The 112,573-nt window shown below is 71.6% G+C and carries 111 protein-coding genes and 1 pseudogene (1 of these 112 cut by a window edge); 76 read left to right on the forward strand and 36 right to left on the reverse strand.

Annotation, left to right across the window (positions count from 1 at the left end; translation table 11 throughout):
* Positions 1–381 precede the first annotated feature (381 nt).
* Positions 382–2,841 carry a glycosyltransferase family A protein gene (locus AB0G10_RS03330; protein ID WP_360915731.1) on the reverse strand — a complete coding sequence of 820 codons (2,460 nt, stop codon included), beginning with the start codon at positions 2,839–2,841 and terminating at the stop codon, positions 382–384.
* 126 nt (positions 2,842–2,967) lie between these two features.
* On the opposite strand from AB0G10_RS03330, the gene AB0G10_RS03335 reads away from it, so the two are divergent.
* The 5 genes from AB0G10_RS03335 to AB0G10_RS03355 are packed head-to-tail and all read left to right on the forward strand — an operon-like array spanning position 2,968 to position 8,758.
* Positions 2,968–5,160, forward strand: coding sequence for a glycosyltransferase (locus tag AB0G10_RS03335; protein ID WP_360915734.1), 2,193 nt, complete (start codon positions 2,968–2,970; stop codon positions 5,158–5,160).
* Between the two features lie 2 nt (positions 5,161–5,162).
* Positions 5,163–5,816: a hypothetical protein gene (locus AB0G10_RS03340; protein WP_360915737.1), complete on the forward strand. Its 654-nt coding sequence runs from the start codon at positions 5,163–5,165 to the stop codon at positions 5,814–5,816.
* Positions 5,817–5,827: 11 nt separating this feature from the next.
* On the forward strand, positions 5,828–7,423 hold the full coding sequence (locus AB0G10_RS03345; RefSeq protein ID WP_360915740.1) for a hypothetical protein: 1,596 nt from the start codon (positions 5,828–5,830) through the stop codon (positions 7,421–7,423).
* The gene (locus AB0G10_RS03350) at positions 7,420–8,385 is read left to right on the forward strand and encodes a glycosyltransferase family 2 protein (protein WP_360915743.1); all 966 of its coding nucleotides are present in this window, start codon (positions 7,420–7,422) and stop codon (positions 8,383–8,385) included. The genes AB0G10_RS03345 and AB0G10_RS03350 overlap by 4 nt, the downstream gene beginning before the upstream one ends.
* Entirely contained in the window at positions 8,372–8,758 is a 387-nt protein-coding gene (locus AB0G10_RS03355) for a GtrA family protein (protein WP_360915746.1), read from the forward strand. Before AB0G10_RS03350 ends, AB0G10_RS03355 begins: the two co-directional genes overlap by 14 nt.
* Before the next feature lie 71 nt (positions 8,759–8,829).
* Here the strand turns inward: AB0G10_RS03355 and AB0G10_RS03360 are convergent, their stop codons facing one another.
* Together AB0G10_RS03360 and AB0G10_RS03365 are read right to left on the reverse strand one after the other, a co-directional pair.
* Positions 8,830–10,092: a nucleotide sugar dehydrogenase gene (locus tag AB0G10_RS03360; protein ID WP_360915749.1), complete on the reverse strand. Its 1,263-nt coding sequence runs from the start codon at positions 10,090–10,092 to the stop codon at positions 8,830–8,832.
* 11 nt (positions 10,093–10,103) lie between these two features.
* The gene (locus AB0G10_RS03365) at positions 10,104–11,843 is read right to left on the reverse strand and encodes a stealth conserved region 3 domain-containing protein (protein ID WP_360915752.1); all 1,740 of its coding nucleotides are present in this window, start codon (positions 11,841–11,843) and stop codon (positions 10,104–10,106) included.
* A gap of 239 nt (positions 11,844–12,082) precedes the next feature.
* On the opposite strand from AB0G10_RS03365, the gene AB0G10_RS03370 reads away from it, so the two are divergent.
* The 4 genes from AB0G10_RS03370 (at position 12,083) to AB0G10_RS03385 (ending at position 15,638) form a co-directional block, all read left to right on the forward strand.
* Positions 12,083–12,313 (forward strand): hypothetical protein, encoded by a 231-nt coding sequence (locus AB0G10_RS03370; RefSeq protein ID WP_360915755.1) that lies wholly within the window; start codon positions 12,083–12,085, stop codon positions 12,311–12,313.
* A gap of 65 nt (positions 12,314–12,378) precedes the next feature.
* Positions 12,379–13,938, forward strand: coding sequence for a signal recognition particle protein (ffh, locus tag AB0G10_RS03375; protein ID WP_360915758.1), 1,560 nt, complete (start codon positions 12,379–12,381; stop codon positions 13,936–13,938).
* Between the two features lie 10 nt (positions 13,939–13,948).
* Positions 13,949–14,536: a Uma2 family endonuclease gene (locus tag AB0G10_RS03380; RefSeq protein WP_360915760.1), complete on the forward strand. Its 588-nt coding sequence runs from the start codon at positions 13,949–13,951 to the stop codon at positions 14,534–14,536.
* Between the two features lie 25 nt (positions 14,537–14,561).
* Complete coding sequence (locus AB0G10_RS03385) at positions 14,562–15,638, forward strand: amidohydrolase family protein (RefSeq protein ID WP_360915763.1); 1,077 nt, start codon at positions 14,562–14,564, stop codon at positions 15,636–15,638.
* On the opposite strand, the gene AB0G10_RS03390 is transcribed toward AB0G10_RS03385, so the two are convergent.
* Genes AB0G10_RS03390 through AB0G10_RS03405 form a run of 4 tightly spaced genes read right to left on the reverse strand, consistent with a single transcriptional unit; the run spans position 15,639 to position 19,553 of the window.
* The gene (locus AB0G10_RS03390; RefSeq protein WP_360915766.1) at positions 15,639–17,072 is read right to left on the reverse strand and encodes a PQQ-binding-like beta-propeller repeat protein; all 1,434 of its coding nucleotides are present in this window, start codon (positions 17,070–17,072) and stop codon (positions 15,639–15,641) included.
* Positions 17,062–17,565 carry a SigE family RNA polymerase sigma factor gene (locus AB0G10_RS03395; protein ID WP_360915769.1) on the reverse strand — a complete coding sequence of 168 codons (504 nt, stop codon included), beginning with the start codon at positions 17,563–17,565 and terminating at the stop codon, positions 17,062–17,064. The genes AB0G10_RS03390 and AB0G10_RS03395 overlap by 11 nt, the downstream gene beginning before the upstream one ends.
* A gap of 55 nt (positions 17,566–17,620) precedes the next feature.
* Entirely contained in the window at positions 17,621–19,054 is a 1,434-nt protein-coding gene (locus AB0G10_RS03400; RefSeq protein WP_360915772.1) for a PQQ-binding-like beta-propeller repeat protein, read from the reverse strand.
* On the reverse strand, positions 19,044–19,553 hold the full coding sequence (locus tag AB0G10_RS03405) for a SigE family RNA polymerase sigma factor (protein WP_360915775.1): 510 nt from the start codon (positions 19,551–19,553) through the stop codon (positions 19,044–19,046). The genes AB0G10_RS03400 and AB0G10_RS03405 overlap by 11 nt, the downstream gene beginning before the upstream one ends.
* 51 nt (positions 19,554–19,604) lie before the next feature.
* Between AB0G10_RS03405 and proS the strand changes: the two genes are divergently transcribed.
* The 13 genes from proS to AB0G10_RS03470 all read left to right on the forward strand — a co-directional run bounded on the left by proS (position 19,605) and on the right by AB0G10_RS03470 (position 28,307).
* Entirely contained in the window at positions 19,605–21,011 is a 1,407-nt protein-coding gene (gene proS / locus AB0G10_RS03410) for a proline--tRNA ligase (protein ID WP_360915778.1), read from the forward strand.
* A 2-nt stretch (positions 21,012–21,013) separates the two neighbouring features.
* Positions 21,014–21,661 (forward strand): DUF402 domain-containing protein, encoded by a 648-nt coding sequence (locus tag AB0G10_RS03415; protein ID WP_360915781.1) that lies wholly within the window; start codon positions 21,014–21,016, stop codon positions 21,659–21,661.
* Between the two features lie 173 nt (positions 21,662–21,834).
* The gene (gene rpsP, locus AB0G10_RS03420; protein WP_360915784.1) at positions 21,835–22,347 is read left to right on the forward strand and encodes a 30S ribosomal protein S16; all 513 of its coding nucleotides are present in this window, start codon (positions 21,835–21,837) and stop codon (positions 22,345–22,347) included.
* Positions 22,325–22,582 carry an RNA-binding protein gene (locus tag AB0G10_RS03425; protein WP_014447131.1) on the forward strand — a complete coding sequence of 86 codons (258 nt, stop codon included), beginning with the start codon at positions 22,325–22,327 and terminating at the stop codon, positions 22,580–22,582. Before rpsP ends, AB0G10_RS03425 begins: the two co-directional genes overlap by 23 nt.
* A 2-nt stretch (positions 22,583–22,584) precedes the next feature.
* Positions 22,585–23,151, forward strand: coding sequence for a ribosome maturation factor RimM (rimM, locus tag AB0G10_RS03430; RefSeq protein ID WP_360917941.1), 567 nt, complete (start codon positions 22,585–22,587; stop codon positions 23,149–23,151).
* Positions 23,148–23,912, forward strand: a complete 765-nt coding sequence (trmD, locus tag AB0G10_RS03435) for a tRNA (guanosine(37)-N1)-methyltransferase TrmD (RefSeq protein WP_360915787.1) — start codon at positions 23,148–23,150, stop codon at positions 23,910–23,912. The genes rimM and trmD overlap by 4 nt, the downstream gene beginning before the upstream one ends.
* 122 nt (positions 23,913–24,034) lie before the next feature.
* On the forward strand, positions 24,035–24,391 hold the full coding sequence (gene rplS, locus AB0G10_RS03440) for a 50S ribosomal protein L19 (RefSeq protein WP_127543064.1): 357 nt from the start codon (positions 24,035–24,037) through the stop codon (positions 24,389–24,391).
* A gap of 183 nt (positions 24,392–24,574) precedes the next feature.
* A complete protein-coding gene (gene lepB, locus AB0G10_RS03445) occupies positions 24,575–25,450 on the forward strand; it encodes a signal peptidase I (RefSeq protein WP_360917942.1) in 876 nt (291 codons plus the stop codon).
* Positions 25,447–26,109: a signal peptidase I gene (gene lepB, locus AB0G10_RS03450; protein ID WP_360915790.1), complete on the forward strand. Its 663-nt coding sequence runs from the start codon at positions 25,447–25,449 to the stop codon at positions 26,107–26,109. Before lepB (AB0G10_RS03445) ends, lepB (AB0G10_RS03450) begins: the two co-directional genes overlap by 4 nt.
* A gap of 42 nt (positions 26,110–26,151) precedes the next feature.
* Positions 26,152–26,613, forward strand: a complete 462-nt coding sequence (locus AB0G10_RS03455) for an NUDIX domain-containing protein (protein WP_360915793.1) — start codon at positions 26,152–26,154, stop codon at positions 26,611–26,613.
* Positions 26,613–27,464 carry a ribonuclease HII gene (locus AB0G10_RS03460; protein ID WP_360915796.1) on the forward strand — a complete coding sequence of 284 codons (852 nt, stop codon included), beginning with the start codon at positions 26,613–26,615 and terminating at the stop codon, positions 27,462–27,464. The genes AB0G10_RS03455 and AB0G10_RS03460 overlap by 1 nt, the downstream gene beginning before the upstream one ends.
* On the forward strand, positions 27,461–27,784 hold the full coding sequence (locus AB0G10_RS03465; protein ID WP_014447123.1) for a DUF2469 domain-containing protein: 324 nt from the start codon (positions 27,461–27,463) through the stop codon (positions 27,782–27,784). Before AB0G10_RS03460 ends, AB0G10_RS03465 begins: the two co-directional genes overlap by 4 nt.
* A gap of 70 nt (positions 27,785–27,854) precedes the next feature.
* Positions 27,855–28,307 (forward strand): M23 family metallopeptidase, encoded by a 453-nt coding sequence (locus AB0G10_RS03470; RefSeq protein WP_360915799.1) that lies wholly within the window; start codon positions 27,855–27,857, stop codon positions 28,305–28,307.
* On the opposite strand, the gene AB0G10_RS03475 is transcribed toward AB0G10_RS03470, so the two are convergent.
* The 3 genes from AB0G10_RS03475 to AB0G10_RS03485 are packed head-to-tail and all read right to left on the reverse strand — an operon-like array spanning position 28,304 to position 30,777.
* A complete protein-coding gene (locus AB0G10_RS03475; RefSeq protein ID WP_360915802.1) occupies positions 28,304–29,491 on the reverse strand; it encodes an aminotransferase class V-fold PLP-dependent enzyme in 1,188 nt (395 codons plus the stop codon). The genes AB0G10_RS03470 and AB0G10_RS03475 overlap by 4 nt on opposite strands.
* Positions 29,492–29,508: 17 nt before the next feature.
* Positions 29,509–30,495, reverse strand: a complete 987-nt coding sequence (locus tag AB0G10_RS03480; protein WP_360915805.1) for a tyrosine recombinase XerC — start codon at positions 30,493–30,495, stop codon at positions 29,509–29,511.
* Positions 30,496–30,528: 33 nt separating this feature from the next.
* The gene (locus AB0G10_RS03485) at positions 30,529–30,777 is read right to left on the reverse strand and encodes a hypothetical protein (RefSeq protein WP_360915808.1); all 249 of its coding nucleotides are present in this window, start codon (positions 30,775–30,777) and stop codon (positions 30,529–30,531) included.
* Between the two features lie 155 nt (positions 30,778–30,932).
* Between AB0G10_RS03485 and AB0G10_RS03490 the strand changes: the two genes are divergently transcribed.
* Positions 30,933–31,118 carry a DNA-binding protein gene (locus AB0G10_RS03490; RefSeq protein WP_127554092.1) on the forward strand — a complete coding sequence of 62 codons (186 nt, stop codon included), beginning with the start codon at positions 30,933–30,935 and terminating at the stop codon, positions 31,116–31,118.
* Positions 31,119–31,238: 120 nt separating this feature from the next.
* Here AB0G10_RS03490 and AB0G10_RS03495 read toward each other — a convergent pair whose 3' ends face one another.
* The 3 genes from AB0G10_RS03495 to AB0G10_RS03505 are packed head-to-tail and all read right to left on the reverse strand — an operon-like array spanning position 31,239 to position 34,373.
* Positions 31,239–32,444 (reverse strand): DNA-processing protein DprA, encoded by a 1,206-nt coding sequence (locus tag AB0G10_RS03495; RefSeq protein WP_360915811.1) that lies wholly within the window; start codon positions 32,442–32,444, stop codon positions 31,239–31,241.
* A complete protein-coding gene (locus AB0G10_RS03500) occupies positions 32,428–34,014 on the reverse strand; it encodes a YifB family Mg chelatase-like AAA ATPase (RefSeq protein WP_360915814.1) in 1,587 nt (528 codons plus the stop codon). The genes AB0G10_RS03495 and AB0G10_RS03500 overlap by 17 nt, the downstream gene beginning before the upstream one ends.
* Positions 34,014–34,373 (reverse strand): YraN family protein, encoded by a 360-nt coding sequence (locus AB0G10_RS03505; RefSeq protein ID WP_360915817.1) that lies wholly within the window; start codon positions 34,371–34,373, stop codon positions 34,014–34,016. Before AB0G10_RS03505 ends, AB0G10_RS03500 begins: the two co-directional genes overlap by 1 nt.
* Positions 34,374–34,720: 347 nt before the next feature.
* Here AB0G10_RS03505 and rpsB point away from each other — a divergent pair, with 347 nt between their 5' ends.
* From rpsB to AB0G10_RS03540, 7 genes are all read left to right on the forward strand, one after another.
* A complete protein-coding gene (gene rpsB, locus AB0G10_RS03510) occupies positions 34,721–35,599 on the forward strand; it encodes a 30S ribosomal protein S2 (RefSeq protein ID WP_360915820.1) in 879 nt (292 codons plus the stop codon).
* An 84-nt stretch (positions 35,600–35,683) separates the two neighbouring features.
* Complete coding sequence (gene tsf / locus AB0G10_RS03515) at positions 35,684–36,514, forward strand: translation elongation factor Ts (protein ID WP_360915823.1); 831 nt, start codon at positions 35,684–35,686, stop codon at positions 36,512–36,514.
* 109 nt (positions 36,515–36,623) lie between these two features.
* Positions 36,624–37,376 carry a UMP kinase gene (gene pyrH, locus AB0G10_RS03520; RefSeq protein ID WP_360917943.1) on the forward strand — a complete coding sequence of 251 codons (753 nt, stop codon included), beginning with the start codon at positions 36,624–36,626 and terminating at the stop codon, positions 37,374–37,376.
* Between the two features lie 61 nt (positions 37,377–37,437).
* The gene (frr, locus tag AB0G10_RS03525) at positions 37,438–37,995 is read left to right on the forward strand and encodes a ribosome recycling factor (protein ID WP_360915826.1); all 558 of its coding nucleotides are present in this window, start codon (positions 37,438–37,440) and stop codon (positions 37,993–37,995) included.
* A 132-nt stretch (positions 37,996–38,127) separates the two neighbouring features.
* Positions 38,128–39,207: a phosphatidate cytidylyltransferase gene (locus AB0G10_RS03530; protein ID WP_360915829.1), complete on the forward strand. Its 1,080-nt coding sequence runs from the start codon at positions 38,128–38,130 to the stop codon at positions 39,205–39,207.
* Positions 39,208–39,270: 63 nt separating this feature from the next.
* Entirely contained in the window at positions 39,271–40,449 is a 1,179-nt protein-coding gene (gene rlmN, locus AB0G10_RS03535) for a 23S rRNA (adenine(2503)-C(2))-methyltransferase RlmN (protein WP_360915832.1), read from the forward strand.
* Between the two features lie 37 nt (positions 40,450–40,486).
* Complete coding sequence (locus tag AB0G10_RS03540) at positions 40,487–41,860, forward strand: DivIVA domain-containing protein (RefSeq protein ID WP_360915835.1); 1,374 nt, start codon at positions 40,487–40,489, stop codon at positions 41,858–41,860.
* A 54-nt stretch (positions 41,861–41,914) separates the two neighbouring features.
* Here the strand turns inward: AB0G10_RS03540 and AB0G10_RS03545 are convergent, their stop codons facing one another.
* Positions 41,915–42,154, reverse strand: coding sequence for a DUF2631 domain-containing protein (locus tag AB0G10_RS03545; protein ID WP_360915838.1), 240 nt, complete (start codon positions 42,152–42,154; stop codon positions 41,915–41,917).
* Between the two features lie 125 nt (positions 42,155–42,279).
* Between AB0G10_RS03545 and AB0G10_RS03550 the strand changes: the two genes are divergently transcribed.
* Entirely contained in the window at positions 42,280–43,830 is a 1,551-nt protein-coding gene (locus tag AB0G10_RS03550; RefSeq protein WP_360915841.1) for a Rieske 2Fe-2S domain-containing protein, read from the forward strand.
* Between the two features lie 333 nt (positions 43,831–44,163).
* On the opposite strand, the gene AB0G10_RS03555 is transcribed toward AB0G10_RS03550, so the two are convergent.
* Positions 44,164–45,732 (reverse strand): NAD(P)/FAD-dependent oxidoreductase, encoded by a 1,569-nt coding sequence (locus tag AB0G10_RS03555; protein ID WP_360915844.1) that lies wholly within the window; start codon positions 45,730–45,732, stop codon positions 44,164–44,166.
* Positions 45,733–45,743: 11 nt separating this feature from the next.
* Positions 45,744–46,559 (reverse strand): YhjD/YihY/BrkB family envelope integrity protein, encoded by an 816-nt coding sequence (locus tag AB0G10_RS03560; RefSeq protein ID WP_360915847.1) that lies wholly within the window; start codon positions 46,557–46,559, stop codon positions 45,744–45,746.
* 106 nt (positions 46,560–46,665) lie between these two features.
* Here AB0G10_RS03560 and dxr point away from each other — a divergent pair, with 106 nt between their 5' ends.
* The 3 genes from dxr to ispG are packed head-to-tail and all read left to right on the forward strand — an operon-like array spanning position 46,666 to position 50,313.
* Positions 46,666–47,874 (forward strand): 1-deoxy-D-xylulose-5-phosphate reductoisomerase, encoded by a 1,209-nt coding sequence (gene dxr / locus AB0G10_RS03565; RefSeq protein WP_360917944.1) that lies wholly within the window; start codon positions 46,666–46,668, stop codon positions 47,872–47,874.
* Positions 47,874–49,133, forward strand: a complete 1,260-nt coding sequence (locus AB0G10_RS03570) for a site-2 protease family protein (RefSeq protein WP_360915850.1) — start codon at positions 47,874–47,876, stop codon at positions 49,131–49,133. The genes dxr and AB0G10_RS03570 overlap by 1 nt, the downstream gene beginning before the upstream one ends.
* A 7-nt stretch (positions 49,134–49,140) precedes the next feature.
* The gene (gene ispG / locus AB0G10_RS03575; RefSeq protein ID WP_360915853.1) at positions 49,141–50,313 is read left to right on the forward strand and encodes a flavodoxin-dependent (E)-4-hydroxy-3-methylbut-2-enyl-diphosphate synthase; all 1,173 of its coding nucleotides are present in this window, start codon (positions 49,141–49,143) and stop codon (positions 50,311–50,313) included.
* A 213-nt stretch (positions 50,314–50,526) separates the two neighbouring features.
* Here the strand turns inward: ispG and AB0G10_RS03580 are convergent, their stop codons facing one another.
* Positions 50,527–51,369, reverse strand: a complete 843-nt coding sequence (locus AB0G10_RS03580) for a GNAT family N-acetyltransferase (protein WP_360915855.1) — start codon at positions 51,367–51,369, stop codon at positions 50,527–50,529.
* A 184-nt stretch (positions 51,370–51,553) separates the two neighbouring features.
* Here AB0G10_RS03580 and AB0G10_RS03585 point away from each other — a divergent pair, with 184 nt between their 5' ends.
* Positions 51,554–52,117, forward strand: coding sequence for a PadR family transcriptional regulator (locus AB0G10_RS03585; RefSeq protein ID WP_360917945.1), 564 nt, complete (start codon positions 51,554–51,556; stop codon positions 52,115–52,117).
* 57 nt (positions 52,118–52,174) lie between these two features.
* Here the strand turns inward: AB0G10_RS03585 and AB0G10_RS03590 are convergent, their stop codons facing one another.
* From AB0G10_RS03590 to AB0G10_RS03615, 6 genes are all read right to left on the reverse strand, one after another.
* Complete coding sequence (locus tag AB0G10_RS03590) at positions 52,175–53,161, reverse strand: LLM class F420-dependent oxidoreductase (RefSeq protein WP_360915858.1); 987 nt, start codon at positions 53,159–53,161, stop codon at positions 52,175–52,177.
* Between the two features lie 61 nt (positions 53,162–53,222).
* Entirely contained in the window at positions 53,223–54,278 is a 1,056-nt protein-coding gene (locus AB0G10_RS03595) for an ABC transporter permease (protein WP_360915861.1), read from the reverse strand.
* Positions 54,275–55,168: an ATP-binding cassette domain-containing protein gene (locus tag AB0G10_RS03600; protein ID WP_360915864.1), complete on the reverse strand. Its 894-nt coding sequence runs from the start codon at positions 55,166–55,168 to the stop codon at positions 54,275–54,277. The genes AB0G10_RS03595 and AB0G10_RS03600 overlap by 4 nt, the downstream gene beginning before the upstream one ends.
* 50 nt (positions 55,169–55,218) lie before the next feature.
* The gene (locus tag AB0G10_RS03605) at positions 55,219–55,878 is read right to left on the reverse strand and encodes a response regulator transcription factor (RefSeq protein ID WP_360915867.1); all 660 of its coding nucleotides are present in this window, start codon (positions 55,876–55,878) and stop codon (positions 55,219–55,221) included.
* A complete protein-coding gene (locus AB0G10_RS03610; RefSeq protein ID WP_360915870.1) occupies positions 55,875–57,161 on the reverse strand; it encodes a sensor histidine kinase in 1,287 nt (428 codons plus the stop codon). The genes AB0G10_RS03605 and AB0G10_RS03610 overlap by 4 nt, the downstream gene beginning before the upstream one ends.
* Positions 57,162–57,175: 14 nt before the next feature.
* Entirely contained in the window at positions 57,176–57,565 is a 390-nt protein-coding gene (locus tag AB0G10_RS03615; protein WP_360915873.1) for a MerR family transcriptional regulator, read from the reverse strand.
* A gap of 506 nt (positions 57,566–58,071) precedes the next feature.
* Between AB0G10_RS03615 and AB0G10_RS03620 the strand changes: the two genes are divergently transcribed.
* The 7 genes from AB0G10_RS03620 to AB0G10_RS03650 all read left to right on the forward strand — a co-directional run bounded on the left by AB0G10_RS03620 (position 58,072) and on the right by AB0G10_RS03650 (position 68,188).
* The gene (locus AB0G10_RS03620) at positions 58,072–59,595 is read left to right on the forward strand and encodes an amino acid permease (protein WP_360915876.1); all 1,524 of its coding nucleotides are present in this window, start codon (positions 58,072–58,074) and stop codon (positions 59,593–59,595) included.
* Positions 59,596–59,599: 4 nt separating this feature from the next.
* On the forward strand, positions 59,600–60,955 hold the full coding sequence (locus tag AB0G10_RS03625; protein WP_360915879.1) for a glutamine synthetase family protein: 1,356 nt from the start codon (positions 59,600–59,602) through the stop codon (positions 60,953–60,955).
* A gap of 15 nt (positions 60,956–60,970) precedes the next feature.
* The gene (locus AB0G10_RS03630) at positions 60,971–62,326 is read left to right on the forward strand and encodes an aldehyde dehydrogenase family protein (RefSeq protein WP_360915882.1); all 1,356 of its coding nucleotides are present in this window, start codon (positions 60,971–60,973) and stop codon (positions 62,324–62,326) included.
* Positions 62,327–63,091 carry a 3-oxoacyl-ACP reductase gene (locus AB0G10_RS03635; RefSeq protein ID WP_360915885.1) on the forward strand — a complete coding sequence of 255 codons (765 nt, stop codon included), beginning with the start codon at positions 62,327–62,329 and terminating at the stop codon, positions 63,089–63,091.
* A 171-nt stretch (positions 63,092–63,262) separates the two neighbouring features.
* Positions 63,263–63,985 carry a gamma-glutamyl-gamma-aminobutyrate hydrolase family protein gene (locus AB0G10_RS03640; RefSeq protein ID WP_360915888.1) on the forward strand — a complete coding sequence of 241 codons (723 nt, stop codon included), beginning with the start codon at positions 63,263–63,265 and terminating at the stop codon, positions 63,983–63,985.
* Positions 63,970–64,704, forward strand: coding sequence for a gamma-glutamyl-gamma-aminobutyrate hydrolase family protein (locus AB0G10_RS03645; RefSeq protein ID WP_360915891.1), 735 nt, complete (start codon positions 63,970–63,972; stop codon positions 64,702–64,704). Before AB0G10_RS03640 ends, AB0G10_RS03645 begins: the two co-directional genes overlap by 16 nt.
* A 70-nt stretch (positions 64,705–64,774) precedes the next feature.
* Entirely contained in the window at positions 64,775–68,188 is a 3,414-nt protein-coding gene (locus AB0G10_RS03650) for a SpoIIE family protein phosphatase (protein ID WP_360915894.1), read from the forward strand.
* Between the two features lie 59 nt (positions 68,189–68,247).
* On the opposite strand, the gene AB0G10_RS03655 is transcribed toward AB0G10_RS03650, so the two are convergent.
* Complete coding sequence (locus tag AB0G10_RS03655) at positions 68,248–68,553, reverse strand: STAS domain-containing protein (RefSeq protein WP_360915897.1); 306 nt, start codon at positions 68,551–68,553, stop codon at positions 68,248–68,250.
* A gap of 68 nt (positions 68,554–68,621) precedes the next feature.
* Between AB0G10_RS03655 and map the strand changes: the two genes are divergently transcribed.
* Positions 68,622–69,479 (forward strand): type I methionyl aminopeptidase, encoded by an 858-nt coding sequence (gene map, locus AB0G10_RS03660; protein WP_360915900.1) that lies wholly within the window; start codon positions 68,622–68,624, stop codon positions 69,477–69,479.
* Positions 69,476–70,165, forward strand: coding sequence for a VIT1/CCC1 transporter family protein (locus AB0G10_RS03665; protein WP_360915903.1), 690 nt, complete (start codon positions 69,476–69,478; stop codon positions 70,163–70,165). Before map ends, AB0G10_RS03665 begins: the two co-directional genes overlap by 4 nt.
* A gap of 27 nt (positions 70,166–70,192) precedes the next feature.
* Here AB0G10_RS03665 and AB0G10_RS03670 read toward each other — a convergent pair whose 3' ends face one another.
* Genes AB0G10_RS03670 through AB0G10_RS03680 form a run of 3 tightly spaced genes read right to left on the reverse strand, consistent with a single transcriptional unit; the run spans position 70,193 to position 71,871 of the window.
* Positions 70,193–70,900 carry a nucleotidyltransferase domain-containing protein gene (locus AB0G10_RS03670; RefSeq protein WP_360917946.1) on the reverse strand — a complete coding sequence of 236 codons (708 nt, stop codon included), beginning with the start codon at positions 70,898–70,900 and terminating at the stop codon, positions 70,193–70,195.
* Between the two features lie 54 nt (positions 70,901–70,954).
* The gene (locus tag AB0G10_RS03675) at positions 70,955–71,380 is read right to left on the reverse strand and encodes a ferritin-like domain-containing protein (RefSeq protein WP_360915906.1); all 426 of its coding nucleotides are present in this window, start codon (positions 71,378–71,380) and stop codon (positions 70,955–70,957) included.
* Between the two features lie 11 nt (positions 71,381–71,391).
* The gene (locus AB0G10_RS03680; protein ID WP_360915909.1) at positions 71,392–71,871 is read right to left on the reverse strand and encodes a hypothetical protein; all 480 of its coding nucleotides are present in this window, start codon (positions 71,869–71,871) and stop codon (positions 71,392–71,394) included.
* Between the two features lie 171 nt (positions 71,872–72,042).
* Between AB0G10_RS03680 and rimP the strand changes: the two genes are divergently transcribed.
* The 18 genes from rimP (at position 72,043) to AB0G10_RS03770 (ending at position 91,153) form a co-directional block, all read left to right on the forward strand.
* Positions 72,043–72,675, forward strand: coding sequence for a ribosome maturation factor RimP (gene rimP, locus AB0G10_RS03685; RefSeq protein WP_360915912.1), 633 nt, complete (start codon positions 72,043–72,045; stop codon positions 72,673–72,675).
* Positions 72,672–73,688 carry a transcription termination factor NusA gene (nusA, locus tag AB0G10_RS03690; protein ID WP_360915915.1) on the forward strand — a complete coding sequence of 339 codons (1,017 nt, stop codon included), beginning with the start codon at positions 72,672–72,674 and terminating at the stop codon, positions 73,686–73,688. The genes rimP and nusA overlap by 4 nt, the downstream gene beginning before the upstream one ends.
* A gap of 37 nt (positions 73,689–73,725) precedes the next feature.
* Positions 73,726–74,052 carry a YlxR family protein gene (locus tag AB0G10_RS03695; RefSeq protein ID WP_360915918.1) on the forward strand — a complete coding sequence of 109 codons (327 nt, stop codon included), beginning with the start codon at positions 73,726–73,728 and terminating at the stop codon, positions 74,050–74,052.
* A gap of 107 nt (positions 74,053–74,159) precedes the next feature.
* Positions 74,160–77,255, forward strand: a complete 3,096-nt coding sequence (gene infB / locus AB0G10_RS03700; protein ID WP_360915921.1) for a translation initiation factor IF-2 — start codon at positions 74,160–74,162, stop codon at positions 77,253–77,255.
* 68 nt (positions 77,256–77,323) lie between these two features.
* Complete coding sequence (locus tag AB0G10_RS03705) at positions 77,324–78,346, forward strand: SAM-dependent methyltransferase (RefSeq protein ID WP_360915924.1); 1,023 nt, start codon at positions 77,324–77,326, stop codon at positions 78,344–78,346.
* Positions 78,347–78,380: 34 nt separating this feature from the next.
* On the forward strand, positions 78,381–78,674 hold the full coding sequence (locus tag AB0G10_RS03710) for a DUF503 domain-containing protein (protein WP_360915927.1): 294 nt from the start codon (positions 78,381–78,383) through the stop codon (positions 78,672–78,674).
* A 72-nt stretch (positions 78,675–78,746) separates the two neighbouring features.
* The gene (gene rbfA, locus AB0G10_RS03715; RefSeq protein ID WP_360915930.1) at positions 78,747–79,205 is read left to right on the forward strand and encodes a 30S ribosome-binding factor RbfA; all 459 of its coding nucleotides are present in this window, start codon (positions 78,747–78,749) and stop codon (positions 79,203–79,205) included.
* Positions 79,202–80,203 carry a bifunctional oligoribonuclease/PAP phosphatase NrnA gene (locus tag AB0G10_RS03720; RefSeq protein ID WP_360915933.1) on the forward strand — a complete coding sequence of 334 codons (1,002 nt, stop codon included), beginning with the start codon at positions 79,202–79,204 and terminating at the stop codon, positions 80,201–80,203. Before rbfA ends, AB0G10_RS03720 begins: the two co-directional genes overlap by 4 nt.
* A 502-nt stretch (positions 80,204–80,705) precedes the next feature.
* Positions 80,706–82,019: an MATE family efflux transporter gene (locus AB0G10_RS03725; RefSeq protein WP_360915936.1), complete on the forward strand. Its 1,314-nt coding sequence runs from the start codon at positions 80,706–80,708 to the stop codon at positions 82,017–82,019.
* Between the two features lie 9 nt (positions 82,020–82,028).
* Positions 82,029–82,910 carry a tRNA pseudouridine(55) synthase TruB gene (truB, locus tag AB0G10_RS03730; RefSeq protein ID WP_360915939.1) on the forward strand — a complete coding sequence of 294 codons (882 nt, stop codon included), beginning with the start codon at positions 82,029–82,031 and terminating at the stop codon, positions 82,908–82,910.
* A gap of 33 nt (positions 82,911–82,943) precedes the next feature.
* A complete protein-coding gene (locus tag AB0G10_RS03735) occupies positions 82,944–83,867 on the forward strand; it encodes a bifunctional riboflavin kinase/FAD synthetase (RefSeq protein WP_360915942.1) in 924 nt (307 codons plus the stop codon).
* Between the two features lie 114 nt (positions 83,868–83,981).
* Positions 83,982–84,251: a 30S ribosomal protein S15 gene (rpsO, locus tag AB0G10_RS03740; RefSeq protein ID WP_360915945.1), complete on the forward strand. Its 270-nt coding sequence runs from the start codon at positions 83,982–83,984 to the stop codon at positions 84,249–84,251.
* A 189-nt stretch (positions 84,252–84,440) separates the two neighbouring features.
* Positions 84,441–86,780, forward strand: a complete 2,340-nt coding sequence (locus tag AB0G10_RS03745; RefSeq protein ID WP_360915948.1) for a polyribonucleotide nucleotidyltransferase — start codon at positions 84,441–84,443, stop codon at positions 86,778–86,780.
* 87 nt (positions 86,781–86,867) lie between these two features.
* Positions 86,868–88,112, forward strand: coding sequence for a pitrilysin family protein (locus AB0G10_RS03750; RefSeq protein ID WP_360917947.1), 1,245 nt, complete (start codon positions 86,868–86,870; stop codon positions 88,110–88,112).
* A gap of 27 nt (positions 88,113–88,139) precedes the next feature.
* Positions 88,140–89,105, forward strand: coding sequence for a phosphatase PAP2 family protein (locus AB0G10_RS03755; protein WP_360915951.1), 966 nt, complete (start codon positions 88,140–88,142; stop codon positions 89,103–89,105).
* 4 nt (positions 89,106–89,109) lie between these two features.
* Positions 89,110–89,868 (forward strand): 4-hydroxy-tetrahydrodipicolinate reductase, encoded by a 759-nt coding sequence (gene dapB / locus AB0G10_RS03760; RefSeq protein WP_360915954.1) that lies wholly within the window; start codon positions 89,110–89,112, stop codon positions 89,866–89,868.
* Between the two features lie 8 nt (positions 89,869–89,876).
* Entirely contained in the window at positions 89,877–90,314 is a 438-nt protein-coding gene (locus tag AB0G10_RS03765; RefSeq protein WP_360915958.1) for a hypothetical protein, read from the forward strand.
* A complete protein-coding gene (locus AB0G10_RS03770) occupies positions 90,311–91,153 on the forward strand; it encodes an MFS transporter permease (RefSeq protein WP_360915961.1) in 843 nt (280 codons plus the stop codon). The genes AB0G10_RS03765 and AB0G10_RS03770 overlap by 4 nt, the downstream gene beginning before the upstream one ends.
* Before the next feature lie 16 nt (positions 91,154–91,169).
* Here AB0G10_RS03770 and AB0G10_RS03775 read toward each other — a convergent pair whose 3' ends face one another.
* From AB0G10_RS03775 to AB0G10_RS03785, 3 genes are all read right to left on the reverse strand, one after another.
* On the reverse strand, positions 91,170–91,352 hold the full coding sequence (locus AB0G10_RS03775) for a hypothetical protein (RefSeq protein WP_360915965.1): 183 nt from the start codon (positions 91,350–91,352) through the stop codon (positions 91,170–91,172).
* A 112-nt stretch (positions 91,353–91,464) separates the two neighbouring features.
* Entirely contained in the window at positions 91,465–91,836 is a 372-nt protein-coding gene (locus AB0G10_RS03780; protein WP_360915968.1) for a DCC1-like thiol-disulfide oxidoreductase family protein, read from the reverse strand.
* A 4-nt stretch (positions 91,837–91,840) separates the two neighbouring features.
* Positions 91,841–92,407 carry a GNAT family N-acetyltransferase gene (locus AB0G10_RS03785; RefSeq protein ID WP_360915971.1) on the reverse strand — a complete coding sequence of 189 codons (567 nt, stop codon included), beginning with the start codon at positions 92,405–92,407 and terminating at the stop codon, positions 91,841–91,843.
* Between the two features lie 40 nt (positions 92,408–92,447).
* Between AB0G10_RS03785 and AB0G10_RS03790 the strand changes: the two are divergent.
* From AB0G10_RS03790 to AB0G10_RS03810, 5 genes and pseudogenes are all read left to right on the forward strand, one after another.
* Positions 92,448–93,656 (forward strand): annotated as a pseudogene (locus tag AB0G10_RS03790) (crosslink repair DNA glycosylase YcaQ family protein); the annotation flags it as partial.
* A 173-nt stretch (positions 93,657–93,829) separates the two neighbouring features.
* Positions 93,830–94,378, forward strand: a complete 549-nt coding sequence (locus tag AB0G10_RS03795) for a DUF2752 domain-containing protein (RefSeq protein WP_360915974.1) — start codon at positions 93,830–93,832, stop codon at positions 94,376–94,378.
* Between the two features lie 26 nt (positions 94,379–94,404).
* Positions 94,405–95,298, forward strand: a complete 894-nt coding sequence (gene dapA / locus AB0G10_RS03800) for a 4-hydroxy-tetrahydrodipicolinate synthase (RefSeq protein ID WP_360915977.1) — start codon at positions 94,405–94,407, stop codon at positions 95,296–95,298.
* Positions 95,299–95,311: 13 nt separating this feature from the next.
* Entirely contained in the window at positions 95,312–97,000 is a 1,689-nt protein-coding gene (locus AB0G10_RS03805; RefSeq protein ID WP_360915980.1) for a ribonuclease J, read from the forward strand.
* Between the two features lie 88 nt (positions 97,001–97,088).
* Complete coding sequence (locus AB0G10_RS03810; RefSeq protein ID WP_360915983.1) at positions 97,089–98,621, forward strand: S1 family peptidase; 1,533 nt, start codon at positions 97,089–97,091, stop codon at positions 98,619–98,621.
* 73 nt (positions 98,622–98,694) lie between these two features.
* On the opposite strand, the gene AB0G10_RS03815 is transcribed toward AB0G10_RS03810, so the two are convergent.
* Positions 98,695–99,111: a YbjN domain-containing protein gene (locus tag AB0G10_RS03815; RefSeq protein WP_360915986.1), complete on the reverse strand. Its 417-nt coding sequence runs from the start codon at positions 99,109–99,111 to the stop codon at positions 98,695–98,697.
* Positions 99,112–99,197: 86 nt separating this feature from the next.
* On the opposite strand from AB0G10_RS03815, the gene AB0G10_RS03820 reads away from it, so the two are divergent.
* Positions 99,198–101,726, forward strand: a complete 2,529-nt coding sequence (locus AB0G10_RS03820) for a DNA translocase FtsK (protein ID WP_360915989.1) — start codon at positions 99,198–99,200, stop codon at positions 101,724–101,726.
* Here the strand turns inward: AB0G10_RS03820 and AB0G10_RS03825 are convergent.
* Genes AB0G10_RS03825 through AB0G10_RS03835 form a run of 3 tightly spaced genes read right to left on the reverse strand, consistent with a single transcriptional unit; the run spans position 101,677 to position 103,981 of the window.
* Entirely contained in the window at positions 101,677–102,162 is a 486-nt protein-coding gene (locus AB0G10_RS03825; protein ID WP_360915992.1) for a DUF3291 domain-containing protein, read from the reverse strand. The two genes, AB0G10_RS03820 and AB0G10_RS03825, sit on opposite strands and share 50 nt — an antisense overlap.
* 32 nt (positions 102,163–102,194) lie before the next feature.
* Positions 102,195–102,809: a transcriptional regulator gene (locus AB0G10_RS03830; RefSeq protein WP_360915995.1), complete on the reverse strand. Its 615-nt coding sequence runs from the start codon at positions 102,807–102,809 to the stop codon at positions 102,195–102,197.
* Positions 102,806–103,981: a hypothetical protein gene (locus AB0G10_RS03835; RefSeq protein WP_360915998.1), complete on the reverse strand. Its 1,176-nt coding sequence runs from the start codon at positions 103,979–103,981 to the stop codon at positions 102,806–102,808. Before AB0G10_RS03835 ends, AB0G10_RS03830 begins: the two co-directional genes overlap by 4 nt.
* Positions 103,982–104,142: 161 nt before the next feature.
* Here AB0G10_RS03835 and rimO point away from each other — a divergent pair, with 161 nt between their 5' ends.
* The 6 genes from rimO (at position 104,143) to AB0G10_RS03865 (ending at position 109,220) form a co-directional block, all read left to right on the forward strand.
* A complete protein-coding gene (gene rimO, locus AB0G10_RS03840) occupies positions 104,143–105,600 on the forward strand; it encodes a 30S ribosomal protein S12 methylthiotransferase RimO (RefSeq protein WP_360916001.1) in 1,458 nt (485 codons plus the stop codon).
* On the forward strand, positions 105,597–106,187 hold the full coding sequence (pgsA, locus tag AB0G10_RS03845; protein WP_360916004.1) for a CDP-diacylglycerol--glycerol-3-phosphate 3-phosphatidyltransferase: 591 nt from the start codon (positions 105,597–105,599) through the stop codon (positions 106,185–106,187). Before rimO ends, pgsA begins: the two co-directional genes overlap by 4 nt.
* A 15-nt stretch (positions 106,188–106,202) precedes the next feature.
* Positions 106,203–106,688, forward strand: a complete 486-nt coding sequence (locus AB0G10_RS03850; RefSeq protein ID WP_360917948.1) for a CinA family protein — start codon at positions 106,203–106,205, stop codon at positions 106,686–106,688.
* Positions 106,689–106,847: 159 nt separating this feature from the next.
* The gene (locus AB0G10_RS03855; RefSeq protein WP_360916007.1) at positions 106,848–107,219 is read left to right on the forward strand and encodes a helix-turn-helix transcriptional regulator; all 372 of its coding nucleotides are present in this window, start codon (positions 106,848–106,850) and stop codon (positions 107,217–107,219) included.
* 223 nt (positions 107,220–107,442) lie between these two features.
* Positions 107,443–108,321 carry a PspA/IM30 family protein gene (locus tag AB0G10_RS03860; protein ID WP_360916010.1) on the forward strand — a complete coding sequence of 293 codons (879 nt, stop codon included), beginning with the start codon at positions 107,443–107,445 and terminating at the stop codon, positions 108,319–108,321.
* A 26-nt stretch (positions 108,322–108,347) separates the two neighbouring features.
* On the forward strand, positions 108,348–109,220 hold the full coding sequence (locus AB0G10_RS03865) for a hypothetical protein (RefSeq protein WP_360916013.1): 873 nt from the start codon (positions 108,348–108,350) through the stop codon (positions 109,218–109,220).
* Here AB0G10_RS03865 and AB0G10_RS03870 read toward each other — a convergent pair.
* On the reverse strand, positions 109,171–109,971 hold the full coding sequence (locus AB0G10_RS03870) for a DNA-formamidopyrimidine glycosylase family protein (RefSeq protein WP_360916016.1): 801 nt from the start codon (positions 109,969–109,971) through the stop codon (positions 109,171–109,173). The two genes, AB0G10_RS03865 and AB0G10_RS03870, sit on opposite strands and share 50 nt — an antisense overlap.
* 54 nt (positions 109,972–110,025) lie before the next feature.
* On the opposite strand from AB0G10_RS03870, the gene AB0G10_RS03875 reads away from it, so the two are divergent.
* Positions 110,026–110,760: an N-acetyltransferase gene (locus tag AB0G10_RS03875; RefSeq protein ID WP_360916019.1), complete on the forward strand. Its 735-nt coding sequence runs from the start codon at positions 110,026–110,028 to the stop codon at positions 110,758–110,760.
* 332 nt (positions 110,761–111,092) lie between these two features.
* On the opposite strand, the gene AB0G10_RS03880 is transcribed toward AB0G10_RS03875, so the two are convergent.
* Positions 111,093–111,899 (reverse strand): SAM-dependent chlorinase/fluorinase, encoded by an 807-nt coding sequence (locus AB0G10_RS03880; RefSeq protein WP_360916022.1) that lies wholly within the window; start codon positions 111,897–111,899, stop codon positions 111,093–111,095.
* A gap of 73 nt (positions 111,900–111,972) precedes the next feature.
* Here AB0G10_RS03880 and AB0G10_RS03885 point away from each other — a divergent pair, with 73 nt between their 5' ends.
* Positions 111,973–112,573, forward strand: the 5' portion of a protein-coding gene (locus AB0G10_RS03885) for a TIGR03560 family F420-dependent LLM class oxidoreductase (RefSeq protein ID WP_360916025.1). It continues 326 nt past the right edge of the window; the window shows 601 of its 927 coding nt (coding positions 1–601); it begins with the start codon at positions 111,973–111,975; the stop codon falls past the right edge of the window.

The following is a 112,573-nucleotide window of genomic DNA, read 5'->3' on the forward strand; positions in this document are numbered from 1 at the left end:
TCGACGCGGCCCTGGCGTTCAGCCGGTTTGGCGGCTGTACGGGAGTGCGGCTTTTCGGGCGTCGACGCGGCCCTGGCGTTCAGCCGGTTTGGCGGCTGTACGGGAGTGCGGCTTTTCGGGCGTCGACGCGGCCCTGGCGTTCAGCCGGTTTGGCGGGCTGTACGGGGGTGCGGCATTTCGGGCGTCGACGCGACCCTGGCGTTCAGCCGGTTTGGCGGGCTGTACGGGGGTGCGGCATTTCGGGCGCCGACGCGACCCTGGCGTTCAGCCCGCCGGGCCCGATACCGGCTCGGGCGGTGCTGTTCGGGCCGATCCAGCGGCCGGTCGGTGTCGGTGGACGCCCGGCCGGACAGCCCCACCGACGCTCCTCGAGAGGAGAACCTAAGCGCGCGGCAGAGCCGGCAGATCCGGCAGCAGCAGAGTGTCCAGAGCAGCCGCGAACCGGCCGTGGTGGTGTTCGAGGCGTACCAGGTCGAGGCCCCTCCGGCTCTGCGTCATGAAGGCGTCGGGCCTCCGGTGCAGGCGGGAGACGGCCGGGACGACCTCCTCCGGCTCGCAGTAGAGGGCGGCCGGGCCGAGCAGTGGCCGGAACCGGTGCGGGAGGACCGGGACGCAGCCGGCGGCGAGGGCCGCGAGGAGTTCCGGGTCGAGGGTCGTGGTGCGGTCGTCGGCGGGCAGGTGCAGGTAGAAGTCGATCTGGTGGAGGAACTGCCGGGCCGCCACGTCGGAGGGCCGGTAGACCAGCCAGTTGCCGGGCAGCTTCGCCGGCGGCGCCGGGGCCAGGACGCGGACGTCGAGTCCTCCGGAGGCGGGCAGGGCCTCGCGCAGGCGCAGCCATTCGGCCGCGACAGTGGCGCCGGGGCGGTCGAAGAGCATCCGGCCGATCACCGGGCGGTCGGCGCGCGGGCCGGTGCGGTGCAGGCGCCAGCGTTCCGGGTCGATGGTGCCGGGCAGGTCGGCCTTGGCGAGCCGGATGCCGAACGGGCCGCCGGCCAACTGGTGGCGGTCGGCCGCGCCGGCCGGGGCCCACCAGGGCTCGACGCCGAACAGCCGGCGCGCCTCGGCCTCGCAGTGGAAGGCCGCGTCGCCCCAGGCCGGGTCCGCCTCGATGACGACGCGGTCGGCGCGGACCGCGGACGGGTATCCGGGCGCGAACGCCACGAGCGCCGGGTCCTGCACGACGACCAGCCGGGCGATCACGTCGTCGGAGAGCATGACCTGGCCGACACGTCCGGAATTGATCAGGGCTTGGACGTCCGGGTCGAGGTTGGCGGGCCGGCCGGTGACGTGCCGCAGCAGGCTCATGTGCAGCACCGCGACCCGGCGTCCCGGCACGGCGGCGGCGCGCAGCCGCTCGCCCATCGGCCGGGTCATGCCCTCCTGGGCGCTCCAGTCGGCGGCCAGGATGAGGTCGTAGTCGTGGGTCTCGGCGGTCGCGGTGAGCTGCATGGGCGCGTCCCGGTCCAGCGGGCGCAGGGTGAGGCGGCGCGGCGCGGCGAAGGCGCGGGGGACGCCCGGGTCGCGGGGGCGCCGGGCTTCCGCGCGGCCTGCGGCCACGGCGGTGTGCCAGGCCTGGAAAGCCGACATGTACGCCCACCGCGCCGGGTGCATCCAGCCGGGCATGATGTCGGCGCTGGACAGTGAGCCGCCGGAGAGGCGGATCAACGCGAGGGGTTCGCCGCCGAGATGGTGGACGGCGGGCCGGCCGAAGACGGCGCGGGCGCGTTCCACGTATTCGGCGTCGGCGCCCTTGCGGACCGTGTCGAGGTAGCCGAGCCGCGCCAGGGCCGGCCCGCGCCGGATCATCAGCGAGGACAGGTTGTAGGACCGGAACTCGGGGACCCCCGGACGGGTGGTGACCAGGTCCTCGGTGACCCGGATGCCGGCCGACGTGGTGGCGAGCAGCGCCGGGTCGGCGATCAGCGGGGCCGCCTGCCGTTCCAGGCGCAGCGGGTGCGACCAGTCGTCGGAGTCCTGGAACGTGACGAACTCCCCGGTGGCGGCGTCCAGGCCGGCGTTGCGGGCCAGGTACGTCCCGCCGTTCTGGGGCATCCGCAGGATCCGTACCCGCGGGTCGAGGGCCGCGGCCCGGGCCAGCACGGCGTCGTGCCCGGGGCCGGAGCCGTCGTCGACGACCAGGATCTCGTGGTTGGTCCAGGACTGCGCGACGAGCGACCGGACCGTGGTGAGCAGCGCCAGCCCCGGCCGGTACGTCGTCACGATCGTGGTGATCCGGTGCGCCGACCCGACCCGGGCGGCCGGGTTCGAACGGATCCGGTCGAACCGCGGGCCGATCTCACCGTCCAGGGTGAACCCGGGCGCCGGCAGCAGGCCGAGGAACCGGTCCAGCCAGTCCTCGCCGGTGGTGAGGTCCACGACGAGCGCGGTCCGTACCGGGGCCGGGATCTCCGGATAGTCGGCCAGCAGCTTCTCGGTGCGGGTCCGGTCGCCGGTCGCGTAGGCGAGCTGCGCGTGCAGGCCCTGGTGCTGCGGGGCGACCCCGGCCGCGCCGAACGTGCGCAGCAGCGAGTCGAACAGCACCATGGCGTCGGCCCGGTCCTCGGGCCACAGGTCCTGGAGGGCGACGACGCGGGCGAGCTCGCCGAACGTCCACGGGTCGGCGTCCGGGAACAGCCGTCCCTCGTAGGCGCCGAGGATCAGATCGTCGACCGAGCGCCGGGCCGCCGCGTACGCGAGGACCGCGCGCGCCGAGGCCGAGCGGGTGTGCAGGGCCGCGGTGGCGGGCCCGCCGGAAGACGGTGACGGGCCGGACACCTCCTGCCACTGCCGTTCCAGCAGCTCGGTTCCGTACGCGTCCGGTGTCGTGTGCAGCCTGCGCATGTGCTCCTGCCGGGTGAAATCGCGATGCCGACGGGATCAACGCCCGGGTGGGTGGGAGCGTGACGCCGGACGAGCGCCGTTCGTTGTGGCGTCGTCAGGCATGGACGCCGAACAACGGAGATTCACGTGACCGAGCACGTCCACGACGTGGCGATCCTCTCGGACTTCCGCTACCCGGGCGGCACCTCGGCCAGCATCGCCGCCGAGGTGCGCGCCCAGGCCCGCGCCGGGCTGTCCACGGTCCTGGTCCAGGTCCGCTCGCCGCACCTGAAGCGGGACCGCCCCTTCCACCCCCTGATCGTGGAGCTGCTCCGGGACGGTTCGGCGCACCTCGCCGTCGAGGGTGAGGTGACCCGCGCGAAGCTGTTCGTGCTCCGCCAGCCCCGGATCTTCACGGCCGACCCGGCATCGGTGCCCCGGGTCGTCGCCGAGCGCACCGTCATGGTGCTCAACCAGGCGCCGGGGGACGCCGCCGACCCGGCCCGCTACTACGACTTCGCCGAGGTCAGGACCAGGATCGAGGGCTTCTTCGGTACGGGGATCGAATGGTCGCCGATCAGCCCGCAGGTCCGTACCGAGGTGCTGCGGTCCGCCCCGGACGCGCCGCTGGCCGGCACCGACTGGCACGAGATCATCGACGTGGCCGAGTGGTGGGAGGAACGCCCCGGGCCGCTCGGCGCGGTCCCGGTGATCGGCCGGCACGGGCGCCCCGACCCGGTGAAGTGGCCGCGCACCACCGAGGAGCTGCTCCAGGCCTACCCGGACGATCCGGCGGTCGAGGTACGGGTGCTCGGCGGCGGCGAGCTCGCGGTCGAGCGTCTCGGCCGCACCCCGGCCGGCTGGGACGTCGTCGAGTTCGGCTCGGTGCCGCCCCGCGAGTTCCTCGGCACGATCGACTTCTTCGTCTACTTCCACGACCCCGACCTGGTCGAGGCGTTCGGCCGGACGATCATGGAGGCCATGGCGGCCGGCGTGCCGGTGCTGATCGGCGAGCACTTCCGGCCGATCTTCGGGGACGCGGCGCTCTACACCACCCCGGCCGGGGTGCTGCCGCTCGTCCGCGAGCTGCACGCCGACCCCGCGCGCTACCGCGAGGTGGCGAGGCGCGCCCGGGACTTCGTGGAGACCCGCTTCGGGTACGCCTCGCACGAGGCGCGCCTCGCCGAACGGGGCGTGCGCCCGCCCGGCCCGGGCACCGACGTCGAGGTGCACCGCCCGGCCGTGCCGTCCCGCCGGTCCCGCGGCGTGCTCATGGTCAGCGACAACGGCGTCGGCCTGGGCCACCTCTCCCGGCTCATGGCGATCGGCAGGCGGCTCCCGGAGGACACCCGCACGGTGATCGCCACCCAGTCGCACGGCGCCTCGGTGGCGCACCGGGAGGGCTTCCTCACCGAGTACATCCCGTCCCGCAGCGTGCTGAGGCTGCCCCGGCAGCGCTGGACCGACATGCTGACGAGCCGCATCGAGCACCTCGTCGACCTGCACGAGCCGGCCGTCGTGGCGGTGGACAGCGTCCCGCACGACGGCATCGTGGCCGCGGTCCGGTCCCGGCCGGACGTCACCTGGGTCTGGGTGCGCCGGCCGATGTGGCGGCGGGACACCGGCGCCGAGTGGATCGAGCGCGGCGGGTACTTCGACGCGATCCTCGAGCCGGGCGAGTTCGCGGCCGCCGCCGACGAGGGGCCGACCGTGACCGACCGGGCCGGGGTGCACACCGTCGACCCGATCACCTACCTGGACGCCGAGGAGCTGGCCGAGCCGGCCACCGCCCGCACGGCGCTCGGCCTCGACCCGGGACGGCCGGCCGCGCTGCTCCAGCTCGGCGCCGGGAACATCAACGACATCGCGTCGCCGGTCGCGCGGATCGCCGGGCACCTGCGCCGGGCCGGGTTCCAGGTGGTGCTCGCCGAGTCCGCGATCGCCACCGAGCCGATGCCGCCGGTGCCCGGCGCACATCTCGTGAAGCTCTACCCGATCAGTCGGTATCTGCGCGGTCTGGACCTGGTGATCAGCGCTTCCGGCTACAACTCGTTCCATGAGCTGCTGGCGTTCGGCGTACCGGCGGTCTTCGTGCCGAACCGGCAGACCTCCCTGGACGACCAGGTGAGCCGGGCCCGGTTCGCGGCCGCGGCCGGCGCCGCGCTGATCGTCGAGGACCCGGAGAGCGAGGACCTGGACCGGGTGCTGGCCGAGGCGGTGCGCGACGACGTCCGCGAACGGCTCCGCCGGCGCTGCGCGGAGGTGGGACCCGGCAACGGCGCCGCGGCGGCCGCCCGATGGCTGTCCGAGCTGGCCGACCGACGAACCCCCGGAGTATGACCATGTCCGACACCCCCGCCGAACTCACCGATCCGGCCCGGGTCGACGCCCTGGTCGTCCGCCTGCGGACGATCGAGCAGCAGCGCGACGCCTGGCAGTCCCGGTTCGAGGCCGTCTCCGGCGAGCGCGACGAGCAGCGGGAGGCGGTGCGGCGGTTGCGGGCCAGCGGCTCGTACCGGCTCGGCCGTACCCTCGTGTCCCTCGCCCGCAGCCCGCTGCGCACCTCGCGCAAGCTGGTGGTGCGGGGCAAGCCCGCGCGGCGGAAGAAGGTACCGGCGCCGCCGCTGCCGACCCGCCTGTACGTGGCGATCGGGCTGGACCTGGCGGCGCTGCGCGACTTCGTGCTGGCGGTCCGGCGGCGGCTGCTCGTCGAGAACGACCACCGGGCCGTGGTGCTCACCGACGAGCCGGCGTTCTCGCTGCTGCGCAAGGCCGGGTTGGTCCTGGAGTACCTGCCGGACCGCCTGACCTGGCAGAAGCACCGGCCGGACCGGCCCTGGGACACGGTGCTGGCCGAGCGGCTCGCCCACCTCTCCCGGGACCACGAGGCCGCCCAGGTGATCTTCGTCGATCCGGACGCGCCGCTCTCCCTCGCGGATCTGCTCGCGGAGATCGACACAACCGCACCCGGGCGGCCGTCGTTGCCTCAGTCGTGACTGCCGAAACCGTGACATTGCCCCAGCAATCCGCCGGCCGGGACATCGCGTCCCCGCCGGCGGACGCCCCGGACCGCCGGGGGCTCTGGGGCCATGTCCTGCGCCGCTGCGTGCTCGTGCCGCTCGTGGTGATGGCGCCGCTCGTGGCGGTCGCGCCGCGCGGCGATCACCGGTTCAACATCTACTGGCACGGCGGGATGTTCCTCGACCACCCGCAGCGGATCGTCACGCACACGATCGGGACCGGCGAGACCTACCTGCGCCTCGGCAACTTCCGGCCGCTCGGCCGGATGCTGGAGAAGGCGCTCGACACCCTCGTCCTGCTCGGCGCCGAGCAGCTGCACCTCTCCCCGGCGATCATGCTGCGAGTCGTCACGGCGGGCGCGGCCGTCGCGCTCACCATCGCGCTGGTGATCTTCGCGGAGAGCCTGCTGACCCGGGGGCGGCTGTTCGGTTCCGCGCCGTCGCTGGTCGCGCTCCTTTCCCCGTACGCCGTGGCGGGCGGGTTCGTGGCCGCCGGCACCAACAGCACCACCACCCTCTTCGGCGGGCTCTACCTGAGCACCACGGCACTGGTCCTGCTCGTCGCGGCGGCGGCCTGCCGGCTCGAGCGGATGCGCTGGTGGCACGCGGTCCTGGCGGTCACGGCCGGGGGCGCGCTCGCGGTCGTCAACGAGCCGGCGTACTTCGCCGTGCCGCTCGCCGGCGTCGCGGCGCTGGCCCGCGGCCGGTTCGTGCTCGGCCTCGGCGGCCGCGACCTGCTGCGGTCGGCCGGCGTCCGGCTCGCCGCCCTGCTCGCGGCCGGGTTCCTGCCGGTCTTCGCGATCGTGCGCTGGATCATCCGCGGGTACTGCGCCGACGGCGGCTGCTACCACGGCTCGGACATCACGATCGACGGCCGGTCCCTGCTCGTCCTGCCGGCCCGGATGCTGGCCTGGCTGCCGCCCGCCCAGTGGCAGGCCGCCACCGAGAAGACGCCGGGCACCTGGCTGTGGGGCGTGGTACCCGTGGTCGTGCTGGCCGTCATCGCAGTGCTCGGTCTCCGTACCCTCAAGGTCGTGGCCCGGGCCGAACGGCCCGGCGCCGGACCCCTCACCGGCCTGGCAATCGCCGCCGTGGCCCTTCTCGCCTTCGGCGCCATGCCGGCCGCACTCAGCGTCGAGGTGCACGACTACTTCGACATGCGCGCCCTGGTCACGCAGGGATGGCGCGACTCGGCCGTGACGGCGCCGGCCGGGATGCTGCTCGTGCTCGTGGTGATGCTGAAGGTTACCCGCCGCTTCTACCTGCCGCTGCTGCTCGCCTCGCTGGTGATGTGCGCGGCGGTGACGGCGACGGCGAACCGCGCCTACGCCGACGTCGCGGCCTCCTGGCAGTCGGCGCAGCTGGACAACCGGATCGCGCTCGCGGTCGGCGGCTTCGAGCGGAGCCCGGCCGGCGACGGGCGTCGATGCGCGCTGCTCACCGAGGCGCTGCGCAACCTCGACGGTGAGCCGGCCCGGCAGAGGCGGCTCGTCGAATCGCTGGACGCGGCGGCGCGGGCGCTCGCGGGCGTGCCGTTCTGCGCCTCCCCATCTCCCTCCTCCTCTGACAGGGCTTCCCGATGAACGATCCGCTGATCTCCGTGGTGTCGCCGATCTTCAACGAGGGTGAGGGCGTCGACCGGTTCGTGGAACGGGTCGGCGAGGTGCTCGAGGGCGCCGGGCTGCGGTACGAGCTCGTGCTCGTCGACGACGGCTCCTCGGACGACTCGTGGTCGCGGATCGCCCATCGGGCGCGGCTCGACGCGAGGGTCCGCGGTGTGCGCCTGTCCCGAAATTTCGGTAAAGAGGCGGCTTTACTGGCAGGGCTCGAACAGGCGGGCGGCGACGCCATCGTGGTGATCGACTCGGATCTCCAGCATCCGCCGTCGGCGATCCCGGCCATGGTCCGGCGCTGGCAGGCCGGCGCGCACGTGGTCGAGGCCGTCAAGCGCAACCGGACCGGGCAGTCCCTCGGCAACCGGCTCAGCTCCCGGGTGTTCAACACCGCCTTCACCGGGCTGACCAGGGTGGACCTGGTGAACGCCACCGACTTCCGGCTGCTCGGCCGCCCCGCCCTGGACGCGCTGCGGCAGATGCCCGAGCACTCGTCCTTCTTCCGCGGGACGAGCAGCTGGATCGGCTTCACCCGGGCCACCGTCGAGGTCGACATCGACCACCGGGCCGGCGGCGCCTCCCGCTGGACGCTGCGCGGCCTGTTCCGGCTCGCCGTCAACGGGCTGACGTCGTTCACCTCGGCGCCCCTGCACCTGGTGACCCTGGCCGGGATCGGGTTCGCGCTCTTCTCCGTGGTCCTCGGCGTGCAGACCCTGGTGCGCTGGATCAGCGGCGGCTCGGTGGCCGGGTTCACCACCGTCATCCTGCTGCTGCTGGTCACCGGAACCTTCGTCCTGCTCGGCCTCGGCGTCATCGGCGAATACCTGGCCCGGATCCACGAGGAGGTCCGCCGGCGCCCCCGGTATCTGATCCAGGAGAGGTCCGCCGGCGTCTTCGAGCAGCTGGTGCCCGAACAGCATGCCGAACGGTGAGCTGATCGCCCGCCTGTTCCGCTACGGGGTGAGCGGCGGCCTGAGCGCCCTCACCCACTTCGGGGCAGGGCTGGCCGGGGTACGGCTGCTGGGCCTCGCCCCGGTCGTGGCGTCGGGTTTGGGGTTCGCCGCCAGCGTCGTCGTCTCGTATGTGCTGCAGCGGGCCTGGGTCTTCCGCTCGTCCCGCCGGCACGGGGTGGCGGGACCCCGGTTCCTGGCCGTCACGGGCATGGCGTTCTCGCTCAACACGGCGGTGCTGTGGGTGGGGTCGTCGGTGCTGCACGGGCCCTATGTGGTGGTCCAGGCCGTGGCGATCGTGCTGATCCCGCTGCTGAACTACGCCGTCAATTCGAGGTGGACCTTCACGGCCTGATGTCGCCGTGCCGGAGACGACCGCGGCCGCACCCCGGGGAGGGGCGCGGCCGTGGCGAGCGGAGAACAGGTTCAGAGGCGGTGGGCCTCCCGGACCGAGGTGACGCCGCGGGTGTCGAAGAAGCGCTTGGCGATGCGGGCCAGGTGGTCCGCGTCGTACTCGCGGTGGTTCTGGACCAGGATGACCAGGTCGGCGGAGGCGGCCGCGCCTTCGAGGTCGTCGGTACGGGACACCGGCACCCCGCCGATGTCCCAGGTCCGCACGTGCGGGTCGTGGTAGGCGACGGTGGCGCCGAGCGCGGACAGCTGGCGGGCCAGCGGTGCGGCCGGCGATTCGCGCTGGTCGGCGATGTTGGCCTTGTACGTGATGCCGAGCAGCAGGACGGTCGCTCCACGCACGGCCTGGCCGTCGGCGTTCAGCAGGTTCTGAGCGCGACGGGCGACGTACGCGGGCATCGTGGTGTTGATCTCCTGGGCCAGCTCCACGAAACGGAACGGGTAGCCGAGCTTGGTGCGGACGTTGTGCGAGAGGTAGTTCGGGTCGATCGGGATGCAGTGGCCGCCGACGCCGGGTCCCGGGTAGAACGCCTGGAAGCCGAACGGCTTGGTGGAGGCCGCGTGGATCACGTCCCAGAGGTCGATGTCGAGCTCGTGGCAGAACCGCGCCATCTCGTTGACCAGGGCGATGTTGACGTGCCGGTAGGTGTTCTCGAGCAGCTTCGCCGTCTCCGCCTCGCGGGTGCCGCGGGTCTGCACGACCGTCTCGATGAAGCGGCCGTAGAAGGCGGCGGCCGCGGACGTGCAGGCCGGGGTGTATCCGCCGACCACCTTCGGGGTGTTGTGCGCGCCGTACACCTCGTTGCCCGGGTCGATCCGCTCCGGGGAGAACGCCAGGTGGAAGTCGATGCCGGCGGTCAGCCCGGAGAGCTGTTCGAGGCGCGGGCGGACCTCGTCGTCGGTGGTGCCCGGGTACGTCGTCGACTCCAGCACGACGAGCATGCCGGGCCGCAGGTTGCGCCCGACCGCCGAGGTGGCGCCGAGGACGGCCCGCAGGTCGGGGCCGTCGCCCTCGGAGAGCGGGGTGGGCACGCAGATGACAGCGGTGCGGGCCTGCGCGATCAGCGTCTCGTCGGTGGTCGGCAGGAAGCCGTCGGCCACCATGGCCTCGACGTCGGAGTCGCTCAAATCGTCCACGTGCGACTGCCCGTCGGCGAGCGAGCGCACCACGGTCTCGTCGACGTCGAAGCCGAGGACGGACAGGCCGGCCCGGGTGGCCTGCTGTGCTAGGGGCAGGCCGACGTACCCGAGTCCGAGGATGACGACGTCGTAGCTCATGGCGGTTCTCCTTAGGATGAAGTCAGGCGACCGGACAGCGGCTGCCGCGGCGCGGCGATCGCCGGCGCCGGAGCGGCGGTGGCGGGGCGCGGCACGCGCAGCTCGAACGGCGACGGGAACGGCAGGTACAGCGGCAGGAAGTCGGCGAGCAGCGCTTCCTGGTCGGCCGCGGCGGCGCTCGCCACGTCCACGTCGTTGAGGCAGAACGCGTCGACGTTGCGGCCGCGGAGCAGCCGCGCGAGGCGCAGCGGCGTGACCGTCGCCGCCAGGTCGGTGTAGAGGTAGCGGATGTTGCCCTTGGCGGCGCGGCCGGTCAGGTACGCGTAGTACTGCTGGAGCGAGGAGAGCAGCGAGACGTCGTCCGGGTGCCGGAACTGGTGTCCCGCGGTCGCCGCCACCTGGTCGGCGAACCGGCTCTCGATCTCGGCGATGACGCTGCGCCGGGACGGGTGCGGGGTGTGCTTCATCTTGCGGGTCAGCACCCGGCCGAACGCCTCCTCGATGAGCCGCCGGTTGTTCTTGGCGGCGGAGTCGGCGGGCCGGTCGCCGGGCGCGTGCGGGGTGACGTCGACCTGCGCCTTCGACGGGAAGAACTTGGTGAGCCCGCCCGGCGTGAAGAAGAGGTCCGGGGTGATCGGCCGGCCCAGGATCACGTCGTCGTTCAGGTACAGGAAGTGCTCGGCCAGCCCGGGGATCCGGTGCAGCCGGGATTCGATCGCCTGCGAGTTGAAGGTCGGCAGCGTGCCGGTGTCGCCGAAGATCTCCCGGTGCCCGACCAGGGTGATCCGGGGGTCGGTGAGGTCCAGCCAGGCCGGCACCTGGTCGTCGGTGACCAGGAAGATCCGGCGGACCCAGGGCGCGAAGCAGTGCAGCGCGCGGAGCGAGTAGCGCAGTTCGTCGCGGCTCGCGTACCGGGAGTCGTTGGCGGCCTGCGCGTTCACGCCGGAGACCCACGGGTTGCCGTCCAGGGCCCGGTTCTTCCGGCGCTGCCAGGCCGGGTCGCCGCCGTCCACCCAGGTGTAGACCACGTCGATCGGGAAGTCGATCCGGTCCGGGTCGACCGCCGTGAAGACCGGCCGGGTGCGGTACCCGGTCACGTCGTCGGGGGAGCTGAACGGCCCGAAGACCGGCTCGGGGGCGATCACCGAGGGCTCGCCGGCCGGGATCGAGTCGGCGACCTGGTTGCGGCGCGGCGCGATCAGCCGGCCGTCCTTCTCCCGCCAGAACTCGACCTCGCAGGCGTACTCGGCGCCGAGGAGCATGCTGCCGTCCGGGTCGGTGACCGGCCAGCAGACCGAGACGACCCTCGGGACGCGGCGCCGGGCGGCCAGGACGGTGCGCAGCCGGCCGTGGTCGCGCTTGGCGAGCTCGCGCAGCAGGGCGAGGACCCGGTCGCGATCCTTCTCGGTCACCGCGATCACGGTGCCGAGCGGGGTGGGCGCCGGCAGGCGGAACCAGTCGACGCCGGCGGCGTCCAGCCCCTGGGCGACCCGGTCGAGGTTCTGCCGGCGTACCTCCGCGGGGGTTGCCGTGGCGACCACCCGCGCGGCGACGCCGCGCACCCGCGCGACCCCGGTGCGGGTCGATCTCGCGCGGCGCGGCATCCGGCCGGGTGCGAGGGGCATGAGGGTACGGGCGACCGCGAGCCGCCGTTCCGGGGCGATGCGCGGAAGCAGGTGCTTCTCGGCCGACGTGAAGATCCGTCGCCGGACCGCCCAGGGGGCAAGCCGCAGGATCTGCCGCAGGGTCACGCCGTCGTCCTTTCGCCGCAGGTCCGCCGACGCACTCAACGCGCAGGATGAGACGGAAGTTGCGGTCTATATCAGGAGTTGCACCCTTTAAATGCGGTATACGCGGTTCATGGGCATCTTGTGGCCGTTTGCGGGAGACCCCACCCCTAGGGGAACGGATCGGGGTCTCGGCCGATGCGGGTTGTTGCGCGCGCACTGCATGGTGGAAAGCGGCAACGCGACGACGGCGGGAGGCCGAGATGGGTAAGGCTGTGGCGTTTCTGGCAGCACTGATCGCCGGGGTGATCGTGGTGGGCTGGGTGGTCAGCTCACTGCTCGGCGGGTTCCTCTACTACCTGATCGTGGGAGCGCTCGTGGTCGGCGGCGGCGCCTGGCTCTACGCCCGGCTCAAGCGCGAGCTGGCCCCGGGCACCCGCACCCAGCGGCGCATCGAGGCGGCCGCGAAGACCTACCGCATGCGGAACCGGTGACCGCGGAGCGGTACGGCTAGGCTTGCGGTCTACGCCAAAACTCTCGACCACCGGGAAGTCCAGCTGTGTTTGACACCCTGAGTGACCGCCTGTCCGGGATCTTCACGAAACTCCGCGGCAAGGGCAAGCTCACCGATGCCGACATCGACGCCACCGCGCGCGAGATCCGTCTCGCGCTGCTGGAGGCCGACGTCGCGCTGCCGGTGGTCAAGGCGTTCATCGCCAGCCTCAAGGAGCGGGCGCGCGGCGCCGAGGTCTCCCAGGCGCTCAACCCCGCGCAGCAGATCATCAAGATCGTCCACGAGGAGCTCATCAACATCCTCGGCGGCGAGGGCCGGCGCCTCGTGTTCGCGAAGCAGCCGCCGACCGTCATCATGCTGGCCGGCCTCCAGGGCTCCGGCAAGACGACGCTGGCCGGCAAGCTCTCCCGCTGGCTCAAGTCGCAGGGCCACCAGCCGCTGCTGGTCGCGGCCGACCTCCAGCGGCCGAACGCGGTCAACCAGCTCCAGGTGCTGGCCGGCCGCGCCGGGGTGGACGTCTACGCGCCCCAGCCCGGCAACGGCGTCGGCGACCCGGTCCAGGTCGCGAAGGACTCGATCGAGCACGCGCGGCGGACGGCGAAGGACATCGTCATCGTCGACACCGCCGGCCGTCTCGGCATCGACGCCGAGATGATGCAGCAGGCCGCCGACATCCGTGCCGCGGTCAACCCGGACGAGGTCATCTTCGTCATCGACGCGATGGTCGGCCAGGACGCGGTGCAGACCGCCGAGGCCTTCCGCGACGGCGTCGGCATCACCGGCGTGGTGCTCTCCAAGCTCGACGGCGACGCCCGCGGTGGCGCCGCGCTCTCCGTCCGGCAGGTCACCGGCCAGCCCATCCTCTTCGCGTCCACGGGTGAGAAGCTCGAGGACTTCGACGTCTTCCACCCGGACCGGATGGCCAGCCGGATCCTCGGCATGGGCGACGTCCTGACCCTCATCGAGCAGGCCGAGCAGGCCTTCGACGAGGACCAGAAGGAGAAGATGACCAGCAAGCTGCTCGGTGGCGAGCAGTTCACGCTGGAGGACTTCCTGGACCAGCTGATCGCGGTCCGGCGGATGGGCCCGATCGCCAACATCCTCGGCATGATGCCGGGCATGGGCCAGATGAAGGACCAGCTGGCCGAGCTCGACGACAGCCACTTCGACCGGGTGACCGCGATCATCCGCTCGATGACGCCGCAGGAGCGCACCACCCCGAAGATCATCAACGCGTCCCGCCGGCTGCGCATCGCGAACGGCTCCGGCGTGACCGTGATGGACGTGAACCAGCTGCTCAACCGCTTCGCCGACGCGCAGAAGATGATGAAGCAGATGAGCGGCATGATGGGCCTGCCCGGGGGCCGCCGCAAGGCCACCAAGAGCCCGAAGAACAAGCGCAAGGGTACGAAGGGCGGCAACCGTCCCCGCGTCGGCGGCGCCGGTGGCGGGATGCCGGCCGGATTCCCGGGTGGGATGCCGCAGCTGCCGCCGGGCCTCGACCCGAACGCCCTGGCCGGCGGCGGGGGCATGCCGCCCGGCTTCAAGCTGCCGAAGCTCGACTTCAACAAGCTGAGCAAGCCGCCGAAGGACGACAAGAAATGATGTGAGTGGCATGGATGAGGCCGAGCACCTGCTGGGGCGAGACGACCTGACCGTCGACGACATCGCGGACCTTCCCGAGGACCTCCGCTATGAGTTGATCGACGGAAGGCTCGTGGTGTCGCCCCACGCTCCGCCCATCCATCAGTACATCGGACTCCGGGTCGCGCATGCGTGTGCTGAACGCTGTCCGGACGACGTGCTCGTCAACGGCGAGCAGGCGGTCCTGCTGGACCGGCGCAACGAGCTGCGTCCCGACGTGGTGCTCATCCACGAGGAGGGCGCGGGCAGGTCGCCGGTCCGTCCGGGTGACGTCCCGCTGGTCGTCGAGGTCGTCTCGGAGTCGTCGAGGAAGTTCGATCGCGACGGCAAGCTGAAGAAGTACGCGTACGTCGGGATCCGGAACTACTGGATCGTCGACCCGCTCGCCGGGCGCGTCACCCTGAGCCAGTTCGTGCTCGGTCCGGGCGGCGACTACGAGCAGCTCCTGCAGACCGTTGAACTGGTCACCGTCGATCGGCCGTGGGAGATCACGCTCGACCTCCCGGCCTGGACGAGCCGGCGGGACCGGATCCGGGCGGTCGCCCGGCCGGACAACTGAACGGTTGATCAGGTAGGACTGTCCCATGGCATTGCATGTGCGCGGGACGGTTCTGCCGGACGGCGAGGTCCGGGACATCTGGCTGGTCGGCGACCGGGTCACCTACGAGCCGGTGGCCGGGGCCGAGACGATCAGCGACGGCGGGTTCGTGGTGCCGGGCCTGGTGGACGCGCACTGCCACCTCGGGATCGCGTACGGGGCGAAGCCGATCGAGAGCGTCGATCAGGCCCGTGAGCTGGCCGTCATCGACCGGGACGCGGGGGTTCTGGCGCTGCGCGACGCGGGGTCGCCGTACCCGTACCCGGAACTGGACGACGAACCGGGCGTGCCGCGCCTCGCCCGCGCGGGGCGGCACGTGGCCGCGCCGCGCCGCTATCTGCGGGACATCGGCGTCGAAGTGGCGGGCGACGACGTGGCCGCCGCCGTGACCGCGCAGGCGAAGGCGGGCACCGGCTGGGTGAAGCTGGTCGGCGACTGGATCGACCGGGGTGTCGGCGACCTGGCCCCCTCCTGGGACGCCGCCACGATGGCCGCCGCGGTGGAGGCCGCGCACGCGGCGGGAGCCCGGGCCGCGGTGCACACGTTCTCCGAGGAGGGCGTGGAGATCATGGTGCGGGCCGGGGTGGACTCGGTCGAGCACGGCACCGGCCTCTCCCTCGACCTGATCGACGAGATGGCCCGGCGGGGGACCGCCCTGGTGCCCACGATGATCAACATCCGCACCTTCGGGAAGATCGCCGACTCGGCGAGGGGCAAATTCGACGGGTACGCGGACCACATGCTCCACCTGCGCGACCGGTTCCCGTCCGTGGTGCTGGCCGCCTACGAGGCGGGTGTCCCGATCTACGTGGGCACCGACGCGGGCGGCGGCATCCGGCACGGCCTCGCCGCCGACGAGATGCTCTACCTGCACGAGGCCGGCATCCCGGCGGAGGACGTGCTGGCCTCGGCGTCGTGGCGGGCCCGGGAGTGGCTCGGCTTCCCGGGCCTGGTCGAGGGCGGCCTCGCCGACCTGGTGGTCTACGACGCGGACCCGAGCGCCGACCTGCGCGTGGTGAAGGCCCCCCGCCGGATCGTGCTGCGAGGAGCCGTCATCAAATGATCATCGGGTGAATCGGTATCGGACCAGGCGGGAGCCGTCGACGCAGGCGAGCGTCTCGGCACTCCACGCGCAGTGGCCGGCGGGCCCCATGGCGGAGGATCCGCTGGGGAACTCGCCCAGAACCGTCCGGGCGCCGTCCACGGCCGACACCACGGCGACGGTGGTCCGCTTGCCGTCCGGGCGCATCTGGAACTGCAGCATGTTGCCGTCGTCGATCCAGCCGATGTCGCCCGGCCCCTCGTAGAGCACCCGGCCCGCGTCGTCGCGCAGTGCGGCACCGCGCCCGCTCCCGGTGAGGATCCGGCCGGCCCGGGCGGTGCCGCGGGACATGAAGCTCGCCGGTGCCGTCCACAGCGTCCGGGCCGCGTCGACGTCGACTGCCACCACCCGGGAGTCCTTCTCGTCGTCGTCGGCCGCCTCACCCACGCAGACCCGGCCCGCCCCGCAGCCGAAGAGTCCCCGGGGGCCCTTGCCCGGGCCGAAGGTGAAGATCACCCGTGCGGTGCTGTCGTCGCCGAGCGCGGCGGCCCGGATCTCGTCGCCGACCGGCCAGAACACCGTCCCGTCGTGCACCGTGGTCAGCCCGCTCTGGCTGTTCAGCACCGTGGCGATGCGGTTGCGGACCGCCCCGGTGCGGACGTCCCGGATCAGCATCCGGCCGCTGGTCAGCTGCTGGAACATGTATCCGTCGCTGAACGGCTCGTTGTTGCTCAGCCCCCAGCGGCGTACGTCGTTCCCGCCCGGGATGCCCGCGTTGAACCTCGGGCGGTCCGCGCCGCCCGGCGCCGACCAGAGCCGCTCGCCGGTGCGTATGTCGAAGCCCTCGGTGAGGCCGTCGGCGGCGTGCACCCGTACCAGCACGTCGGTGTGGAACACCAGATCGTCGTCGAGCTCGTGCACCAGCGACCAGCGTTCCGCTCCGGTGGCCGGGTCGAGGAGATGCATGATCGGCTGCGGCGCGGCCTCCCGCAGCAGCACGGTGCCGGGGATCGGCACCGGTATGTCGGTGTCGCCGAGGTCTTCCAGGGTGCTCCAGAGGATGTCGCCGGTGCGTCCGGCGACCGCCACCCCCCGGTTCCGCCGGGCGTCGCCGCCGGCGGCCATCGGCATCGAGACCGCGTACACCCGGCCCTCGGACACGGCCGGGTAGCTCCAGTACCGGTCGCCGCCGAGGTCGAGCGGCTCGCCGAGCGGCTCCAGGCCGCGGATCGGGGAGTTCGGCGTGGCCGGCAGGATCGGCTCGGCGCGGTGGCCGCGCTGCCAGGCAGCCACGCCCACGCCTGCGATCGCCAGCAGCGTGGCGAGCGCCGCCGCCACGGCCCGGTTGCGGGTGCGCCGGGCGCCGCGCCGGCGGGCCGCCACGGCCGGTGCGACCGGGACCGTGTCGCCGTCCCGGCTCAGGTCCGCGAACATCTCGTCCAGATCAACCGGCACTGCGGGCTCCTTCCGGGTATTCGTGGCCGAGGGCGGCGGCGAGGCCGGCCCGCCCGCGGGACAGCCAGGACTTGACGGTCCCGGTGGACGCCCCGGTCTCGGCGGCGATCTCGGCGATCGTGCGGTCCATCAGGTAGTGCAGGACGAGCGCCTGCCGATGCGCCGGCGGCAGGTCCCGCATCGCCCGGACCAGCAGGACGGTGTTCTCCGACGGCGGCGGCGCCGGCGGCTCGGGCCGTTGCGCCGCGGCGTGGTCGCGGCGGCGGAAGATCCGGCGCCAGCGGTCGGTGGAGAGCCGGTTCACGACGAGCCGCAGCCAGGCCTCCGGATCCTCGTACCCGGACACCTTGCGCCACCGCTGCCAGGCCCGGGCGTACGCCTCCTGGACCAGATCCTGCGCCTCGCCGGGGTCGCCGGTCAGGCCGAACGCGTACCGCGTCAGCCGCCGGGACGTGTCCCGGTAGAACGCGTCGAAGTCGTCGGTCCCCGTCATCTCACCGCCCTTTCCGGGGATCAGACACGACGAACCTGGGCGCCGGGTTGCGGGGTCAGCGGAGGAATCTCCACGTCCACAGTTCGGAGCCGGTCGGGCAGGTCAGGTATTCGGCGTTCCAGTCGCAGCGCCCGGAGATCTCCGGCATGGTCCCGAGCTCGGTCCGCCGCCCGTCCACCGCCGAGGTCGACACCGCGGTGAACCGGCCGGTGGCGTTGTCCCGGACCAGGGAGAGCACGTTGCCGTCGTCGATGAACCCGCCGACGCCCGGCACCTCGGCCAGCAGGGCGCCGTCGTCGCCGAGGATCGCGGTGAAGTGGCCGGCGCCGGCCATCCCGGACTGCACGATGCGGCCGAGCCGGGCCGAGTTGACCTGCCAGCCGCCGGGCGCCGGCGTCTCGCGCAGCACCCGCCCGGTGGTCGCGTCGATCACGAGCAGGTAGGAGCCGTGCGTCCACTCGGTGAGGCTGCGCGACTCGAAGACGCAGAGCCGGTCCGGGCCGCACGGGAGGTAGCCCTCGTTCGCGCCGCGGTGGACGAGGGCCGGCGGCCCCGAGCCGGGATCGGTGCTGGTGGCGAGGATGCCCCGCCCCGGCCCGCTGGTGTAGACCATCCCCTCGTACCCGATGACGTCGCCCTCGCCGGTCGCCTTCGCCGGCACGGTGGCGCGAAGCTCGCCGGTCCGGACGTCCCGGATCATCACGGTGCCCTTCTCGGTGACCACGATGAGACGGTCGTCGGTGAACGGGAACGCCTTGGTGGCGTTCATGAAACTGAACGGGCTGTTCCCGCTGGCGGAGATCTCGTTCGGGTCGGCGGCGGTCCGCATCCCGCCGAGCCGGTCCGGGCGGTCCGGGCCGGCCGGCGCCGACCAGAGCCTCTGACCGGTCACGATGTCGTAGCCCTCGACCGCGCGGGTGTCGCCGGTGATCCGGGCGATGACGTCGACGTGCAGCTCGATCCGGTCGCCCCGGCCGAGCGGCAGCTCCCACCGGAGCAGGCCGTTCGCCGGGTCGCTGAACTGCAGGACCGGGTCGTTCTTCAGGATGAGGGCGCGGGGTGTCGCGATGAACCCGTCGATCCGGGAGGTCCGGGGGAGCACGATCGACGTCCAGGCCTGCTTGCCGGTGGCCGCGTCCAGCCCGCTCAGCGTGGCGCGGACACCGGAGGTCATCGCGGCGACGTGCGAACCGGCGATCCGGGCGCCGTTCCAGAACTCGACGGCGGACGTGCGCAGCGGCTCGCCGACCGGCTCCATGCCGCGGACCCGGGCCGGCGTGGTGGCCGGCAGGATCGGCGTGACGTGCCGGGTCTGCCGCACGATGCCGGCCCCGGCCAGGACCAGGATCACCACGGCGGCCACCGCCAGCGCGGCCCGGGTGCGGCGGCGCCGGTCGCCGCGCCGGCGCACCTCCTCGAGTCCGGCGAGGGGGTGGAGGTCGGCGTGCCGGCCCGCCGCGGCGAACATGCGCTCCAGGTCAGCGAACACGGCGGACTCCTTCCGGGTCGTCCAGGCCGAGGGCGGCGGCGAGGCCGGCCCGCCCGCGGAACAGCCACGACTTGACGGTGCTGATGGTCGCGCCGGTCTCCTCGGCGATCTCCGCGATCGAGCGGTCCAGCAGGTAGTGCAGCGCGAGCGCCTGGCGGTGCGCGGGCGGCAGCGTCCGCATGGCCCGGACCAGCAGGACGACGTCCTCGGAGGGTGGCGGGACGAAGGCGGCCGGCTGCTGTGCGGCGGCGTGGCTGCGGCGCACGAACACCCGGCGCCAGCGGTCGGTGGAGAGCCGGTTCACGATCAGGCGCAGCCACGCCTCCGGGTCCTCGTACCCGGAGACCTTGCGCCAGCGCTGCCAGGCCCGGGCGTACGCCTCCTGCACCAGATCCTGGGCCTCGCCCGGATCACCGGTGAGCCCGTACGCATAACGCATGAGCCGCCGGGAGGTGTCCCGATAGAACGCGTCGAAGTCGACCTTCACAGAAAGGGACACGGGACGCCCACCCGGCAGGTTGCGCACGGCGCGAGACTAGGATGTCTCCTCATGGCTCGCGTGCTCACTCCCCGTGCGGAGGACTTTCCCCGCTGGTACCAGGATCTGATCGCCAAGGCGCAGCTCGCCGACAACGGCCCGGTGCGCGGGACGATGGTGATCCGCCCGGTGGGGTACGCCATCTGGGAGCGGATGCAGGCCGACATGGACGCCCGGATCAAGGCGGCCGGCGTGCAGAACGCCTATTTCCCGCTCTTCATCCCGGAGAACTACCTGCGCCGCGAGGCGGACCACGTGGAGGGCTTCTCGCCGGAGCTCGCCGTGGTCACCCACGCCGGTGGCAAGGAGCTCGCCGAGCCGCTGGTGGTCCGCCCGACCAGCGAGACCGTGATCGGCGAGTTCATGGCGAAGTGGGTCGACTCGTACCGTGATCTGCCCCTGCTCCTGAATCAGTGGGCCAACGTGGTGCGCTGGGAGCTCCGCCCGCGGACGTTCCTCCGGACGACCGAGTTCCTCTGGCAGGAGGGGCACACCGCGCATGCGACCGAGCAGGACGCGCGCGAGCACGCCCGGGACATCCACCGCAACGTCTACCAGGCGTTCATGGAGGACTTCCTGGCCATCCCGGTGATCCCCGGCCGGAAGACCAAGGGTGAGCGGTTCGCCGGCGCGACCAACACGATGACCGTCGAGGCGATGATGGGCGACGGCAAGGCGCTCCAGATGGGCACCTCGCACGAGCTCGGGCAGAACTTCGCGAAGGCGTTCGACATCACCTACTCGTCGGCCGGGCGCACCGTCGAGCACGCCTGGACCACCTCGTGGGGCACGTCCACCCGGATGGTCGGCGGTCTGATCATGGTGCACGGCGACGACAACGGCCTGCGGCTTCCGCCGCGCCTCGCGCCGATCCAGGTGCAGATCATGGTGGTCAAGGCGGGCGAGGGCGTCACCGAAGCGGCGGTCGAGCTGAGCGAGGAGCTGAAGACCGCGGGGGTACGGGTGAAGCTCGACGACCGGGCGGACATCCCGTTCGGCCGCCGGGCGGTCGACGCGGAGCTGCAGGGCATCCCGATCCGCGTCGAGGTCGGCCCCCGGGATCTCGCGACCGGCAACGTCACGGTGGCCCGCCGGATCGACGGCAGCAAGTCGCCGATCCCGCTCGCCGACGTGGTGGGCGCGGTCACCAGCGCGCTCAAGGCCGACCAGCAGCGCCTCTTCGACGACGCGCTGGCGTTCCGCCAGGAGCGCACCGTCGACGTGAAGACGCTGGGCGAGGCGATCGAGGTCTCGCAGACCGGGTTCGCCAGGGTGCCGTGGTCGGCGGTCGGCGAGGCCGGCGAGAAGGAGGCGAACGGCAAGGCCGTCACGGTCCGGTGCCTCACCCGCGAGGACGGCTCGATGCCGGAGTCGGACGACGAGCCGAACCTGATCGCCTACCTGGGCCGCTCGTACTGAGAATGCGTTTCGTCGCGGGCCGGCCGGTCGTCTACCGAAACTTCTCGGGCGGCCGGCTGGTCCACGTCCGGCCCTGCCGGGTGATCTCCGACGACGAGCGCGGCCTGCTGCTCTGGCTGCCCCGCGGCTCGGCCGTCCTCAACGAGACGGCGGTGGACGGCCGCGGCGTGCGCGACATGTCGTTCGCCGAGTGGTCGGTCACCGAGCGCCGGCTGGTCCCGGCCACCTGGGCCGGGCCGGCCATCCTGATGTTCCTGCCGGCCGAGGGCGAGCACTCGGTCTGGTTCTTCCGCACCGAGGAGGGCGCGTTCCGCGAGTGGTACGTCAACCTCGAGGAGCACGGGGTCCGCTGGGACGACGGTGACCTGGCCGGCGTCGACGTGGTCGACCAGGACCTCGACGTGGTGGCCGCGCCGGACCGCACCTGGCGCTGGAAGGACGAGGACGAGTTCGCCGAGCGCCTGGCGCTGCCCGAGCACTACTGGGTGCCGGACCCGGACGCGGTCCGGGCCGAGGGCCGCCGGGTGATCAAGAAGATCGAGGCCGGCGAGTTCCCCTTCGACGGGACCTGGACCGGCTTCCGGCCCGGCCCGGACCAGGAGCTGCCGCTCGGGATCCCGCCGGGCTGGGACCGTCCGGCGGCGCGTTGAGACCCGGTTGGGATTCCCGGCCTCTCATCTGGCAGAATGGCTTGTTGGTATCCGGCATGCGACAGGCGCCCTCTAACCCCTGATCGTGACGCCAGTCCACGAGGCTTCGGTCCCGCATCCCCACGTGGGTACCGGTCGGCTTCACCCACGCAGTCATCAGGAGCGAAAACACCGTGGCCGTTAAGATCCGGCTCCTGCGGATGGGCAAGATCCGCAACCCGCAGTACCGCATCGTCGTCGCCGACTCGCGCACCAAGCGCGACGGCCGCGCCATCGAGTACGTCGGCATCTACCAGCCGAAGGAACACCCCTCGGTCATCGAGGTCAAGTCCGACCGCGTTCAGTACTGGCTCGGCGTCGGCGCCCAGCCGAGCGAGGCCGTGCAGCGCATCCTCGAGAAGACCGGCGACTGGCAGCAGTTCAAGGGCCTGCCGGCTCCGCCGCCGCTGCTCGTCGCGCCGAGCAAGCAGAGCCGGACCGAGATCTACCAGGAGGAGGCGAAGGCCGCCGCCGGTGTCGCCGACACCAAGCCGGCGACCACGCCGAAGGCGAAGAAGGCCGCCGCTCCGGAGGTCGCCGAGGCTCGCCCGGCCGACACCAAGGCCGCCGACCCGGCCGAGCCGAACCGCGAGGCCGTCGCCGAGACTGCACAGGACCCGGCCGGTGCCGGCGCCGACGCGAGCTGACGGGGCGCTCCGGCCCGCGCTGGAGCACCTCGTCAAGGGCATCGTCGACAACCCGGACGACGTCCGGGTCCGCCTGGTCGACTCGCGCCGCGGCAAGCGGCTCGAGGTCCGCGTGCACCCGGAAGACCTGGGAACGGTCATCGGGCGCGGCGGCCGGACGGCCAAGGCCCTGCGTCAGGTGATCGGGTCGATCGGCGGTCGTGGCATCCGCGTAGACATCGTCGACGCCTACTGATGCTGCTCGTCGTCGGCCAGATCGGCAAACCGCACGGCATCCGGGGCGAGGTCTCGGTCGTCGTGCGGACCGACGAGCCCGAGGAACGCTTCACCGCCGGGTCGGTGTTCATCACGGAGGTCCCCCGGGACCGCCGGGTGAGCGCCGGCCCGGCGGGCGCTCCCTCCGACATGGCTCGTTTCGAAGTCCCCAAGCAGCTCGTCCTCGAGCAGATCCGCTGGCATCAGGGCCGCGGCATCGCCGTCTTCGAGGGCATCGCCGACCGCAACGTCGCCGAGGCGTTGCGCGGTGTCTATCTCCAGGTGGACAGCGCCGATCTGGCGCCGCCGGAGGACCCCGAGGAGTTCCACGACCACCAGCTGATCGGGCTGCGGGTCGAGTCGGCCGACGGCACGCTGCACGGCACCGTGTCCCGGATCGACCACGCCCCGTCCTCCGACCTCATCGTGCTGGCGAAGACCGGCGGCGGGACGGCGCTCATCCCGTTCGTCACCGCGATCGTGCCGACCGTCGACCTGGCCGGCGGGCGCGTGATCGTCGATCTCCCGGAAGGCCTGCTGGACCTGTGAAGGTCGACATCATCTCGATCTTCCCGGACTACTTCGCACCGCTGGACCTCTCGTTGATCGGCAAGGCGCGGACGACCGGGACGCTCGACCTCTCCGTGCACGATCTGCGCACCTGGACCTATGACGTGCACCGGACGGTGGACGACAGCCCGTACGGCGGCGGCCCCGGCATGGTGATGCGCCCCGAGCCGTGGGGTGAGGCGCTCGACGCCGTCGCCTCGCCGTCGGCCACCCTGGTGATCCCGTCCCCGGTCGGCAAGCCGTTCACCCAGGCCGACGCGTACGAAATGGCCGGTCTTGATCATTTGATCTTCGCCTGTGGCCGGTACGAGGGCATCGATCAACGGGTGATCGACGACGCCGCGGACCGGATGCCGGTGCGCGAGGTCTCCCTCGGCGACTACGTGCTGTTCGGCGGCGAGGTCGCGGTCATCGTGATCATGGAAGCGGTCACCCGGCTGCTGCCCGGGGTGCTCGGCAACGCCGACTCGCTCACCGAGGAGTCGCACGCGGCGGGCCTGCTGGAGGCGCCGGTCTACACGAAACCGCAGACCTGGCGGGACCGCGAGGTGCCGGACGTGCTGCGCTCCGGCGACCACGGCCGGATCGCCCGCTGGCGGCGCGTGCAGAGCATGGTGCGCACCGCGACCCGGCGCCCCGACATGTGGGCGGCCTACCCTCCCGAGAATCTGGACAAGAAGGACCGGAAGGCGCTGGTGGAGGGCGGATTTCAGATCCCGCCGCCGGGTGTGGCAGAGTAGTGAGGTTGCCGTCTCCGACCCGCGCCGCGGGAGAGGGACGAGGATCCCCTTGAGTGGTGGGGGATCAGAATGGCCATCCGCGCGCCGAACACCCGGTGCGCCCCTAGTACGAGGATGCAGCGATGAACACGCTGGACGCTCTTGACGCCCAGTCGGTGCGCACCGACACCCCGGATTTCCGGGCCGGTGACACCATCAAGGTGTACGCCCGAGTCGTTGAAGGTAACCGTTCCCGCGTCCAGATCTTCCAGGGCGTCGTGATCGCCCGCCACGGCGCCGGCCTGCGGGAGACCTTCAAGGTCCGGAAGATCAGCTTCGGCGTCGGCGTGGAGCGGACCTACCCGTTCAACAGCCCGGCGATCGACAAGATCGAGGTCATCACCCGTGGTGACGTCCGCCGCGCCAAGCTCTACTACCTGCGTGAGCTCCGTGGCAAGAAGGCCAAGATCAAGGAGCTTCGGGAGAAGCAGACCGTCTGAGGCCGATCCGGTCCGGCACGATGAGGCGCGGGCGAACTACGCTTGGTCCTGTGCCGGACGGTTCTGGTGAACCTTTTCAGTCCTACCGCCCGTAACTTTCCCTAGCCGGGAAACTCGGGCGGTAGTGCTGTATCCGGGGGCGGTTCGGCCGGTCGACGGCAGGAGATGCGAAGCGTGGAACCGATGGAAGGCTATCGGCCGTCCCGACGGCGCCGGGGCGTGATCCGGCGCAAGGAGATGCCGCTGTGGCAGGAGTTGCCTCTGCTGCTCGTGGTGGCGTTCTGCCTGGCGGTGCTGATCCGCACCTTCCTGGTCCAGGCGTTCTACATCCCCTCCGGGTCGATGGAGAACACCCTGCAGATCAAGGACCGGGTCCTGGTCAACAAGGTCGTCTACGACATGCGCGACCCGCTGCGCGGCGAGGTCGTGGTGTTCCGCGGCACCGACGACTGGGCGCCCGAGGTGACCGAGACGGTCAGCAACACCTTCGTCGCGAAGCTCGGCCGGACGATCGGCGATCTGGTCGGCGTGAGCCGGCCCGGCGAGCGCGATTTCATCAAACGGGTGATCGGCCTTCCGGGTGACAAGGTCGCCTGCTGCGACGAGCAGGGCCGGATCACCGTGAACGGCGTCGGCATCGACGAGCCGTACATCGCCGAGGGCTTCAACTCCGACCTGAACCAGCCGCCCATCCCGGGTCAGTGCACGAGCCGCCGGTTCGCCGAGCTGACCGTGCCGGCCGGCCAGATGTTCGTGATGGGCGACCACCGATCGGTCTCCCAGGATGCCCGCTGCCAGGGACCGGTGCCGATCGAGAACGTGATCGGCCGCGCCTTCGTGGTGGTCTGGCCGAGTGATCACTTCACCAGTCTGAGCGTGCCTGACGTGTGGAAACAGTTCGCGGCCGAGCATCCGACCGCGGCCGCGGCGCGCCCGGTGCCCTATCGGGAACCCGAGCCGATGGTGGCCACCGAGGTTCTGCCGCTTCTGCTCGGTGTCGTTTTATCCGCGCGTTCCGGCATGTCGTTCGTGACTCGACGACGTAGGCTCCGAGCGTGATTGACGAGCAGACCGAGAAGCGCAAGGGTTCGTTCTGGCGCGAGCTACCCATTCTGCTGGGCGTGGCGATCCTGGTCGCGGTTCTGGTCCGCGCCTTCGTCCTCCAGACGTTCTACATCCCGTCCCCGTCGATGGAGCACACGCTCAACGTCTGGGACCGGGTCCTGGTCAACAAGCTCGTCTACGACTTCCGTGACCCCCGCCGCGGCGAGATCATCGTGTTCAAGGCGCCGTCCGAGTGGCAGTCCGGCACCGAGGGCGAAGACTTCATCAAGCGGGTCATCGGCACCCCCGGCGACAACGTGGTCTGCTGCGACAACGAGCAGCGCCTCGTCATCAACGGCGTCTCCCTCGACGAGCCGTACATCTACACCGAGGACGACGGCACCCGGAACCAGGTGGCCGACCAGAACTTCGACATCACCGTGCCGGCCGGCCGGCTCTGGGTGATGGGCGACCACCGGGAGGCCTCCGGCGACTCGCTGGAGCACTACGAGCAGAGCAGCGCCACCGACGAGGACGGCAAGCTGGCCGACGCGACGGTCCCGATCGACTCGGTCGTCGGCCGCGCGTTCACCATCTTCTGGCCGGCCGGCCGGGCCACCTGGCTGTCGGTGCCGGACTCGTACGAGTCGATCCCGAACGCCGCCGGCAAGTGACCGATTCGCCGGGCCGTCCACGAGCGAAATAAGCTTGGTTCCGTGACCGTGATCGACCGCCGCGCCGGCCGCGTCCTGCTCCTCGACCGGGCCGGGCGGGTTCTGCTGCTGCACGGCGGCGATCCGGCCCGTCCCGGCACGCGCTGGTGGTTCACGCCCGGCGGCGGCCTGGAGCCCGGCGAGACGACCGTCGAGGCGGCAGCCCGCGAGCTCTTCGAGGAGACCGGGCTGCGCTGCGAGCCGGCCGGCCTCGGCGCCCCGGTGTGGCACGAGGTGACCGAGTTCGAGTTCGACGGCAATGCGTACCGGCAGGATCAGGACTTCTACGTGCTGCGCGTCGCCGAGTGGCAGGTCGACACCGCCGGGATGGACGCGACCGAGCAGCTGACCATCACCGAGCATCGCTGGTGGTCGGCCGCCGAGATCGAGACGACCGCCGAGCAGGTGTTCCCGCGGGAGCTCGCGACGCTGCTGCGCGCCGTCGCGGTGGGAGAGGCCGTCTGATGCTGGCACCACCCCGCACCGTGGTCCGCCGGGAGGCCGGCCTCTACGCGCTCGAGCAGGCCCTGCAGCGCCGGGGCTTCCGGTTCGTGGCCGGCGCCGACGAGGCGGGCCGCGGCGCCTGTGCCGGCCCGCTGGTGGCGGCCGCCGCGATCCTGCCCGAGGGCAAGCGCGGTGAGATCCCCGGCCTGGCCGACTCCAAGCTGCTGACCGCTGCGGCCCGCGAGCGCGTCTACGACCACGTCGTGGCGAAAGCGTTGGCCTGGTCCGTGATGATCATTCCGCCCACCGAGGTGGACGCGCGCGGGCTGCACGTCTGCAACCTCGCGGCGATGCGCCGGGCGCTGGCGTCGCTGACGGTCCGCCCGGAATACGTGCTGACCGACGGCTTCCCGGTCGACGGCCTGGGCGTGCCCGGCCTCGCGGTGTGGAAAGGCGACCGGGTCGCCGCCTGCGTCGCGGCCGCCAGCGTGCTCGCCAAGGTCACCCGGGACCGGCTCATGGTGGAGCTCGACGAGAAGTTCCCGAAGTACGGCTTCGCCGTGCACAAGGGCTACATCACCGACGACCACACCGCCGCCCTGCGCGAGCACGGGCCGTGCGCCGAGCACCGATTCTCGTACGTCAATGTGGCGGCCGCCTCCGGGCGTGGCAACCGCCCGCCCCGCGCCCGCCGGCCCGCCGAGCCGGTGGCGACATTGTTCGACCCGGCCGCTAACTTCGACGCAGCCGTTACCGAGCCGCTGCTGCGTCCGGAGGCCGCTGAGGGTACCGTCGGCGTGGCGTCGGGCGGACAACCTCAGCCACCGGCGCCGGTGGGGGAAGATAAGGCCATGGAGGGCGAGAAACGATGAGCGCAGAGGATCTCGAGAAGTACGAGACCGAGATGGAGCTGCAGCTCTACCGGGAGTACCGCGACATCGTCCGCCAGTTCTCCTACGTCGTGGAGACGGAGCGCCGGTTCTACCTGGCCAACCAGGTCGACCTGCACGTGCGCAACTCCGACGGCGAGGTGTACTTCGAGGTCGAGATGCACGACGCCTGGGTCTGGGACATGTACCGCCCGGCCCGCTTCGTGAAGAACGTGCGGGTCATGACGTTCAAGGACGTGAACGTCGAAGAGCTGGAGAAGCCCGACATCTCGCTGCCGGACGACGCCGGCTTCGGCGGATAGGTTTTCCACAGCGGGCGTTCGTCCACAGGGCCGGTCGCGGCGGGGGAGGCATCCGGGCACGCTGGCCGGCATGCCGATCCTGCTGATTCTCCTGCTGGCCCTGGTGGAGCCGGCGCCTGCACCATTCCGGTGGCCGGTCGCGGCGCCGCAGGTCGTGCGGCGGTTCGATCCGCCGCCCGAGCGCTGGCTCGCCGGCCATCGTGGCGTCGATCTGGCGTCCCGGCCGTCCGCCGCGGTCCGGGCGTCCGGCGCCGGGACCGTCGTCTTCGCCGGTCGGGTGGCCGGTCGCGGCGTGGTGAGCGTGGCGCACGCGGGCGGCCTGCGGACCACCTACCAGCCCGTCACGGCGAGCGTCGCGCTCGGCGACCGGGTGGCGGCCGGTGACCCGATCGGCGTGGTCGAAATCGGTCACCCGGGGTGTCCCGCGCCGGTCTGCCTGCACTGGGGGCTGCGCCGCGACGACGACTACCTCGATCCGCTGGCGCTGCTCGGCCTGGGCCGGGTCAGACTGCTGCCTCTCTAGCGTTGCAGCGTCGCCAGCAGGGCCGGCAGGTGCTCGGCGAGATGCAGGTATTCCTCGGGCCGGTTGTAGACCTGGGCGCTCAGCCGGAGCAGCCCGCGCCCACCCCACGCGTTCACGGCGGTCTCCACCGCCAGCTTGTCGGAGATCCGCTGGCGCAGGGCGATCGCCTCCGGCGTGGTCGTCGCGATCCCGGCCGGCAACGGCACCACCCGCATGGCGATCCCCGGTCCGCCGGGGTCGGGCAGATCCGAGGGGGCGAGGCCGAGTGCCTGGCCGACAACCCGTTGCCCGTACGCCGCCAGCTCCGTGTTGTGCTTCCGCACCGCCTCCCACCCGAGGGTGCGCAGCGTGAAGACGCCGGCCGGGGCGGCCAGCCACGGGGTGTAGTCGATGGTCCCCTGGAACTCCACCGCCAGCGGATATCCCTCGTCGTGCTCCCAGGAGACGACGAGCGGGTCGATCCGCCGCCGCCAGGCCGGGGCGACGCTCAGCAGGGCCGTGCCGCGCGGCGCCCACGCCCACTTGTGCAGGTTGCCGACCCAGAAGTCGGCGCCGAGCGCGCCGACGTCGACCGGGAGCATGCCCGGCACGTGGGCGGCGTCGACGAGCACCGGGATGTCGTGTTCCCGGGCGGCGGCCACTATCTCCCGTACCGGGAAGTGCGAAGCCGTCGCCGAAGCGACCTGATCGACCACCAGCAGCCGGGTCCGGCCGGGCCGCAACGCGGCCCGGACCCGGGAGACCACCTCGGCGTCGGTCGCGCCCAGCGGGATCGCCACGGTCCGCGCGGTCGCGCCGGTACGCCGGCACTGACGCCGCACCGCCATCGCCACCGCGCCGTAGGAGTGGTCGGTGAGCAGCACCTCCTCGGCCGGCGCGAAGCGGATCGACTGGAGGACCAGGGAGACGGCGGCCGTGGTGTTCGGGACCAGGGCGCTGCCGTCCGGGTCGGCGCCGAGGAAGGCGGCCAGGTGCCGTCGGGTGTGGACCACCCGGTCGAGCAGCCCGGTGCCGTAGAAGCGGAGCGGGTTCGCCTCCATCTCGTCGCGCAGGCGCTGCTGGACGCGCTGCACGTTGACCGGGACCGCGCCGAAGGATCCGTGGTTCAGATAGGACACCGCCGGATCCAGCGAGAACATCAGGCGGGCGCCGGGTATGGACCGGGGCGGATCTTCGGCGCTCATGGACGGATCGTACGTCCTCAGGCGCGGGGGTGTGCCTGTTTGAACGCCGCCCGCAGGCGCTCGGTCGACACATGGGTGTAGATCTGTGTGCTCGACAGCGAACTGTGGCCGAGCAGCTCCTGCACGGCACGCAGGTCGGCGCCGCCGTCGAGCAGATGGGTGGCCGCCGAGTGCCGCAGGCCGTGCGGGCTGAGGTGCGGCAGACCGGCCGCCCGGGCCGCCGCCGCGACGATCCGGCGCACCACCGTCGGCTGGAGCCGGCCGCCCTTCGCGCCGAGGAAGAGCGCGTCCCGGCTCTGCCGGTTCGCCAGCTCCGGCCGGCCGGCGCGGAGCCAGAGGCCGAGCGCGTCCCGGGCCGGGTGGCCGTAGGGGACGGCACGCTCCTTCGCCCCCTTGCCGAGCACCCGGACCACCTGCCGGCCGTGGTCGACGTCGGCGCGGTTCAGCCCGCACAGCTCGGACACGCGGATCCCGGTGGCGTAGAGCATCTCCAGGACCGCGCGGTCGCGGATCGCCTCGGGTGTTCGCTGTCCCTCCGCCGCGTGCTGGTCCTTCTCCGCCTTTTCCGCGGCTTGCTGCTCGGGTTCCGCCGCTCGTCGTTGGGTTACGAGGGCCTCGGCCTGGTCGGCGCGGAGCACGGTGGGCAGGTCGCGGTGGGCGCGCGGGCTGGCGAGCTGGGCGCCCGGGTTCTCCGGGGCGCGGCCCATCCGGTGGGCCCAGCCGGTGAAGGCACGGGCCGCCGCGGCGCGGCGAGCCTGCGACGTACGGGCGGCGCCCTCGCTCATCCGCGCGGCCAGCCAGCCGCGCAGCACCGTGATGTCCAGGTCGGCGAGGCCGGTCCGGCCCTCCCGGACGGCGTGGTCGAGCAGCGACACCACGTCGCCGAGGTAGGCGCGCACGGTGTGCTCGGACCGGTTCTCGACGCCGGCGAGGTGGTGCCCGAAGTCGTCCACCGCCTGGCGTAGCGCCGGTGGCAGGGCCTCGTGCATCTGACGGGTACGCATCGCCGCCGATTGTCCCATCCGGCGCCCTCCGGCTCACCTCTCCTCGGGTGTCCGCGGCACCCACGCCAGGAACCGCCCGTGCAGATCGGGCAGCGACGTCCCGTCCGCCCACATGTCCTCGAGCGCTTCGTACATCAGCTGGCCGACGTAGACGGCCAGCAGCGACGGGAAGACGCGGTACTCGGTGGACAGATCCTTCACCGCGGTGGGGCAGGGCCAGGGCAGGCCGCACTCGCGGCAACCCCAGTGTGGTCGTTCGTAGGTGTGCTCGACATGTCCCATGGGGTCCTCCAGGCCGGCCGGGATATCCGCGTTGAGCTGCGGTGCAAGCCAACCAGAGTAGTTGTCCCGGACCTAGTTGCGTCAGACCGACTTTCCCCGTGACTAATAGTCCCACGCCTACGGTCGATCATGTGGGAGTGAAGCCGATCCGCCTCATGGGCGCACACGAGATTCGCATCCGGCTGGGCGGAGTCAGCCGGCAGCGGGCGTACCAGATCACGAGTCGCGCCGACTTTCCGAAGCCGGTCGCCGACCTTGCTCAGGGCAAGGTTTGGCTCGTGGAGGACGTGGAAGCATGGATGAAGGTCCATCGCCGCGACCTCGACGACTCCGAGGACTGACCCCGCCGCGCGCCGCCGACCCCCGGCGCGCCGCAAGCACCGGCCATCCGCCGGCGGACGTTCGCCGGCCAGGGACGGGCCGGCCCCCGGTGTGCGGCGATCATGCCGGGAGAATCACTCCTATGGTGCTTTACCAGGTGTAAAGGGTTTCGTTCTCCCGGCGATCCCGGCCAGCTCCACGCCTTCGCCCCGGCGGACCACGAGGCCGGCCAGCTCCAGGAACGACAGACGCCGGAGCACGGCCCGCACTCCCAGCCCGGTGGCCGCCGCGATCTCCTCCGGAGTGGACGCGCCCCGCGCCGGCAGCGCCTCGATGACGAGTGACGACTCCTCGTCCAGCCCGTCCCGCTCCCGGTCCGCCCCGCGCGGCGTCTCCTGCAGGTATTCGCCGATCGGGCCGACGTCCTCGAGCACGTCGTCGGCGGACGTGACGACGTGGGCGTACGGGTTGGCGCGCAGGATCGCGTGGCAGCCCACCGACATGGCCGAGGTGACCGGCCCCGGCACCACCATGGCCGGCCGGTTCAGCGCCAGCACCCGGCCCATCGTCTGGGTCGCGCCGCTGCGCGCGGCCGCCTCCACCACGACGGTCCCGGCCGTCGCGGCCGCGATCACCCGGTTGCGGACCAGGAACCGGTGCCGCAGCGGCTCGGCCCCGAGCGGCCACTCGCTGACGATCAGCCCCTGCTCCAGCACCTGCCCGAACATCGCCGTGTTGCCCACCGGATAGGGCCGTTCCACCCCACAGGCCAAAACCGCGACGGTACGGCCACCCGCCACGATCGCGCCCCGATGGGCAGCGGCGTCGACGCCGAAGGCCCCGCCCGAGACCACGGTCCACCCGCGCTCGGCGAGGGAGTGCGCCATGTCCCCGGCCACGTGCACCCCGTACGAGCTCGCCGCCCGCGCCCCGACGATCGCCACCGACCGGGCCAGCGTCTCGCCCAGCGGCGGATCACCGCGTACCCAGAAACACAGCGGCGGCCGGGTGTCCTGGTCGATCCGCCCACCGGTGTCCAGCTCCAGCGTGGCGAGATCGTCCACCCGCGCCGGCCACTCCGGGTCCGACGGCACCACGAGCCGGGCCCCGAGCCGCCCACCCCGCCGCAGAGCCGTCTCCGCGAACCGCCGCGGATCCCCGGCCGCCAGCCGCGCCGCCACGGTGGCCCGCAGCCGGCCGTCCGGCAGCCCCTTCCCCAGCAGGACACCGAGCGCCTCCACGGCACCCACCTGCCGCACCAGCTCCCACACGACCCGATTCCCCGGCTCGAACAGCCAGGTGAGGGCGACCCTCGCCACCCGCTCCGCGTCAGGCTGCGTCGTCACGGGCCACCTCCGGTTCCGCACGGGAGTCCGCCTCCTCCGGCCGTGCCTGACGGATGAACTCGCCCATCCGGAGCTCGAAGGCCTCGGCCACGTCGTTCCGGCCGGGGCGGTCACGGCCGTCCAGGTCGGCGATGGTCCAGGCGAGCCGCAGGGCACGGTCGAAGCCGCGGGCGGACAGCGCGCCGCGATCGAGCGCCGCACGCAACACCCGGGTATCCGAGGGCGGCAGTCCCCACGGCGGACGCCGGAGAGCCGGCCCCGGCACCTCTCCGTTGAGCCGCCAGCCCGTCTCCGACCACCGTGCGCGCGCGATCTCGCGAGCGCGGGCCACCCTGGCCGCCACCGTCGCCGACGACTCGGCCGGTGCGGAGAGATCCGTGAGTTGCACGGCACGGAGGGGTTGCACGGTGACCTTGATGTCGATCCGGTCCAGCAGAGGGCCGGACAGCTTGCCCAGGTAGCGTCGCCGCACCGAGGGCGGGCAGGTGCAGTGCTGATCGCCGGCGGCCGAGGCGCACGGACACGGGTTCGCGGCGATCACGAGCTGGACCCGGGCCGGGTACTCGGTGGAGCCCCGGGAGCGAGCCAGGACCACCCATCCGCTCTCCAGGGGCTGGCGCAGCGCCTGCAGCGTGTTCCGCGAGATCTCCGGGATCTCGTCGAGGAACAGGACGCCCCGATGGGCCAGGGACATGGCGCCGGGCCGCGCCAGCCCGGGACCGCCGCCGATGAGCGACGCCGAGCTGGCGGAGTGGTGCGGCGCCTGGAACGGGGGACGGCGGACGAGACCACTGCCCGGCGGGAGGACCCCGGCGATCGACTGGAGGGCCGTCACCTCCAGGGCGGCCTCGTCGTCCAGCTCCGGAAGGATCGAGGGCAGGCGCTCGGCCAGCATGGTCTTGCCCGCTCCGGGCGGACCGAAGAGCGCCAGATGGTGACCACCCGCTGCGGCGATCTCCAACGCGTACCGCGCCGTCGGCATGCCGGACAGATCGGAAAGGTCCGGATCACGCCGGGATGGTGGCGGAGCCATCGGGGGCGGTTCGAGAAGAGAGCCGTTGCCCGCCGCGTACTCGACGAGGCGGTGCAGGGAGTCGACCGCGCGGACCGAGACGCCCGGCACGACGCCGGCCTCGTGGGCGTTCTCGACCGGCACCACCACCCGGGTCACACCGGCCCGGGCGGCGGCCGCGACCATCGGGAGGACGCCACGGATGGGGCGGACCGTGCCGTCCAGGCCCAGTTCGCCGAGGAGGGCGACGCCCGTGAGCCGTTCCGGGGGCAGTTGGCCCGCTCCGGCCAGCACCGCGGCGGCCACCGCCAGGTCGAAGCCGCTGCCGTGCTTCGGCAGGCCGGCCGGGAGGAGGTTGACCGTGATCCGGCGGTTCGGCCAGTCGCGGCCGGAATTGAGGACTGCCGCCCGTACCCGATCTCTTGCTTCATGAAGGGCGGTGTCCGGCAGCCCGGTGAGCACCAGGGCGGGCAGGCCCATCGAGAGGTCCGCCTCGACCTCGACCAGATGACCGGTGACGCCGGCCAGGCCGGCGCAGAGCACGCGCGCGTAGCTCATCAGAAGGCCGCCCGGATGTGCACGACGCGGGTGGCGCCGCGCGGCTGCGGCAGCACCTCCACCACGTCGAAGCGGACCTCCCGGGGGCGGATCCCGGTCTCGGCCAGCCAGCGGCGGGCGAGCAGGCGCAGTTTGCGCACCTTCCGCTCGCCGACCGCGCCGGCCGGTGGCCCGAAGGTGGCCGTCCGGCGCGTCTTGACCTCGCAGAACACCACGTCGTCGCCGTCGCGCAGGATCAGGTCGACCTCGCCCTCCGCGCAGCGCCAGTTGCGGTCCAGCAGCACGAGGCCGCTCTCCTGGAGGTGCCGGGCCGCGAGCCGTTCGCCGTAGGCGCCGACCGCCCGTCGCTGTGTCGTCATGCCTCCGGACGCTGGCACGGGCGCCGGGCCGCCGCGCCGCGGCCTGTGGACGGGGCGGGATTGTGGAAAGCCCCAGCGCGCCCTTTCGGTGTGATAGTCGGCGGCCACCGAGGGCCGCCCGGGCCGCCGCGCCGGTTGGCGTATGCTTGTCGACGGCGACCGCCTCGTGCGGTCGACCTCGCGCGCCCTCCGCAGGTGCTGTCTCACCGGTCTCCCGGTGCCGGCGGCCGGCGGCGGCGGCCTTCCCTGGTCCCGATCCTCTCGGGTCCGACCATGGCCGCCGACCGGGCGCCAGGACGCTCACCGCCGGTGGGCGTGACAACCAGGGAAGATCAGGGAGTAACACCATGGCCGTCGTGACCATGCGTCAGCTGCTGGAGAGCGGTGTCCACTTCGGGCACCAGACCCGGCGCTGGAACCCGAAGATGAAGCGCTTCATCTTCACCGAGCGCAACGGCATCTACATCATCGACCTGCGCCAGACCCTCGACTACATCGAGAAGGCCTACAGCTTCGTGCGGGACACCGTCGCCGAGGGTGGCAGCATCCTCTTCGTCGGCACCAAGAAGCAGGCTCAGGAGGCCATCGCCGAGCAGGCGACGCGGGTCGGCCAGCCGTACGTGAACCACCGCTGGCTGGGTGGCATGCTGACCAACTTCCAGACGGTCTACAAGCGTCTCCAGCGCATGAAGGAGCTCGAGGCTCTGGGTGACCTGAGCGGCACCGCCGCCGGTTACACCAAGAAGGAGACCCTCCAGCTCTTCCGCGAGAAGACCAAGCTCACCAAGACCCTCGGTGGTCTGCGTGACATGAGCAAGACGCCGTCGGCGATCTGGGTCGTGGACACCAAGAAGGAGCACATCGCCGTCGACGAGGCCCGCAAGCTGGGCATCCCGGTCATCGCGGTGCTGGACACCAACTGTGACCCGGACGAGGTCGACTTCCCGATCCCGGGCAACGACGACGCGATCCGCTCCGCCGAGCTGCTGACCAAGGTCATCGCCGCCGCGGTGGCCGACGGCCTGATCGCCCGCTCGGGCCGTGGCCGTGGCGGCAACGCCGACGAGAAGCCCGAGGCGGGCACCGTCGCCGCCGGCGAGCCGCTCCCCGAGTGGGAGCGCGACCTCTACGAGGGCTCCGAGAAGAAGGCCGCCGAGGCTCCCGCTGCCGAGGCTCCGGCCACCGAGGCGCCGGCCGAGCCCGTCGCGGCCGTTCCCGCCGAGTAATTCCGGCTCAGTCCCAGGTGCGTTTCGGCCGCCGCTGCGCTCGCGGCGGCGGCCGAGTCCCGAACTGACATCGAGAGAAGAGTCATGGCTAACTTCACCGCCGCGGACGTCAAGAAGCTCCGCGACCTCACCGGTGCCGGCATGATGGACTGCAAGAAGGCGCTCGACGAGGCTGAGGGCGACTTCGACAAGGCCGTCGAGTTCCTGCGCATCAAGGGCGCGAAGGACGTCGGCAAGCGTGCCGGCCGCACCGCCGCCAACGGCATCGTCGCCCACTCCGGCAAGGCTCTGCTCGAGCTGAACTGCGAGACCGACTTCGTCGCCAAGACCCCGGACTTCGTCGCCCTCGGCGACCGCCTGGTCAAGTTCGGCGAGGCGAACAAGACGGCCGACGCGGCCGCCCTGCTGGCCGCGACGCTGGAGGACGGCAAGACCGTCGCCGACACCATCCAGGACTACTCCGCCAAGATCGGCGAGAAGATCGTCCTGAACCGCTTCACGATCCTCGACGGCACCGTCGCGGTCTACCTGCACCGCAAGGCGCAGGACCTCCCGCCGCAGGTCGGCGTCCTGGTCGAGTACTCCGGCAAGACCGACGAGGCCGGTGACGCGGACGCCCGCGGCGTCGGCATGCAGATCGCCGCGATGCGCCCGAAGTACCTCACCCGCGAGGAGGTCCCGGCCGAGGTCGTCGAGACCGAGCGCCGGGTCGCCGAGCAGACCGCTCGCGAGGAGGGCAAGCCGGAGCAGGCCCTGCCGAAGATCATCGAGGGCCGGGTGAACTCCTTCTTCAAGGACTTCGTCCTGCTCGAGCAGGCGTCGGTGACCGACAACAAGAAGACCGTCAAGCAGGTCCTCAGCGAGGTCGGCATCGAGGTCACCCGGTTCGTCCGGTACGAGGTCGGCCAGGAGTAAGGCTCCAGAAACGCAATGATGCGGGAGGTCGGGTACGCGATTCAGCGACCGGCCTCCCCGTCGCATAAGGTCTCCTGCAGAAACTGAAGGGAAGGCGGGTCTCATGACGATGGTGACCGAGCAGTCCGCCACGGTTGACGAGAACCCGCCGACCATGCGGCCGCGGCGGGTAGTCCTCAAGCTCTCCGGTGAGGTGTTCGGCGGTGGCGCGGTCGGCGTCGACCCCGACGTCGTCCAATCGCTGGCACGTCAGATCGCGACCGTGAACCGGCGCGGCATCCAGGTCGCCGTGGTGGTCGGCGGCGGCAACTTCTTCCGCGGCGCCGAGCTGCAGAAGCGCGGCATGGACCGGAACCGTGCCGACTACATGGGCATGCTGGGCACGGTGATGAACTGCCTGGCGCTCCAGGACTTCCTGGAGAAGGAGGGCATCGAGACGCGTGTGCAGACCGCGATCACGATGGCCCAGGTCGCCGAGCCGTACATCCCGCTGCGCGCGATCCGGCACCTCGAGAAGGGCCGCGTCGTCATCTTCGGCGCCGGCGCCGGCATGCCGTACTTCTCCACCGACACGGTGACGGCCCAGCGCGCGCTGGAGATCCACGCCGACATGGTCCTGATGAGCAAGAACGGCGTCGACGGTGTCTACACCGCCGACCCGCGGGTCGACCCGCAGGCCCAGAAGCTGGAGAACATCACGTTCCAGGAGCTCCTTCAGCGTGGTTTGAGGGTCGCCGACCAGGCCGCCTTCAGCCTCTGCGAGGAGAACAAGCTGCCGATGCTGGTCTTCGGCGCGGAGGGCGACGACACCATCGTGCGCGCGTGCGCGGGCGAGCGGATCGGCACCCTCATCACCGCGTGAGCGTGTGCCCACGTCCCCACATCCCGCACCACCGAAGACAGCGAGGAGGCGAGAAGAGCCGGTGATCGAGGAAACCCTCTTCGAGGCCGAGGAGAAGATGGACAGCGCGGTCGAACACGCCAAGGAGGAGTTCGCCGCCATCCGCACCGGCCGGGCCACCCCGGCGATGTTCTCGAAGATCCTGGTGGACTACTACGGCGCGCCCACGCCGGTCACCCAGATGGCGTCGGTCGGCGTGCCCGAGCCCCGCATGGTGATCGTCAAGCCGTACGACGCGTCCCAGCTGGGCCCGATCGAGCGGGCCATCCGCGACTCCGACCTCGGTGTGAACCCCAACAACGAGGGCACGCAGCTGCGCATCCACCTCCCGCAGATGACGGAGGAGCGGCGCCGCGAGATGATCAAGGTGGCGCGGGGCAAGGCCGAGGACGGCCGGGTCGCCATCCGCAACATCCGCCGCAAGGCCAAGGACCAGCTGGACAAGCTGGTGAAGGACGGCGACACCGGCGAGGACGAGGGCCGCCGCGCCGAGAAGGAGCTCGACGACCTGACCCACAAGTACGTCGCGGTCGTCGACGAGCTCGTGAAGCACAAGGAAGCAGAGCTGCTCGAGGTCTGATTCCATCCATACGTCTGCCCGGTCCTGTGCCTTCGTGCAGAGACCGGGCTTTCGTTTGTCCGGACGCTTTTGCTGTGCAGTAGGCTCGGGGCCGACTCCAAGGCGACGGAAGACGGGGCTTTTCGAAATCTGATGTCCTACCTCGATCCGCGTGCCGGCCGTGCGCCCGGCGACGACACGAACGTGCCGGCGCCGCACTATTACGACCCCCCGTCACCTCAGCCCTCCGCCTGGCCGCCTCCGGCGGAAAGCCAGTCGTGGCAGATGGCGCAACCTTCCGCGCACCCTGCCCAACCGGAGTATCCGGACGAAGACTCTCCCGTGACCGAGATGGGGACGGACGTGCCGTCGCCGAAGGGTGCGAAGGGCCGCCGCCGCGCCGGCCGCGGTCAGGGTCAGGGCAAGAGCCGCGCCGGCCGCAACCTGCCGGCCGCCATCGGCGTCGGCCTGAGCCTCGGCCTGGTCGTCCTCGCCTCGCTGTTGATCGAGCGGCGGGCCCTGCTCGCCGTGCTGGTCGCGGCGTCCGCCGTGGGCGTCTGGGAGATGTCGAAGGCGCTCGCCGGCGCGGGCGCCAAGGTGCCGCTCGTCCCGCTGGTGGCCGGGTCCGCTCTGATGACCGGCCTTGCCTGGTACGAAGGCCCGGACGCCCTCCTGATCGGCCTGGCCGTGACGGTCGGCGCGGCGGCGCTGTGGAGCCTCGCCGACGGTGTCCGGGCGATCCGCCGCGACTTCACCGCCACCGTGCTGACCGCGGTCTACGTGCCGTTCCTGCTGAGCTTCGCGGCGATGCTGGTGCAGCCGGACGACGGCGCCTACCGGGTGATCGGCGTCCTGGTCGCGGTGGTGCTCTCGGACACCGGCGGCTACGCGGCCGGCGTCTTCCTCGGCCGGCACCCGATGGCGCCGAAGATCAGCCCGAAGAAGTCCTGGGAGGGCTTCGCCGGCTCGGTCACGGCCGCCGCGATCGGCAGCGGCGCGCTGCTCTTCTTCCTGCTCGACGTCCCGGTCTACTACGGCCTGCTGTTCGGCGCGGTGATCTCGGTGGTGGCGGTCCTCGGCGACCTGGCCGAGTCGATGCTCAAGCGCGACCTCGGGATCAAGGACATGAGCAACCTGCTGCCGGGGCACGGCGGCCTGATGGACCGATTGGACTCCATCCTGTTCGCCGTTCCGACGGCGTTCCTCCTCTTTTCGATCATCTTGCCGAGCTGACCCGGTGAAGGCCGAGCCAGCTATGGGGGAGCGATTCGACGGGCGTGGGAGACTGGATACGCCATGACGATTCTTCCGGTCATCCCGATCAGCCCCGACAAGCCCGACGCGGTCACGACCCGGCGTCGCCCCAGCATGCCGCCGCGGCATCTCGCCGACCTCGACCTCGCGGGCCGCAAGAGCGCCGTCGCGAGCCTCGGCGAGCCCGCCTTCCGCGCCAAGCAGCTCTCCACCCACTACTTCGGCCGCCTGGTGCGCGACTCCGCCGAGATGACCGACCTCCCGGCGGCCACCCGCGACCGGCTCACCGCCGAGCTCTTCCCGCAGCTGCTGACCCCGATCCGGGAGCAGGCCTGCGACGACGGCGCGACCCGCAAGACGCTGTGGAAGCTGCACGACGGCGCGCTCGTGGAGAGCGTTCTGATGGGTTACCCCGATCGGGTGACGGCCTGCGTCTCGAGTCAGGCCGGCTGTGGCATGGCGTGCCCGTTCTGCGCGACCGGCCAGCAGGGCCTCACGCGCAACCTGTCGGTCGCCGAGATCGTGGACCAGGTGGTCTATCTGGCCGGCGTCGCGGCCTCGGGCGCGGTCACCGGATCGCCGCCCCGGCTGTCCCGCGTGGTCTTCATGGGCATGGGCGAGCCGCTCGCCAACTATCCCCGGGTGATCGAGACGGTTCGCCGCCTCACCTCTCCGGCGCCGGAGGGTCTCGGGCTGTCACAACGGCACATCACGGTGTCCACGGTGGGTTTGGTGCCCGCAATGCGCCGGTTGATAGCCGAACAGCTCTCCGTGACTCTTGCGTTGTCACTGCACGCCCCCGATGATGATCTGCGCGATGAGCTTGTGCCCGTCAACCAGCGTTGGAAGGTGGCCGAGGTGCTCGACGCCGCGTTCGATTACGCGGCTCAGACCGGCCGTCGGGTGTCCATCGAATACGCCCTGATCCGGGACGTAAACGATCAGCCCTGGCGTGCCGACCTGCTCGGCAAGCTTCTGCGCGGCAAGCTGGCCCATGTGAATCTCATCCCGCTCAACCCCACTCCGGGGAGCAAGTGGGATGCCAGTCCCAAACCGGTCGAGCGTGAGTTCGTCCGCCGGCTGCGAGAGGCCGGCGTCTCGACCACCGTGCGGGACACCCGAGGGCGTGAGATCGACGGCGCATGCGGCCAACTGGCCGCGGGCGAGCTGACGCAAGCGAGCGCAGGGGGCGCCGCAGCCGACGCGGAGGTGGCACAGTGACTGGGCGCAGGTCCCAGCAAACGGAGTGGGAGACGTTGTGACGAGTCAGGGGCAGCGTTTCCGGCGGCGCGCGCTACGGCGCGGCTACAAGGTCGACGAGGTCGACGCCTTCCTCGACCGGGTCGAGGCGACCCTGGCCGGGGAGCAGGTGGGCCCGCCGGTCGGTGCGCAGGAAGTGCACGACGTCGTCTTCCGGGTGCGTTTCGGCGGCTACGACGAGTGGCAGGTCGACCTCCACCTCGACCGGGTCGAGCGGCAGCTCGCCGAGTTCGAGGAGCGCGGCGGCCGCCCGGCTCCCGACCCGATGCGCGACTCCATGCGCGGCGGCCTCTCCGCCGTCCCCCCGGCGCCGCAGGGACCCCCTCCCGGCATGATGGGCGCCCCGCAGGGCATGGGCGCCGGACCGGGCGGGCTCGGCCCGGGTCAGATGGACCGCGGCGGCCAGTTCGGCGGTCCCGGCCCGATGGACCGTGGCGGCCAGCTCGACCGCGGTCAGATGGACCGGACCGGCCAGTTCGGCCCCGGCAACGGCATGGGCCAGCTGCCGCCCGGCGGCCAGCCCGGCCCCGGCATGCCCGGCCAGGGGATGCCCGGCCCCGGTATGCCCAACCCCGGAATGCCCAATCCCGGAATGCCCGGCCCCGGCATGCCGAACCCTGGAATGCCCGGTCCCGGAATGCCCGGCCAGGGGATGAACCCGGCCGCGGCCCGGATGGCGCCGCCGACCGAGCGCCTGCAGATGCCCCCGCAGATGCCGCAGCGCCAGCCCGCGCAGCAGCAACAGCAACAGCAGGATCCGTACGCGCGGTACGACGAGCCCACCGGCTACGCGCAGCAGCCCCCGCAGCGCCAGGCCCCGCCGCCCGGCTACGACCAGGGTTACGACCAGCCCCCGCAGTACGACCAGCGCGGCTACGACCAGGGCGGTTACGACCAGGGCGGCTACGACGGCTTCGAGCCGGGCCGGCACGGCAAGGCCGACATGACCGCCGAGATCCGGATGCCGGACCGCGGCGGCGACCCGCGCGGCGGCTACGGCCAGCCGCCGATGCCCTCCGCCATGCCGGGCTCGCCGATGCCGGGCGCCCCGATGAGCGGCCCGCCCGGTGGCTACGGCCCGCCGCAGCAGCAGTTCGGCCCGCCGCTGGGTGAGCCGGGCGGCGAGCTGCACCGGGTCGACCAGCTGCGGCGCACGTTCCAGCCGCGGCGCTTCGGCAGCGGTTACGACCCCAGCCAGGTGGACCGGCTCTTCGAGGGGATCCTCCAGGCGATGACCGGCCGCGGCCCGATGCCGGTGAACGAGAACGATCTCGACATGCTCCAGTTCGGGCTGGTCCCGAACGGCTACTTCGAGGCCGAGGTCGACGCCGCGCTCCGCGAGGTGAAGGACATCCTCCTGCGCCGGCGCTGAGGGCGAAGACGGAGAAGAGGGGGCGGAAGCCCCCTCTTCTGTCGTTCCGGTACGTCAGTGGTCGTTGGAGCGCAGACCCGCACGCCGCAGCACCGCGTCACCGACGATGACCACGATCAGGCCGACCGCCAGCACCACGAGCCACACCTTCTCGGTGTTGCCCTGCTGGTTGCCCCAGAAGTAGAGCAGCAGGATGACGGCCGAGATGATCGCGCCCTTCTGAGCCCGCTTGCGGTTGCCCGGCTTGAGCTGGTCCGGCGCGTAGACCTCTTCGTGGTGTTCCTCGGCAGCCACGGTGGCTCCTCCAAGTCGTGCGATGGCGAGAGGATCTCAGTGTGTCACGGGGTCGCTGGGCGCAACCCGGCAACCCGGCTGTACTTTCGATGCGGAAAAAGGCAGCGAAAGCAGAGGAGCGACAAGTGCGGATCACCGGCACCGGACACGCGAGCATGCGGATCGACACGGCCGCAGGCAGCATTCTGTGCGATCCGTGGGTGAACCCGGCGTACTTCGCCTCGTGGTTTCCGTTCCCGGACAACTCCCAGCTCGACTGGGAGACCCTGGGCAACGTCGACTACCTGTACGTCTCGCACCTGCACCGGGACCACTTCGACGCGGAGCACCTGAAGCGCTTCATCAACAAGAAGGCCACGGTCCTGCTGCCGGAATACCCGACCAGCCAGCTCGAGGACGAGCTGCGGGAACTGGGCTTCACGAGCTTTCTGCGTACGAAGTCCGACGAGGTGCACGAGCTCGACGGCGGCCTGAAGGTGATGATCCAGGCGCTGATCAGCCCGACCGACGGCCCGATCGGCGACTCGTCGCTCTGGGTGGAGTACGACGGCATCCGCGTGCTCAACCAGAACGACGCCCGCCCGGCCGACCTGAGCCGGTTCAACGAGCTGGGCCACGTGCACGCGCACATGCTGCAGTTCTCCGGCGCCATCTGGTACCCGATGGTCTACGAGCTGCCGGAGAACGCGAAGACCGCGTTCGGCAAGCAGAAGCGGGAGCGGCAGTTCGACCGCACCTGGCGCTACATCGACGACCTGAAGGCCGACCACGTCTTCCCGATCGCCGGCCCGCCGTGCTTCCTCGACGACGAGCTGTGGCAGTTCAACGACATCCACGGTGACGAGGGCAACATCTTCCCCGACCAGTCGGTGTTCCTCACCGAGTACGCGAAGGTCGGCGGCACCAACGCGGTCGTGCAGCTGCCGGGCAGCGTCACCGAGCTGACCGACGGCGGCCGGACGCAGACGACCGTGCACCCGACCCCGGTCGACGAGTTCTTCGCCAACAAGCGGGCGCACCTCGAGGAGATGCGGGAGCGCAAGCGCCCGATCATCGAGGCCGAGAAGGCGTCCTGGCGGCACCCCGAGATCGACGTGCTGGGCGAGCTCAAGAAGCGGATCGAGCCGCTCCTCGAGGAGTCGATCTACCTGGCCAAGGGCGTCGGCGGCCCGGTCCGGTTCGACCTGGTCTCGTACGACGGCGAGGAGATCGAGTCGATCGTCGTGGACTTCCCGGGCAAGCAGGTCCGGCCGTACGCCGACGAGAAGGTGCGCTACCGCTTCCGTACCCAGCGCGAGCTGATCGAGCACCTCATCTTCATCGACGAGGGTGACTGGGTGAACTCGCTCTTCCTCTCCTGCCGCTTCTCGGCGGCCCGGATCGGGCAGTACAACGAGTTCGTCTACGCGTTCTTCAAGTGCCTCTCCGAGGAGCGCCTGCAGTACGCCGAGGGCTGGTACGACGAGCACGAGAAGGCGGTCGACGCCGAGGACATCCAGTTCGGCGACTGGACCGTGCAGCGCCGCTGCCCGCACCTGAAGGCCGACCTGTCCCGCTTCGGCATCGTCGAGGGCAACGTGCTCACCTGCCAGTTGCACGGCTGGAAGTTCGACCTGCCCAGCGGCCGCTGCCTCACCGGAGTAGGCCACAAGATCCGGGCGTCGAAGAACTCCTGACCCCGCCCGACGCCCAGCCTCCGCCTAACTCCCAGCCCTCGCCCGACGCCCGGCCCCGCCGGACCCCGGTCCCCGTCCGACTCGCGCCCCGCCCATCCAGCTCCCGACCCCCGCCGATCTTGTGGAATCCCGCAGCCCCGGTGCTGCGCAATTTCACAAGATCGCGGGAGAGGGGGAGCGGGGCCGCGAGCGAGAAGGGGCCGCGGGCAGGGAAGGGGCCGCGGGCAGGAAAAGGGCCGCGCGCAGGGAAGGGCGACCGGGAAGAGGCGCGACCGGGCATGGGCGCGAGCGGGAACGGAAGCGCGTGAGGCCGAGTGCGCGGGAGCGGGACGGCTAGACCGCCAGGTCTCGTAGGATGCGGCGGGCCGCGTTGTGGCCCGCCGCGCCGATCACCGAGCCGGCCGGGTGTGCGCCCGCCGAGCCCGCGTACAGCCCGTCCAGCCCGGTGGCATAGGGCATCCGCCGGTCGAAGGCGACGGTGTTGTCGACGTGGTGGATGTGCCCGCCGGCGATGCCGAAGTGCTGCTCGATCCCGGGCGGGGTGAGCGGCATCATGTCGACGACCAGATCCGACGTCCCCGGCGCGTATTGGTCGCAAATATCCAACAATTTCCGGACATAACCGTCCAGCTCGACATCCCACGACGAACCGGCGGGCTGGAACGGCACCGACTGCACGAACAGCGCCGACGAATGATGCCCCTCAGCGTCCTGCAGCGACGGATCGACGGTCGTGTGCAGGTACCACTCGATGGTCGGCGCCGCCGGCAACCGCCCGGCCTGCACGTCCGCCCACATCTCCCGCAGCGAGGCCATCGGCGACCCCGAGTGCGGCAGCAGGTGGATGGTCGCCCCGAACGGCGACGGCGCGCCCTCCGGCAGGCAGGAGAAGACCGGCAGGTCGCGCAGCGCCAGATTGACCTTGAGCGTCGTGCCGGTGCGCTTCACCGCGGCCATCCGCTCGGTCAGTTCGGCCGGCAGAGAACCTTCAGGGACGAGACCCATCAATGTGTACGGGTCGCAGCTGCCGAGCACCACCTTGGCCGCGACGGTCCGGCCGTCACCGAGCACCACCCCGCTCGCCGCCCCGCCGTCGACGGTCACCGCCGACACCCGGGCATCCGTGAAGATCCGGGCGCCCGCGCGGGTGGCCGCGTCGGCGAAGGTGCGGGAGACCGTGCCCATCCCGCCCCGGGCGATCATCCAGGTGCCGTCCGCGCCGGGCAGCCGGCACATGTTGTGCACCAGGAAGTTGTGGCCGGTGCCGGGGTCGTCCGGCCCGGCGTTGAGGCCGGAGAGGCCGTCGGTCACGGCGTACATGCTGACCAGCAGTTCGCTGGCGAATCCGAACCGGCCCAGATAGTCCGCGACCGAGCCGCGCACCAGGTCGAGGAAGGTGCTCTGCAGCTGCGGCCGGATGTGCCGGTCGGCGATCTCCTCGACCGGGGCCGGCTCCTCGAGCCAGGACGGCGCGAGGTCGGCCCGCAGCGCGCCGATCTCGACGGCGAGCGCCTCGTCGGCCGCCGCGTCGCGAGCCGAGAAGAACGTCTCGAGCTGCGCCCGGGTGTCCTCCCGGTCCCGGCCGAACAGCAGGTACGGCGAGCCGGCCGGGCCCGCGGTCGGCAGGAAGTAGTGCGGGTCCCGGCGCAGCACCGGGATGTCCACGTCGAGGGTGCGCAGCAGCTCCGGCGGCATCAGGCCCAGGAGGTACGAGCCGGTGGACTGGCCGAGGCCGGGAACCTTGGCGAAGGGGTGTTCGGTGCGGGTGGCGCCACCCGGCTCGCCGGCGGCCTCGAGCACGACGACGTCGAGCCCGGCGCGGGCGAGCAGGATCGCCGAGACCAGGCCGTTGTGCCCGGATCCGATGATCACCACGTCGGCGCGTTCGGGAATGGAGGTCATGGCGAGCGAGATTACCCCGCGAAAAGGCCCGGCACCCTCGGTGAATCGTCCGTCAGATACGTCTTGACGGTGTGCGTCACGGCGAACCCGGTGAGCAGCACGATGTGGAACAGGTACAGCCAGAGACCGATCGCCACCATCGCCCCGATCTCGGTGAACCCGCCGAACGGCACGCCGAGGTCGAGCGGCAGCGAGCAGAAGAGCACGGCGCCGTGCAGGAAGCCGGACAGGTTCGCCGCGGTGAACGAGCCGATCAGGATGGTGGCGAGCCACGGCGGGCGGCCGGGCGCCACGTACCGGAAGACCCAGATCACCACGGGTGTGAGGACGAGCCAGGTCGCCAGGAACGAGAGCACCACGCCGAGCACCGACCACCAGCCGCCGCGCAGCCAGAGGTCGCTCGTGGTGGGCAGCGCCAGGAAGAGCGCGAGCAGCAGGGCCGGCGCCGCGGCCAGCAGCGGCAGCCAGAGGATCCGTCCGCGCCAGCCCACGAGCGGCTCGCCGGGCCGCCGCAGCGAGACGAAGGCCCGGCGCAGCCCTTCGCCGTAGAGGGTGGCCGGGAGCAGGCTCGCGAGCGCGAGCATCGGGGTGAGGTTGAGCCCGGCGTCGATCAGGGCGGCGAGCGCCTGCGGCGCTCCGATGCGGTCCGGCAGGGCGTCGATGGTCCGGCTGGTCATATTCCGTACGTGGTCAGCGCCCGCCAGCAGCCCGGTGATCCAGACCGCGAGCAGCGCGATCGGCACCACCGCGATCCCGGCATAGAAGGTGATCGCGGCCGCGTGCAGCGAGACGTCCCGCCCGCGCAGTGGCGCCAGTAGATTTCGCACCCCGACGGGGTACCCCGTGAGGGCTCCCGGATCACCCGGCCGGGACAGCGTTCGTGCCGGGCCGGGTCCCGGCCCAGCGCCGACCCGCGTGCGGGCGTCCGGGAAGATGGGCCACATGCGCGACCTCGTTCTGCTCGGGTCCACGGGATCCATCGGCACCCAGGCCATCGACATCGTCCGCCGCAACCCGGACCGGTTCCGCGTGGTGGCCCTCGGCGCCGGTGGCGGCAACGTCGAGCTGCTCGCCGCCCAGGCGCTGGAGCTCGGTGTCGACGTGGTCGGCGTGGCGCGGGCTTCCGCCGTACAAGATCTGCAGTTGGCCTTTTACGCGGAGGCGCAGAAGCGCGGTTACGCGACCGGGGACTTCAAGATCCCGAAGATCGTGGCCGGGCCGGACGCCATGACCGAGCTGTCGCGCTGGAAATGCGACGTGGTGCTCAACGGCGTGGTCGGCAGCCTCGGCCTCGCGCCCACCCTGGCGGCGCTCGAGGAGGGGCGCGTCCTCGCTCTGGCGAACAAGGAGTCGCTGGTGGCCGGCGGCCCGCTGGTCCGCCGGATCGCCAAGGAGGGGCAGATCGTCCCGGTCGACTCGGAGCACTCGGCGCTCGCCCAGTGCCTGCGCGGGGGCCGGGCCGCGGAGGTCCGCAAGCTGATCCTGACCGCGAGCGGGGGAGCGTTCCGGGGGCGCCGGCGCGAGGAGCTGACGAACGTCACACCGGAGGACGCGCTCAAGCACCCGACCTGGGACATGGGCCCGGTCGTCACGATCAACACGGCCAACCTGGTGAACAAGGGACTCGAGGTGATCGAGGCGCACGAGCTGTTCGGGGTGCCCTACGACGACATCGAGGTGACCGTCCACCCGCAGTCGGTGATCCACTCGATGGTCGAGTTCACCGACGGCTCGACGCTGGCGCAGGCCAGCCCGCCGGACATGCGGCTGCCGATCGCGCTGGCGCTGGCCTGGCCCGACCGGGTGCCGGCGGCGGCCACCCCGGTGGACTGGACGATGGCGCACAACTGGGAGTTCCGGCCGCTCGACGCCGAGGCGTTCCCGGCGGTGGAGCTGGCCAAGGCGGCGGGCCGGGCCGGGCGCTGCCTGCCGGCCGTCTACAACGCCGCGAACGAGGAGTGTGTGGCCGCTTTCGTCTCCGGTCGGCTACCGTTTCTGGGCATCGTCGACACCCTGGAGCGGGTGCTCGCGGCGGCCCCCGATTTCGCGGAACCGGGTACCGTCGAGGACGTGCTCGCCGCGGAGGCATGGGCCCGGGCCCAGGCACAGCGGACCATCGCGACTGTGGCTGAAGGAGCCTGATGCTGTTCTGGCTGGGTGCGGCGGCCTTCGCGCTGACCATCCTGATCTCGGTGAGCCTGCACGAGCTGGGTCACATGATCACCGGCAAGCGCTTCGGCATGAAGGTGACGCAGTACTTCGTCGGCTTCGGCCCGACGATCTTCTCGTTCAAGCGCGGCGAGACGGAGTACGGCCTGAAGGCCATCCCGCTCGGCGGCTTCTGCAAGATCGTCGGCATGACGCCGCAGGACGAGGACGTCCGGCCGGAGGACCAGCACCGCGCCATGTGGCGGTTCCCGGTCTGGAAGCGGACCGTCGTGATGTCGGCCGGCTCGATCACCCACTTCATGCTCGCGATCGTGGGCGCCTACTTCATGGCGATCACCGTGGGCCTGCCGAACACCGACCTGCCGCAGACCGCCGAGGCGCAGAAGGCCGCGCCCGCGCAGATCTACGTGGGCGACTGCATCCGCACCTCGCTGACCGACACGAGCGCCGAGTGCGTGCCCGGCACGAACGGCGCCGTCGCGGCGCCGGCCAAGGCGGCCGGTCTCGAGACCGGTGACCTGATCACCGCGGTCGGCGGCGTGCCGGTCGCCAACTACGGTCAGCTCACCGACGCGATCCGCGCCTCGCCGGCCGGCCCCACCGAGTTCACCTACGTGCGCGACGGCCGGACCGCGACCGCCACGGTCGCCCTCGTGAGCGCCGAGCGCACCCCGATCGACGACCCCAGCGGCCCGGTGTCGAAGGTCGCGGTCGCCGGGGTGAGCTGGACCACGGACCTGCCGGCCGTTCTGACCTACAGTGCGATCGGGGCGATCCCCGCGGCCGGCGACTTCAGCTGGTACCTGGTGGAGAACTCCTTCAGGGCGATGGCGCGGATCCCGGAGAAGATCCCCGCGCTGTGGAACTCGATCACCGGCGAGGAGCGTGACCCGGACACCCCGATCAGCGTGGTGGGCGCGAGCCGGATCGGCGGCGAGGCGATCGAGAAGGGCGTGCCCGAGGTCTTCTGGCAGGTCTTCATCTCGCTCAACATCTTCATCGGCCTCTTCAACCTGCTGCCGCTGCTCCCGCTCGACGGGGGGCACATCGCCATCGCGTGGTTCGAGAGAGTTCGCTCCTGGCTCTACCAGCGTTTCCGCCGGCCTGATCCGGGTCGTGTCGACTACTACAAGCTGATGCCCGTGACCTACGCGGTCATCCTCATCGGTGGCGCCTTCACGGTGCTGACCGTGACCGCCGACATCATCAACCCGATCACGATCTTCAAGTGAGCTGAATGTGACTGCGATCAGTCTGGGAATGCCCGCCGTACCCCCGCCGCCGCTCGCTCCGCGCCGCCAGAGCCGCCAGATCAACGTGGGCGGCGTGCTGGTCGGTGGCGGCGCCCCGGTCAGCGTCCAGTCGATGACGACCACGCTCACCTCCGACGTCAACTCCACCCTGCAGCAGATCGCCGAGCTCACGGCGGCCGGCTGCCAGATCGTCCGGGTCGCCGTGCCGTCCCAGGACGACGTCGAGGCGCTGCCCGCGATCGCCAAGAAGTCGCAGCTCCCGGTGATCGCCGACATCCACTTCCAGCCGAAGTACGTGTTCGCCGCGATCGACGCGGGCTGCGCCGCGGTCCGGGTCAACCCGGGCAACATCCGGCAGTTCGACGACAAGGTCAAGGAGATCGCCAAGGCGGCCTCCGACGCCGGCATCCCGATCCGCATCGGCGTGAACGCGGGCTCGCTCGACAAGCGCCTGCTGGAGAAGTACGGCAAGGCCACCGCCGAGGCGCTCGTCGAGTCGGCGCTCTGGGAGTGCTCGCTCTTCGAGGAGCACGGCTTCCGGGACATCAAGATCTCGGTGAAGCACAACGACCCGGTCGTCATGATCCGGGCCTACCGGCAGCTCGCCGAGCAGTGCGACTACCCGCTGCACCTCGGCGTGACCGAGGCCGGCCCGGCGTTCCAGGGCACCATCAAGAGCGCCGTCGCGTTCGGCGCGCTGCTGGCCGAGGGCATCGGCGACACGATCCGGGTCTCGCTCTCCGCCCCGCCGGTCGAGGAGATCAAGGTCGGTCAGCAGATCCTCGAGTCGCTCGGCCTCCGCGAGCGCGGCCTGGAGATCGTCTCCTGCCCGTCCTGTGGCCGCGCCCAGGTCGACGTCTACACGCTGGCCGAGCAGGTCACGGCCGCGCTCGACGGCTTCCCGGTGCCGCTGCGCGTCGCCGTGATGGGCTGCGTCGTGAACGGTCCGGGCGAGGCCCGCGAGGCCGACCTCGGCGTGGCGTCCGGCAACGGCAAGGGCCAGATCTTCGTGAAGGGCAAGGTCATCAAGACGGTGCCCGAGTCGATCATCGTGGAGACGCTGGTCGAGGAGGCGCTGCGCCTCGCCGACGAGATGGGCGCCGAGCTGCCCGACGAGCTGCGCGAGCTGCTCCCCGGCCCCACCGTGACGGTCCACTGAGACTGAGCTGGCTGGCTTCGCTTCGCTTCGCTGGGCAAAACGCCTTTTTACGCCGGTGAGGAGGCAGCTGGTTTTCCGCCACCCGCAAACCCCGCGGGCGTCGGAAAACCAGGTGCCTCCTCACCGGCAGGCGTTTTGCGCGTGTTCTGTTGCTACGCCCTTACTTGAGAAGCGGCGCTGAGCTGGCTGGCTCCGCCGTGGGTGGTGACGGCGCTAGAAGAGGACCGTGGCGAACGAGCCGGCCGAGACGAAGCCGCAGCGCTCGTAGACCCGGCGGGCCGCCGCGTTGTAGTCGTTGACGTAGAGGCTGACGGTGGGCGCGACCCGCCGCAGCGAGTCCGACACCACGGCGGCCATCGCGGCGGTGGCGAGGCCCCGTCCCCGGTGATCCGGGTGGACCCAGACGCCCTGCACCTGCGTGGTCCGCCGGGTGATGATCGCGAGCTCGGCTTTGAAGATCACCTGGCCGCCCTCGAACCGCGCGTAGGCGCGCTTCCCCTTCACCAGCTCGGCGATCCGGCGCCGGTACCCACGCCCGCCGTCGTCCGCCAGCGGCGAGACGCCGACCTCCTCGGTGTACATCGCGACCGCGGCCGGGAAGAGCTGGTCCACCTCGTTCGGCCGGACCAGGCGCACCTCCGGGTCGGGGCGCACGTCCGCGGCGTCCCGGTCGGTGACGAGAAGCGGCTGGTTGGGCCGCACGTCCCGGGCCGGACCCCAGTAGCGGCTCAGCCGATCCCACAGGTCGAGGACCGCCTCCGAGCGCCCGATGATCGACGAGCAGATCCGCGGCTCGGCGCCGAGCAGGTCGGCGAAGGCGGCGACGGCCGGGGGAGTGGCGCCGACCGGCACCAGATGCGCGCCCGACCAGATGATCGATTCGAGCCGGCGCGCGGGCTCGTACCCGTAGATGCGCCCGTCGGAACGCCACCAGTTCAGGCCGTGCGAGGCCACTCGTTCGGCGATCTGGGCGCCCGCGTAGGGGTCGGCGTCCAGGATCCGCTGGACCGCCGCGCGCTCGGGCTCACCGAGCTGGCGAATGGGCACCGTCAACACAGGTACCAACTTTGCCAGATGACGGGGTGCCGACACGTCCCGCGACCCGACGATCCCAGAAACCCTTGCGACCGACTGTTCGCCGATATATCGTCTAACTATCGACGACAGAACGGAGAAGATCATGAGGTACACGGACGAGGCAGGACGCGGGCACCACGGCCACGGTCACGGGCGCGGCTGGATGTTCGAGGGGCGCAGGCGCGGCTTCGGCTTCCCGCCCGGATTCCCCTTCGGCGGTGGCGGCCCGGGCGGTCCCGGATTCCCGCCGCCGGAGTTCGGCGGACCCCGGGGGCGCCGCGGCGGCCGCGGCAGCCGGCAGAACGTGCGGCCCGCGATCCTGGCGCTCCTGGTCGAGCGGCCGATGCACGGCTACGAGATGATCCAGGAGCTGGACGCCCGCACCAACGGCATCTGGCGCCCCAGCCCCGGCTCGGTCTACCCGACCCTCCAGCTCCTGGAGGACGAGGGCCTGATCGAGGTGACGGCCCAGGGCGGTCGCAAGAGCTACCAGCTCACCGCGGACGGCCGGCCCGAGGCCGAGGCCGCCGCGCAGAACCCGCCGTGGGCGCAGTTCGGCGAGGACACCATGTCGCAGGTGCAGGACTTCCGCGACGCGGCGGTCGGCATCATGGGCGCGCTGAAGCAGGTCGGCTTCTCCGGCACACCCGAGCAGCGTCAGAAGGCGCTCGAGGTGCTCAACGAGACGAAGCGGAAGCTTTACGCGATCCTCGCCGACAGCGAGTGACGACCATGTGGGGGGCGCGCCCGGAGATTCCGGGCGCGCTTTTCTTTGTGTACGGGGTCAGAGCGCCGGCGCCAGGGCCTTGATCAGGGAGAACAGGGCCTTCGGGCCGCCGCCGGTCAGCTCCGGGGTGGGCATCAGGGCCATCACCGGAACGGTCACGCCGGCCTCCGCGTAGGCCTTCACCCGGTCGCGGCACTCCTCCGGGGAGCCGTGCACGATCAGCTCGTCGACCAGCGCGTCCGGGATCGCGGCGAGGGCGCCCTTGCGGTCGCCGGCGTCCCAGGCCTGCCACATCGGGCCGAGCACCTCGGACCGGCCCAGCCAGCGGTGGAAGGCGGCGTAGGCCGGGACGGTGAGGTACGACGTGATCATGCGGCGGCCGACCGTGCGGGCGTAGCCGGCGTCCTCGGTCGGGATCACGAAGATCCGGGCGGCGACCTCGAAGCCCGGGCCGGCCTCCTTCGTCTCGGCCAGGGCGGTCGCCACGTCGGTGGCCGCGAGCCAGTTGAGGATCACGCCGTCGGCCTCGGCAGCGGCGAGCCGGAGCATCCGCGGGCGCAGGGCCGCGAGCATGAGCTGCGGGGGCGTGGCCGGCGGGCGTTCCAGCCGGAACCGCTTGACCGCGAACGTCGGGAACTCCCGGTCGACCGTCTCACCGGCCAGCGCCGGGCGCAGGAAGCGGAGCACGTCACGGCTGCGGGCGAAGGGCTCGGTGAAGTCCGCCGCGTTCCAGTCGCCGACGACGACCGGGGACGAGGCGCCGATGCCGAACTGGAAACGGCCGGGCGCCGCCTCGGCGAGCGCCGCCGCGGTCATCGCGAGCAGGCCGGGACCGCGCGTGAAGACCGGCGCGATCGCGGTGCCGAGCCGCAGCCGCGGCTCCCAGGCGGCGGCGAGCGCCAGCGGTGTGAACGCGTCCGTGCCGTTCACCTCGGCCGACCAGACGTCGGTGAACCCGGCGTCGGCCAGGGCCGCGTACACGGCGGCGTGATCGGTGAGCGGTACGCCGCCGAACGGCACGGTCATGCCCCATCGCATCGACATGCCCTTGATCCTGCCGGGCGGCGGCGCATGATGTCCACCACCCGGCACTGCCGACGGCTGCCTAGGCGTTCTTCCAGGCCGTCATGATCGAGGTCTTCTGCCGGGTCCGCATGAGCGAGCCCTGGTAGACCCGGGCGCCGGCGATCAGCAGCACGAGCGCGGTGGCCGCCAGGATCAGCAGCGAGACGATCGGCTCCCAGCCCGCCGCGTCACCGTTGAACATCCGGATCGGCATGGCGATCGGCGACGAGAACGGGATGTACGACAGTATCTGCTGCGCCTCCGCGTTGTCCTGCAGGAACAGCACCGCGAAGAACGGGATCAGGACCGCCATCTGCACCGGTGACGACGTACTGGTGATCTCCTCCTGCCGGGAGGCGAGCGCGCCCACCCCGGCCCAGACGGTCGCCAGCATCAGGAAGCCGAGTACGAAGAACGGCAGGAACCAGCCGATCGCCGGGCCGACCGCGTTCACCAGGCCGGTGTCCACGTCGGTGACCTTCATCCCGACGAACGCGACGAGGGCGAGCAGCGCGATCTGGCCGAACGCGAGCAGCGTCATGGCCGCCACCTTGCCGGCCAGCAGGGCCCGGACCGGCACGCTCGACACCAGGATCTCGACGATCCGGGTCTGCTTCTCCTCGATGACGCTCTGCGCGATCTGCAGGCCGTAGGTGTACGAGGTGATGAAGAAGAGCATCGCCAGGATCGACGGGATCAGGAACATCAGGAACGGGTCGACGTCGCCCGGGTCGAGCAGCCGCACCGGCGGGGACGCGCTGAGCGCCGACACCACGTCGGACGGCGGGTCGTCCATGGCGAGCACCTCGGGACCCGGCACCACCGCGGCCTCCACCTCGCCGTCGCGCAGCAGCCGCTCGGCGGTCGCGGCGTCCGGCACCTCGACGATCTCGAACTCGCCCTGGCTCAGCGGCGCCACGGCGGCCGGCTCGGCCACCGCCACCTTCGTCGCGCCGCCGCCGAGGATCGCCGGCAGCACGATCGAGGCGATCACGATGACCAGGAAGAACACGGTGCTGTAGAGGAACGCCTTGTCCCGCAGCTTGGTCCGCAGCTCGCGGGCGGCGACCAGGCGGGTGGCCTCGAACGTGGTCACTGGATCACCTCTCGGAAGATCTCTGCCAGGGAGGGGCGGACCGGGCCGAACTGCCGGACCGGCCCGCGGTCCAGGGCGGCGCGCAGGATCCGCTGGTCGTCGGTCTCGGGCGCGAGGTCGAGGACGGCGCGCGGGCCGTCCAGCTCGACCAGGGTCACGCCGGGCTCGTCGCGCAGCCAGCCCGCGTCCGCGCCCACCTCGATCGAGTAGCGCGGCAGGGCGTACTGGTCGCGCAGGAAGGCGCGGCTGCCGGCGGCCCGGATCGTCCCGTCCGCGATGATCACCAGGTCGTCGCAGAGCCGCTCGACCAGGTCCAGCTGGTGGCTGGAGAAGAGCACCGCGGCGCCGGACGCGGCCCGCTCGCGCAGCACCGCCACCACGGTGTCGGCGGCGAGCGGGTCGAGGCCGGAGAACGGCTCGTCGAGCACCAGCAGCTCCGGGTCGTGCACCAGGGCCGCGGCGATCTGGACCCGCTGCTGGTTGCCGAGCGACAGCTTCTCCACCAGGTCGCCGGCGCGCGGGCCGAGCTCCAGGCGGTCCAGCAGGGTCGCGGTCCGCGCCTTCGCGTCGGCGGCGCTGAGGCCGTGCAGCCGGCCCAGGTAGACGACCTGCTCGGCCACCGACATCTTCGGGTAGAGGCCGCGCTCCTCCGGCATGTATCCGAAGCGCTGCCGGACCTCGCGGGTGATCGGGGCGCCACGCCAGGTGGTCTCCCCGGACTGCGCGGCGAGCACGCCCAGGATGATCCGCATCGTGGTGGTCTTGCCGGCGCCGTTCGCGCCGACGAAGCCGGTCAGGCGGCCGGCGTCCACGGCGAAGGACACGTCCTTGAGGACCTGCCGGTCGCCGAAGGACCGGTTGACGGCATCGACGTTGAGGACGGTGGTCATGCCGTCAACGCTAGGGATCGCGGTTCACCCTGTCGTCCGGCTGGCGAACGTCATCCTTGCGAAGGACGGACCACGCCCAGCTCGTAGGCGAGGACCACGGCCTGCGTCCGGTCCCGCGCCCCGAGCTTCATCAGGACCCGGCTCACGTGCGTCTTCACCGTCGTCTCGCCGAGGTGCAGCTCGGTCGCGATCTCCGCGTTGGTGGCGCCGCCGGCGAGCAGCACCAGCACCTCGTGCTCCCGGGGCGTCAGATCGCCGAGCCGGACCGCCGGCTCCGGGGTCCGCTGCCGGGGCGCCGTGAAGCCGGCGATGACGCGCCGGGTCACCGCCGGGGCGAGCAGGGCGTCCCCGGCGGCGATGACGCGTACCGCCTCGGTCAGCGCCTCCGGCGTGCCGTTCTTCAGCAGGAACCCGCTCGCGCCGGCCTGGAGCGCGGCGAAGAGGTAGTCGTCCCGGTCGAACGTCGTGAGGATGAGCACCGACGGGCCACCGGCCGCGGCGATCCGGCGGGTCGCCTCGAGGCCGTCGACGCCGGGCATCTCGACGTCCATGAGCACGACGTCCGGCCGCAGGCGCAGCGCCAGGTCGGCGGCCTGCCCGCCGTCGGACGCCTCGCCGACCACGGTGATGTCGTCCTCCATCTCGAGGATGACCCGGAACCCGGTACGGACCAGCGCGTGGTCGTCCGCGAGGAGGACCTTGATCGTCATTCGTTCTCTCCGGCCATCACCAGATGGTGCGGCAGCCGGGCCCGGACCCGGTACCCGCCCCCGGACCGCGGCCCGACCTCCAGCTCCCCGTCGTGGACCGCGACGCGTTCCCGCATGCCGATGATGCCCATCCCTCCCGGTCCGCCGGACCGGTTCCCGTACCCGTCGTCGGTCACGTCCAGCTCCAGCGAGCCGCTCAGATAGCGGACCCGGATGTCGAGCGTGGTCGCGTGCGCGTGCTTCAGCGTGTTGGTGACCGCCTCCTGCACGATCCGGTACGCGTTCTGCGACACCGAGTCGGGCAGCGGCACCTCGTCGCCGTAGACGGCGAAGTGGACGGTCAGCCCCGCCTCCCGGGCGCTCGCCGCGATCTCCGGGATGCGGTCGACGCCCGCCGCCGCGGCGTCCGGCCCGAGGTCCCTCCCGGTGGACCGCAGCGCGCCCAGCATCCGCCGCAGCTCGTCGACGGCCGTCCGGGCGCCCTCCTCGATCGCGGTGAGCGCGGTCCGGGCGCGGGCCGGGTCCTTGTCGAGCGCCCGCCGGCACGCCGACGCCTGGATGCCCATGACCGAGACGTGGTGCGCCACCACGTCGTGCAGCTCCCGGGCGATCCGCACCCGCTCGTCGACCACCGCGCGCTCGGCGGCGGCGGCCTGCGCGGCCCGCAGCTCGGCGGCCTGCGACTGGACCGTGTCGAGGCGGCGGGCGGCCTGCCAGGCGTAGTCGCCGACCAGGTAGACCGAGCCGAAGAAGATGGCGTTGACGATGTACCGGTTGAAGACCAGCGACCAGAGCACCGGCAGCTCGCCGGAGGCGCCGTCGAAGCTGCCGCCCACGATCTCGTCCCAGGCGTTCGCGAGCGCGACGGTCAACCAGGTGAACATCGTGGCGATGATGAGGAGCCGCAGCGTACGGGCCCGCCGCCGGACCGGCCCCCACGCGCCGAGGGTGTAGATCGCGGCGTAGAGGGCGTAGGCGGCGACCTGCTGCTCCTGGACGCCGCGGAACTGGCCGCCGATGTAGATCACCGACATGATCACCGCGACCGCGTCCGGCCACCGGCGGCGCCAGGCCAGCGGCAGCGTCGTGGCGATCGACCAGGCGATCTGCTCGGCGATCATCGGGGCGTCCTCGGAGTGCAGCACGCCGACGCTGCGGGAGAGGTAGAGGTTCAGGACGGCGACGGCCGCGACGCCGAAGCCGATCCAGAGATCGGCCCGGCGTTGTCTCGCGGTCGGTCCCGGCCTGCGCCACTCGTCGACGATCCCGATCCCCAGGGTCATGGGGGTGACGATAGTCAGAGCGAGCGCGCGCGCTCCGGGCCCGGTGCCGGGTAGTAGGCCGGTTTGGCCAGGTCACGACGTGTCTGGGTGGGAATGCCGGCGTCCTCGCCCGGGCCGAGCGTGCCACCGAGCTCGGCGATGCGCCGGTGCGCGGCGGCGAGGCGGTCCTCGAGCGTGACGATCCGGACCGCGGCGGCGAGCAGGAAGCCCTCGTCGAGCAGTTGCCGCACGCGGGCCGCGAGGTCGAGCTGGTGACGGGAGTAGCGGCGGTGGCCTCCGGAGGAGCGCCCCGCCTCGATCAGCCCGGTGTCGTCCAGGCTGCGCAGGAAGGCCGCGGTCACGCCGATCATCTCGGCGGCCCGGCCCATCGTGAATGCCGGAACATCGTCAGCAGCGGGGGTCATGTGCTCCCAACTCGTGAAGATGGTCCAGGGCCCCGGCGGGTAACCGGGGCCCTGGCTTTTCAATTCTTGTGCCGATCTCTGTCGGCGCATGTGGTCGACCAGCTGCGTGCCGCTAGCAGTCGACCGGAGTGATGGGCATCGGCTGCGATCACCTCTTGTCGGGCCGGGGACGTTGTGATTTCGCGTTGCTGCGGTATCTCGTCCTCCTCCTCCAACTCAGCGAACTGTGCCAGTTGCTCGCCGGCCGAGAAGACCGGCTTCGTCGGCCGTGACCGACACCCCGACTGTATGCCTCCCCGGCCCGGATTTCTAGACTCGCCGCTGTAGATTTTTTTGGGAACAGGGATGCTGACCTGCAACGATGCTGTATCCGGTCGATGCCTCGCGGAGCCGGCCGGACCGTTCCGGACCGATTGATTAACGCGTGTCATTGACGCCCGTAACACGGCGGCGAGATCATCACGGCAACGCGTGGTCCAGGTCACACCCGGCAAGGGAGCACTCAGATGAGCGCTGATCCAGGCATCACCCCCGCCACCGACGAGGAACGACTCGCCCAGCTCGGCTACAAGCAGGAGTTGCACCGACGCCTCTCCGGCTTCTCCAACTTCGCCGTCTCCTTCTCGATCATCTCCATTCTGGCCGGTGCGATCACCTCGTACGGGATCGCCATGACCGCCGGCGGGCCGATGGCCATCACGCTGGGCTGGCTCTTCATCGGCATCATGGTCACCTTCGTGGCGCTCGCGATGGCCGAGGTCTGCTCGGCCTATCCGACCGCCGGCGCCCTCTACTGGTGGGCGGCCGCGCTCGCCAAGCGGAACAAGGCCGCGTGGGCCTGGTTCATCGGCTGGTTCAACTTCCTCGGCGAGGTCGCGGTCACCGCGGCCATCGACTTCGGCGCGGCGATCACCACGTCCGCGTTCCTGAGCCTCGCCTTCGACATGGAGGTGACGACCGGGCGGACGTTCCTGATCTTCCTGGTCATCATCGTGGTGCACGGCCTGCTGAACACGTTCGGCGTGAACCTGGTGCGGGTGCTCTCCGACGTGAGCGCCTGGTGGCACCTGGTCGGCGTCGCCGTGATCGTCGGCGTGCTGGCGGTCGTGCCGGACCAGCACAAGCCGGTCTCCGAGGTCTTCTTCGAAGTGCAGAACGCGACCGGCTTCACCTTCGCCGGCGCGGGCATCTACGCCGTCCTCATCGGACTGCTGATGGCGCAGTACACGTACACCGGCTACGACGCCTCCGCGCACGTGGCGGAGGAGACCCACGACGCCGCCCGGGCCGCGCCGCGGGGCATCGTCATGTCGGTGGTGGTCTCGGTCGTCGCCGGCTTCGTGCTGCTCTTCGCGATCACCTGGTCCATCCAGGACTACGAGGGCGCCCGGACGAGCGACCTCGGCCTGCCGCCCGCGCAGATCTTCATCGACGCGGTCGGCCACGACCTCGGCACGTTCCTGCTGCTCATCTGCATGGTGGCGCAGTGGTTCTGCGGCATGGCCTCGGTCACCGCGAACTCGCGCATGTCGTACGCGTTCGCCCGGGACGACGCGCTGCCCGGCTCGCGGATCTGGAAGAAGGTCAACCCGCGGACCGGCACGCCGACCAACTCGATCTGGCTCTGCGTCAGCCTCTCCACGCTGCTGGTGCTCCCGTCGCTCTGGAACACCACGGCCTACCTGGCGGCCACCTCGATCGCGGTGATCGGCCTCTACATCGCGTACGTCGGCCCGGTGCTGCTGCGCCGCCGGCTCGGCGCCGGCTTCGAGCCCGGCCCGTGGAACCTCGGCCGGTGGAGCGCTCCGGTCGGGTGGATCGCGATCGTCTGGGTAGGGGTCATCTGTGTGCTCTTCGTCCTCCCGACGGCGAGCCCGATCACGGCGTCCACCTTCAACTACACGATCGTCGCGGTGGCCGTGGTGCTCGGGGCGGCCGCGATCTGGTGGTTCGTGAGCGCGCGCAAGTGGTTCACCGGCCCGAAGGCGAATCTGATCGAGAAGGCACACCACGGCGAGCAGATCGACTGATTGGATGACGGACATGGATCTCGAGGAGCTCGACGTCTCGGTCGACAACGGCAGCATCGACACGGTGCTGCTCGCCCTCACCGACATGCAGGGACGATTGCAGGGCAAGCGGCTGCACGGGCGCTACTTCCTGGACGAGGTGGTGTCCGGCGGCAGCGAGGGGTGCAACTACCTGCTCGCCGTCGACGTGGACATGAACACGGTCGACGGGTACGAGATGTCCTCCTGGTCCACCGGGTACGGCGACTTCGTGATGCGGCCGGACTTCGGCACGCTGCGCCGCGTCCCGTGGCTCCCCGGCACCGCGCTGGTGCTCGCCGACCTGTTCGACACGGCGGGCGAGCCGGTGCCGGCCTCGCCCCGCCAGATCCTGCGCCGCCAGCTGGACCGGCTGGCGGCGCACGGGCTGACCGCGTTCGCCGGGACCGAGCTCGAGTTCGTCCTCTACCGGGACAGCTACGAGCAGGCGTTCGCGAAGCACTACCGGGACCTCGTCCCGGCGAACCAGTACAACGTGGACTACTCCATCCTCGGCACCTCGCGGGTCGAGCCGCTGCTCCGCCGCATCCGCAACGAGATGTACGGCGCGGGACTGCAGCCGGAGAGCGCCAAGGGGGAGTGCAATCTCGGTCAGCACGAGATCGCGTTCCGGTACGCGGACGCGCTCGCCGCCGCCGACAACCACGTCGTCTACAAGAACGGCGCCAAGGAGATCGCCTCTCAGGAGGGCATGGCGCTCACCTTCATGGCGAAGCCGAACGAGCGGGAGGGCAACTCCTGCCACATCCACTTCTCGCTGCGCGGGGAGGACGGCCGGTCGGCGATGCTCGGCGACGGCCCGGCGCACCTCGGCGTCACCGGGCAGCGGGTGCTGGCCGGCATGCTCGCCACGATGCGCGAGCTCAGCCTGCTCTTCGCGCCGAACATCAACTCGTACAAGCGGTACCAGCCCGGGTCGTTCGCGCCCACGGCGGTGCGCTGGGGTGTCGACAACCGGACGTGCGCGCTGCGCATCGCCGGACACGGCCAGGGCATGCGGGTGGAGAATCGTGTTCCCGGTGGGGACGTCAACCCGTACCTGGCGATCGCCGCGCTGGTGGCCGGGGCGCTGCACGGGATCGAGAACGAGCTGTCGCTGGAGGACGAGTTCGCCGGGAATGCGTATCAGGACCCGGACGCGCCGCGAGTGCCCGGAACGCTCCGGGACGCGGCCGATCTCTGGGGCTCCAGCGGGGTGGCGGAAGCGGCTTTCGGCAGCGACGTGGTGGCGCACTACGCCAACATGGCGAGGGTGGAGCTGGCCGCGTACGACGCCGCCGTCACCGACTGGGAGCTCCGCCGTGGTTTCGAGCGTCTCTGAGGGGATGATCAACGCGTGACAGAGGTGATCGACCCGTCGACCGGGGAAGTCCTCACGACCGTACCCTCGCTGGACCTGACCGCGACCGACGCGGCGATCGAGCGGGCCCGGAAGGCCTTCCCCGCCTGGCGTGATCTCGCGCCCGGGGACCGGGCGCGGCTGCTGCGCCGCTTCGCGGCGGCCGTGGAGGAGCACATCGAGGAGCTCGCGCGGCTGGAGGTACGCAACGCCGGGCATACGATCGGCAACGCGCGCTGGGAGGCCGGCAACGTCCGGGACGTGCTGAACTACTACGCCGGCGCCCCGGAGCGGCTCGCCGGACGGCAGATCCCGGTGGCCGGCGGCATCGACGTGACGTTCCACGAGCCGCTCGGCGTCGTCGGGATCATCGTGCCGTGGAACTTCCCGATGCCGATCGCCGGCTGGGGGTTCGCGCCGGCGCTCGCGGCCGGCAACACGGTGGTGCTCAAGCCGGCCGAGCTGACCCCGCTCACCGCGATCCGCCTCGGCGAGCTGGCGCTCGAGGCCGGGCTGCCGGAGGACGTGTTCCAGGTGCTGCCGGGGAAGGGCAGCGTGGTGGGGCAGCGGTTCGTCACGCACCCGGCGGTGCGGAAGGTCTGCTTCACCGGCTCGACCGAGGTCGGCAAATCGATCATGGCGGGCTGCGCCGATCAGGTGAAGCGGGTGACGCTGGAGCTCGGCGGCAAGAGCGCCAACATCGTCTTCGCCGACGCTGATCTCGAGGCGGCCGCGGCGGCCGCTCCCGGCGCCGTCTTCGACAACGCCGGCCAGGACTGCTGCGCCCGGTCCCGGCTGCTGGTGGAGGCCTCCGTCTACGACAGGTTCCTCGCGCTGCTGGAACCGGCCGTTGCGAAATTCCGGGTATTGGACCCGTCGGACGACAAGTCGGAAATGGGCCCGCTGATCTCTTCCGGTCAGCGCGACGTCGTTGCGTCCTATGTCGACGGTGCCGACGTGGCGTTCCGGGGCACCGCGCCGGACGGCGCCGGCTGGTGGTTCCCGCCCGCGGTCCTGCTGGCGGGCGACGAGAACGACCGGCACTGGCGCGAGGAGATCTTCGGGCCGGTCGTGAGCGTGCTGCCGTTCCGGGACGAGGACGAAGCCATCCGGCTGGCCAACGACACCGAATACGGGTTGTCCGGCTCGATCTGGACCCGGGACGTCGGCCGGGCGCTGCGGATGTCGCGGGCCGTCGAGACCGGCGCGCTCAGCGTCAACAGCAACTCGTCGGTGCGGTACTGGACGCCGTTCGGCGGCATGAAGCAGTCCGGCCTCGGGCGGGAGCTCGGTCCGGACGCGCTGCTGTCGTTCACCGACGTGAAGAACGTCTACATCTCGATGGGGGCATGAGTGGAGCGCTTGCAGGACCGGGTCGCCGTGATCACGGGCGCCGGCAGCGGCATCGGCCTGGCGACGGCGCGGCGGTTCGCCGCCGAGGGCGCCCGCGTCATCTGTGTCGATATATCCGACAAGGCGGGCAAAGCGGTCGCGGACGAGGTCGGCGGCGAGTTCGTGGCCTGCGACGTCAGCGACGAGGAGCAGGTCAGGGCACTCTTCGACGGCGTCGCCGAGCGGCACGGCCGGGTCGACATCGCGTTCAACAACGCCGGCATCTCGCCGCCCGACGACGACTCGATCCTGGTGACCGGTCTGGACGCCTGGGAGCGCGTCCTCAAGGTCAACACCACGAGCGTCTTCTTCTGCTGCAAGTACGCGATCCCGCACATGCGGCGGCAGGGCAAGGGCTCGATCATCAACACCGCGTCGTTCGTGGCCCTGCTCGGCGCCGCGACCTCGCAGATCGCCTACACCGCGAGCAAGGGCGGGGTGCTCGCGATGACCCGGGAGCTCGGGGTGCAGTTCGCCCGCGAGGGGATCCGGATCAACGCGCTCTGCCCGGGCCCGGTCGCGACGCCGCTGCTCATGGAGCTGTTCGCCAAGGATCCGGAGCGCGCGGCCAGGCGGCTGGTCCACGTACCGATGGGCCGGTTCGCCGAACCGGAGGAGATCGCGGCCGCCGTGGCGTTCCTCGCCAGCGACGACGCGTCGTTCATGACGGCCTCCCAGTTCGTCGTCGACGGTGGCATCACCGGTGCGTATGTAACCCCGCTGTAAAGGTTTCAAGACCGGATACGGTGGGGAGAGATTCCTCAACGCCCAGCTCAACCAGGTGTATAGGGGTCGAATCCCCGCCCGCACGGGTCGATCCCCGTGTAGGTGGGACAGAAGGGCCCGTCACGCGGCGCCGGTGCTCCGGCGCCGCGCGCCTGTGAAAACGGTGGTGCGATGCGTCCGATCATCGGTATTACGTCCTATGTGGTTCCGGCCACCTGGAGCGTCTGGAACGACCTCCCGTCCGCCCTGGTGCCGCACGACTACGTCGAAGCGGTGACCCTGGCCGGTGGCCGGGCCGTCCTGCTGCCCCCGGACGACCGGGACGCGGACGTCCTCCGGGCCGTCGACGCCCTGGTGCTGGCCGGCGGGCCGGACGTCGACCCCGGGCTGTACCGGGCCGCCCGCGAGCCGCTCACCGAGGTCCGCGCCGACCGGGACGCCGGCGAGCTGACGCTGCTGCGTGCGGCGCTCGCGGCCGACCTGCCGGTCCTCGGCGTCTGCCGGGGGGCGCAGCTGCTCACCGTGGCGGCCGGCGGCTCGCTGCACCAGCACCTGCCGGACGTGCTCGGTCACGAGCGCCACCGTCCGGGGCCGGGCGTCTACGGCGAGCAGGTGGCGACGTTCGCCCCCGGCAGCCGGATCGCCGCGCTGATGGGCGGCGACCGCACCATCCATTGTTTCCATCACCAGGGAATCGCCGACGCGGGCTCGCTGACCGTCACCGGGTGGGCCGGGGACGGCCTTCCCGAAACGGTCGAGGACCCGGGCCGGCGGTTCGTCCTCGGCGTCCAGTGGCACCCGGAGTACCGCCGGGACCAGCGCCTCTTCGGCGCGCTCGTGGACGCCGCACGGACCGCGATGAAGGAGAACCGCACCGCATGCGCAGACCGCTGATCGGCCTCACCTCGTACGCCCAGCACGTCCAGTACGGCCGGAACGACCTGATGGCCGCAATGCTCCCGATGACCTACGTGAGAGCGGTGCACGCCGCCGGCGGCAGAGCCGTGCTGATCACACCGGACGACCCGGGCACCGACGTGCTCGAGTCGCTCGACGGGATCGTCTTCACCGGCGGCGGCGACGTCGACCCGGCCGCCTGGAAGGCCGAGCGGCACCCGGCCACCGAGGTCGACGAGGTACGCGACGCCGCCGAGCTGATGCTGATGCGCGCCGCCCTCGAGCTCGACCTGCCCGTCCTCGGCGTCTGCCGCGGCATGCAGGTGATGGCCGTCGCGACCGGCGGCTCGCTGCACCAGCATCTGCCCGACCTGGTCGGCCACGAGCGGCACCGGGCCTCCGAGGGCACCGACCCGCTCGCGGCGAACGCCTCCGACTACGGCCGGCACGACGTGGTCGTCGACGAGAACAGCAAGGCCCATCAGCTGTTCGGCCGGACCCTCACGGTCAACTCCTTCCACCATCAGGCGGTCGCCGATCCGGGTGAGTTCGTGCCGGTCGGCTGGTGCCCGGACGACCGGGTCGTGGAGATCCTCGAGCACCCGGGGCGGACCTTCGCGCTGGGCGTGCAGTGGCATCCGGAGCGCACCACGGACCTGCGCTCGTTCACCGCGCTGACCGAGGCGGCGTCGGTGGGTGCGATCATTCCGGCATAGACGACGTCAGGGGAGGTCCGGGTTGGGGCTGCCGAGCCGGTTGCGTGTCGCCTTCGAACGCGGTGGCGAGATGGGCGCGCGAATGTCCGGCCTGGACTGGTCCGGCACCCCGATCGGTGACCCGGCGGGGTGGCCGCCGGAGCTGATCGACGCGGTGGTCACGATGCTGGCCTCCCGCGCGCAGATCATGATCTTCTGGGGGCCGGAGCACACGGCGCTCTACAACGACGCCTACATCGCGACGATGGGCGACAAGCACCCCGGGTTCCTCGGCCGGCCCGGCCGCGAGCTGTTCCCGGAGGCCTGGGACGTGCTGCGCGGGCTGATCGCCGGCGTGCTGGCCGGCGACCGGTCGTTCTACGCCCGCGACCACCTGCTCATGGTGGAGCGGCACGGGTTCCTCGAGGCGACGTACTCGGACGCGTCATACGACCCGATCCGGGACGACGAGGGCCGGGTCGGCGGCGTCATGTGCATCGTGACCGAGACCACCGGCCGGGTCCTCTCCGAGCGCCGGGTCCGCACCCTCAGCGCGCTGGGCCGCCGGCTCGCCGACTCGCCGGACCAGCGGTCGCTCGCGGCCGAGGCCCTCGCGGTGCTCGGCGAGAACCCGGACGACGTGCCGTACGCCTCGCTGCGGCTGGACGGGAACCCGCCGGTCTCGGTGACCTCCGGCGCCCCGGAGGCGGTGCCCGGCGAGCGGCTGACGCTGCCGATCAGCGACGGCGAACTGGTCCTCGGACTCAGCCGGCACGTCGCGATGGACGACCACTACCGGGACTTCCTGGAGCTCGTGGCGTCGCAGATCTCCCGGGCCGTGACGAACCTGCGCGCCTTCGAGCAGGAGCGCCGCCGGGCCACCGACCTGTCCGCGCTGGACAAGGCGAAGACGAACTTCATCTCGAACGTGAGCCACGAGTTCCGTACCCCGCTCACGCTGATCCTCGGCCCGATCGAGGACCTGCTCGACGACCCGGCGCTCGACCGTGCCCTCGCCGATCGGCTGGAGCCGGTGCGCCGCAACGGGTTGCGCCTGCTCAAGCTGGTGAACACGGTGCTCGACTTCTCCCGGCTGGAGTCCGGCCGGATGAACGCGGTGTACCGGCCCACCGACCTGGCCGGGCTCACCACCCGCCTGGCCGGCACGTTCCGCCCGGCAACCGAGCGAGCCGGCCTGGATCTCGTGATCGACGCGCCCCCGCTTCCCGGACCGGTCCACGTCGATCACGAGCTGTGGGAGAAGATCGTCTTCAACCTGCTCTCCAACGCGGTCAAGTTCACCCGTGAGGGGCGCGTCGAGGTACGGGTGACCGCGCGGGGCGCCGATGCCGTGCTGACCGTGCGGGACACCGGGATCGGCGTCCCGGACGCCGAGCAGGCGCTGCTCTTCGACCGCTTCCACCGGGTCAGCGGCGTCTGGTCGCGCAGCCACGAGGGCACCGGCATCGGCCTCGCGCTGGTCCGGGAGCTGACCGAGCTGCACGGCGGCGCGGTGGCCCTGACCAGCCGGCCCGGCGAGGGCAGCGAGTTCACCGTCCGGATCCCGTTCGGCGCCGGTCACCTGCCCGCCGAGCGGGTCACCGACGAGCAGGAGCCGGCCGAGTCGGAGTCGCGGCTCTGGGTGGACGAGGCGACCTGGTGGGCCGGGGACGGTCCGGCCCTGCCCGAGCCGGCCCGGGACCGCGCGAGCGGCCGGATCCTGCTCGCCGACGACAACGCCGACCTGCGCGAGCACGTCTCCCGGCTGCTCGGTCCGCACTGGACGGTCGCGACCGCGGCGGACGGAGCGGAGGCGCTCGCGCTGGCCCGCGAGCACCCGTTCGACCTGGTGCTCACCGACGTGATGATGCCCCGGATGGACGGGTTCGAGCTGATCGCGGCGCTGCGGGCCGACCCCCGTACGCGGGATGTCCCGATCGTGGTCCTCTCCGCCCGGGCCGGCGAGGAGGCCGCCGTCGAGGGTCTCGCGGCCGGCGCCGACGACTACCTGGTCAAGCCGTTCTCGACCCGGGAGCTGCTGGCCCGGGTGCGCGCCACCCTGGAGCTGGGCAAGCTGCGCCGGGAGATCGTGAGCCGGCTGCGCGGGCTGGTCGACGTGGCGGCCGCGCTGAACGCCGCGCCGAGCACCGCCGAGGTGCTCGACGTCGCGGCCCGGCACGTGCTCGCCATGACCTCGGCCGGCCGGGTCGTGGTGACCGCGCCGGAGGCCCGCGCCGAGCAGGACGGCGGCGGCGCCGCGGCCGAGCCGGACGTGGTGCTGCCGCTGGAGGACGCCGCCGGGCCGCCGCTCGGCGAGCTGCGGGTCTGGGACGGCGACGGCGGCCCGGTCGAGCCGGCGCTGCTCACCCAGCTGGCCCGGATCATCGGCCTGCGCCTCGCGAACGCCCGCCTCTACGAGTCCGAGCACCGGATCGCCACGACGCTCCAGCACAGCCTGCTGCCGGCGTCGCTGCCCCGGGTGCCGGGCGCGATCGTGGCGAGCCGCTACGTGCCGGGCAGCAGCGAGGCCCGGGTCGGCGGCGACTGGTACGACGTCATCGCGGCGCCGGACGGCGAGCTGTTCCTGGTGATCGGCGACGTGGTCGGCAAGGGCGTGCAGGCGGCGGCCGGGATGGGTCAGCTGCGCAACGCGCTCCGGGCGTACGTGCTCGAGGGTTTCGACTGCGGCGCCGCGCTGACCCGGCTGAACCGGCTGGTCGACACGCTCGGCCGCCGGCAGTTCGCCACCGTGGTCTGCGTGGCGTTCGACCCGCCGACCCGCCGCCTCCGGTTCTCCTCGGCCGGGCATCCGTCCCCGATCACCATGGGTTCCGGGGAGCGGGGCGAGTTTCTGTACGGGGCGGCGATGGGTCCCCCGATCGGGGCGCTCGGCGGGGTCACCTATCCGACGCGGGAGACGGTGCTGGCGCCCGGCAGCCGGCTGCTGCTCTACACCGACGGCCTGGTCGAGGACCGGCACCAGGGCATCGACACCGGGCTGGCCGAGCTCACCGCGGACGTGGCCCGGCCGGCCGAGCACGTCGAGGACCTGCTGGACGCCCTGCTCGCGAAGGCGGCGCGGCACGAGCGCCGGGACGACATCGCGCTGATCGCGCTGCAGGTGACGCAGCCCAGCGAGTTCGTCCTGCGGCTGCCCGCCGAGCCGGGCCGGCTCACCGTACTGCGGCACCGGCTGGAGGACTTCCTGGCCGCGCACGAGGTACCCGACAACGACGCGTTCGACCTGGTCGTGGCGGTCTCCGAGGCGGCGGCCAACGCGATCGAGCACCCGCTCGACCCGGCCGAGCCGGCGATCGTGGTGGAGGCCTCGCACACCGGCGACGCGGTGGTCGTGACGGTCCGGGACACCGGGCGCTGGCGGCCGGCCACCGAGGCCGGCTTCCGCGGGCGGGGGCTCGAGCTGATCGGGGCGCTCACCGAGCTCTCGGTGCACCGCTCCCCGGAGGGGACCGCCGTCACCCTGCGTCGTCCGCTGAATCCGTGACGGCCCGCCGCCGGCGGGCCGTCAGCCCGCGGCCGTGACGAGCCTCGGCCGGCGGGCCGTCACTCCGTGCCGGGGACGAGCCAGGGCTGGCCGGCCAGGCCGGAGATCTCCAGCACCCGCCGGACCCGGGACGAGGGGCGCACGGCGAGCCGGCCGGGGTAGTGCTCGGCGAGCCGGATCAGGGCGTGGATGGCGGCCGAGTCGAAGAAGGTGACCGCCCGCAGATCCACGGTGGCGGTGGAGACCGCGGCCGGGGTCGCGGCGGCGTACAGCGCGTCGGCCGTGGCCATGTCGACCTCGCCGGTCACGGTGACGGTGACGTGGTCGCCGTCGACCGCGCCGGTCACCGAGAAGTCTTGATCCACGAGAACAGGTTTTCACGCCGGGCCCGAGGGCGGCAAGGACGGGCCGGGGAGGCGGATAGGCTGTGAACATGTCCGTACGTGCCCCTCTCAAGCCGGGAAAGCAGTCGCCGTGGCGATCGGTTCCGGCGCAGATCGTCCGCCCTGAGTACGTGGGGAAGAAGAAGCCGCGCGAGTGGCGCGGCTCCCATGTGCAGACTCCCGAGACGATCGAGAAGATGCGCGTCGCCGGCCGGATCGCGGCGCAGGCCACGGCGCTCGCCGGCGAGCACTGCAAGCCCGGCGTGACCACCGACGAGATCGACCGGGTGGTCCACGAGTTCATCCTCGACCACGGCGCCTACCCGTCGACGCTGGGCTACAAGGGCTTCCCGAAATCGTGCTGCACCTCGCTCAACGAGGTGATCTGCCACGGCATCCCGGACTCGACGGTCCTCGAGGACGGCGACATCATCAACGTGGACGTCACGGCGTACCTCGACGGGGTGCACGGCGACACCGACGCCACCTTCTGCGTCGGCGAGGTCGGCGACGAGGCCCGCCTGCTCGTCGAGCGCACCCACGAGGCGATGATGCGGGGCATCCGCGCGGTCGCCCCGGGCCGCCCGATCAACGCGATCGGCCGGGTCATCGAGGCCTACGCGCGCCGCTTCGGCTACGGCGTGGTCCGCGACTTCACCGGCCACGGCATCGGCGAGACGTTCCACTCCGGGCTGTACATCCCGCACTACGACAACCCCCGGCTGGACACCGTCATGGAGCCGGGCATGACCTTCACGATCGAGCCGATGATCACGCTCGGCACCCACGAGTACGAGATCTGGAAGGACGGCTGGACGGTCGTCACCCGGGACCGGAAGTGGACCGCCCAGTTCGAGCACACCCTGGTGGTGACCGAGGAGGGTTACGAGATCCTCACCCTGCCGTGACCGTCCCGGTCGAGCACCACCACGCCGACGTCTCCGGGGGATGGCTGCGCGCCGCCACCTTCGGCGCGATGGACGGCCTGGTCACCAACATCGCCCTGATCGCCGGCGTGGGCGGCGCCACGGCCGACCGGCACACCCTGGTCCTCACCGGGGTGGCGGGCCTGGTGGCCGGCGCGATCTCGATGGCGATCGGGGAATACACCAGCGTCCGCACGCAGAACGAGCAGATCGCCGCCGAGCTGGCCAAGGAACGCCACGAGCTGAGGGTGAACCCGGACGGCGAGGCGGACGAGCTGGTCGCGGCGTGGACCGCCCGAGGGCTTCCCGGCGATCTGGCCCGCCAGGTCGCCGACGTCCTCAAGGACCACCCCGAGCAGGCGCTGCGGGTGCACGCCCAGGAGGAGCTCGGCGTCGTCCCGGACGAGCTGCCGAGCCCGTGGACGGCGGCCGCGTCGTCGTTCGTCTGCTTCGCGGTGGGCGCGCTGATCCCGCTGCTCACGCTGCTGCTCGGGTACGAGCCACTGTGGGCGGCGCTGCTGGTCGGCGGCGCCGGGCTGTTCGTGACCGGCGCGGTGATCGCCCGGCTGACCGCCCGGCCATGGTGGCGGGGCGGCCTGCGCCAGCTGCTGCTCGGGAGCGCGGCGGCCGGGGCCACCTTCGTGATCGGGTCCCTGCTGGGCGCCTGACCGGCGTCGATCGCACAGCTCGCCCCGTCAGTCGAACAGCTCGCCCAGGGTGCCGTCGACCGGGCGGCCCCGGGCGGCCAGCTCCTCGGCCTGGTACTTGAGGATCGCGTCCAGCTCCTGCATGTCGGCCATGGCCACCCCGGTCCGCTTCACGGCGTCGGCCTCGTTGCGGAAGTAGGTCCTGGTCAGCAGGCCGGCCACGAGCGCCGCGTGCACCCGGGCCTCGGCCATCAGGACCAGGGCGGCGTCGGTGTCGTACCACTGGGTGAGCCGGACCGCGCGGGCGTGCGCGCTGCTGGCGAGCGCCCAGTCGTGCCGGGCCAGCCGGGTGAACTCCACCGGCCGGGCCTCGGAGAGCAGGGTGAGGTGGGCCTCGCGCTGGTCGGTGAACCAGTCGTGCGGGTCGTAGAGCGGCAGGGTCGTCAGGAATCCGTCGGCGACCAGGGGCCAGCGCGGGGTCAGCACCCGCGCCTGGCCGAGGCCCTCCTCCGCGGTGACCACGGAGAGCGAGACCGGCACGCCGTCGACCTTGCGGAGGGTCGGTTTCGGCCCGGTCTTCGGCCGGTACGTCACGACGACCATGTTGACGTCGCTGGAGTCGGCGTCGTCGCCGTGGGCGATCGAGCCGCGTACGCCGATGGCCTGGACCTCGGCCGGCCATCGGTGCTGGACGACGTCGCGCAGGCGGATCACGAGGGACCCGCGGACCGAGGTGGTGTCGAGCTCGTCGATCACCTTCTCATTCTCGGTCACGAACCGTGGCGGCGTGTGCCCGTTTCTTCAGACCCTTCAGCCGGGCCGGCCCGGAAACGCCATGGTCAGCGGGGTGGCGCCGGCGTATCTGCGCCAGGCTGTCGCACGAACTGCGGAGTCGGTCATAGCAGACAGGGCCGAGTTGCGCTGGTTCGTCTCGGTCACCGGCAGCACGGCCCGCCAGGCCTGGCAGACCCCGTCCTCGATGTGGACGGCCAGCTGCAGGGCGGTCTTCCGGCTGGTCACCTCGAACGGCAGCTCGTACCCGGCGGGCGCGGGGGCGGCGCTCGCCTTCAGCTCGTCCAGCTTGTCGACGAGGTAGTCGCGGCGCTGCCGGTGCACCTGCTCGCTGTCCCGGGCCGCCTTGATCTCGGCCTCCCGGTTGAGGTGGACGCCGATCAGCCCGTACGCGTAGATGGCCGCCTCCTCGGCGGCGAGCGCGGCGGCGAGTTGTTCCTTCACGAGGGGTCCTTTCAGCGCAGCGCGCTCGCGTGGGTGGCCCGGCAGGCGGCGATCGATCCGACCAGCGCGGCCCGGTCGGCGGGCGCGGCCACGCAGGCGGCGGCGGCCGTCTTCTGGGCGGCGAGCTCGGCGGCCCGCAGGTCGGCCTTGGACTGCGCCTGCTGGGCCGGCGCGGACGGCGGCGCGGCGGCGCCGGACGGGAGCGTCGTGCCGATCAGCCCGGCGAGCTCGGCGGCGTGCGCCCGGTGGTCCTCGGCGAACGGGGCCAGCGCCGGGTCGCCCTGGGCCGCGAGGTCGTACGCCGCGGCGAGGGCGAGCGCCTCGTCGAGGATCGGCTGGAGGGGGTCGGGGGCCGGCTCGGGCTCCGGCTCGTCGTCGAAGAGGCCGCAGCCGGACAGGGTGGCAGCTGCCACGATCGCACCGGTCGCGGTCAGTATCCGCCGGCGTGTGTGTCGCGTGTCGCTCATCCGCACCGGCCAAGTCAACACCATCGGTGCTCCGGGCGTCCGGGACGGGTTGTTGACCTGCGGATGGGGTGGAATCGGTGCGGCGCCGCTCCGTCCGGCTCCCGGGCACGTTACGCTCTGCGTCAGCCGCGGGGCCGAATGCTGCCCGGCGGCATATAGTCGTTCCAGCGCAAAGCTAGCGAGAGGTCGAGCCCGATGACGCAGCGTGGTCGCGCCGGGGCCCGGCCCGGTGGTCGCCCCAGTGGCCGGCGGAGCCGGCCCGAGCCGGACACCCGCACCACCCCGCCCGCACCGCGGGTCGATCTGACCGCGGCCCGGGCCCGGCTGCGCGAGGTGATCGAGCCCGTCGTCACGACGGCCGGCTACGACCTGGAGGACCTGCACCTGTCCCGGGCCGGCCGCCGGTTCGTGGTCCGGGTCCTGATCGACGCCGACGGCGGCATCGGCCTCGACGACGTCGCGACGGTGTCCCGGGAGATCTCCGAGGCGCTCGACGCCGCCGACGAGCAGGGTGGCGAGGTGCTGGCCGGGGAATACCAGCTGGAGGTCGGGTCCCCGGGCGTGGACCGGCCGCTGACCGAGCCACGGCACTGGCGCCGCAACGTCGGCCGCCTGGTCGCGGTGAACGGGCTGACCGGCCGGGTGCTCTCCGCCGACGACGACAAGGGTGTGGCGCTGGACGTGGACGGCACGACCCGTGAGCTGGCCTGGGCCGAGCTCGGGGCGGGCAAGGTCCAGATCGAGTTCAAGCGCATGGACGAAGCCGACTTCGGCGATGAAGAAGACGCCGACGATGACGAAGAAGACGAAGGGGAGGGCGAGGAGTGAACATCGACCTCGCGGCGCTGCGCGCCCTGGAGCGCGAGCGGGAGATCCCGTTCGACACGATCCTCGCGGCGATCGAGACCGCGCTGCTGACCGCATACCGGCACACCGACGGCGCGGAGAGCCACGCCCGGGTGGAGATCGACCGCAAGAGCGGCGTGGCCTCCGTGCTGGCGCAGGAGCTCGACCCGGACGGCACGGTGGTGCGCGAGTGGGACGACACCCCGCACGACTTCGGCCGGATCGCCGCGATGACCGCGAAGCAGGTGATCCTCCAGCGTCTGCGGGAGGCCACCGACGAGCAGCACTTCGGTGAGTACGCGGGCCGCGACGGCGACCTGGTCACCGGCGTGGTGCAGGCCGACGCGGCGCGTGCCGAGAAGGGCATCGTGATCGTCGACCTGGGCAAGCTCGAGGCGGTCCTGCCGCAGTCCGAGCAGGTGCCGGGGGAGACCTACGACCACGGCTCCCGGATCCGCTGCATCGTGGTGCACGTGGCGAAGGGCTTCCGCGGCCCGCAGATCACCCTGTCCCGGTCGCACCCGGCCCTGGTGAAGAAGCTGTTCGCGCTCGAGGTGCCGGAGATCGCCGACGGGACCGTCGAGATCGCCGCGATCGCCCGTGAGGCAGGTCACCGTACGAAGATCGCGGTGCGGTCCACGGTCTCCGGGGTGAACGCCAAGGGCGCCTGCATCGGCCCGATGGGCCAGCGGGTCCGCGCGGTGATGAGCGAGCTGCACGGCGAGAAGATCGACATCATCGACTGGTCGGACGACCCCGCCCAGTTCGTCGGCAACGCGCTCTCACCGGCCAAGGCGCTGCGGGTCGAGGTGGTCGACGCGGCCACCCGGACGGCCCGGGTGACGGTGCCCGACTTCCAGCTCTCGCTGGCGATCGGCCGGGAGGGGCAGAACGCCCGTCTGGCCGCCCGCCTGACCGGATGGCGCATCGACATCCGGCCGGACAACGAGCCCGCCGGAGTATCGGACCGGGATGCGGCCGAGGCGGGGAACTGACCGGATACGCGTCCGGCGCGATCGAGGGGTAGACTCAATGGCGGTCGGCCCGACGCGAACCTGCGTCGGCTGTCGTAATCGCGCGCCGGCCGCATCATTGCTGCGGTTCGTCGCGGCCGGATCCGGGGATGACCTCCGGCTTCTGCCCGATCCGGGCCGCCGACTGTCGGGCCGGGGAGCTCATCTGCATCCCGACCCGGCCTGCTTCGCGCAGGCAGAGCGGCGTCGCGCCTTCGGGCGTGCGCTACGTCTCACCGGTGTTGCTGACACCGAGTTGCTTGCCGAGCACATCCGGGCGGTCTCCGTGCCGTTCGGACCCACCGATGACGAGGCGTCGGCGCCTCGTCACGACCCAGCAAGGTAGGACGACCCAGATGAGCACACGATGAAGTCCCTGAAATGACCAGGCTTCTAGTGCACGAGTGAGGTCTGTGCGGGTGCTGCTCGCACGACCTCGAAGTGAGGAGTGCAGTGCCAGGCAAGGCCCGCGTACACGAGCTCGCCAAAGAGCTCGGGGTCGACAGCAAGACCGTTCTCGCCAAGCTCAAGGACATGGGCGAGTTCGTCAAGTCCGCGTCCAGCACCGTCGAGGCCCCGGTGGCCCGGCGGCTCCGGGGCGCCTTCGAGTCCGGTGGATCCGGCGCGCCGTCGGCGCCCTCGGCTCCGTCGCCCAGTCCCTCCGCGTCCAGCGCGCCGGGTGCCACCTCGGCCCCGCGTCCGGGCCCGCCGATGGGGCGGCCTCAGCCGCCGCGTCGTCCCGGCCCGCCGCAGGGTGGTGGCGCGCCCAGCGCTTCCCCGACCTCGCCGGCTCCGTCGCCCGGGCAGTTCGCCCGGCCGAAGCCGGTTCCCGGCCGCCCGGGCCCGACGCCCGGCCCGGTCGCCAAGCCGGCCAGCGCGCACGACATCGAGGTGGCCGCCGCCGAGGCGCGCGCCTCGGCGCTGAAGGCCGAGCAGGAGGCTGCCGTCAAGGCCGCCCAGGCTGCTCAGGCCGCGCGTACCGCCCGTGACGCCGAGCGCCGGCAGCCGCCGGCCGACGGTGGCCCGCGTGGTCCGCGTCCCGGCCCCGGCATGGTTCCGCCGCGCCCGGGTTCGCCCGCGGCCGGCCGTAACAACCCCGGTACCCCCGGTGGTGGCCCGCGTCCCGGCCCGGCCGGTGGCGGTCCCCGCCCGCCGGCGCGTGGTCCCGGCAACAACCCGTTCGGCGTCTCCGGTGGCGCGGCCGCTTCGCGTCCGTCCCCGGCCTCGATGCCGCGTCCCAACCAACCCGGCATGCCGCCGCGGCCCAGCCCTGCCTCGATGCCGCCGCGGCCCAGTCCCGCGTCGATGCCGTCGCAGCGGCCCGCGGGCCCGGGTCGTCCGGGTGGCGGCGCCGGTCGTCCCGGCGGTCCCGGTGGCGGCCGTGGCGGCCCCGGTGGCGGCGGTGGCGGCGGCGGTTACCGCGGTGGCGGTGGCGGCGCCGGTGGCGGCTTCCGTCCCGGTGGCGGCGGTGGCGGCGGCGGTGGCTTCCGTCCCGGTGGCGGCGGTGGCGGCGGCGGTGGCTTCCGTCCCGGCGGTCCCGGTGGCGGTGGCGGCGGCCCGGTCGGCGCCGGTGCTCCCGGACGTCCGGGTGGCGGCGGTGGCCGTGGTCGCGGTGGTGGCGCGGCGGGTGCCTTCGGGCGTCCCGGCGGCCGGCCGACCCGTGGCCGCAAGTCGAAGAAGCAGCGGCGTCAAGAGTTCGACAACCTGTCGGCTCCGCAGATGAGCTCGGGCGCTCCGCGCGGTAACGGCCAGGAGATCCGGCTGTCCCGCGGCGCGTCGCTCTCCGACTTCGCTGACAAGATCAACGCCAACCCCGGCTCGCTCGTCCAGGAGATGTTCAACCTGGGTGAGATGGTGACCGCCACGCAGTCGGTGTCCGACGACACCCTGCTGCTGCTCGGCGAGCACCTGGGCTTCGACGTCAAGATCGTCAGCCCGGAGGACGAGGACCGCGAGCTGCTCGCGCGGTTCGACATCGACCTCGACGCCGAGGTGGCCGAGGAGCGTCTCGTCACCCGTCCGCCGGTCGTGACCGTCATGGGTCACGTCGACCACGGTAAGACGAAGCTCCTCGACGCGATCCGCAAGACCAACGTGGTCGCCGGCGAGGCGGGTGGCATCACCCAGCACATCGGCGCCTACCAGGTCGTCGTCCCCCACCAGGGGGAGGAGCGGGCGATCACCTTCATCGACACCCCGGGTCACGAGGCGTTCACCGCCATGCGTGCTCGCGGTGCCAAGGTGACCGACATCGTCATCCTGGTCGTCGCGGCCGACGACGGCGTCATGCCGCAGACGGTCGAGGCCCTCAACCACGCCAAGGCGGCCGACGTGCCGATCGTGGTCGCGGTGAACAAGGTCGACAAGCCGGACGCCAACCCGGAGAAGGTCCGCCAGCAGCTCGCCGACTACGGCCTGCTCGCCGAGGACTACCAGGGCGACACGATGTTCGTGAACGTGGCCGCCAAGCCGGGCATCGGCATCGACGACCTCCTCGAGGCCGTCCTGCTGACCGCCGACGCGGCGCTCGAGCTGACCGCCCCGATCGACGGCCCCGCCCAGGGTGTCGCGGTCGAGGCGCACCTGGACAAGGGTCGCGGCGCCGTGGCCACCGTCCTGGTGCAGAAGGGCACGCTGCGTGCCGGTGACTCGATCGTGGCGGGTGGCGCGCACGGCCGCGTCCGGGCCATGCTCGACGAGAACGGCAACCAGGTCGCCGAGGCGGGTCCGGCACGTCCGGTCCTGGTGCTCGGTCTGACCTCGGTGCCGAGCGCGGGCGACACGTTCCTCGCCGCCGAGGACGACCGCACCGTGCGGCAGATCGCCGAGCAGCGGCAGGCTCGCCGCCGTGCGGCGACCTTCGCCAACTCGCAGCGTCCGAAGTCGATCGAGGACATGATGCGCGACATCAAGGAGGGCGAGAAGGCTTCGCTCACCTTGGTCATCAAGGGTGACGGCTCCGGTTCGGTCGAGGCCCTCGAAGAGGCGCTGTTCAAGATCGAGATTCCGGAAGAGGTCCAGCTCAAGGTCATCCACCGCGGCGTCGGTGCGATCACCGAGAGCGACGTCAACCTGGCGTCGGCCTCGTCGGACCAGGTCGCCACGATCATCGGCTTCAACGTCCGGGCCTCCAACAAGGTCAAGGAGATGGCCGACCGCGCCGGCGTGGAGATCCGCTACTACAGCGTGATCTACCAGGCCATCGAGGAGATCGAGGCGGAGCTCAAGGGTCTGCTCAAGCCGGAGTACGAGGAGGTTGAGCTGGGCACCGCGGAGATCCGCGAGGTCTTCCGCTCGTCCAAGATCGGTCTCATCGCCGGTTGTATCGTCCGGTCGGGCCTCATCAAGCGCAACGCGAAGGCCCGCGTCATCCGCGAGGGCACGGTCGTGGCCGACAACGTCACGATCAGCTCGCTCAAGCGGTTCAAGGACGACGCCACCGAGGTCCGCGAGGGCTTCGAGTGTGGTCTGACCCTCCAGGGTTACGGCTCGCCGCAGGTCGGCGACGTGATCGAGACCTGGGAGATGCGCGAGAAGCCGCGGGCGTGAGCCTGAGGTGACACGTTGAAGGCCCCCGGTGCTCAGGCACCGGGGGCCTTCGCTGCAAAATGACAGCCATGTCCCGGTATGCCTTGCTGCTCGCTCCGTCCGCCAATCGTGTCTACGCCGATCAGGCGTCCAAGATGTCCCAGGCGGAGCTGGCCGCTTTCGGCGCGGTGCTCTCCGCCGGCCTGGACGACATCGCCACCGCCCAGATCGGCGGGGTGGAGTACCTGACGTTCACGTCGGAGCTGACCGAGCCCGACATCGCCCACCTCGCCAACATGTCGTCGGCGTACGCCCTCTTCGAGCGGGTGGACGACCTGCTGCGGCCGCTCGCGACGACCCCGCTGGCCCGCTACGACAGCGACCTCATCACCATCCCGAAGTACGCTGGCAAGACCAACGAGCAGTTCACCAAGCTCGTGCTCAACCTCACCCTGCTCGCCTCGGCCTCGGCCGGCCGGATGCTCGATGGCGGCCTCACCGTCCTCGACCCGCTCTGCGGCCGCGGCACCACGCTCAACCAGGCCCTCATGTACGGCTACGACGGCATCGGCGTGGAGATCGACGGCAAGGACGTCGAGGCGTACAAGCTGTTTCTGCAGACCTGGCTCAAGCGCAAGCGGCTCAAGCACACGGCCGAGCTGGTCCCGGTGCGCCGCCAGGGCCGCCGGGCCGCCCGCCGCCTCGAGGTGACGCTCGCGCCGAGCAAGGACGACCACAAGGCCGGCGCCGTGCAGAAGGTGACCGTGCTGAACGCGGACACCACCCAGCTCGACGGCCTGATCCGCGGCAACGTCGCGGACGTGCTGGTGGCCGACCTGCCGTACGGCGTCGCGCACGGCAGCTACGACGACGAGGGCGGCATCTCCCGGCGCCCGCTGGACCTGCTGGAGCGGGCCGTGCCGCAGTGGCTGCCCCTGCTGCGCCCGGGCGGCGCGATCGGCCTCTCCTGGAACACCAAGGTGGCGAAGCGGGAGCTGGCCGAGGACATCCTGCTCGCGGCCGGCCTGGAGCTGGTCGAGCACCTGCCGCTGGAGCACCGGGTCGACCAGGGCATCGACCGGGACGTGCTGGTGGCCCGGAAAACGAGGTGATCACCGGCCTCCGCCGGCGTAACCTTGTCCGCTGATGTATACCGAGACCGCAGTCTTCGATCTGCTCCTGCCCGGTGACTCCCGCTCGCTGAAGCAGAAGCGCTCCTACGTCCGGCCGATCATCGCGATGCTGAAGAAGTTCGAGGTCAGCGTCGCCGAGGTCGGCTTCCACGACCTGCACGGCCGCTGCCAGCTCGGGGTGGCCGTGGTGGCGGCCGAGGCGGCCCAGGCCCGAGCCGTCGTCGACACCTGCGAGAACCAGGTGGCCGGCCGTCCCGAGGTCGAGTTGCTCTCGGTGAAGCGACGGCTTTACGGCGACGACGACTGACCTGGGTAGGCTTCAGCAGTTAGGGCGGGGGCAGGTTCTGACCCGCGAGAACCACAGTCGGAGGTGGGCGAGATGTCGGATCCGGCCAAGACGCGTCGGCACGCGGAGCGTGTCCGCGAACTGGTGGCTTCGCTGGTGCGGGAGATCAAGGATCCCCGGCTCGGCATGGTGACGATCACGGATGCCCGGATCACCGGCGACCTGCGTGAGGCGACGGTCTACTACACGGTGCTGGGCGACGAGACCGAGCAGTCCTCGACGGCGGCGGCCCTGGAGAGCGCGAAGGGGATGCTGCGCAGCCGGGTCGGTCACGCTCTCGGCCTGCGTCACTCGCCGAGCCTCGCGTTCGTGCTGGACAACGTGCTCGACCACGCCAAGGAGATCGACGATCTGCTGGCCGCGGCGAAGCACCGTGACGAGGAGGTCCACCGGCTCGCGGCGGGCAAGAAGTACGCCGGCGACCCGGACCCCTACAAGAGCGACGAGGACGAGGACGACGAGCGGGTGCCCGCCGCCGGGGACCAGGGGTGACTCCGTCCGCCGAGCAGTGGGCCGCCGCGGTCGCGGCGGTCCGCTCGGCCGGGCCGGACGACGAGATCCTGCTGATCTGCCACGTGAACCCGGACGGGGACGCGCTCGGCAGCATGCTCGGCGTCGCGCTGGGACTGCGCCGGCTCGGCCACACCCGTCTCCGGGCCACGTTCCCCGGCGAGTTCACGGTGCCCGGCCCGTACGCTGATCTGCCCGGTCTTGATCTTCTGGTGCCGGAGCCGGACGCCTGGCGTGACCCCCGCCTGGTCCTGATCTTCGACGTGGCGAGCGAGTCGCGCCTCGGCGCGCTCGCGGACCGTCTCGGCGCGCCCCGCAGCGTCGTGCTGGACCACCACGCCTCGAACACCGGTTTCGGTGGCGTGCGCCTCGTGGACCCGCACGCGGCGGCCACCAGCGTCGTCGCCGAGCAGCTGCTGGAGCGGCTCGGGGTGCCGCTGGACGCCGAGATCGCCGAGTGCTTCTACGTGGCTCTCGCGACCGACACCGGCTCGTTCAAGTTCGACATGACCACGGTAGCCGTGCACGAGCTGGCGGCCCGGCTGATCGCGACCGGGATCCGTCCCGGCGAGATCTCCCGGCGGATCTTCGACAGCCGCCCGTTCGGGGCGATGAAGCTGACCGGTGAGGTGCTCGGCCGGGCGGTCCTCGACCCGGCGGCGGCCGGCGGGCGCGGCATGGTCTGGACCTACGCGACCCTCGACGACCTGGAACGGCACGGCCAGCCGCCCTACGTGCTCGACACCCTCATCGATCCGGTCCGCTCGGTCGCCGAGGCGGACGTGTCGATCGTGGTGAAGCAGACCGCCGAGGGGGAGTGGTCGGTGTCGCTGCGCAGCAAGGGCGCCGTCGACGTGAGCGGGGTGGCGGTCGCGCAGGGTGGCGGAGGTCACCGCCTGGCGGCCGGGTTCACCGGTTACGGCGAGGCCGGTGACGTGGTGGCCACCGTGCGTCGCCTATTGGACGAACACCTGAACTGAACGACGTTTTCGCAGTTGAAGGGGTGTCACCCGAACGGGTGGCACCCCTTCTTCCTGTCCCGGATGGCGGGATCCGCCCATCGGCGCGCCGAGTGAACGTTAGTTTGGGTCCTGAACGGTGATTTGGTTTCACGCGGCCGCCACCACCGCCTCTCCGTGAGACCACGAGCCACCCGGGTCCACCGGCCCGGGCCGGTGTCACCTCCGCCAGTGGTCCGGCGATCCCGGACCGGGCGCTCACGTGACGCCCCGCTCGACCGATTCCGGGCGCCCGCCTGAGTGCGGGCGCCGTGTGGGAAGGAAACCCATCATGGCTGCCAAGCCGAAGCCCCAGCCCAAGCCCGCCGACGACGCCCGCGAGCAGGCTCGCCGGGCCCTGCAGGCCTCGCTGGACACGCGCCAGTAGATCCTTTCACCGGCCCATGCGCCGATTCGCCGGAATGCGGCGAACGGCCGGCATGCGCTGGTGGAGCTTTTTCGCCGGGCGGGCATCATGTAAGCCATGAGCCCGCCCGCAGCCATTACCGCGACACCCCGGCGGATCGCCGCGCTGGCCCTGCCTGCGCTGGTGGTGCTCGCCGCCGAGCCGCTCTACGTCCTGGTGGACACCGCTGTCGTCGGCCACCTCGGCCCGGTCGAGCTGGCCGCGATCGCGGTCGGCGGCACCGTCATGTCGGTGGCCGCCTGGTTCGGCACGCTGATGGCGTACGGGACGACCGGCCGCGCCGCCCGCCGCTACGGCGCGGGGGACCGCGCGGCCGCCGTGGCCGAGGGCGTGCAGGCGTCCTGGCTGGCGCTCGCCATGGGCCTGCTCCTGGCGCTGCTCGGGCTGGTCGGCGCCGGACCGGTCGCGCACCTGCTGGCCGGCAACGAGCAGACCGCCGAGGCGGCCGCCGGCTGGATGCGGATCGCCGCGTTCGGCGCGCCCGGCCTGCTGCTCGCCGCGGCCGGCAACGGCTGGATGCGCGGCGTCCAGGACACCCGGCGGCCACTGTGGATCGTGCTGGGCGCCAACGTGCTCTCCGCGATCCTCTGCCCGGTGCTGGTCTATCCGCTCGGGCTCGGCCTGACCGGCTCGGCGATCGCCAACGTGACCGCGCAGACCGCCGGCGGCCTGCTCTTCCTGCTCGCGCTGGTCCGCGAGACCCGCGCGCTGCGGCCCGTCCCCTCGGTCATCGTGAGCCAGATCGTGCTCGGCCGGGACCTGCTGATCCGCGGCGCGGCCTTCCAGGCGTGCTTCCTGTCGGCGACCGCGGTGGCGTCCCGGTTCGGCGTGGCGGCGGTCGGCGCCCACCAGATCGCCCTGCAGCTCTGGTTCTTCGCGGCGCTCGCCCTGGACGCCGTCGCGATTGCGGCGCAGTCCCTGGTCGGCGCGGCCCTCGGCGCCGGCGACGCGGACCAGGCCCGGGACGTGGCCCGGCGCGTCACGGTGGCCGGCGGCCTGGCGGCCGTCGTCTTCGCGCTGGCCGCCCTCGCCGGGGCGCGGGTCGTCCCCGGCCTGTTCACCGACGACCCGGCGGTGCTCGAGCAGGCCGCGGTCGTCTGGCCGTGGTTCGTCGGGCTGCTGCCGTTCGCGGGAGTGGTCTACGCCCTGGACGGCGTGTTCATCGGAGCCGGCGACGTCGCGTTCCTCCGTACGGTGACGATCTTCTCCGCTCTTCTGGGTTTTCTTCCCGCGATCTGGCTCGCCTACGCCTTCGACCTCGGTCTCGGCGGGGTGTGGGCCGGGCTCGGGCTCTTCACGCTGGCCCGGTTCGTGGCGCTCCTGCTGCGGTGGCGGTCGCCGCGATGGGTGGTGCTCGGAGCCGCCCGTTAGGGTTTTCCGGTGAACACGGACGGACTGATCGTGGTGGACAAGCCGGCCGGGATGACGTCGCACGACGTCGTCGCCCGGATCCGGCGGCTGGCGAAGACCCGGCGGGTGGGGCACGGCGGGACGCTGGACCCGATGGCGACCGGTGTCCTGATCATCGGGGTGAACCGGGCGACGCGGCTGCTCACGTACGTGATCGGCGCCTCGAAGAGTTACGCGGCGACGATTCGTCTCGGGGAGTCGACCGTCACGGACGACGCGGAGGGGGAGATCGTGTCTTCTTCGAGCGCCGGACATATCGGAAATATCGAGGTTTCTGAGGTCTTGGCCACGATGCGAGGCGAGATCGATCAGGTGCCCAGCGCGGTCAGCGCCATCAAGATCAAGGGTGTCCGGTCCTACAAGCGGGTCCGCGACGGTGAGGAGGTCGAGATCCCGGCGCGCCGGATCACGATCGCCAAGCTCGACGTGCTCGACATCCGGCGCGGCGACGCGACGATCGACGTGGACATCGACGTCACCTGCTCGTCCGGCACCTACATCCGGGCCATCGCCCGCGACCTCGGCGCCGCGCTCGGCGTCGGCGGCCACCTCACCGCGCTGCGCCGGACCGCCGTCGGCGACATGACCCTCGACGTCGCCGCCACCCTCGACGAGCTGGAGGAGCGCGCCCCGGACGTGGTCTCGCTGCCGATGGCGGAGGCGGCCCGGCGGGCGTTCCCGCAGCGCACCGCGTCCTGGGACGAGACGAGGGTGCTGCGGCACGGCGGCCCGCTGCCGGCCGCCGGGATCGACGGGCCGTACGCCGTCTTCGACCCGGACGGCCTGCTGCTCGCGATCGTCAGCGAGCGTGGTGGGAAGGCCAAGGCGGAGATCGTCCTGGCCCCGGCCTGAATCGATACTGTGTCACCGGAAGGGAGTTCTTCGATGCAGCGATGGCGGGGCTATGAGTCGGTCCCCGGGGGCTGGGGTCGCTCGGTCGTGACGATCGGCGTCTTCGACGGCGTGCACCGCGGCCACCAGGCGATCATCGGGCACGCCGTGAAGCGGGCCCGCGACCTCGGCCTGCAGTCCGTGGTGATGACGTTCGACCCGCATCCGGCCGAGGTGGTCCGGCCCGGATCGCACCCGGCCGTGCTCACCGAGCCGGTCCGCAAGGCGGAGCTGATCGAGGAGCTCGGCGTCGACGCGCTCTGCGTGGTGCCGTTCACCCCCGAGTTCTCGCACAAGGAGCCGAACGAGTTCGTCCACGACGTGCTGGTCGAGGCCCTGCACGCGGCCGTCGTGGTGGTCGGTGACAACTTCCGGTTCGGGCACCGGGCGGCCGGTGACGTGACGGCGCTGGAGACGCTCGGCCGCACGTTCGGGTTCACCGTGGAGGACGCGCCGCTGGTCGCCGACGACGGCCTGGTGTTCTCGTCGACCTACATCCGCAGCTGCGTGGACGCCGGTGACGTCCGGGCCGCGGCGGGCGCGCTGGGCCGGCCGCACCGGCTCTCCGGCGTGGTGGTCCGCGGCGACGCCCGGGGCCGCGAGCTGGGCTTCCCGACCGCGAACCTGATGGTGCACCGCTACGCCGCGGTGCCGGCCGACGGCATCTACGCGGCCTGGCTCACCCAGGGCGGGGTCCGCCGGCCGGCGAGTGTGTCGATCGGCACCAACCCGACGTTCTCCGGAACCGAGCGCCGGGTCGAGGCCTACGTGCTCGACTTCTCCGGCGATCTGTACGGTGAGCGCGTCCACCTCGATTTCGTGGCACACCTCCGTGAGCAGCGCACCTACGACGGGATCGAGCCGCTCATCGCCCAGATCAGGGCCGACGTGGAACAGACCCGGGCAACCCTCGCGTGACCGGCTGGTAGGCTGGAATGGTCGTTGGAATATCCGACACCGGTCCCGCATGCCTGCCCGACGCCGCGGGTCGCGGGGTAACCGTGCAATCGGCAACACAGAAGTCCGGAGAATATGGCGCTCGATCAAGAGACCAAGAACAAGATCATGGGTGAGTACGCGACCAAGGACGGCGACACCGGTTCGCCCGAGGTTCAGGTCGCGATGCTGACCAAGCGGATCGCCGACCTGACCGAGCACCTCAAGGTGCACAAGCACGACCACCACAGCCGGCGTGGCCTGCTGCTGCTGGTCGGTCAGCGTCGCCGCCTGCTGAACTACGTTCAGAAGAAGGACATCGCGCGTTACCGTTCGCTCATCGAGCGTCTCGGCCTGCGCCGATAGTTTGACTGCGGGGGCGGCCGACGGTCGCCCCCACAGGTTTCCACCCCACGGACCCGCGCGGATCACACCGTCAGCACCCGGTCCTCGGTAGTGGTTCCCAGGATCAAAGCCTGGGCACTTCGATCGAAGACCGGCCTTCTGAACCGCGCTGTAGACCGCCGGGTCCTCGACGAAGGAGTACCGCACTACATGACAGAGCAGAACAACGCTCTCGGCACCGAGTCCCGCACCGCCGTCATCGACAACGGATCGTTCGGCACCCGCGAGATCGTCTTCTCCACCGGCCGCCTCGCCAAGCAGGCCGCCGGCTCGGTGATCGTCCAGCTGGGCGACACCACCGTCCTCTCCGCCACGACCGCGAGCAAGCAGCCGAAGGAGCACTTCGACTTCTTCCCGCTGACCGTGGACGTCGAGGAGCGGATGTACGCGGCGGGCCGGATCCCCGGTTCGTTTTTCCGCCGCGAGGGTCGTCCCAGCGAGGACGCCATCCTCACCTGCCGCCTGATCGACCGGCCGCTGCGCCCGTCGTTCACGAAGGGCCTGCGCAACGAGGTCCAGGTCGTCGAGACCGTCCTCGCGCTCGACCCCGCCCACCCGTACGACGTCGTCGCCATGAACGCGGCCTCGATGTCGACCAAGCTCTCCGGCCTGCCGTTCAGCGGCCCGGTGGGCTCGACCCGGGTGGCGCACGTCGAGGGCCAGTGGGTCGCCTTCCCGACCCTCGAGGAGCTCGAGCGGGCCACGTTCGACATGGTCGTCGCCGGCCGGGTCACCGCCGACGGCGACGTCGCGATCATGATGGTCGAGGCCGAGGCCACCCCGCACGCGATCAAGCTGATCTCCGCGGGCGCCGTCGCGCCGACCGAGGAGGTCGTCGCCAGCGGCCTGGAGGCCGCCAAGCCGGCCATCCGTGAGCTCTGCCGCGCGCAGAGCGAGCTGGCCGAGGTCGCTGCGAAGCCGGTCGCCGAGTTCCCGGTCTTCCTGGACTACCAGGACGACGTGCTGCAGGCGGTGAGCGACGCGGTTCGCGCCGAGGTCGCCGAGGCCCTGAAGATCGCCGGCAAGCAGGAGCGCGAGGAGTCCCTCGACCTGGTCAAGGCGAAGGCGCACGAGCAGCTCGACGAGCGGTTCGAGGGCCGGGAGAAGGAGATCAGCGCGGCCTTCCGCTCGATCACCAAGTCCGAGGTGCGCCAGCGCGTGCTGCGCGACCAGGTCCGCATCGACGGCCGTGGCCCGCGTGACATCCGCCCGCTGACCGCGCAGGTCGGCGTGCTGCCCCGGGTGCACGGCTCGGCGCTGTTCGAGCGCGGCGAGACCCAGATCCTGGGCGTCACCACGCTGAACATGCTCCGCCTCGAGCAGTCGCTGGACACTCTCGCTCCCGAGAAGACCAAGCGCTACATGCACAACTACAACTTCCCGCCCTACTCGACCGGTGAGACCGGCCGGGTGGGCTCGCCGAAGCGCCGCGAGATCGGTCACGGCGCGCTGGCCGAGCGGGCCCTCGTCCCGGTCCTGCCGTCGCGTGAGGAGTTCCCCTACGCGATCCGCCAGGTCTCCGAGGCCCTCGGCTCCAACGGCTCCACCTCGATGGGCTCGGTCTGCGCCTCGACGCTGGCCCTGCTCTCCGCGGGTGTCCCGCTGAAGGCGCCGGTCGCCGGCATCGCGATGGGCCTGATCTCGGACGAGGTCGACGGCAAGACCGAGTACGTCGCGCTGACCGACATCCTCGGCGCCGAGGACGCGTTCGGCGACATGGACTTCAAGGTCGCCGGCACCAGCGAGTTCGTCACCGCCCTGCAGCTCGACACCAAGCTCGACGGCATCCCGTCGGACGTGCTGGCCGGCGCGCTGTCGCAGGCGCACGACGCCCGTGCCACGATCCTCGCGGTGATGACCGCGGCGATCGAGGCCCCGGCCGAGATGAGCGAGTACGCTCCTCGCGTCACCAGCGTGAAGATCCCGGTCGACAAGATCGGCATGGTCATCGGCCCGAAGGGCCAGACGATCAACGCGATCCAGGACGAGACCGGCGCCGACATCTCCATCGAGGACGACGGCACGATCTACGTCGGCGCGACCAACGGCCCGTCGGCCGAGGCCGCGGTCGAGCGGATCAACGCGATCGCCAACCCGACGCTGCCGAAGGTCGGCGACAAGTTCCTCGGCACCGTGGTGAAGACGGCCGCGTTCGGCGCGTTCGTCTCGCTGCTGCCGGGCCGCGACGGCCTGCTGCACATCTCCAAGGTGGGCGACGGCAAGCGGGTCGAGAAGGTCGAGGACTTCCTCAACGTCGGCGACAAGGTCGAGGTCCAGATCGCGGACATCGACCAGCGCGGCAAGATCTACCTCGACAAGGTCCGCCCGGAGGGCGAGGAGGCTCCGGCCGCCCCCGCCGCCGCCGGTGGCTCCGAGGGTGGCCGTCCCGAGCGCGCCCCGCGCGAGGACCGCGGCCCGCGTGAGGGTGGTGGCGAGCCCCGCCGCCGCCGGTCGCGCCCGTCCGGTGACCGTGGCGAGCGCCGCGACTAAGTGACAGAGCACAGCAACCGCGGGCCGGCCGGGAGGCCGGCCCGCGTTTCTACCAGGACCCTCAAGGACGGCGTCAAGAAGACCGTCCTGCCGTCCGGGCTGCGCGTCCTCACCGAGGCCATCCCGACGACCCGCAGCGCCTCGCTCGGGATCTGGGTCGGCATCGGCTCGCGGGACGAGACGCCGTCGCTGCACGGCGCCTCGCACTTCCTCGAGCACCTGCTCTTCAAGGGCACCCACAAGCGCACCGCCTTGGACATCTCCGCGGAGATCGAGGCCGTGGGCGGCGAGACGAACGCCTTCACCACGAAGGAGTACACCTGCTACTACGCGCGGGTGCTCGACGCCGACCTGCCGCTCGCCGTGGACGTGCTGGTCGACGCGGTCGCCGACTCGCTGCTGGAGCCGGCCGACGTGGAGACCGAGCGCGGGGTGATCCTCGAGGAGATCGCCATGCACGAGGACGAGCCCGGCGACGAGGTGCACGACGTCTTCGCCGAGGCGATCTTCGGCAACCACCCGCTGGGCCGGCTGATCTCGGGCACCCCCGAGTCGATCACGCCGATGACCCGCGACCAGATCAACAGGTTCTACCGCAAGCGCTACACGGCCCCCGAGATCGTGGTGGCCGCGGCCGGCAACCTCGACCACGCCACGGTCGTGAAGCTGGTCCGCAGGGCGCTCGCCGGCACCCCGCTGGACACCGGACCGGCCGAGCCGGCCGCCACCCGGCCGTGGGACTCCGCGGTCCGCGTCCGGAAGCCCAAGACGGTGGTCCTGCACCGCGACACCGAGCAGGCGCACATGGTCCTCGGCGGTCCCGGCCTGGGCCGCCACGACCAGCGCCGGTTCGCCCTCGGCGTGCTCAACAACGTGCTCGGCGGCGGCATGTCGAGCCGGCTCTTCCAGGAGATCCGGGAGAAGCGCGGCCTGGCGTACTCGGTCTACTCGTACGCGAGCCAGCACGCCGACGCCGGCCTGGTCGGCGTCTACGCGGGCTGCGCGCCGGCGAAGGCGGCCGAGGTGCTCGACCTCGTCCGGGTGGAACTGGACAGGGTGGCGGCGGACGGCATCACGGCCGCCGAGCTGGCCCGCGGCAAGGGCATGGTGAAGGGCTCGTACGTGCTGGGCCTCGAGGACACCGGCTCGCGGATGAGCCGCCTCGCCAAGTCGGAGCTGCTGCACGGCGACCTCATGGGCGTCGACGAGCTGCTCGCCCGGGTGGACGCGGTGACCGTCGAGGAGGTCAACGCGGTCGCGGCCGAGCTGTTCTCGGGCGAGCGCGCGCTGGCCGTGGTGGGCCCGTTCGGTGAGTCCGACTTTCCGGCCTGAAGCAACGCCTGGTTACCCTTGGACCCCGTGACGACCCTGGAGACACCGCCCGAGACCCCCGCGACACCGCCGACTCCGGAGATCCGGAAGCGGCGGATCATCGGGATGCTGATCTGGGCGGTCGTCTTCTCCGTCGGGGTCTGGTTCGTCGGGGTGCCGACCAGCGACCCGCTGATCGCGTTCGGCTGGCTGTGGCTCGCCACCATCGCGTGGCGCAACCACGAGCCGTGGCGGACGCACCTGCGCTTCCTGCGGGACTGGCTGCCGGTCGCGCTGCTGCTGGTGATCTACAACGTGTCCCGCAGCTTCGCCGACGACCTGTTCGCGCCGCACGTCACCGAGCTGATCGCGGCGGACCGCTGGATGTTCGGCTGGTTCATGGACGGCCAGGTCCCGACCACCTGGTTGCAGCAGCATCTGTACGAGCCGGGCGTCACGCCGTGGTGGCTGGCCGTCGTCACGGTGGTCTACGCCTCGCACTTCCTCACGGTGCCGACCATCGCGGTGATCCTCTGGATGCGCAACCGGGCCACCTGGGGCCGGTTCATGCGCCGCTGGATCACGCTCTGCGTCTTCGGCCTGATCACCTACTTCCTCTACCCGGCCGCCCCGCCGTGGTGGGCCTACAAGTACGGCTACCTCCCCGAGCACGTCGACCGGATCTCCACGAACGGCTGGGACGTGATCGGCCTGCACGGCGCCGGCAACACGCTGAACGCGCTCCAGGTCTCGCAGTCGAACCCGGTCGCCGCGATGCCCTCGCTGCACACCGCGTGGGCCATGCTCGCGGTCGCGTTCTTCCTGCCGATGGTGGCGAAGAAGTGGTGGCCGCTGCTGCTCGCCTACCCGCTCGCCATGACGTTCACGCTGGTCTACACGGGCGAGCACTACGTCATCGACGTGCTCGTCGGCTGGGCCTACGTGGCGGCGGTGTTCGCCGTGGTGGCGCTGGGTGAGCGATGGTGGGCGGGCAAGCGCCGTACGTTAAATTGACGGTGTGACAGACGTGCCTGAACCCATCCGTGTCGGCGTCCTCGGTGCCCGGGGCCGCATGGGCCTCGAGGTCTGCAAGGCGGTCGACGCCGCCGACGACCTCGAGCTGGTCGCCATGATCGATTCGGGCGACCTGCTCTTCCACGCCTCCGACACGGGCGCGCAGGTTCTGGTCGACTTCACCAACCCCGACGTGGTGATGGACAACCTGCGCTGGGCGATCGAGCAGGACATCAGCGTGGTGGTCGGCACGTCCGGCTTCACCGAGGAGCGGCTCGAGCAGGTCCGCGGCTGGCTGGCCGGCAAGCCCGGCGTCGGCGTCCTGATCGCGCCGAACTTCGGCATCGGCGCCGTGCTGATGATGCAGTTCGCGGCCCGCGCCGCCAGATACTTCGAATCGGCCGAGATCATCGAGCAGCACCACCCGCGCAAGCTGGACGCCCCGAGCGGCACCTCGATGCACACCGCCAAGGTGATCGCCGAGGCCCGCGCCGCGGCGAACTGCCCGCCGATGCCGGACGCCACCAAGGAGGAGCAGCTCGGCGCCCGCGGCACCGACGTCGACGGCGTGCGTGTGCACTCGATCCGCGCGGCCGGTCTCGTGGCGCATCAGGAGGTGCTCTTCGGCACCGCCGGCGAGACGCTGACGATCCGCCACGACTCGCTGGACCGCTCGTCGTTCATGCCGGGCGTGCTGCTCGCGGTCCGCCAGGTGCGGCAGCGTCCGGGCCTGACGATCGGCCTCGATCCCCTGCTGGACTGACGTCCGGCATGACGGAGTTGACGACGACCGGGCGCCGGGTCCGGGTCCTGGCGACCGTCGCCGGGCTCCTGCTGCTGCTCGCCGGCACCTTCTGGGGTCAGGACGACGATTTCCCGTTCGGCCCCTTCCGGATGTACTCGACGGCCCCCGACCCGAACGGCGCGGCGAAGGACACCCGCGTCGAGGGGGTCGACGTGACCGGGGCGGTCGTGCCGATCACCGAGGCGAACAGCGGCATCCGGCGGGCCGAGATCGAGGGTCAGCAGGCCGCGTACGAGGCCGACCCGTCCCGGCTGAGCCGGATCGCCGAGGCGTACGCCGAGCACACGCCGTCGGCGCCGGCCCTGCGCGAGGTCCGGATCGTGATCCGCTGGCATCTCGTGAAGCACAGCCGCCCGACCGGCACCTACACCGACGAGGTCGTCGCGGACTGGGTGCGGCCATGATCAGGCGCTGGCTCTTCGAGCCCGTCCCGAGAGGGCGCGTCGCTGCCTTCCGTACGCTGGTCTATCTCTTCGTCGCTCTTGATCTTGTGATTTTCACGCCCTGGGTGCGCTCGCACGCGAACACCCCGGGCGAGCTCTACGAACCTCTGCTGATCGGGCGCCTGCTGCATCTGCCGACGCCGGGCCCGCTGCTGGTCTGGGGCATCTTCTGGACGCTGCTGGCGCTCTCGCTGGCCGCCGCGACCGGCCGCGCGCCACGGGCCCTCGGCTGGACGGTCTTCCTGCTCTACTTCGAGTGGATGATCATCGCGATGAGCTACGGCAAGGTCGACCACGACCGGATCGGCCTGCTGGTGGCGCTGGCCGCCCTGCCCACCGCGGGCCGGGCGAGACACGGCGATCCCGAGCGCACCGAATCCGGCGGCTGGGCCCTGCGCGTCACCCAGATCGCAGTGATCTGCACCTATTTCCTGGCGGCCCTGGCGAAACTGCGTTTCGGCGGCCTCGACTGGCTGACCAGCTCGGTGCTGGCCCAGGCCATCATCCGCCGCGGCACCGACCTGGCCGACGCGATCGCCGTGGTCCCCGGCCTGCTGATCCTCGCCCAGTTCGGCATCATCGCATTCGAGCTGCTCAGCCCCGTGGTCTTCATCATCCCGCAGCGCTGGCGCAACGCGATGGTCGCCTTCTTCTACTCCTTCCACGTGATCACGTTCTCCACCATCACGATCAGCTTCGCGCCCCACCTGGTGGCGATGACAAGCTTCCTGGCGTTGGAAAAAGTGCGCCCGATCCATTGGCTGAGATCACGAAAAAGAGCGATGAACAGTACGACCTAGTGTCGCGTGTGTGAAGTCATTTCCGCGAGGTCCCGCAGCCGCTCCGGTCCCAGACCAGGCCGGCACCGCGCAAGCCCGGCAGGAAACCACCCTCCGCCGCCTCGAACTCCTGCCTCGACACGGTCACCGCATCGTCCATGTCCGCATCCTGGCAGTCGGGTACGACAATCATCGAACCGTCGAACTCGCGGCGCACCACACCTGCGGCCACCTCCGCCCGGCGCCCTCCCGGTCCCGGCCGCAGCCGGCGCTACGGCCGAGCGCCGCACGTACCCCCGCCCGGGATTCGCCCTGAGCGCCGCCCCACCAGCTCAGGGGCGGGGGCGGACGGCGCAGGCGGCCGTTCCGCCGGGCATCAGGTGGCGGTGGTCGGCCACCCACTGGTATGCCGGCCACGCGGCGGCGCGGATCGGGCCCAGAGCGAGCGCCGCCCCGGGCAGCGACCAGAACCGGCCGGCGTTCTTGAGCAGCAGGGCGATCGCGTCCGGCCCGGCCGCCGTCGCGCCGTCCTCACCCACCCACTGCACCGCGGCCTCACACTGCTCCACGGTCAGGCCGAGGGCGGCGAGATCCGCGAACTGCCAGGGGATCACCGTGGCGGTGGTGGGGATGCGGCGCTCGATGAAGTCGGCGCACAGGGAGCAGAACGAGCAGTCGCCGTCGAAGACGAAGGTGGGTGTCACTTCTCTATTCTCCGGCGTCGAGCGATACGTGCAAACGGACCTGGGGCACGAGGAGATCGTCCACATCGAGCGCCCGGCCCGCCCCGTCCGGCTCCCATCCGGTCGACGCCAGGAACTTGCGCATCGCCGTGTCGGCTTCGTAGGCCCACGCCACCGCCGACCGGAACTGGTCCTCGCGCCAGTGGTCGACCGCGGCGGCGAGGAGGCGGCTGCCGTGGCCGCGGCGGCCCCAGCGCGGCTCGATGAGGAGGTCGGTCACGGCCGCGACACCGTCCGGGAGCGGCTTCTCCTCAGGGGCGAGGGCCTGCTCGTCGGCCGGGCCGGAGGCGGCGAAACCGACCACGCTCTTGGCGGTGTCGCTCTGCTCCACCGCGATCAGCACCCGGTGCCGCGGTGTCGGGGGAGCGGTGATCGCCTCGGTCCAGCCGCGGGCGAGGTACGCCTCGTCCAGGTTCGCCAGCACGTGCGCCGGGAACATGCGCCGATAGGCGGTGCGCCAGGTGGAGAGCTGGATGCGCGCGATCTCCGGGGCGTCCTCGGGACGCGCGGGGCGGACGAAGCCGAGAGCCATGGCCGCAACTTTGTCACACCCCTGTCCTAAGTTGCTTCACGTGGCTGTCCCCGATTCGCTCACCGTCGCCCAGGCCCGCCGGATCACCCTGGCCGCGCAGGGCTTCGCCGACCCGAAACCGGGCGGCGCCACCGACATGCGCCACCTGCGCCGGGTGCTGAGCCGCCTCCATCTGATCCAGATGGATTCGGTGAACGTGTTGCAGCGCGCCCACTTCATGCCGCTCTACAGCCGTCTCGGCCCCTATCCGCCCGGCCTGCTGGAGCGGGCGGCCTATCGGCGTCCCCGGGAGCTGTTCGAGTTCTGGGGCCACGAGGCCTCCTTGATCCGTACGGATCTTCAGCCCTTCTTCCGCTGGCGGATGGCCCGGGCCGGCGAGCTCGCCTGGGGCAACATGCGCCGGATCGTGGCCGAGCAGCCCGATCTCGTGGCCTGGGTGCTCGCCGAGGTGCGCGCCAACGGCCCGATCACGGCCGCCGAGATCGAGCACGACGCTCCCCGCACCAAGGACCACTGGGGGTGGAACTGGTCGGTGGTGAAACAGGCCCTGGAGTGGCTCTTCTACACCGGCCAGGTCACCGCGGCCGAGCGCACCACCTCGTTCGCCCGGCGCTACGACCTGACCGAGCGGGTGCTGCCCCGGGCCGTTCTGGAGGCGCCGACCCCGGCGCCGGACGCGGCCTTCCGGCACCTCGTCGAGCTCTCCGCCCGCACGCTGGGGGTCGCCGCCGAGCCGGAGCTGCGTGACTACTTCCGCCTGCCCGCCCAGGCGACCAGGCCGGCGATCGCCGAGCTCGTGGAGGAGGGTGTGCTCCGGCCGGTCACGGTCGCCGGCTGGAAGCAGCAGGCCTACCTCCACCGCGACGCCCGCCTGCCGCGCTGGGTCCGGGCGCAGACGCTGGTCAGCCCCTTCGATCCGCTCATCTGGGAGCGGGGGCGGACCGAGCGGCTGTTCGGCATGACCTATCGGATCGAGATCTACGTCCCTAAACCCCAGCGGGTGTACGGGTACTACGTGCTCCCGTTCCTGCTCGGCGACAGGTTCGCCGCCCGGGTCGACCTGAAGGCCGAGCGGCGGACCGGCGAGCTGCAGATCCCGGCCGTCTGGCGGGAGCCCGGCGCCGACCCCGAGGAGACCGCCACGGCGCTCGCGGCGGAGCTCGCCCGGCTGGCCGGCTGGCTGGGCCTCACCACCATCGCGACGCCGGAGCGGGGAGACCTCGCCGAGCCCCTCGCGAGAGCCCTGAAGGACGCCGCACCGGCGCAGGGCGACCAGGCCGCGGGGAGCCCGGCCGCGGCGCGGGGTGACCGGGCCGCGGGGAGCCCGGTCGCGGCGCGGGGTGACCGGGCCGCGGGGAGCCCGGTCGCGGGCGGTTTCGCGGCGCTGCCGGGGGCGGGCGCCGCGGGTGTACCGTGACGGCCATGAGCAGCACGACCGGCCTGCCCCCCTGGCTGGCCGACCAGCCCGTGCAGGGGCCGCCGGTGCCGCCCGAGTGGGTGGCCTACGCCTATCCGCCGCCCCAGCAGGACCGGATCACCCGGTTCGTCGAGCGGGTCGCGGCCCGGTCGCCGATCTGGCTCGCCCCGGTCGCCCTGCTCGCCTGCATGGGCGCGGCCGCCGGATACACCCTGGTCACCGACCCGGTCGCGGCCGAGGCCGGCGCCGAGCCGACGTGCCTGCTGAAATACACGACCGGCTTCGTCTGCCCGGGCTGCGGCGGGACCCGTGCCGCGTGGTACCTGCTCCACGGCGATCTCCCGGCCGCGGCCCGTCACCACGCGCTCTTCGTCTTCGCCGTGCCGTTCCTGATCTACCTGTACGTGGCCTGGGCCGGGCGGAAGCTGTTCCGGTGGCGGATCCCGCAGTTGTCGATCAGTCCGGCCGCCATGATCACATTCATGGCGGTCTGGGCTGTCTGGAGCATCCTGCGTAACCTCCCCTGGGCCCCGTTCACCGCTTTCTACGTGTGACCGGAGCGTCCGATAGGTTGTCAGGTATGACGCACGACCCGCGGCCCTTCGGACGGCTGCTGACCGCCATGGTGACCCCGTTCACCCCGGACGGATCCCTGGACCTCGAGGGAGCGGCCCGCCTGGCCGCCCACCTCGTCGACGAGCAGCGCAACGACGCTCTCGTGATCAGCGGAACCACCGGGGAGTCGCCGACCACGACCGACGCCGAGAAGGACGCGCTGCTCCGCGCCGTGGTCGACGCCGTCGGTGACCGGGCCACGGTGATCGCGGGTGTGGGCACCAACAACACGGCGCACACCATCGAGCTGGCCCACGCCGCCGAGAAGGCGGGCGCGCACGGCCTGCTGGTCGTCACGCCGTACTACAACAAGCCGCCGCAGGCCGGTGTCGAGCGCCACTTCCGCGCCGTCGCCGACGCCAGCGGGCTGCCGATCATGGTCTATGACATCCCGCACCGGGCCGGCACGGCGATCGCCACCGAGACGATGGTGCGGATCGCCGAGCACGAGCGGATCGTCGGGGTGAAGGACGCGAAGGGCGACCTGATCGCCTCCTCGTGGGTCCTGGCCCGCACCGATCTCGCCTACTACTCCGGCGACGACGCGGCCACCCTGCCGCTGCTCGCCATCGGCGGTGTCGGCCTGGTCGGCACGTCGACGCACTTCACCGGTGCGCTCGCCAAGGAGATGATCGAGGCCTACGAGGCCGGCGACACCGCCACCGCGCTGGCCCGGCACCGGCAGGCTCTGCCGCTGTTCACCGGCATCTTCCGCTCGCCGGGGACCATGCTGGTCAAGGCGGGTCTCAACGCTTCCGGGCTGCCTGCGGGACCGGTCCGGTCCCCGCTGGTCGACGCCGGCGAGGACGAACTGAACCAACTGCGCAAGGACGCCGCCGCAGCCGGCATCGTGCTCTGACAGGAAGAGGCGAATGAGTCAAGCTCACGTGGAGCTGGGTCCGCCACCGCCGCTGCCGGAGGGCGCCCTGCGCGTCGTCCCGCTCGGTGGGCTCGGCGCCATCGGCCGCAACATGACGGTCTTCGAGTACGACGGCAAGCTGCTGGTCGTCGACTGCGGGGTGCTGTTCCCCGACGTCGAGCAACCGGGCGTCGACTTGATCCTGCCCGACTTCGCACCCATCCTCGACCGGCTCGAGGACATCCAGGCGATCGTGCTGACCCACGGGCACGAGGACCACATCGGCGCGGTGCCGTACCTTCTCGCCCACAAGCCGGACATCCCCCTGGTCGGGTCGGAGTTCACGCTCGCCCTGATCGAGGCGAAGCTGGCCGAGCGCCGGCTGGATCCGTACACCCTGACCGTCCGCGAGGGCGGCCGGGAGCGGCTGGGCCCGTTCGAGTGCGAGTTCTTCGCGGTGAATCACTCGATCCCGGACGCGCTGGCGGTCGCCGTGCGCACCCCGGCCGGCCTGGTGCTGCACACCGGCGACTTCAAGATGGACCAGGTGCCGCTGGACGGCCGGATCACCGACCTGGCCGGTTTCGCGCGGCTCGGCGCCGAGGGCGTCGACCTGCTGCTCTCCGACTCGACGAACGCCGAGGTGCCGGGCTTCGTGACGCCGGAGCGGGAGATCGGCGCGGTGCTCAGCTCGATCTTCGGCAAGGCGCGCGGCCGGATCATCGTGGCCAGCTTCGCCTCCCACGTGCACCGGGTCCAGCAGGTCATGGACGCGGCCTGGGAGTACGACCGCAAGGTCGCCCTGATCGGCCGTTCCATGGTTCGCAACATGGGGATCGCCCGTGACCTCGGCCTGCTACGCATCCCGGACGGCCTGCTGGTCGGCCTGGACGAGGCGACCCACCTGCCGCCCGACGAGATCGTCTTCATGTCGACGGGTTCGCAGGGCGAGCCGATGAGCGCCCTGGGCCGGATGTCCACCGGCGACCACCGGCACATCACGATCCACTCCGGCGACACCGTGGTGCTGGCCAGCTCGCTGGTGCCCGGCAACGAGACCTCGGTCTACCGGGTGATCAACCAGCTGTCCCGGGCCGGCGCCACCGTGGTCCACAAGGAGACCGCGAAGGTGCACGTCTCCGGTCACGCGCCGGCAGGGGAGCTGCGCTACCTGCTCAACGTGGTGCGGCCGAGCAACCTCATGCCGGTGCACGGCGAGTGGCGGCACCTGCGGGCGCACGCCCAGCTCGGCATCGAGACCGGCGTCGCGCCGGACCGCGTGGTGCTCTGCGAGGACGGCGACGTGGTGGATCTGGTCGAGGGCCACGCCCGCGTGGTCGGCCGGGTGAAGAGCCGGTACGTCTACGTCGACGGCCTCGCGGTCGGCGACGTGAGCGAGTCGCTGCTCACCGAGCGCCGGATCCTCGGCGACGGCGGGTTCATCGCGGCCACCGTGGTGATCGACTCGGTGACCGGCAAGGTGGTCGGCGAGCCGAGCGTCTCGGCGAAGGGCTTCTCCGAGGACCCGGACGCGTTCAACCCGGTGATCCCGTTGCTCACCGCGGCGCTGCACCGGTCGGCCGAGGACGGCATCACCGACCCGCACCAGTTGCAGCAGGTCGTGCGCCGGACGGTGGGCCGCTGGGTCAACGACGCCTACCGCCGGCGGCCGATGATCGTGCCGACCGTGGTGGAAGTCTGACCGGTTTTTCAACCATTCTCGGCTGAGTTGCGTACTCCCAGGCACCGGTGCCGCCCCCACGGCACCCGTGGCGGAGGGAGTTCTCCAGATGCAGCGCAGACCGATCGCCGTGGCGGCGGCGGTAGTGGTGGCGGCCGGGGCGGCCGTGGCCTTCACACTGCCGTCGCTGGCCGGCACCAACGAGCCGGACGGGTCGCCGTCGGTGACGAGCGGGGGTGTCTCCCCGCAGTTGCTCGCGGCGATGAAGCGTGACCTGGGCCTCGACGGCGACCAGGCGCGTACCCGGCTCGCCCGGTCCGAGTGGGCCGGCGGTGTCTCGGCGACCCTGGCCGCGCAGACCGGTGAGGACTTCGGCGGCGCCTGGCTGGCCGAGGACGGCACCACGCTGAAGGTCGCGGTCACCGACTCCGGCGCGGCGGCCCTGGTGAAGAAGGCCGGCGCCGTGCCGGTGGTGGTGAAGCGGAGCGAGGCCTACCTCGACGACGTGAAGACCAGGCTGGTCGACGCGGCGGCCGATGTCGACGGCGTGACCGGCTGGTACGTCGACGTCGCCGGCAACAAGGTCGTCGTGGTGGCGAAGCCGGGGGCGAAGCCGGAGGCGCAGAAGCTGGCCGCCGAGGCGGGCGTGCCGGCCTCCGCGGTCACCGTGAAGATCAGCAAGGCGCAGCCGAAGCCGCTGTTCGACGTCCGCGGCGCCGACCCGTACTTCATCGCGATCGGTGGCGGGCAGGCCCGCTGCTCGATCGGCTTCTCGGTGGAGGGCGGCTTCGTGACCGCCGGCCACTGCGGCGAGGCGGGCACGCGGACCACCGGCTTCAACAACGAGGCGCAGGGCACCGTCGAGTCCTCGGTCTTCCCGGGCGAGGCCGACATGGGCTTCGTCGCGGTGAACGGCGACTGGACCCCGCGCCCGGTCGTCAACGACTTCAACGGCAACGAGCTGCCGGTCGCCGGCAACACCGAGGCCCCGGTCGGCGCGGCGGTCTGCCGCTCGGGCTCGACCACCGGCACGTTCTGCGGCACGATCCTCGCGAAGAACCAGACGGTCCGCTACCCGGAGGGCACGGTCACCGGCCTGACCCGCACCGACGTCTGCGCCGAGGGCGGCGACTCCGGCGGGCCCTGGCTCTCCGGCGACCAGGCCCAGGGCGTGACCTCGGGTGGCTCGGGCGACTGCACGGCGGGCGGCGAGACGTTCTTCCAGCCGCTCAACGAGATCCTGGCCGCCGACAACCTGACGCTGGTGACCACCGGTGAGGCGGCGGCACCGCCCGCCGAGGAGGAGGCGCCCCCGGCCGAGGAGGGCACCGCGTCGGCCTGCGACGCGCTCCCGGTGCAGCGCGAGGGTGAGATCACCCGGGCCGGCAACGCGCAGGTGCAGCCGGACGGCGGGGCCTACCGGGCCCGGGCCGGCACGCACACCGCCTGCCTGGACGCGCCGGACGGCGCCGACTTCGACCTGGTCCTGCAGCGGCAGAACAACCGCGGCCAGTTCCGCACGGTGGCCCGCGGCGAGGACGACGGGACGCTGAGCTTCACCGGCCGTTCCGGCACCTACCGCTACGTCGTCGTGTCGTCGAGCGGCACCGGCGCGTACTCCCTGGGATTCAACGTCAGCTGACCGAGACGAGCGCCTTCACCCGGCCAGGCGCCCGGGAATCGGGGTCTCCGCCCACGCGGAGGCCCCGATCCTCCTATGTGAGGGAGTTCTTCAGCTCGCCCAGCGACTCGCCCATCCGGCACCCGGTCGCGATGCCGCAGAGCAGGACCTGGTCGAGCTGCTCCGGCGTGACGCCGCGCTCCCAGTCGCTGGACACCTCGCCCACCACGATCGCCTGGCCGTCGTCGGTGACCTGGACGTATGACTTGGGCCACAGCTGGTCGCGGTTCCACGCGTTGCAGAACTCGTAGAGCTTCGGCACGTCCTCGACCGTGAAGACGTGCTGCATCATGGCCCGGATCTGCAGCATCTCCTTGCGTTCGCCGAGGCGGAAGAAGTAGATGAGGTTGCCCTGGAAGTTGCCGGCGATGTCCCCGTCGGCATCGACGAAGTATGCGAAGCCGCGCGCGTCGAGCGCCGCTTTGATCATGTCGTTATCGAGAGACTGCACCACTTGATGTTATTCGTGCCGAAAGCGAGAAGGTGTCACGGTGCGCCTTCTCGGCACGATGGCCTTCGCGGGCTACGGTGACATCCATGGCGGGCCGTACTCCTCCGGCGAGCCGGGGTCGCGCCGCGTCCACGCCGCGCGGCGCCGCTACCAACCGTGCCCGTCAACCGGCCGCGCGCAAGCCGGCCGCACGCACCGGCACCACGCGCAAGACGGCGGCGGCGCGCAAGCGCCCGGTCGCCCGCCGGTCCACGGCCGGCTCCACGCTCGCCTCCGGGCTGGGCCGCGGCGCCGGCGCGCTCTGGATGGGCATGGCGCACAGCGTCGGCTGGGTGTTCCGCGGGGTGGGCCGGCAGGCCGCGACGGCGCGCAACATCGACCCGGAGCACCGCCGGGACGGCGCCGGGCTGCTGCTGCTCGGCTTCGCGATCCTGGTCTCGGTGGCGATCTGGGCGAACAGCGGCGGGCCGGTCGGCGTCTGGCTGGCCGACACGATCCGGCTCTTCCTCGGCAGTCTCGCGGCGCTCTTCCCGCTGCTGCTCTTCTACGGCGCGGTGCGGCTCATGCGCGAGCCCGCCGATCCCGACCACCGGGGGCGCACCCTGGTCGGCTGGACGGCGATCATCATCTCCACCGCGTCGCTCATGCACGTCTCCGGCCGCCCGGCCGACGACCTCGCCGTCGACCAGGCCGGCGGCCTGCTCGGCTACGGCATCGGGGGCCTTCTCGAGCGGGCGGTGACGGCCTGGGTCGCCGTACCCTTGCTGGTCCTGCTCTTCGTCTTCGGCTTCCTGGTGATCACCTCGACGCCGATCGCGCGCATCCCCGAACGGATGGTGCAGCTGGTCGAGCTGGTGAGTGGGCGGGCCGCGCCGCATCGGCCGGCGCCCGTCCTGGAGGAGTACGAGGAGGAGGACGAGCCGCCCGCGCCGAAGCGCAAGCCGTCGCCCCGGCGGCGTCAGGCGGCACTGGCCGAGCCCGAGCCCGCGCCGGTGCCCGCGGAGCCCGACGACGACTTCGACGAAGAGCTGATCCTGCACGACACGGTGCCGCTGCCGCGGACGCCGGGCGGCCGGAAGAAGCCGGCCCCCGAGCACTCGCCGATGCCGCCGACCCGGGCCGAGCAGCTGGAGATCTCGGCGGTCAAGGGCGACTACCGCCTGCCCCCGGCGAACATCCTCGCCACCGGCGCCCCGCCGAAGGCCCGCAGCCGCGCCAACGACGAGATCATGGCGGCGCTCACCGGCGTCTTCGAGCAGTTCAACGTGGACGCGGTGGTCACCGGCTTCACTCGCGGCCCGACCGTCACCCGCTACGAGGTGGAGATCGGCCCGGGCACCAAGGTCGAGCGGATCACCCAGCTCTCCCGCAACATCGCGTACGCGGTGAAGTCCCCGGACGTGCGGATCCTCAGCCCGATCCCGGGCAAGAGCGCGGTCGGCGTGGAGATCCCGAACACCGACCCGGAGAACGTGTCGCTCGGCGACGTGCTGCGCTCCCGCGCGGCGGCCGCCGACCACCACCCGATGCTCGTGGCGCTCGGCAAGGACATCGAGGGCGGGTTCGTCGTCGCGAACCTCGCGAAGATGCCGCACATCCTGATCGCCGGCGCCACCGGCGCGGGCAAGTCGAGCTGCCTCAACTCGCTGCTGGTGAGCCTGCTGACCAGGTCCACGCCGGACGAGGTGCGGCTGCTCCTGGTCGACCCGAAACGCGTCGAGCTCACGGCGTACGAGGGCATCCCGCATCTCGTCACGCCCATCATCACGAACCCGAAGAAGGCCGCCGACGCCCTGGAATGGGTGGTCGCCGAGATGGACAAGCGGTACGACGACCTCGCCGCCAACGGCGTCCGGCACATCGACGACTTCAACCGCAAGGTCCGCAGTGGCGAGATCACGGCGCCGCCGGGCGTCGAGCGGGAGATGAAGCCCTACCCGTACCTTCTGGTGATCATCGACGAGCTCGCCGACCTCATGATGGTCGCGCCGCGCGACGTGGAGGACTCGGTCGTCCGGATCACCCAGCTGGCCCGGGCCGCCGGCATCCACCTGGTGCTCGCCACCCAGCGCCCGTCGGTCGACGTGGTCACCGGCCTGATCAAGGCGAACGTGCCGTCCCGGCTGGCGTTCGCGACGTCCAGCCTCGCCGACTCGCGGGTCATCCTCGACCAGCCGGGCGCCGAGAAGCTGCTCGGCCGCGGTGACGGTCTCTTCCTGCCGATGGGCGCGTCCAAGCCGGTCCGGATCCAGGGCGCGTGGGTGGACGAGAAGGAGATCCACTCGGTCGTCAAGTTCTGCAAGGACCAGCGCGAGCCGGAGTTCGCCGAGGGTGTCACGGACGCGCCGCCGAGCAAGAAGAAGGAGATCGACGAGGAGATCGGCGACGATCTCCAGCTCCTGATCCAGGCGATCGAGCTCGTGGTGACCAGTCAGTTCGGCTCGACCTCGATGCTTCAGCGCAAGCTGCGCGTCGGCTTCGCCAAGGCGGGCCGGCTCATGGACCTGATGGAGACCCGCGGGATCGTCGGCCCGTCCGAGGGCTCGAAGGCCCGGGACGTGCTGATCAAGCCGGATGAACTAGAGGAGACTCTCGCCGCTCTGCGCGTGGACTAGGGAAGGTCTCCCGGAAGGTGAACGCGTCGGGGGTCGGTCCCTGCCCGGCGAGCCGGCCGAGCCGGGAGATCCCCTGACGCAGGGTCGGGGTGGTCCCGGCCGGGATCCACCACAGCACCAGCGCGGCCTCGTTGCCGTGCGGGACGAACCACTCGCGGCGCCGGCGCAGGTAGTCGAGGTGCTCGCTCTGGTACGCGTACGCCCTCAGGTGCTCGACCGACTCCCAGACCGAGAGCGTGTAGATCCGCATCGGGTCGGCGGGGGCCGCGATGGTGCCGTCGCCGTTCTCGCCCTGCAGCCGCCAGACGAAGCCGGGGGAGCGGTCGGCCAGGGCGTTCATGAGGTGCAGGCCGGCGACGAACTCGGCCATCGACGGGTCTTCCAGCGGGGCTCGGAGGCGGGCCGTGTTGATCTGGGCCAGGTGGAAGTCGGTCATGCCGTTCAGCTCACCAGCCGGCCGCTCTAAAGTCAATCAGATTGTTTTTTAGAAAGGATCACGCAGCAGCGGCCCGGGGCGGCGTCCATCCGGGCCTCCCATTCGCTGCCCTCGACCAGGCCGCTGACCAGGGCGAGGTTCATTCCGCAGATGAGCGGCGGGAACTGCTCGGCGAGCTGGTGGAACGGACAGTTCCGGAGGACGACCCGCTCGTCCGCGTAGTCCGGCTCGTAGGAGTCGAGCGCCGCGAGCCCGGCCCGGCGCCCGTGCTCCCGGGCCACCTTCTCGACGGCCTCGTCCCCGCCGATCCGGTCCAGGGCCTCGGCCAGCAGGGAGGCCGCCGTGCGGTAGGAGCGCGGCGGCACGCTGACCGCGTGCTCCGCCGCGGAGAGGTGGTACAGCTTGGCGGGACGTCCGGCGCCCGGGCCGGTCCGGCCACTGCGGCGAGCGTACGAGACCTCGAGCAGTCCCGCGTCGACGAGTTTGTCCAGGTGGAACGCGGCGAGGCTGCGCCCGATGCCGAGCGCGCCGGCCACCTCGTCCCGTCCGATCGGGGCCGGCCTCGCCTCGGCGACCGCCCGGTACGCGTTACGGCGTACCTGATCGGTGAGAGCGGCGATGGCCGTGAGGTCTTCGGGGGTCGTCACGCCGCAATCGTATTGCCAACCGGTGTTGGCGCTAGAGGGCGGCGGAAGAGCTGGCCCATCGTGGTGGCGAGCGCCGCGAACACCAGCAGCGTCAGGATGCGCAGGTCGACGGGCGCCGGCTTGGCCTGCACCAGGTAGGTCTCGTACGTGATGATCGACGCGGCCTGGACGAGCAGCGGCACGAACCAGAGCCGGCGGGGCGCCCAGAACGCGGCCACCACGGTCAGCACCTCGGCCAGCATGAAGTACCGCTCGTGCATGCCGGGCAGCAGGAACGGCACCAGCAGCGCGGACGCGGCCGAGAGGATCACGATGTGCCGGGTGTCGAGCTCCACCCGCCGGGCCACGATCAGGAAGATGAAGGCGAGGACCGCGGCCACCGCGAAGAGCACGCCCGCCGTGCGGACCAGGTCGAGGTACTCCTCGACCGGGCGCAGGAACGCGTAGACGGTCGGTGCGGCGTAGGTGAGCTGCGGGAACTTCCCGGTCTGGCTCACGTAGATGGTCATCAGGTCGCCGAACGGCCGACCGGCCCGCCAGGCGGGGATCGCGAGGAGCACGTAGACGATCGGGATCGTGACGAGGCAGCGCCACGGCAGGCGCCGGGTCAGCAGCAGGGCGGCGAGCACCGGGAAGACGAAGATCGCCTGGAGCTTGAACGCGAACGCCACCCCGATCAGCGCCGTGCCGAGCCACGGCTTCCCGCGCAGCAGGTAGTAGAGCCCGGCCACGGTGAAGGCGCTGTAGATGGTGTCGCACTGCCCCCAGTACGCGCCGTTCAGCACGACCGTCGGCAGCAGGAGCACGGTGAGACCGGCGAGCAGCGGCATCCGCCACCCGGTGCCGCGCAGGGCGACGATCCGGGCGGCGTAGAAGGCCAGCACCACGTCGAAGACGACCGAGCCCAGCTTGATCCAGACCAGCACCTCGTACGGGGTGTGCTGTCCCAGCCAGGTGAAACCGGTCAGCAGGTAGAGGTACGGGACGTTGTAGTCGGCGAACGGGAACTTCAGGGCCGCGAAACCGCCGTTCTCGGCGATGAAGCGGGTCCACGGCCCGAGGTACCACTTCCAGTCGAAGGTCTCCAGCCCGAAACCGAGGAGGCGGACCGCCACGGCCACCGCGACCAGCGCGGCGGACAGCAGCAGCTCAGGTTTACGGTCCCCGTCCAACGTCGCTCCCCGTCAGCGCGATCCACACAGTTGGACGGAAGATACCGGTGTGACCGGATCGGCGTCGCCCGCCGAGATCCAGGTCTCACCTGTCCGTGCCGCGCGGGGTTACCGGCCGAGCGGACGAACTCGCCACCCCCGAGGCCCGGTAACCTTACGGGGTGTCTGCAACCCCTTCCTCTCGCCGCGTCGCTCTCCTGACCCTGGGCTGTGCCCGTAACGAGGTCGACTCGGAGGAGCTCGCCGCCCGTCTCGACGCCGGTGGCTGGGAGGTGGGCACCGACGCCGAGGGCGCCGACGTGGTCGTCGTGAACACCTGCGGTTTCGTCGAGAAGGCGAAGCAGGACTCGATCGACACGCTGCTCGCGGCCGCCGACACCGGCGCCAAGGTGGTGGCCGCCGGCTGCATGGCCGAGCGGTACGGCAAGGAGCTCGCCGACAACCTCCCCGAGGCGAACGCGGTGCTCGGCTTCGACGACTACACCGACATCACCGACCGGCTCGACGCGGTGCTCCGCGGCGAGAGCCTCGACGCGCACACCCCGCGGGACCGCCGCGAGCTGCTCCCGATCACCCCGGTGCAGCGGCATACGGCCAAGGTCGTCGTCCCCGGCCACGCCACCGTCGACGAGCACACCCCGGCCCACCTGCGCACCGTGCTGCGCCGCCGGCTCGACACCGGCCCGGTCGCGTCGCTCAAGCTGGCGAGCGGCTGCGACCGCCGCTGCGCGTTCTGCGCCATCCCGGCGTTCCGCGGCGCGTTCGTCTCCCGCGACCCGCAGGAGCTGCTCGCCGAGGCGGAGTGGCTGGCCAAGACCGGCGTTCGCGAGCTCGTGCTGGTCAGCGAGAACAGCACGTCGTACGGGAAGGACCTGGGCGACCCGCGCCTGCTGGAGAAGCTGCTCCCGCAGCTGGCCGCGGTGGACGGCATCGTCCGGGTCCGGGCGAGCTACCTCCAGCCCGCCGAGACCCGTCCCGGCCTGGTCGAGGCGATCGCCACGACCCCGGGCGTGGCCGCCTACTACGACCTCTCCTTCCAGCACTCCAGCGAGTCCGTGCTGCGCCGGATGCGCCGTTTCGGCTCCACCGAGCGCTTCCTCGAGCTGCTCGAGTCGGCGCGGAAGCTGGCACCGGAGGCCGGCGCCCGGAGCAACTTCATCGTCGGCTTCCCCGGCGAGACCAAGCAGGAATACGAGGAGCTCGTCCGCTTCCTCAACGAGGCCCGGCTCGACGCCATCGGCATCTTCGACTACAGCGACGAGGACGGCACCGAGGCCGCCGGGATGACCGGCAAGGTCAGCGAGGCGACCGTCCAGAAGCGCTACGACCGGATCACCTCGCTGGTCGAGGAGCTCTGCGCGCAGCGCGCCGAGGAGCGGATGGGCAGCACCGTCGAGGTGCTCGTCGACACCATCGAGGACGGCGAGGTCGAGGGCCGCGCCGAGCACCAGGCCCCCGAGGTCGACGGCTCCACCCTGCTCGTCGCGGGAGAGAGCGGCGTCGACCTCTCCGCCCTGCGCCCCGGCGACCTGGTCCGGGCCACCGTGACCGGCACCGAGGGCGTCGACCTGATCGCGGTGCCGGTGGAGATGATCTCGGCAGCACCGGTGGCGCGGTGACCAACGAGCCTGCTCCGGTGCCCGCGCCGCGCGTGGTGTCGCTCTACAACGCCGCGAACGCGTTGACAGTGGTCCGGATCGTGCTCGTACCCGTCTTCATGGCTCTGGTCATCGCCTCCGAGATGACCGACCCGGACTGGCGGATCGCGGCCTGTCTGGCGTTCTGCGTGGCCTCGGCGACCGATTTCGTGGACGGCTGGATCGCCCGGCGGTGGTCGCTCGTCACCTCCTTCGGCAAGGTGGCCGACCCGATCGCCGACAAGGCGCTCACCGGTACGGCTCTGGTGCTGCTCTCGGCATACGACCAGCTGCCCTGGTGGGTCACGATCGCCATCCTGGTGCGCGAGTGGGGCGTGACGGCCCTGCGGTTCTGGGTCATCCGGTACGGCATCATCCCGGCCTCCCGGGGTGGCAAGCTGAAGACCGGCCTGCAGATCGTGGCGATCGCCTGGTACCTGTGGCCGGTGCCGGAATCAGCGCAGTGGATCGGGGTACTCCTGATGGGCGCCGCGCTGGTCGTCACGGTGGTGACCGGCGTGGCCTACCTGGTCGAGGCGCTGCGCCTGAGGGCGGGCGCGCGGAAGTAGGAGTTGTCCGTGGAGATGTCGGTGGCCGCAGCCGCGGCCGTGCATCAGCTCGTGGAACGGCACGAGACGATGGCGACCGCGGAGTCGCTGACCGGCGGCCTGGTGGCCGCGACCATCGTGGAGATCGCCGGCGTGAGCGCCGTCTACCGCGGCGGGATGGTCGTCTACGCCACCGAGCTGAAGGCGCGGCTCGCCGGCGTACCCGAAGGTCTTCTCCAGGAGCGGGGCCCGGTGGACCGGGACGTGGCCGCCGCGCTCGCGGCCGGCGCGCGCGAGCGCTGCGGCGCCGACTGGGGCCTGGCCACCACCGGCGTCGCGGGCCCCGAGCCGCAGGACGGCAAGCCGGTCGGGCTCGTCTACGTCGCGGTCGCCGGGCCGCACGGCGTGGAGGTGCGCGAGCTGTGGCTGGACGGCAACCGGACGGCCGTCCGCACCGAAAGTGTGACGGCCGTCCTGCAATTGCTCACCGAGCTTCTCCGCTCCGCACCGGCGCCGGTCTGAACTGGGAATTCATCCCGTTCCATGATCGTTATCCGGATAGGCCGCCGGCCATGGGTGATGGGAATTCGGCGGGGCGGGATGTCGGCATGGCTCGGGCCAGGTACGGTTGCGGGAAGCCTCCGGCGTATGCCGGCGGCCCCGCCCGCAGGAGGAGGTGCCATGGTCCTGCTACGCCGCGTTATCGGCGACGCACTTCGGGCGCGCCGGCAGGGACAGCACCGCACGCTGCGCGAGGTGTCGACGGCGGCGAACGTGAGCCTGGGTTACCTGTCCGAGATCGAGCGCGGTCAGAAAGAGGCGTCCAGCGAGCTGCTCGCTGCCATCTGCGACGCGCTCGGCGCCCGCCTCTCCGAGTTGCTCAGTGAGGTCAGCAACACCCTGGCCGTCGCGGAGAGCATGGAGGGTGTGCTCGTCCCGGTCGACGACAAGGCCACCGACGGGAACGTCTCGGTCTCGGTCCGCCAGGACTCCCCGCTGAAAGCGACGCTGCACGCGACTCGCAAGAAGCGGGACGTCGTCTACGCTGCATGATCACTTCCATGGGACGCACCGGGCCTCGTCCCGGTGCGTTTCTGTGTCTTCGCCACGTGCCGTCAGGCCTCGGGGGAGCGTAGCCTCGAAGCGGGGGAAGACCCTGAGATCCCCCGTAGGTCACGTGACGTCACTGGCGTCGGGCTGACACGATGGGTTTCGCGCCACTGAGAATTCTTCAGCGGCGCCACCGGCGGAGCGACATTTGAGGGGACACCACGAGATGGCGAATCCGTTCGTCAAGGGCTGGCATTACGTGATGGCGCTCTTCGGCGCGAAAATCGACGAGTACGCCGACCCGAAGGTCCAGATCCAGCAGGCCATCGAGGACGCCCAGCGACAGCACCAGGCGCTCGTGCAGCAGGCCGCAGCCGTCATCGGCAACCAGCGGCAGCTCGAGATGAAGCTGTCCCGGCAGATGTCCGAGGTCGAGAAGCTGCAGGGGATGGCCCGTCAGGCCCTCGTGCTGGCCGATCGTGCCCGGGCCGGCGGCGACGAGGCAGAGGCCCAGAAATACGAGGCGACCGCGCAGACGCTGGCGACCCAGCTGGTCTCCGGCGAGCAGGCGATGGAAGACCTCAAGACCCTGCACGACCAGGCTCTCGCGGCGGCCGGGCAGGCCCGCAAGGCGGTGGAGAACAACGCGATGGTGCTCCAGCAGCGCATCGCCGAGCGCTCCCGCCTGCTGAGCCAGCTCGAGCAGGCCAAGATGCAGGAGACCGTGGCGAAATCGCTCGAGTCGATGTCGCAGCTCGCGGCGCCGGGCAACACCCCGTCGCTCGACCAGGTGCGCGACAAGATCGAGCAGCGTTACGCGAACGCGATGGGCCGCGCCGAGCTGGCGTCCAACTCGGTCGAGGGCCGCATCCTCGAGGTGCAGAAGTCCAGTCTGGACCTGGCCGGATCGTCCCGTCTGGAGCAGATCCGGGCGAGCATGGCGGGCGAGAAGCTCGGCGGCGCCGCGGCGCAGCCGGCCGTCGGCCAGAACGGCGCGGCCGCTCCGAACGCCACGCCCGCGGCCGACCCGGCCAGCGTGGCGCGGCTCGACGAGATCCGGGCCAGCATGAACCAGAAGCGCGGCGACACGACCGCCGCCGGTTGATCGAAAACGCACGGGAGGGCTGAGGGGTGGACGACCGGACCAAGCACTTCAAACGGCTCCGGCGCCTGCGCGGCTCGGCCCGCCGGTGGAGTGTCCTCGGTGGTGGCCTGACCGGCGCCGCCGTGGTGCTCACGCCCTACGCGGGGATCGGCATCGCCGACGCCGCGTGGGCGGCCGCCGCCGGTGGCTCGGTGGTGCTCGCCTGGTTCCGCTGGAGCGACCACCGCGAGCTCGCCGCCACCCCGGCGCCCCCTCCGCCGCCGCCCGTGATCGGCTCACCCCGGCTCGCCGCGGCGATCGAGCGCTTCCCGGCCGGCCGCACGGTGATGCAGGAGGTCCGCCGTCAGAAGAACCGCTACGCGCTGCGCGGGTCCGCGATCGCCGCGAGCTGGGAGCGGCTCGACCAGGCGTCGCAGACCATGGCCGGCCTCGCCGACCGGCTGACCGGCGCCGGCGAGCCCGCGGCGATCGAGGCGGCCAGCGCCGAGCAGTGGCTGCGTGACCTCGGGCAGCGGGTGGCCGCCGTGGAGCGCGCGATCCCGCTGACGAAGGACGGCCGCCGGGAGGCGCTGGAGCGGTCGCACGCGAGCCTCACCGAGCAGTTCACCGAGGGCGTCGCGGAATACGAGAGCCTCGTGGCCGCCGCTGCGAGCTACGTGGCCGAGGACGGCCACCCGGTCGCCGACAGCCGCCATCCGGCGTACTTCAGCCTGATCGAGGCGGCCGACCGGCTGCGCGGCTTCGCCGAGGGCCTGGCCGAGCTGCGGACCGGTGAGATGCGGACCAGCGAGATCCTGCGCGAGACGCAGCAGATGCCGGAGCCGGACGGTCCCCTGCGGGAGGACGGGTTCAGGACGTCTTCGCGGGGTCGGGCTGGCAGCGCGGACACCAGTAGGTGACACGCTCGTCCTGTTCGGCCTTCTGGATGGCGCTGCCGCATCGCCGGCACGGCTGGGCGCGGCGGCCGTAGACATAGCTGGTCTGCCCGCGGCGCAGCGATCCGGTGGTGGTCTGCGTCCAGCGGCCACGATTCGACGCGACCAGTTTCTGGGCCAGTACGACCGTACCCCTGAGGTCTTTGATCTGATCGACCGTCGTCCAGGGGAAGAGGCCGCGGAGAAAGAGCGTCTCGGCCTTGTAGAGGTTGCCGACGCCGGCCAGGTTCCGCTGGTCGAGCAGGGCCTCCGCGATGGACGCTGAAGGCTTCGCGCTGATCCGGCGGACCACCTCGTCGGGATCCCAGTCGGCGCCCAGCAGATCCGGTCCGAGATGGCCGACGAGCGTGTCCTCCTCGGCCGTCGGGATCAGCGTCACCTCGTGCAGGTGGTAGCCGACCGCGACCGACCGCCGCGTCTTCAGCACCACCCGGATCAGGTGGGCGGGCCGCCCGGTCCAGCGCTCGCCGGGCGCGTAGGCACGCCAGGCGCCCTCCATCCGCAGATGCGAGTGGAGGGTGAGCGGTTTCTCCCCGTCCCTGGTCAGCCGGGTCAGCAGATGTTTGCCCCGGCTCGCCGACTCCGCGACGGTCCAGCCGCTCAGATCGGTGGTGGCGAGACGCGGCACGCGGAAGTCGGAACCGGTCAGCACCTCCCCGGTGAGCGCCTTCTCCAGCACGCGGGCGGTGTTCCAGACGGTGTCTCCTTCCGGCATGCCTCCATCTTTATTCAGATGCCGGCTTTTCGCCGGGCTGACATCCTGGCGCGCATGGATTTGGACATCGCCCCGATCGCGGGACGGACCGAGCTCTTCGACTCGCTGGACGGCGGCTGGCCGGAGTTCATGACGAAGGACCCGACGGGCGTCTTCTACTACCGGCACTTCGAGGAGTTCTGGCCCGAGTTCACGCTGCTGGCGGTGGACCGGGCGACCGGCAGGGCGGTGGCGAAGGCGCACGCCGTGCCGCTCTCCTACACGGGCTCCCTCGACCTGCTCCCGGAGACCGGCTGGGACTGGGCGATCCGCACGGCCGCCCTCGACCGCCTCTCCGGCGCCACCCCGACCATCGTCTCCGCCCTGGAGATCATGATCCGCCCCGATCTGCGGGGCACCGGGCTGTCCTCCGTGATGCTGGGCGCCATGCGCGACAACGTGGCCAAGCTCGGTTTCACCGATCTGATCGCGCCGGTCCGGCCGAGCGGCAAGACCGCTCAGATCAACGAGCCCATCGATGCGTACGCCCGGCAGCTCCGTGGCGACGGCCTCCCCGCCGATCCGTGGCTCCGCGTCCACGTGCGAGCGGGCGGCCGGATCGTGAACGTGGCCCACACCAGCATGGTCTACGGCGGAACCCTCGACCAGTGGCGCTCCTGGACGGGCCTCCCCTTCGCCGAAACCGGCCCGGTCGAGGTGCCGGGAGCCCTGACCCCCATCCACTGCGACGTGGCCCAGAACCACGCCGTCTACGTCGAACCGAACATCTGGATCCACCACCGCCTCTAGACCGCGCCCGCCCCGCCCTTATTCCGCTTCGCGCGCCCCGCCCTCTCCGCGCCCCGTTTTCCGCGATCTTGTGATTCTGCGCGGAGACGGGGCGTCCCCAATCAACAAGATCGAGGAAGGGGGGCGCTCGGCCGGCTCGGGAGTGGGGCGCTCCACCATGCGCTCTCCGCGCCCCGTTTTCCGCGCCCTTGTTCTCCGCGCCCCGTTTTCCGCGATCTTGTGATTCTGCGCGGAGACGGGGCGTTCCCAATCAACAAGATCGAGAAGTGGGGGGCGCTCGGCCGCCGGGGACGGTCAGGCGGCTCGGGCGCGGTCAGGCGGCTCGGGGGCGGTCAGTCGGCTCGGGGAGTCGGGCGCTCGGCTATCCGGATCGTGTCGCCGGGGCGGACGGAGAGGACGACCACGGCGCGGCCGTTGTTGACGGCGATCGCCACGCGGTCGGCCGAGTCGGCGAAGACCAGGAGTTCGCCGGCGTTGACGTCGGCGAACGTGGTGCCGCGCCGGGCCCGGACGTTGCCGTTGAGGGTGAGTTCCGGCCCGAGTCCGCTCAGCATCGAGCCGCCGGCGGCCAGCTGCACGTTGCCGAACCGGTCGACGGTCAGAACCTCGGCCTCGATCCAGCCGTCGCCGACGGTGACGACCGGGTCGGGTAGTCGTACCAATGTGGCCTGATCGATCGACGGCCCGGCGTCGGCGGGAGCCGCGCCGGCGGCGAGCCGTGCGGCGGCGGGGGCGAAGAGATCACGCCCGTGGAAGGTGCGCGCGATGTCGCCGAGGGTCCAGTCCGGGTTGGCGAGCTCGTGTGCGGCCTCGATGCCGCCGAGCGCGTCGGCCGCCCAGATGAGCAGGCCGTTGTCGGGGCCGACCAGCAGGCCCTTCGGGGTGGTGAGCACGATGCCGCGCCGGGCCGTGCCGACACCCGGGTCGACGACGGCGAGGTGCACCGACGGCGGCAGGTAGGGCGCGGTCTGCGCGAGCACCGCGGCGCCGCGGATGACGTCGGCCGGTGGAACGTGATGGGTGACGTCGATCACCCGGGCCTGCGGGGCGACGCGGGCGATCGACCCGTGGCAGGCGGCGACGAAACCGTCGAACGTGCCGTAATCGGTCGTGAAACTGATCCATTCATAACCGGCCATGGTTGGTCACGTTACTGCCAGTTGTTTCGGGGTGCGGGGCAGGCACGCCGCGGCGGCGTGGCAGGGTTGATCCATGCGTCTCGTGATCTTCACCGAACCCCAGCAGGGCGCCAGCCACGACGATCTCCTGCGGGTGGCCAAGGCCGCCGAGGACGGCGGCTTCGACGGTTTCTTCCGCTCCGACCACTACGTCAAGATGGGCGACGCCTCCGGTCTGCCCGGACCGTCCGACGCCTGGATCACCCTGGCCGCGCTGGCCGTGCAGACGTCCCGGATCCGGTTGGGCACGCTGGTCAGCTCGGCCACGTTCCGCCTGCCCGGCCCGCTGGCGATCGCGGTGGCCCAGGTGGACGCGATGAGCGCTGGCCGGATCGAGTTCGGTCTCGGCGGCGGCTGGTTCGAGGAGGAGCACACGGCGTACGGCATCCCGTTCCCGGCCCTCGGCGAGCGCTTCGACCGCCTCGAGGAGCAGCTCGAGATCATCACCGGGCTGTGGAGGACGCCGGCCGGCTCGCCGTTCTCCTTCGACGGCAAGCACTACCGGCTCGTCGACTCGCCGGCCCTGCCGAAGCCGGTGCAGTCCCCGCTGCCCGTCGTCGTCGGCGGTCACGGCAAGAAGCGCACCCCGGCCCTGGCCGCCAAGTACGCCGCCGAGTTCAACGTCCCCTTCTCCA

Source organism: Actinoplanes sp. NPDC023714 (genome assembly GCF_040639855.1).
GTDB lineage: Bacteria > Actinomycetota > Actinomycetes > Mycobacteriales > Micromonosporaceae > Actinoplanes.

What these genes read in the sequence shown, in the direction of transcription:
- AB0G10_RS03330 (WP_360915731.1), bottom strand. Translation starts at nt 2,841, where the DNA reads ATGCGCAGGCTGCACACGACACCGGACGCGTACGGAACCGAGCTGCTG.
- AB0G10_RS03340 (WP_360915737.1), top strand. Translation starts at nt 5,163, where the DNA reads ATGTCCGACACCCCCGCCGAACTCACCGATCCGGCCCGGGTCGACGCC.
- AB0G10_RS03350 (WP_360915743.1), top strand. Translation starts at nt 7,420, where the DNA reads ATGAACGATCCGCTGATCTCCGTGGTGTCGCCGATCTTCAACGAGGGT.
- AB0G10_RS03355 (WP_360915746.1), top strand. Translation starts at nt 8,372, where the DNA reads ATGCCGAACGGTGAGCTGATCGCCCGCCTGTTCCGCTACGGGGTGAGC.
- AB0G10_RS03360 (WP_360915749.1), bottom strand. Translation starts at nt 10,092, where the DNA reads ATGAGCTACGACGTCGTCATCCTCGGACTCGGGTACGTCGGCCTGCCC.
- AB0G10_RS03370 (WP_360915755.1), top strand. Translation starts at nt 12,083, where the DNA reads ATGGGTAAGGCTGTGGCGTTTCTGGCAGCACTGATCGCCGGGGTGATC.
- AB0G10_RS03380 (WP_360915760.1), top strand. Translation starts at nt 13,949, where the DNA reads ATGGATGAGGCCGAGCACCTGCTGGGGCGAGACGACCTGACCGTCGAC.
- AB0G10_RS03385 (WP_360915763.1), top strand. Translation starts at nt 14,562, where the DNA reads ATGGCATTGCATGTGCGCGGGACGGTTCTGCCGGACGGCGAGGTCCGG.
- AB0G10_RS03395 (WP_360915769.1), bottom strand. Translation starts at nt 17,565, where the DNA reads ATGACGGGGACCGACGACTTCGACGCGTTCTACCGGGACACGTCCCGG.
- proS (WP_360915778.1), top strand. Translation starts at nt 19,605, where the DNA reads ATGGCTCGCGTGCTCACTCCCCGTGCGGAGGACTTTCCCCGCTGGTAC.
- AB0G10_RS03415 (WP_360915781.1), top strand. Translation starts at nt 21,014, where the DNA reads ATGCGTTTCGTCGCGGGCCGGCCGGTCGTCTACCGAAACTTCTCGGGC.
- rplS (WP_127543064.1), top strand. Translation starts at nt 24,035, where the DNA reads ATGAACACGCTGGACGCTCTTGACGCCCAGTCGGTGCGCACCGACACC.
- lepB (WP_360917942.1), top strand. Translation starts at nt 24,575, where the DNA reads ATGGAAGGCTATCGGCCGTCCCGACGGCGCCGGGGCGTGATCCGGCGC.
- AB0G10_RS03460 (WP_360915796.1), top strand. Translation starts at nt 26,613, where the DNA reads ATGCTGGCACCACCCCGCACCGTGGTCCGCCGGGAGGCCGGCCTCTAC.
- AB0G10_RS03465 (WP_014447123.1), top strand. Translation starts at nt 27,461, where the DNA reads ATGAGCGCAGAGGATCTCGAGAAGTACGAGACCGAGATGGAGCTGCAG.
- AB0G10_RS03470 (WP_360915799.1), top strand. Translation starts at nt 27,855, where the DNA reads ATGCCGATCCTGCTGATTCTCCTGCTGGCCCTGGTGGAGCCGGCGCCT.
- AB0G10_RS03475 (WP_360915802.1), bottom strand. Translation starts at nt 29,491, where the DNA reads ATGAGCGCCGAAGATCCGCCCCGGTCCATACCCGGCGCCCGCCTGATG.
- AB0G10_RS03480 (WP_360915805.1), bottom strand. Translation starts at nt 30,495, where the DNA reads ATGCGTACCCGTCAGATGCACGAGGCCCTGCCACCGGCGCTACGCCAG.
- AB0G10_RS03485 (WP_360915808.1), bottom strand. Translation starts at nt 30,777, where the DNA reads ATGGGACATGTCGAGCACACCTACGAACGACCACACTGGGGTTGCCGC.
- AB0G10_RS03490 (WP_127554092.1), top strand. Translation starts at nt 30,933, where the DNA reads ATGGGCGCACACGAGATTCGCATCCGGCTGGGCGGAGTCAGCCGGCAG.
- AB0G10_RS03500 (WP_360915814.1), bottom strand. Translation starts at nt 34,014, where the DNA reads ATGAGCTACGCGCGCGTGCTCTGCGCCGGCCTGGCCGGCGTCACCGGT.
- AB0G10_RS03505 (WP_360915817.1), bottom strand. Translation starts at nt 34,373, where the DNA reads ATGACGACACAGCGACGGGCGGTCGGCGCCTACGGCGAACGGCTCGCG.
- rpsB (WP_360915820.1), top strand. Translation starts at nt 34,721, where the DNA reads ATGGCCGTCGTGACCATGCGTCAGCTGCTGGAGAGCGGTGTCCACTTC.
- tsf (WP_360915823.1), top strand. Translation starts at nt 35,684, where the DNA reads ATGGCTAACTTCACCGCCGCGGACGTCAAGAAGCTCCGCGACCTCACC.
- pyrH (WP_360917943.1), top strand. Translation starts at nt 36,624, where the DNA reads ATGGTGACCGAGCAGTCCGCCACGGTTGACGAGAACCCGCCGACCATG.
- AB0G10_RS03530 (WP_360915829.1), top strand. Translation starts at nt 38,128, where the DNA reads ATGTCCTACCTCGATCCGCGTGCCGGCCGTGCGCCCGGCGACGACACG.
- rlmN (WP_360915832.1), top strand. Translation starts at nt 39,271, where the DNA reads ATGACGATTCTTCCGGTCATCCCGATCAGCCCCGACAAGCCCGACGCG.
- AB0G10_RS03555 (WP_360915844.1), bottom strand. Translation starts at nt 45,732, where the DNA reads ATGACCTCCATTCCCGAACGCGCCGACGTGGTGATCATCGGATCCGGG.
- dxr (WP_360917944.1), top strand. Translation starts at nt 46,666, where the DNA reads ATGGGCCACATGCGCGACCTCGTTCTGCTCGGGTCCACGGGATCCATC.
- AB0G10_RS03570 (WP_360915850.1), top strand. Translation starts at nt 47,874, where the DNA reads ATGCTGTTCTGGCTGGGTGCGGCGGCCTTCGCGCTGACCATCCTGATC.
- AB0G10_RS03585 (WP_360917945.1), top strand. Translation starts at nt 51,554, where the DNA reads ATGTTCGAGGGGCGCAGGCGCGGCTTCGGCTTCCCGCCCGGATTCCCC.
- AB0G10_RS03590 (WP_360915858.1), bottom strand. Translation starts at nt 53,161, where the DNA reads ATGTCGATGCGATGGGGCATGACCGTGCCGTTCGGCGGCGTACCGCTC.
- AB0G10_RS03600 (WP_360915864.1), bottom strand. Translation starts at nt 55,168, where the DNA reads ATGACCACCGTCCTCAACGTCGATGCCGTCAACCGGTCCTTCGGCGAC.
- AB0G10_RS03605 (WP_360915867.1), bottom strand. Translation starts at nt 55,878, where the DNA reads ATGACGATCAAGGTCCTCCTCGCGGACGACCACGCGCTGGTCCGTACC.
- AB0G10_RS03610 (WP_360915870.1), bottom strand. Translation starts at nt 57,161, where the DNA reads ATGACCCTGGGGATCGGGATCGTCGACGAGTGGCGCAGGCCGGGACCG.
- AB0G10_RS03615 (WP_360915873.1), bottom strand. Translation starts at nt 57,565, where the DNA reads ATGACCCCCGCTGCTGACGATGTTCCGGCATTCACGATGGGCCGGGCC.
- AB0G10_RS03620 (WP_360915876.1), top strand. Translation starts at nt 58,072, where the DNA reads ATGAGCGCTGATCCAGGCATCACCCCCGCCACCGACGAGGAACGACTC.
- AB0G10_RS03625 (WP_360915879.1), top strand. Translation starts at nt 59,600, where the DNA reads ATGACGGACATGGATCTCGAGGAGCTCGACGTCTCGGTCGACAACGGC.
- AB0G10_RS03640 (WP_360915888.1), top strand. Translation starts at nt 63,263, where the DNA reads ATGCGTCCGATCATCGGTATTACGTCCTATGTGGTTCCGGCCACCTGG.
- AB0G10_RS03645 (WP_360915891.1), top strand. Translation starts at nt 63,970, where the DNA reads ATGCGCAGACCGCTGATCGGCCTCACCTCGTACGCCCAGCACGTCCAG.
- AB0G10_RS03650 (WP_360915894.1), top strand. Translation starts at nt 64,775, where the DNA reads ATGGGCGCGCGAATGTCCGGCCTGGACTGGTCCGGCACCCCGATCGGT.
- map (WP_360915900.1), top strand. Translation starts at nt 68,622, where the DNA reads ATGTCCGTACGTGCCCCTCTCAAGCCGGGAAAGCAGTCGCCGTGGCGA.
- AB0G10_RS03680 (WP_360915909.1), bottom strand. Translation starts at nt 71,871, where the DNA reads ATGGTGTTGACTTGGCCGGTGCGGATGAGCGACACGCGACACACACGC.
- rimP (WP_360915912.1), top strand. Translation starts at nt 72,043, where the DNA reads ATGACGCAGCGTGGTCGCGCCGGGGCCCGGCCCGGTGGTCGCCCCAGT.
- AB0G10_RS03695 (WP_360915918.1), top strand. Translation starts at nt 73,726, where the DNA reads ATGGCGGTCGGCCCGACGCGAACCTGCGTCGGCTGTCGTAATCGCGCG.
- AB0G10_RS03705 (WP_360915924.1), top strand. Translation starts at nt 77,324, where the DNA reads ATGTCCCGGTATGCCTTGCTGCTCGCTCCGTCCGCCAATCGTGTCTAC.
- AB0G10_RS03710 (WP_360915927.1), top strand. Translation starts at nt 78,381, where the DNA reads ATGTATACCGAGACCGCAGTCTTCGATCTGCTCCTGCCCGGTGACTCC.
- rbfA (WP_360915930.1), top strand. Translation starts at nt 78,747, where the DNA reads ATGTCGGATCCGGCCAAGACGCGTCGGCACGCGGAGCGTGTCCGCGAA.
- AB0G10_RS03725 (WP_360915936.1), top strand. Translation starts at nt 80,706, where the DNA reads ATGAGCCCGCCCGCAGCCATTACCGCGACACCCCGGCGGATCGCCGCG.
- AB0G10_RS03735 (WP_360915942.1), top strand. Translation starts at nt 82,944, where the DNA reads ATGCAGCGATGGCGGGGCTATGAGTCGGTCCCCGGGGGCTGGGGTCGC.
- rpsO (WP_360915945.1), top strand. Translation starts at nt 83,982, where the DNA reads ATGGCGCTCGATCAAGAGACCAAGAACAAGATCATGGGTGAGTACGCG.
- AB0G10_RS03745 (WP_360915948.1), top strand. Translation starts at nt 84,441, where the DNA reads ATGACAGAGCAGAACAACGCTCTCGGCACCGAGTCCCGCACCGCCGTC.
- AB0G10_RS03765 (WP_360915958.1), top strand. Translation starts at nt 89,877, where the DNA reads ATGACGGAGTTGACGACGACCGGGCGCCGGGTCCGGGTCCTGGCGACC.
- AB0G10_RS03770 (WP_360915961.1), top strand. Translation starts at nt 90,311, where the DNA reads ATGATCAGGCGCTGGCTCTTCGAGCCCGTCCCGAGAGGGCGCGTCGCT.
- AB0G10_RS03785 (WP_360915971.1), bottom strand. Translation starts at nt 92,407, where the DNA reads ATGGCTCTCGGCTTCGTCCGCCCCGCGCGTCCCGAGGACGCCCCGGAG.
- AB0G10_RS03795 (WP_360915974.1), top strand. Translation starts at nt 93,830, where the DNA reads ATGAGCAGCACGACCGGCCTGCCCCCCTGGCTGGCCGACCAGCCCGTG.
- dapA (WP_360915977.1), top strand. Translation starts at nt 94,405, where the DNA reads ATGACGCACGACCCGCGGCCCTTCGGACGGCTGCTGACCGCCATGGTG.
- AB0G10_RS03805 (WP_360915980.1), top strand. Translation starts at nt 95,312, where the DNA reads ATGAGTCAAGCTCACGTGGAGCTGGGTCCGCCACCGCCGCTGCCGGAG.
- AB0G10_RS03810 (WP_360915983.1), top strand. Translation starts at nt 97,089, where the DNA reads ATGCAGCGCAGACCGATCGCCGTGGCGGCGGCGGTAGTGGTGGCGGCC.
- AB0G10_RS03820 (WP_360915989.1), top strand. Translation starts at nt 99,198, where the DNA reads ATGGCGGGCCGTACTCCTCCGGCGAGCCGGGGTCGCGCCGCGTCCACG.
- AB0G10_RS03825 (WP_360915992.1), bottom strand. Translation starts at nt 102,162, where the DNA reads ATGACCGACTTCCACCTGGCCCAGATCAACACGGCCCGCCTCCGAGCC.
- AB0G10_RS03850 (WP_360917948.1), top strand. Translation starts at nt 106,203, where the DNA reads ATGTCGGTGGCCGCAGCCGCGGCCGTGCATCAGCTCGTGGAACGGCAC.
- AB0G10_RS03855 (WP_360916007.1), top strand. Translation starts at nt 106,848, where the DNA reads ATGGTCCTGCTACGCCGCGTTATCGGCGACGCACTTCGGGCGCGCCGG.
- AB0G10_RS03860 (WP_360916010.1), top strand. Translation starts at nt 107,443, where the DNA reads ATGGCGAATCCGTTCGTCAAGGGCTGGCATTACGTGATGGCGCTCTTC.
- AB0G10_RS03870 (WP_360916016.1), bottom strand. Translation starts at nt 109,971, where the DNA reads ATGCCGGAAGGAGACACCGTCTGGAACACCGCCCGCGTGCTGGAGAAG.
- AB0G10_RS03875 (WP_360916019.1), top strand. Translation starts at nt 110,026, where the DNA reads ATGGATTTGGACATCGCCCCGATCGCGGGACGGACCGAGCTCTTCGAC.
- AB0G10_RS03880 (WP_360916022.1), bottom strand. Translation starts at nt 111,899, where the DNA reads ATGGCCGGTTATGAATGGATCAGTTTCACGACCGATTACGGCACGTTC.